This window comes from Endozoicomonas sp. ALD040, from assembly GCF_049275945.1.
Taxonomy (GTDB): domain Bacteria; phylum Pseudomonadota; class Gammaproteobacteria; order Pseudomonadales; family Endozoicomonadaceae; genus Endozoicomonas_A.
Map to the genome: position 1 here is coordinate 1 of NZ_CP184829.1, position 115,343 is coordinate 115,343.

Below are 115,343 nucleotides of genomic sequence, written 5' to 3' on the forward strand. Positions count from 1 at the left end.
TCTGGAAGAAGTCCAGACTCTGGCAAACAGGGCCAGAAAAGAAATGAAAACCGGGTCTCAACAATACAACAACGAAATTAACGACATGGCCAAAACAGCCATTCACTTAGTCAAAGATGCACCAGGGAAACCGAAAGATTTCTCGGAATACTTCGCTACCCATTCTGCCAGCGGTAACAAGATCATAACTCTGCTGCGTGAAGGCGTGATCAGCAAGATTGAACTTGAGAACTACATAAAGGCCGTCAAAGGCGCCGACGGTTATCAGACAGTGGACGAATTTGAACATTTCCTTGGTTACCAACACGGCGTCAAGGTGCCTAAGTTCAGGAAGGTCGTCCGGATGCTGTCCGACAGGGGGATTGATGAATTCCTGGAAAGTGCCTTTAACCCTGTGACGGTGGCTGGCGCGGCGGGTATAAAAGCTTCTGTTACCGACATGAAAGAGTACGCAGTTGCTGTCATCGCCAACTATGTTCTTGACGATATTGCCTTTGACAATGGCCGCAGGACGGCAGCGTTTCTGGCCAATGTTCAGGATACCCTGACACCTTACGCCAATGCTGCCGGACTCTCTGAATCAGAACTGATCAAAGCTGTCCATGACACATTGATGCAGGCTCATGCCACAGCGGTCGTACAGCAGCTCAATGATTACTGGGTCAAACCTTCGGCCTTTCTGGTACAGGCTGTCACCTGGTACTTCTCCAGCTACAAACCACTACTGGCGACTCGTACCGCCGGGCAGGCTTCCGCGCTGTCCCTGTCAAACATGGCGTTCCTCTATCTTCTGGATCTGACCAACAGGGGAGATTACGCGCACAGAATGCTCATACCTTTTCAGCACTGGCTGGAAGACTACGGTGTTGATCTCGACCGAACCGGGCAATATGCCTATCACAGCGAAATTGAAACAATCTCTGAAGTGGGTGGGCTGGCCATGCCATTGGGTAAAGCCACTTCCTCCGTCATTTTGCTGAAAACCGGCTCCATGTTGTTTGCCCGACAGTACAACGCCAACCCGCAGATGTATCGCAGCATTTCCCGTCTGGTGCCCGAACTAGTCAATTCCATGGGTTCCGGGAAAGGGGTTCAGGTACCTGTGCTGCATAAGGTGACACCACAAAAAGTAAAAACTCTGGCTTCTGCCACGGTCGGTCTTGTGCTGGGACCGGTAGCCACCTTCGGAACATACGCCCATGGTTTTTTATCCGGTTTTACCTATGCTCAAACCTTCGGATTCGCCCTGGCGTCGAGTCTCACTTTCGACTTCTTTATGAACGACAACAAGATGCTCACTCAATGGCTGGGTGGTCCTATGGGCCGCACTCTTGACAGGATTAATCGCTGGCGAGGCATCGGTGAAACGCAGGATGAATATGTGAAACGTACGGTTATTGCCACGCCTCAACGCTTCAATGAAACCGATGAGGCCTATGCCAACCGTGTTAAAGCAGGCAACATGATGTATGGCTGGACTCTACATGAAAATTACCTGCAGTTTCGTGAACGCCGTGATCGCACCATGAAGATGTCTGAGAATGGCTGGGAGAAATACTTTAAGGAAAATGTACCTAAATGGTCGTTTTCCCACGCAGAAAGCATTCCATACTCTTACACTCCTGGAGCCTTTTACCAATGATAAAAGGGCGATAATGAGAAAGCGCCTGTTCATGAAAAAACAAATGCCCCGCAATCAAGCCTCTCCTTCTGAGCCCACAGACCTCTGAGGTATTGGAATGACGAATGCTCGCCCCAGGGCATTAAGCCTTGCAGTAGCTATTGTAATCAGCTCTTCGATCATTGCCACACAGACACTGGCCGATCGGAAGCTGCGGACAAAATCTATCAATATTCTGGTCAATGGACATATGGAGTTTACCCATAGTGAAGCCATGGTTCGGCCAACTTTAGACCCTGACCAGCAGCCAATACCCAAATCCTGTACAACCACCTACATTGCCCTGGCTGCAGACAAGGAGAACCAGGTCCTTCCTGCTGTAAGCTTTACACAAGTTCTTTCTTTTGTTGATGGCGTCATGTCCATTGTTGATCTGTTTGAAACAGACGAGAATGACGTGGCTCAGAAATACACCAAAGTACTGAAGGTAGGTGATGAGGGAGTCTTCAGGTTCACCCATAACCTTGAAGGAAAGGAACTGGTCATTGAAGTCAGGGCCGGAATGACCGATCAGGATTCCGTTGAGGCGGTTCGTGCTGGATTTCCCTGGCCACTTCACGGAGCCCAATCTTTAGAGCCCTTAACGAAAATCGCCAACCCCTTTCGACTCAATGATTTGCTGAATACTGTCTATGACAGAACAGGAAATCTCGGCACCAGCGATCACTATGTTGCCCTTGCCACCATTGAAGTAGAAAAAGTTGCAGTGAACGGGCGCACCTTCATGCGTCATATCGCTTCGAAAGATCAGCCCCCTGAACTGCGGCGCCTGGGTCAATCACTCTTTGTCAATGACGATGTTCTCCTGGCAGCTGCCACCTCTGCCTATATCCAGGTTCATGTCCTGGGAGAGGAGTTACAACAGCAGGCTCTTAATAAACTGTTAGCACACAGCAAACCCGTCGGCTACGTTGTACATGTCGTGGATGACAAGCAGGTTTATCCTGTGCCTGCGGGTTATCCAAAGCTGGAAGTCGCAGAAGTTCCGGGGAAGATGATTGTTTTCCATGGACAGAAGCTGAACCCCCATGAAATCGTTTATGTAGAAAACCTCTATGAGCTATGGAATGAAGTTGAGGGTCATACCCACGCCGCCGCATTGGTAACACAGGTTAAAAAATATAAGGCCAAAAGCTACCGGTACGCCATTCGAAGCATGCAGATGGCAATACTGGAGGAGTTTGTTGCGCGACACGGTGCAGAGCTGCCGACGACGCTCACAAACGAAGACAAACCGGCAATGCATGCGCTTGTTTACTACGAATATCTCCAGCAGGCATTAGCCAGTGCGACTCCCGATCATACGATTTTTGCCAGTGAATTTGAATTCACACTGGAACACATAAGAGTCGCTTCGTCGGTCATCACCTCACCCTGGGTGCATACTCAACTGGTAAAACACTTCGGTTTCAAACCTGTACTCAGAAACCTTCTGATTAACCCACATTTTGCTAGGAATATTCAGAATTCTGTACCCGTTATCAACGATATCAACCAGGTGCAGACCGGTTCTCGTGGAAACGACAAAAAGTTTGCTGCCAAAGTCACAAGAGACATGACCAGACAGCTGCTTGAAAAACTGGAGGAGCTACAGGCAGAAGAAGAGGAACTCGTCCAACTTCATAACAACTTACGGCGCACAACCCAGAGAGCGAATGTCAGTCAGAAGGAAAAACTGAGAGCACAGCGGCGCTATCGGGAAGTTGAGGAGGAGCTTGCAAGGGTTCAAATCGAGCTGGAAGATCTGGAAAATCAGGAACTGAAAATTCTGCAGCAAGTTCAACGAATCCCGGAGCTGGAAAAACAAGTTCGTAATATCAGGTCAGAAGCCACAAACGCAGTTAACACTCAAATGGCCGCAGAGCTTGGTATTGATAACTGGGATGATGCCCAGCCACCAGAAGAACAAGCCAGGCTCATCAGAAAGAAAATTCATGAAATCAAACAATGGATGGCAGCAGGAAGGTCCAGTCAGGAAACTCTGACTGCAGAACTGGCCGTCATTGAAGGCCAGTTCGGTATTACCCCGGTGGATGAAAACGATCCGGATACCCGCTATCAGACCATTCAACAGCATATGCAACAAATGCCAGACCCTTCTGATGACGCAGTCTGCCTGAAACTGGCGCGCATTGAAAGTCAGCTCAATCTGGCACCAGATAACGAAGCTGATCTGGTAGCACGTCGCCAGGCCATTCTTGATCGGTTACAACGGCATCTTCTGGCCACCAGCACAGTGGCTGCAATAAAAAGCCAATATAAAACCTTTGCCGTACATTTAAATGTTGAGGATTTTGATGTCGATGCAGATATTGACTTTCAGCAAAAATGCTTGCTCCAAAGAATTAAGACAATGGCTGTCCAAGAACAATTTCTGCTTCAAAAACTTAAGACAATGGAGAGTTACGAAGACATCATGTACGAGAATCATGAGTCTTTGGCTGAGAAAACTCAGAAATTGAGCAATCAACAATATTTGGAGAATTCTTACACCAGGGCCAGAAAAGATGCTCTGGCAGCGGTACTTGGTAAAGAGCTGAGTCCAGACAACACACCAGAAAGCCGTGACCTTCTGGAATCAACAGTCAATGCCAAGCTCTTCGAGCTTGTAGAGCTGAAAAAAGAACTGGATGACATCAGAAACCCCGCCCCCCCCAAAGCCATGCCTGAAGTACTTGAGAAACTCAAAACCGTGGAAAGAGCCCTGAAGATGGATCTCTTCTCTGTAGAGGACGATGCCTATCTCCGACGCCGGGCGATTTCTGATGTTATGCAGACCCACATCAAAGAAGCCAGACAAAGGTCGGAGGAAGAAGCCCTGAAGATACTGGAAACCTTCGAAGAATTATTCAACATCAAAATCAATGAAGGTGATGACAAAACTGCAAGATTAGACCTGGTTCGTATAAAACTTGCTGGCGATGCGATTTCGGAATACATGCTGGATCAGATGGATAAAGTCCTTTGGGAAGATGGCAGCACAGCTTCGGAGAAGATGGTGGCCAGGGTCAGACTCGACAATATTCGTGAGCGTCTTACCTTTAAAGTCGAAGAGTCGGATAAGCGAGCCGAAGTAAAACAGGCATTTTATCTAATGACTATAGAAGAAGAGCTAAAAATCGACCCTTATAAAAGCTTTACTGCTATGGAAAAAGGCATGGCTTTAACGGCTAAGCTGGCCGATGATCTGGGGGTAGAATTTGAAAAGGATCTCAGCCTGTTTCAGCGCAGGCGTGATCTATGTATCAAAACTTTTGTACTGATGGATAAGGTAAACGAAAACTATGAAGATGAAAGTGTCAAAAGACTCAGAAACAATGAACTGGCTCATCAACTCAACATCGAAGACTTTAAAGTTCATGCCTCTGTTGAGGAACAGAACAGTCTGATTACAGAAAAACTCTTACAGCTTAATGAAGCTGCTTTCAGAGGGGGTCGGCCTGATGTTAATGAGCGTATCTCATTCATTGAGAATGAGCTTGACAGGCAAATAGCGCGCCTGGGACCTAAACCCCGATACGTTCTCGAGCGTGAGCTGGCCATCGCGAAACGAGTATTAGAAGAAGCTGAACGTAAGCTGACGGTACGGGAACAGGCCTGTCTGGAAGGTGAGATTAGAACCAGGGAATCAGACATTGAGAAAATGAAGGAAGTCCTGAGTAATGCCGGGAAAGCCGTCGAAAATAATCCTGGTCCCTTCCAGTGCACGCCGAAACAGGCAGAAGTTCGGGACGCTATCCAGACATTCGCGCAGCAGCACGCTCTCAATAAACAAGCTCTGGAAGCCGCATTTGCTCTGGCAGAATCAGCAGTAAAAAGCGGTAACACAATACCCAGTCTTACAAGTTTCGATTTTGACAACGAATTTGCACCGATTCGCATGCAGGCACTGGTGGGTGACGAACTGACGTTTGCCCAGGCCAGTCGACTTGTTGAACTCTTCAAGCGCCTGAAAACGAGTTCTCTGACGGCCCTGGAAGAAGTTCAGATTCTGGTGCACAGAGCCAGAAACGAGATAAAAACCGGAGCACAAGAATACGACGACGAAATTTACAGCATGGGTAAAACAGCCCTTCACTTCGTCGAGCATGAACCAAAGGACCAGAAAGGCTTCTCGGAATATTTCGCTGCCCATTCTGCCAGTGGCAACAAGATCATAGCTCTGCTGCGTGAAGGTCTGATCAGTAAGGTTGAACTTGAGAACTACATGAAAGCCGTCAGAGGGGTCGACGGTTATCAGACAGTGGATGAATTTGAGCACTTCCTTGATTATAAACACGGCATCAGGGTGCCTGAGTTCAGGAAGGTTGTACAGATGCTATCCGACAAGGGTGCTGAGGAATTCATGCAGGCTGTCTTGACTCCTGAGACCCTGACTGCCAATGGCCCGGCAGGTATGAAAGAGTCGGTTGCCGGCATGAAAGAGTACGCAGCTGCTGTTATCGCCAACTATGTGCTTGACGATATTGCCTTTGACAATGGCCGTAGAACAGCAGCATTGCTGGCCAACGTTCAGGAGACCCTGACACCTTATGCCAATGCTGTTGGAATATCTGAATCAGAACTGATCAAGGCTATCCATGACACATTGATGCAGGCCCATGCCGCAGCGGTTGAGCAGCAGCTAAAGGAGTACTGGGTTAAACCTTCAGCCTTTCTGGTACAGGCTGTCACCTGGTACTACTCCAGCTACAAACCTCTTCTGGTAGATCGTAGCGCCTGGCAGGCTGCCGGGCTGTCCCTGTCAAACATGTCGTTTCTTTATCTTCTGGACCTGACCAACAGGGGCGATTATTTGCACAGAATGCTCACACCTTTCCAGCACTGGTTGCAAGGCTACGGTGCTGATCTTGACCGAACCAGCCAATATGCCTACCACAGCAGAATTGAACAAATCTCTGAATTGGGCGGACTGGCCATGCCACTGGGCAAGGCCGCTTCTGCAGTCATTCTGCTGAGAACCGGCTCTATGTTGTTTGCCAGACAGCACAACGCCAACCCTCAAATGTATCGCAGCATTTTCCGTCTGGTGCCGGAAATAGTGAAATCCATGGGTTCCCGACAAGGGATTCAGGTACCTCTGCTGCACAGGGTGACACCACAAACAGTGAAAACGCTGGCCTCCGCCGCAGCCGGTCTGGTGCTGGGTCCGGTAGCCACCACCGGCACATACGTCCATAGCCTTTTATCAGGGTTTACCTATACCCAAACATTCGCATTCGCGCTGGCGTCGAGTCTCACTTTCGACTTCTTTATGAACGACAACAAGATGCTCACTCAATGGCTAGGTGGACCTTTGGGTCGCAGTCTGGACAAAATCAATCGCTGGATAGGCATGGGGGAAACAGGCGATGAATATGGGAAACGTACCGCTGTTGAATCGCCTCAACGCTTCACTGAAACCGATGAAGACTATGCAAACCGTGTTAAAGCAAGCAACAGTTCGCATGGCTGGACCCAACACGAAAATTACCTGCAGTTCCGTGAACGCCGGGATCGCACCATGAAGCTATTCGAGAATAGCTGGGAGAAATACTTCAGGGAAAATGTGCCTGAATGGTCATTTTCCCATGCAGAAAGCATTCCTTACTCCTACACTCTGGGAGCCTTCTACAAGTGGCGACAGGGCTATGATCAGAAAGTTCCTGTTCATGATAACAGAGGTATCTCTCAACCAAGCTTTCTGACTACCGCCTCAGGCGCTCAGTCTGAAACTGATCAGAAGTGAGATTACTCAGCTGAAGTGCCTTCCTGATGGAGGGTGTTGCGAAACTCTGGTTCCCATGCTTTCAGGCCCTGTGGGTCCCTTTACTCTCCAAGGGAAAAAACCAGTAAAGTCAGTCTGGTTGCACATCGTCGCGAAGTTACAGTGAACTCTTTACACAACTATATTCCAGAATTTATTGATGAGTTCTATCAAAAAGCGGTGGGTAAGGAAAAAACAGACAGAAACTTTATTATCAAAGTCTATGTTTCTGGTGAGTATCTTGACCAACACGTTTCCCTGGAGCGTGGTGGTTTTGATTTTCAGAAGGAAAAGAAAGGCAGTGACTTAGACTTTGGGATTGCCCAGTCAGAGATTGAAGTGTCTGCCGCTGAACTGGCGATTAGCGCAGTGAGCAATGATGTCCAGGCTCGGAGAGAGAAAAAAACCCAGCGGATCAAAAACTATGTAGAAGAACAAGCACCCTGGCATCGAAGCTTGATGGGCAAGATTGATGTTACGGACCTGGCATACAATGCCACCGATGAGCAAATCGAGGGAAAACTTCAAAGCGAAAAATATCGATTAGAAGTTAAGACGCGTGGAGCCGTAAAACACCTCCTGGAAAGTGAAAAAACTGAAGATCTGAAGCACAAGACCTCAGAAATTGTACAAATGGTCTCTGATACCAGCAAAAATGACCTGGCTCATTATATTTCCATGCGTCGCAGTGTTATTGACATTTTTGAAAAAAGCCTGCAAACCGGTGATGATGGTAAGTACTCTTCTGAGGGTGTAGTGCATGACATTATTTTCCCCAGAAAAGGCGACAGTGACCAAACACCTTTTGAAGATCATAACCTTTGGTTAATTGATGAACGCCTCAATTTTACCGAATACCTCTCCTCTGATATCCCTTTGGAAGGAAAGTCAGGCAGGCCAGATATTCTGGCATTTGATCACCGAATGGTTTTTCGAGGTGAGAATGAAGCCAGCAATCCTGTAACTGTATTCGAGTTCAAGAGACCACAGCGAGATGATTTTGCCAACCCATCTTCTAAGGAAGATCCTCTGCAGCAAATTATTCGCTATGTTCGCAAGCTACGTGATGGCGAGTTCACCACACCTCAGGGCAGGGAGATACAGATTAACACCAATACCCCGTTCTATGGCTATGTTATCTGTGACTTAAACAAAAAGGTGAAGACCTGGCTGGAAGAAGAAAAAGATTTCAAGCCCCTTCCAGATCGACAGGGGTACTTCCGTTGGCATGATAGTCTTAATCTCTACACTGAAGTAGTCAGTTGGGATAAGGTGTTAAAAGATGCAATGATGCGGAACCGGGTATTCTTTCATCATCTTAGGATTTGATGTAGGACAATTGCAGTCTTTCATTGCCGTAGTCTTCATTTTCTTCACAACCTGCAATGACCGCACAGATGGTTAAGAGCAGAATATCAGCAAGTTTATGATCTACTTTCTATTGCTGACGTGCGTCGTAAATGACAGATAGCCTATTCATTAAATCAAATGCATTCATTTCAAGAACATCCAAATCTTTTTTGTATAAGTCAATGGATGTATACTTTACTCTATAGGTGGATGTCCTTATAGCCATTTCCAGCAGGAAGCCAAGCCGATATTCACACTCAAAGGACTCCACCCTGATCCCGAGGCAGCAAAAGAGGCCGCCAGGGCCAAACTGAAGTCACTAAAAAGAGGCCAGGGTACCGGCAGCCTTTCATTGGCAGGGCGAACCGACATAACCGCCGAGACCCGATTAACGTTAAGCGGCATCAAGGTCAATACTAATGGAGACTGGATCGTCACCCGAGCCGAACATCAACTCACCCGGTCTGGATTAGCTACCCGATTAAGTATCGAAACTTCAATAAATAATCACCGTTTAATAGCTCTTTAAAGGGTTTAAGGTGAAGGCAATATCTAAAGACGAATGAATGTGCAAGCGGGGTGATTTGAGACTTATTAAAAGTAAAAGAAATCAAGGGAACGGTGGTTGTTAAGGTGTTCAGATTAAAGCGTAGCTAATCTCAAACCTCGCGGCGCGCTACACTGGATTTGAATTTTGGCTTTTGCGACACCCTCGATTGGGCGAGGGTTTACGACGATTCTGCTAAACAGAGGTGTTCTAGTTGACCTCCGGTCATCATAAGAAAGTTCGTAGAAGAACGGGGCAAGTCACCCCGAAAAAATGGAAAGAAATATTATTGGCAGAGGGCTTTTCTTTGAGCGATATCCCGATTTAAAACTTGAATATTGGCTTCCTTAATATTCCAGACTTTTAAAAACCAGGGTGAAAACTTCTTTCTAAGCTTATCAGTAAGGCCGGGTAAAAACATCGGTGGCACGCCCGGAATAACCAGTACAAGCTGAATGGTCAAACCCGACCAATCAGAGCTTTTAAATTCTGCAGGCAGTTCCTTATTGATCGGCTGATAACGTCCGGCCAGCCCCAAAACAGAGAGTTGCAAAGAGTTATAGAGTTTTTCATAAATTGCTTGCAACTGAGCATCAAACGCCTCTTTGCTTTTACGTTCATTGGCGATAGTTGTCTTTGCTTCCAACACCCATAAGTTATTACCAGCGTCGATGTAAAGAAACTCGGCCTTTTTTATCCCTTCACCAACGCCAATGGCTCCCTGAGCGTTCTCAATACGGTAACAACGGTCATCCTCAAAATGGAACGACAAACCGGATTCTGTAAACTCCAAGATCAGGCTACCCCTATTTCCTGCTCAAACAGTCGGATGGATTCGTTGATGATTTCGTTATCCGGCATACCCTCATTCAGAGAGGTTTGCTGCCACTGCCCATCGTTGCAAATCATGACCGGGATGTCCATCTCTTCCCGCTGCGCCATGATGTAAAGCTTTTTCACCACAAAATAGGAGTGGCTGGCGATGAAAAACTGTACGCCCAGTCTGGCAAGGGCATCAATAATATTAAACAGCTTGGTAATGGCTGTCGGGTGCAATGCTGACTCAGGTTCGTCGATAAAGATTATGGAATTTTCTGTGAGGAATCCGTTGCGGATTAAAGTATCCAGAATACCAATCTTCTTCACGCCTTCAGCCGTGGCATTGATGGAGTAGCGAGCTTTTTTATGCTTGTAAAACCATTCACTGCGCTGGCGATCATACTCGATACGATCGCCATCAAACATTGACTCAAGCTGCTGGCTGGTTTGAGAGAGGGCTGAATTGGATTTGTCGGCGGGCATCTGTTTCTGCAAGGCGACAACCAGATCAGAGTAGGTGCTATCAAAGCCGAACACCCGATCCTGATAGGCCAACTGGAAAATAATTTTATCCAGCGACAGCACTTCCTTGGGAGGCAAAAAAATTGAATTGGCACTGCGACGCTCTGAAATTTCTACATCGACTTGCTTGGTTGTGTCCGGGCCAAAACCGAAAGTAATCGGCGGCAGGTCTTTCAGGGTTACGGAGGCTGAAAGTTTTTTGCTTTTCCCTTTGGTGACAATATCCCCAAGTTTATCCGGTTGAAACGTCCAGTAGAGCTTTTCACTCAATACCTCGGATGCTGAGCGGCGATCATCGCCCCGTCCGGTTTCTTCCAGAGTGCGCACGGCGGCGTAGAGCGCCTTCATCAGCCAGGTTTTGCCAGAGCTGTTAGGCCCGATAATCAGGTTGATCTGACCAAGGTTTTCTGCGGTGCCCTTTTCCAGCGGCCCGAGGTTATTAAACTCAAACGCCTGTATCATTTTGTTATCCACTTTTTGCGGCGGCAGAGGCAATGGCTCCTGAGACTGAGGTAGACTACCACCTCTACAGGAACGCTTCCTGCATTGAGCATATCACTTTCTGGTGGGTTTGCCTTGGTTGGGGTGGTGTCGGGTGGTGTCAGTTTTTCAGGGGAGGTATGGGTTAATGGTGATGACTCTGTGCCTGATGCTCTATGCTGCTATCCAGCACAGAATCAGGCAGGAACTGAAAAAGCAAAGTCGTGTATTTCCAGACCAGAAAAAAAAAGCCCTGCCAGAACCCAACAGCAAGATGGGTATTTTTCTGTTTCCAGGGGCTTAGTGTATTAACGGTCAATAATCAGGAGGAACATGTGATTGGCTTGAAGGAAAGGCAGTGGACGATCGTTCAAATTTTGGGCATTTTTTACGAGTCCATTTATTCCTGATAGGGGTGGTGAAAGGCGGCTATATGGATGTCCTGTTTCACTTCTGATGTTGAAGTACAGAACCAGCAATGTTCAAAAGGCCGGTATGACTGTCAGAATTAAGAATTGAGTATTTTAATGAGCAGTAATATCAAAGGCTCATGTCAAACTTGTTACGGGGCTCGTCGCCCTCAAGAAGAAGCTTAGCCATGGACTTGATCTCGTTCTGGATGTAATCCCAATACTCCGGATTGTCGAGTGTTCTCTGCTTTATGCTTTCAGGAACAAAGCGACTTATCTCAGTATTGAAATTAATGCGTACCTCATCGTCTTTTAATATTTTGGTTACTTGGTTGCTGAGCATTTCCATGAAGTCTTTCCTGTTTTTTTCTCTTGCTTCCAGTTTTTTATTGACTAGCTCTGCAGAGACATCAATTCCTTTTTGTTTTATCCAAACGATATCCCAGACATCACGAGGTTTTATGTGTCTGGCCCGATAGGCCAGAGCAATAAACTTGTCCGCCAACGTCTCTTCGAGAGACTGGACCGGTACCAGCAGGCCTTCGGTGGGCGTCACAATATTGTAGTGATTGATCAGGGGTCTTTTTTTCGCGTCAAACGAGGGAATGGCGCAGATGTCTATGTGCATTTTCTGCCTTGGCAGATCAGGCCGGTTGGCCTCCTTCTCTATGCTGATTTTCCACGACGACGTGTCGCCCTGCTCATCTTGGTCAGGCTTGTTGACCCAAACGTTGGTCTCGTACTTGTTCTGGATGAATTGTTGGATTTCGGTTTCCAGCCCGTCAAAGTCGGAGGGCTTGAAGTCAAGCCCTCCATTAAAGTCCAGATCTTCCGACAAACGGGAGCTGTTATGGCACATCCTGAGTGATGTGCCCCCTATGAAGGTGAGTGACTGCATAACCCCTTGCTTAACCAGCACGTGCACAATGTCGTGATGAAGAATTTCCTTCTCGATCACTGGCGTGATGGCTGCATATTCCGGATTTGCTTCCACGATTCTTTTTAGTTGTTCCTTTAGCACATTAGCTCTCCAGCATATGGGTATTTCTTTTGCAGTTCTTTAGGTCTTTGATGGCTTGCGAGGATTGTGCTCTGTACATGCCAACAGATTCATCAAAATACAGGTTTGGTGCAATATTTCTGATAGTTTTTTTTGAGTGAGTGAATTCAATGACGCCATAGGGTGTTGAGAAGGTGCCGCTGCGGCCTTTCGTCACAATCGTCAGCCTTCCCATGGGTATTTGAGAGATGTCCCCAGTATGACTAAGTTGACTCTCAAGGCTTATGTAGCTTATGACATTGGCGCGAAGTTTTTTCGCTATCTTATAGATCGCAGTCGTTGGGTCTGGAGGCGTCAACGTGCTCTCAAACACGCCTTTGGCGACCCTGCGTATCAAGCCTTTTTTTGCACAAACAGTGAGAAACTTGGTGAACGCGGGAGTGAGTCTCTCGCCAACCATATAGGCTAACTCTGCCGCTGTGTTGATACCACCTCCCGCTTTGGTTGACTCTGATAGTGCGGCAACCAGTCTATCTTTCTTGGTCATAAAGGTCTACATATTGTTACCTATAGTGTAATTTATTGTAGACCTACATTTGATTTTGTCAAAGTAAAAATAAGGACATCCATCAAAGGAAAAAATAAGGACATCCAAAAGAGGAAAAAAGGAAAAAAGGAAAAAAGGAAAAAATAAGGACATCCATAAAATTCGACTAATCGACGAGTTCAACTACGATCTTTCTTCCTGTCCCTGAGTTTTTCAAACAGAAAAAAATAAGGACATCCATAAAATTCGACTAATCGACGAGTTCAACTACGATCTTTCTTCCTGTCCCTGAGTTTTTCAAACACGAGTAGTTATGACCCAGGCTCGAAGCTGCCTGATAGGTCATGGCTCCACGCTTTACTGACACTGTATGGCAAGGTGTGTTCGCAGCAAAACTCCAACAACTCGTTCCTACGCTCTGCAAGGGTGTTGCAAAAGTAACGACAAAACTGAGACAGGGCAAAAAGTGGCAAAAAACGCAGTTTACGGGGAGTAAATGAGCATTTTGAGTCACCTTTTTACGCAGTATCAGCGAAGCGCAGCACTTTTGCGACGGCCTCAGAGCGTGGGAACGAGTTGAGAGGCGGTTAAACAACAATTTACATTGTATTGATGCGTTCAAGATACGTGTGAACGCCGGTGACAAACTGCTGAAAACTGACCGACCGATTATTAGCAAGGTTAAGGTGGGGCGCAATGGCTCGGGCACCAGAGACTTTCTGATAACCGGTAATCAGTTTTTTCAACTCTTCCTGAGCATTGGCCAAAACATCAGGGTTGCGGAATTTACGACTATTCTGCTTTTCGGCCAGTCGGGGCTTATTAAACGCTGTTCCAACAGCAGCAAGATCCCCAAGAAACCAGCTTTCCAATTCATGAATCGCAATGCGAACCAGTGTCTCCGGTCGATGGTTTTCTTCGCATAACTTTTGCAACCGTGCTTTCAGACGTTCACAGTCGTCCTGATCTTTATCCCGTACCACCACAAACCAGCTATTGGGGATGTTCCAATGGCGCAGCTTGATGGGTATGGACTTTTCCAGATCCTGCTTGCCCTCATGGGGAATACATCGAAAAGACACTTCCGGTGGTAACAGTCGGGGTAACAATGTATTCAGCAACACTTGAGCAGAGGGCTCTTCCAGCAAAAAGACCAACTGCGTCATCAGGGGTTTACTCCGTCAAACAGCCCTTGTTTCCAGAGCGCACCGGGTAAATCCCCGCCTTCGACCAGACTTTTGATCAGCGTATTATCCGCAGCACGCTCAATGGTGGTGACACCTTTGCTCTTCTTCAACCAGAAAATCTCGTCCAGCTGGATGCTGTTCAACATGTTCGGCGAATGGGTAGACACCATTACCTGGCCACCCTGTTCGGCATAACTGCAAAACTCTTCCGCCAGCTCCACCAACAGGCTAGGGTAGAGCTGGTTTTCCGGCTCCTCGACACAGAGCAATGGATGGGGCGACGGGTCGTTCAGCAACAGCAAATAAGCGAACATCTTGATGGTGCCATCGGAGACATAACGAGCCACAAACGGGTCTTTAAAGCTGCCATCCTGAAATTTCAGGACGATGCGCCCATCGTCAGTTTCTACTGCCTGAACATCTTCAACTCCCGGCACCCGCTGTTTCATTTTATCCAGTACATGCTGGAAAATATCCGGGTGTTGCTCATAGAGGTACTGGGCCACCAGCGCGGCATTTTCCCCTCGGGGCGATAAATGCTCTGCATAGCCAGCGTCCCGTGCCTGGCGGGCATCGCTGATATGAAAATCGGAGACATGCCAGTTTTCAATAAGCTGGCGAAAGGCATTGGCCGCCCGGAATCGCTGAAATTGCCCGAGTCCTTTTACGGCCAGAATATCCGGACTATCCAGCGTCTGCTCTTCCCGTTCCAGCTCTGAATCGGCTTTATTAAAGTCTTCTTCATTGAGAATGGCGTAACCGCGACCTCCCCGGAAATCCAGGAAATGAAACGGTGAACCCTGACTGCCCCGCTTATAACGGAGTATCTCCCGGGCAACAATAGGCCGACCTCTGTCCTGTCGAATTTCCAACAGATAAGTCACCAGTCGATCAACGCCGCCAATGGGCAAGCGGAACTGCAGGGTAAACTCGATAGGCTGATCAATACCACCACGGGTGGCGACTTCCCGAAACCCGCCCCTTTTCTGTAGGGCGGTGCGGACATTACCGTGCAGGGCATCCCTGAGAAAGCCAAACACATCAAACAGGGTGGTTTTACCGCTGCCATTGGCGCCGACAAACACGCACATGCCGGGCAGGTTTTTCAGCTCCACATGCTGAAAAACCTTGTAGTTTTTGATTGTCAGGGACTCAAGCTTCATCCGGCGGCTTCCGTCAGTGGCTGTTGTTGTGATCGTTGTCCTTCCAGAGTATCACTTTCTGGCGGGTTTGCCTTGGTTGGGGTGGTGTCGGGTAGAGTCAGTTTTTCAGGGGAGGTATGCATTCCCACGCAGAGCGCAGGAACGAGTTAAGTTCACAAATAGGCATGAACGGTCATTTTCCCATGCAGAAAGAATTCTTTACTCCTACACTCTTGGAGCCTTCTACAAGTGGCAACATGGCGATAATAAGAAAGCTTCTGTTCATGATAACAGAGGTATCTCTCAATCAGGCTTTCTAACGACCGCCTCAGGCGCTCAGCCTGAAACTGATCAGAAGTGAGGCAAGTGCGAAATCCCCGGTGAATTAATTACACGACAAGTAATGACCAGCAATAATGAACCAGTGCCCCATGAAACACCGGTGATGGTTCCAGGCTTAACGTTTCCTTCTGAGACCACAGAGGTTTCTCTGGTAAAAGAGCCTGAAGCTGCTCAAACAAGCGATTAACAGCCATGATTAATTAGAAGTCGCTTCCTCGCCCGGTTTGGCAATCACTATATACGGTAGTGGAAGTACTCTGCCCTGAGGTAATAGAATGACAAATACTCGCCCCAATGTATTAAGCCTTGCCGTAACCGTTGCAATCAGTTCTTCTATTATTGCTTCACAAGCATTGGCCGAGCGAAGGCTGCAGACAAAATCTGTCGATATTACCGGCACTGGACATGCGGAGTTTACCCATAGTGAGGTCATGGTTCAGCCAACCTTGGGTGATGACCTGCAGCCAATACCCAAGTCCTGCACAACCACCTACCCCGATCAGACCCAGGCCAGAGCTGGCTATGACGTTCCCTCCGAAGGATTCACAGACGTTCTTTCGGGCATCGACGGAGGTGTTTCCACTGTTGATCTGTTTGAAACAGACAAGAATGACGTTGCCCGGAAATACACCAAAGTCCTCAAGGTCGGTAATGAAGGGATCTTCAAGTTCACTCACAACCTTGCAGAGCAGCGACTGGTCATTGAGGTCAGAGACAAAATGACCCATCAGGATACCATTGCAGCTGTGCGCGCTCGGTTAGACGACGACCGGATATTAGAACCGTTAACGAAAGTTGCCAGCCCCGAACATCTGGCGTCAGTTCTGAAAGGGGCGAATGAAAGAGCAGGAAACCTGGGCGAAGCTGATGACTATGCTGTCCTTGCCACCCTTGAAGCAGGAGAAGTTGAGGTGAACGGCCGCACCTTCATGCGTCTTATTGCTGCAGGCGATCAGCCTCCTGAACTGCAACGTCTGGGTCAATCGCTCTTTGTCAATGATGAAGTGCTTTTAGCAGCAGCTATCTCTGCCTATGTCCAGGTTCATGTTCTGGGTGAAGATCTGCAACAGGAAGCACTGAATAAGCTGTTTTCATATCATAAACCCGTCGGCTATATAGTACACACTGGGGATGACACGCAGACTTATCCTGTACCTGCAGGTTATCCAAAACTGCAAGTGACTGAGGCTTCGGGAGAGATTATTGTTTTCCATGGCCAGAAGCAGAATCCAACCGATATCGCTTTTGTGGAAGGACTCTTTGACATCGTGGATAAAGCTGATGCTAATACCCCCGTTCCTGAATTATCAACACAGATTAAAAAAGACAAGTTCAAAAACTACCAGTACGTTATTCGAAGCAGGCAGATGGAACTGCTGGAAAAGTTAGTTGCGCGGCACCATATTACAGTAAACAAAGCTCAACCGATGAGGTTTGCATTGGAAGATCAGGTGGCGACGCTTGTGCTTGCATTCTATGAAACTCTCCAGCAGGCATTGGCCAGTGCTACTGCAGATCAGGCAGATGAATTTAATTTTTCAATAGAACACTTCAGAGTCGCTGCGTCTCTCATTACGCCAGCCTGGATGCATAATCAACTCGCAAAACACTTCAGCTTCAAACCCGCACTTAGAGATCTTCTGACTAACCAGCATTTTGTTCAAAATTTTCTGAACCTTTTACCCGCTGCCTATGTATTAGAGACCAATGTTTCTCACGACGGAGAACTTTTTGCTTCCAGAGTCTTGAGCGACATAGCCAGACAACTGATTGAGAGGGAAAACAAGCTGCAAGAGCTGCTGCAAAATGAAAGCGAACTCACCCGGGTTAGAAATCAGTTAAAGCTCACATCGGAGAAAGCCATTACCAGTGAAAGGCAAAAGCGCATAGCACTTCAATTCAAGCAGCTGGCTGATAAGGAGCTTGATCAGCTTGTTAATGCAATGGAAGAACAACAAAAACAAATACGGAAACTTCGGGAGGAAGTTGCACGAATCCCGGAGCTGGAACAAGAAGTTGCTAATGTCAGAGCAGAAGTCATAAAGGCCCGCAACGCCGAACCGGCAACAGAGCCTGATATTGAAAACCGGGACGAAACCCAGCCACCAGCAGGACAGACTGAGGAAGATTCTGTAGCGGTTCCGAAAGTACTTGAGACACTGAGAGCTGTGGAAAAAGCCCTTGAGATGATGGGCCTTACTCAAGGTGACGATGTGTATCTTCGTCGCCAGTACATTTCAAACAACCTACAGATGTACATCAGAGACTACAGACAACTGGCAGAAGAAAAGGCCCTGGACATACTGCAAGTCGCAGAAGAAAAGCTCAACCTCCAGGTCAATGACAAGAATGATAAAACAACAGGAATCAGAGAAGACACGCCGCTGACAGAGCAAGAGAGCCTGGACATACTGACAGCCTTGGAAGAAACCCCCAATATGAAAGTCAGTAAAGAAGATGGCATAGAAAAAAGGCTCGCCAGAATTTTTATAATACTTGACAAGGTTGATCTCTCAAATGAGGTACTGAATGAGATACTGGATGGGATAGATATGATCCTCTGGATGCATGAAAGAAAAATTCATCCAGACGCTAAAGATATCAAACGTAACAGGCTTCTTGCTCACCTGCACTATAAACTGGAAGACCCTGACCCGGATATGCCAGCCGGAGAACAAGGGACCGATCTGCTGCCAGCCGTAGAAAAAATACTCAACATCAAACTCAATGAAGAGAATGACAAAGCAGCAAGAATTGCCCGGGTTTGCAGCCTGCTTTACGACGACGATGTCTCAGAAGCTATGCTGGATCAGATAAGTCAGACCCTCTGGAAAGATGACAGCACAGCTCTGAACGAGAGGGATCTCAATCTCAGCAAGCTTCGGGCAATTCTTGAATATAGAGTCGAAGATTCGTCCCTGGATAAGCAAACCATAGAAAAACAGACAAGTTTGCTTGCCGCCATAGAGGACAAGCTGAACATCGACATGAGCAAAAGCTCTGCTGTTAAAGAAAGAGGCAAGACTTTCACTGTCAAACTGGCAAAAGTTCTGGATGTAGCATTTGACATGGATGACGACCTGTCTGATCAGAAAGATATCCTGAGAACCAAAATTCAGGAATTAATCGAAAAATCAGACGTTCTCTACGACGATGAAGCTGCCAGAAGAGCCTGGAACAATGAAATAGCTCATCAACTTAACATTGAGGATTATCAAGAAGATGCCTCTATCGAAAACCAGAACAGTGTGATTGAAACAAAACTCCGACAGCTGGACAAAGAACTTCTCAATGCGGGCCAACCTGACGTTAATGAGCGTATCACAGTTATTGAAAATGAGCTTGACAAGCAAATGGCCCGCCTGGGACCTAAACCCCGATTCGTCCTTGATCGTGAGCTAGCCGTCGCCAGACGGGTACTACACAAAGCTGAAAGTGAGCTTACAGAGGTTCATCGCAAACTGAAAGGTCTGGCTCGCAAACCAGTTATATTTGATTTACGGGATGAGGCTGATAGCGCTATTACCATTAGAGCCTATGCACAGACTTCTGGCGGGGACGAAACTGATCAATTCGATGAAACCTTGGGGGAACTGCCTCTCATCAGGAAAAAGTACGCTCAAATTACGGAATTCCTGCATGAGCACCACAAAAAAAGTATGGAAGTGACCTATGCACGGCATGAAGAGAGGAATGCACAAGAACACCTGGATCTTAAAAAACAGGAGATGATCCATTCTGAAAATATTGATGAGAAGGCTAAAACCTTACAAGAGAACGAAATAGCTCGCCTGGATTTAGCCCTGAAGCAAAAAAGTGATGCCGTTTCAAAAGCACAAGAGGTTCTGACGGATTATCATAAGGCAGCTCTTGACGCTATTGAAGAAGCCATGGGTCTTAAACCTGACTTTACTGACAGCTGTGAACAACGGGTTAATGCCCTGAGAAACCAGCAGGTAGAACTGGGCGGGCATGATGGTACCGGCGGCAAAATCCAACAACTGACTCAGGAACAGGCCCGCCTGGAAGGTGACATTAAAACCAGGGAAGCAGACATTGCAAGAATGAAGGAAGAACTGAAGGTTGCAGAGCAAGCCGTGGAAAATGATGGTGGTTCCTTTCAGTTTACGCCCAGACAGGTAAACGTTCTGACCCGTATACAAGACTTCATGCAGCAGCACACTCTCAAGAGACAAGCGCTCGAAGCCGCCATAGGTCTGACAGAATTAGCAGTGAAAAGCGATAAGCCAAAACTCCAATTCACGACGTTCAATTTTGACGATGAACTTGCGCCTTTTCACCTGCAGGGACTGGTCGGAGACGGTCTGGCAGTTGGTCAGGCCAGTCGGATTGTGAAAGTCTTCAGGAGCCTGAAAAAGACCTTTCCGGCCCTCCATAACTTTCCGGCTCACCCTGAGCCTTTAGAATTTCAGCCTCCGATAGTCCTGACAAAAATTCAGTGGCTGGTGAACGATGCCCGGGATGAGCTGCAAAACGGGGCTCAAGAATACGACCAAGTCATTAGCGGCATGGGCAAAACAGCCATTCACTTCGTTGAGCATGAAGCAAAGGACCAGGAAGGCTTCCCGGAATACTTCGCTAACCGCCATGCCAGTAGTAACAGGATCACAGCTCTGGTACGTGAAGGTCTGATCAGCAAGATTGAACTTGAGAACCACATGAAGGCCGTCAGAGGTGTCGATGGTTATCAGACAGTGGAAGAATTTGAGCACTTCCTTGGCTATAAACACGGCGTCAATCTGCCTCATTTGAATGCCGTTATCCTGATGCTGTCCGACAAGGGTGCTGAGGAATTCATGCAGATTGCCTTTACTCCTGTCACCGTCACTGCAACGGGCCCGGCAGGTATGAAAGAGTCGGTTGCCGGTATGAAAGAGTACGCAGCTGCTGTTATCGCCAACTACGTTCTTGACGATATTGCCTTTGACAATGGCCACAGGACGGCAGCCTTTCTGACCAATATTCAGAATACCCTGACACCTTATGCCAATGCCGCAGGCCTGTCTGAATCAGACCTGATCATGGCTCTCAATGATACATTGATGCAGGCACATGCTGCAGCCCTTGAGCACCAGCTGACTGATTACTGGGTCAAACCTTCAGCCTCTCTGGTACAGGCTGTCACCTGGTACTTCTCCAGCTACAAACCTCTATTGGTGACCCGAACCGCTCTGGAGGCTGCCAGGCTGTCCCTGACAAACATGTGGTACCTCTATCTTCTGGATCTGACCCACCGGGGTGATTACCTGCACCGGATGCTCACACCTTTCCAGCACTGGCTCGAACATTACGGCGTTGACCTTGACCGAAGACTGCAATATGCCTCCCACACCAGCATTGAAGAAATCTCTGAAGTGGGCGGACTGGCCATGCCCCTGGGCAAGGCCGCTTCTTCAGTCATTCTGCTGCAAACCGGCTCTATGCTGTTTGCCAGACAATACAATGCCAACCCACACAGCTATCGCAGCCTTTCCCGTCTGGTGCCCGAAATAGTGAAATCCATGGGTTCCGGACAAGGGGTTCAGGTACCGCTGCTAAACAGGGTAACACCCGAAAAAGTAAAAACGCTGGCCTCTGCCGCAGCCGCTCTGGTGCTGGGCCCGGTAGCTACTGTGGGAGCTTACGCCCACGGCCTTATATCCGGATTCACCTATGCTCAAACCTTCGGATTGGCCCTGGCGTCGAGTCTCACTTTCGACTTCTTTATGAACGACAACAAGATGCTCACTCAGTGGCTGGGTGGACCTGTGGGTCGTAGTCTTGACAACGTGAAGCGCTGGAGATGCGCGATAAAAACGCAAAATAAGTGCGCAAAACCCAAGGCTATTGCTTTGCCTCAAGGCTTCAATGAAACCGATGAAGAGTATGCAAAACGTGTTAAAGCAAACAACACGGTGCCCGGCTGGACGCGGCACGAAAATTACCTGCAGTTCCGTGAACGCCGTGATCGCACCATGAAACTGTCTGAGAAAAGCTGGGAGAAATACTTCAGGGAAAATGTGCCTAAATGGTCTTTCTCCCATGCAGAAAGTATTCCTTATTCCTACACTCTGGGTGCCTTCTTTGAGTCGGGGACTGCAGAGCCTGAGCAACCTTCCGCAACCGTGAAAGCAGCACCGGTTGGGGGAGGTATGCATTCCCACGCAGAGCGTGGGTGTCGCAAAACTCTCTCCGGCGTGGGAACGCGTTGACTCCCGTCATTGCCGGCTTCATTCTCGTCATTCCCGGCTTCACTCTCGTCATTCCCGGCTTCACTCTCGTCATTCCCGGCTTCACTCTCGTCATTCCCGCGAAGGCGGGAATCCACACTGACTCTCCACCAGAACCATACTGCCCGGTGTCCCCCTGGCCTTGTCATCCCCGAGAAGGCAGATATCCACCGTTGGCGCTGGATTCCCGCCTTCGCGGGAATGACGACTTCAGAGCGTGAGAACGAGCTGTTGAAGTTTTGCGACACCCTCAGAGCGTAGGAACGAGTTGTAATTTCACTGGCATTGAACTTTGCCACGTGAATTAAATTCGCTTAACAGCTAGCGGATTTGCCACTGTGAACTAAATTCTCTCAACAGCTTACCGGAACAGCCATGAGCGATTAACAGCCATGAGCGATTAACAGCCGTCCCCCCGCTTGCAGTGTAAATCACTTGCCACAGTAATAAAAATACTCAGCTATAAGGTAGTAGAATGACAAATACCCGCCCCAATGCATTAAGTCTTGCAGTGGCCGTTGCAATCAGTTCTTCCATCATTAGTTCACAGGCACTGGCCGATCGCAAGTTGCAGATAAAAGCTGCCAATATACCGGGCAATGGACATGTGGAGATGACCCTGAGTGAGGTCAGGGTTCAGCCAACTTTAGGGGATGACCAGCAACCAATACCCAAATCCATCACCACCACCTACCCTGCTCAGCCACGTGACAGGTTTGGCCATCACTTTAATTCTGTGGGCTTTACGGAAGCTCTTGCTGACGCTCTTGAGGACGTTTCTGTTGTTGATGTGTTTGCAACAGACGAGAATGACGTTGCTCAGAAATACACCAAAGTCCTGAAAATGGGTGACGATGGCATCTTCAGGTTTACCCACAACCTTGCAGAAAACGAACTGGTCATTGAAGTCAAAGACAGAATGACCGATCAGGATATACTTGTGGGTGTTCATAGCCTGTCATCTGGCGGCCTGTCATTAGAGCCGCTGACGAAAATCGCCAGCTCCACAGAAATGGGTCGGTTGCTGAGCATTGTTTATTCCCTGCGAGGACAGTTCGGCGCAAGTGATCACTATGTTCCCCTTGCCACCATTAAAGTAGAAAAAGTTGCAGTGGATGGGCGTACCTTTATGCGTCTTATCGCTGCGGGCGACCAGCCCCCTGACCTGCAACGTCTGGGTCAGTCAGTCTTTGTCAATGATGATGTTCTCCTGGCAGCAGCGGCCTCTGCCTATATCCAGGTTTATATCCTGAAAGAGGATTTACAACAGCAGGCTCTTAATGAACTCCTGGCACATAGCAAACCCGTCGGATATATTGTCCACGTCGAGGATGACTCACAGATTTATCCTGTGCCTGCAGGTTATCCGAAGCTGGAAGTCGCTGAAACTCCGGGAGAGGTCATTGTTTTCCATGGTCAGATGCAGAGTCCCGATGATATTGCTTTTGTAGAAAGCCTCTATAACCTCTGGAAAGAAGCTGAGCTTAATACCCCCACCCCGGAAGCGGCAGCAGTAATAAAGGTTTTCAGACAAAAAGTCAGAAGCTACCTGTACGTCATACGAAGCAAGCAGATGGCTCTGCTGGAGGAGGTTATTGCACGGCACGGCACGGGTGGATTTAACAAAGACCAACCGCCGACGATGACAAACGAAGACAGGGAGGCGATGCATGCATTTGGATACTATGAATTTCTTCAGCAGGCATTGGTCAGTGCCACTCCAGCTGCAGCGGCTCGAACGAATCAATTTGAACTCACACTGGAACACATCAGGCTCACTTCGTTAGTCATCACGCCAACCTGGCAGCAGATTCAACTGGCAAAATACTTCAGCTTCAAACCCGTACTCAGAGATAGTCTGACTGAACAGCATTATGTTAAGAGTATTCTGAATCATGTACCCGCTGTCGACAGCAATGCCCTTCGCAATGACGACCCGTTTCTTTCCAAAGTCCTGAGCGATATGGCCCAACAGCTGATTGAATGGGAAAGCTCACTGGCAGAAAATCTGGCAACAAAAGGCGAACTCATCCGGGTCAGAAAGCAATTAGAGCTCATAACGGAGGAAGCCTCTATCAATGAAGAGGAAAAACTGAGAACAGAACGACTCTATCGGCTGGCTGAATCAGAGCTTACACCTGTTCGTGCCGGGCAGGAAGACATCAGAACACCCGTTCACCCGGAGGCCTTGCCTGAAGTCATTGGAAAACTGACTGCCGTAGAAAAAGCCCTGGCGATGGATATCCTCGGTAGAGAGGACGATTTGTATTACCGTCGGGAAGCCATTTCCGGGGAAATTCAGAGATACATCACAAAAGTCAGTCAACAGGCAGGGGAAGAGGCACTGAAAGACTTGGATGAGCGAGCCATAAGACAACAAAAAGCGATACTAAAAACTTTAGAGGACAGGCTGAACATCGACATTAGCGAAAACTCTGCTGCTAAAAAAGGAGGCAAGAGCTTCACTGTCAAACTGGCAAAAGATCTGCGTGTAGCATTTGACATGGATGACGACCTGTATGATCAGAAAAACACCCTGAGAACCAAAATTCAGGAATTAATCGAAAAATCAGACGCACTCTACGACGATGAAGCTGCCAGAAGAGCCTGGAACAATGAAATAGCTCATCAACTCAACATTGAGGATTATAAAGCAGATGCCCCTATCGAAAACCAGAACAGTGTGATTGCAACAAAACTCCGACAGCTGGACAAAGAAATGATCAATGAGGATCAACCTGAGGTTAATGATCGTATCGCCGGCATTGAGAATGAACTTGACAGGCAAATGGCCCGGCTGGGACCCAAACCCCGATATGTTCTTGAACGTGAGCTAGCCAGAGCCAGACAAGCAATACAAAAAAGTGAAAGTTGGCTGGAAAGAATGGATGAAATCCTGAGGACAGCAGAGGAAGCCATCGAAAATAACGTCGGTCCATTCCAGTTCTCGCCGAGACAGGCCAGGGTTCTGGCTGATATGGGCACCTTCTCACAGCAGCACTCTCTCAAACAACAGGCTCTGGATGCCGCACTGGGTCTGGCAGAATCAGCATTAAACAGCGGTAAGGTAATACCAGACCTTACGACTTTCGATTTTGACGATGAATTTGCACCGATTCGCTTGCAGGCACTGGTCGGAGATGAAGTGACGTTCAATCAGGCCAGTCGGATTGTAGAAGTCTTCAAGAGCCTGAAGAGGATTTTTCCGCTCACCCCTGTCGTGCCGCTGGAAGATCGACCTCCTGCCGTGGCTAAAAAGCAACAGGCTCTGGATGCTGCACTGGGTCAGGTAGAGTCAACAATCAACACCGGTAAGACAATACCTAGCCTTGTGACTTTCGATTTTGACGATGAATTTGCACCGCTTGGCTTGCAGGCGCTGGTGAGGGACGATCTGACATTTGATCGGGCCGGTCAGATTGTGGAAGTCTTCAAAAATCTGAAAACGAGCTTCCCTGCCGAGCCTCTGGAAGATCAGCCTCAGAATGTCATTGAACAAGTCCAGGCTCTGGCAGACAGAGCCAGGAATGAGATGAAAACCGGGGCTAAACAATACGACGACGAAATTCACAGCATGGGCAGAAGAGCCATTCACTTCGTTGAGCATAAACCAAAGGACCTGAAAGACTTCTCGGAATACTTCGAGGCCCATTCTGCCAACGGTAACAGGATAATGGCTCTGCTGCGCGAAGGTCTGATCAGCAAAATTGAACTTGAGAACTACATGGAAGCTGTCAGAGGTGTTGATGGTCATCAGACAGTGGATGAATTTGAACACTTCCTTGGCTACAAACACGGCATCCATATGACTGAGTTCAGGAAAGTTGTCCAGATGCTGTCGGATCAGGGTGCTGAGGAATTCATGCAGAGTGCCTTCACTCCTGTAGCCGCTACTGCAACTGGCCCGGCAGGTATGAAAGAGTCGGTTGTCGGCATGACAGAGTACGCAGCTGCAGTCATCGCCAACTACGTTCTTGATGATATTGCCTTTGAAAATGGCCGCAGGACGGCAGCGTTTCTGGCCAATGCTCAGGAGACACTGACACCTTATGCCAATGCTGTCGGGATGTCTGAATCAGACCTGATCAAGATTGTCCATGACACATTGATGCAGGCTCATGCCGCAGCGGTTGAGCGGCAGCTGTCGGATTACTGGATCAAACCTTCAGCCTTCCTGGTACAGGCTATCACCTGGTATTACTCCAGCTACAAACCACTGCTGGTGAGCACTAACGCTCGGCGGGCTGCCGAGCTATCCCTCTCAAACATGTCGTTCCTCTATCTGCTGGACCTGACCAACAGGGGTGATTATCTGCACAGAATGCTCACACCTTTCCAGCACTGGCTGGAACGCTACGGCGTTGACCTTGACCGAACCGGCCAATATGCCTATCACAGCGGCATTGAACAAATCTCTGAAGTGGGCGGACTGGCCATGCCACTGGGCAAAGCCGCTTCATCAGTCATTCTGTTAAAAACCGGCTCTGCGCTGTTTGCCAGACAGTACAATGCCAACCCACACAGGTATCGCAGCATTTCCCGTCTGGTGCCGGAAATAGTGAAATCCATGGGTTCCGCGCAAGGGGTTCAGGTACCGCTGCCGAACAGGGTGACACCACAAAAAGTAAAAACGCTGGCCTCTGCCACAGCCGGTCTGGTGCTGGGTCCGGTAGCCACTGTCGGAGCATACGCCCAGGGTCTTATATCTGGGTTCACCTATGCTCAAACCTTTGGATTCACTCTGGCGTCCGGTCTCACTTTCGACTTCTTTATGAACGACAACAAGATGCTCACTCAATGGCTGGGTGGACCTCTGGGTCGTAGCCTTGACAGGATTAATCGCTGGCGCGGCGTCGGTGAAACCCAGGATGAATATGTGAAACGTACGGCCATTGCTACACCTCAACGCTATAGTGAAACCGATGAAGAGTACGCGAGCCGCGTTAAGACAGACGACACTGTGTATGGCTGGACTCGACACGAAAACTACCTGCAGTTCCGTGAACGCCGTGATCGAACCATGAAACTGTTCGAGAATAGCTGGGAGAAATACTTCAGGGAAAATGTGCCTAAATGGTCGTTCTCCCATGCAGAAAGCATTCCTTACTCTTACACCCTGGGTGCCTTCTTTGGGTCAGGGACTGCAGAGCCTGAGCAAACCGCCGCAGCCGTGAAAGCAGCACCGGTTGCGGGAGGTATGCATTCCCACGCAGAGCGAGGCTGTCGCAAAACTCTCTCCGGCATGGGAACGCGTTGACTCCCGTCATTGCCGGCTTCATTCTCGTCATTCCCGCGAAGGCGGGAATCCACACTGACTCTCCACCAGAACCATACTGCCCGGTGTCCCCCTGGCCTTGTCATCCCCGAGAAGGCAGAGATCCACCGTTGGCGCTGGATTCCCGCCTTCGCGGGAATGACGACTTCAGAGCGTGAGAACGAGCTGTTGAAGTTTTGCGATACCCTCAGAGCGTAGGAAAGAGTTGTAATTTCACTGGCATTGAACTTTGCCACGTGAATTAAATTCGCTTAACAGCTAGCAGATTTTCCACTGTGAACTAAATTCTCTCAACAGCTTACCGTAACAGCCATGAACGATTGACAGCCATGAGCGATTGACAGCCATGAGCCTTTGTAAGCTGTTTCCTCGCCAGGTGTGGCAAACACTTTTCACTGTAATCAAAGTACCAACTCTGAGGTAGTAGAATGACAAATGCCCGCCCCAATGCATTAAGCCTTGCAGTAGCCATTGCCCTCAGCTCTTCCATCATCAGTACACAGGCAATAACCGAGCGCAAGCTGCAGACAAAATCTCTTGATATCTCTAACGACGAACATCTGTCGTTTACACAGAGTCTGGTCAGTGTTCAGCCAACTTTAGCGGGTGACCAGCAACCAATACCCAAATCCTTTACCACTACTTACCCTGATCAGACCCAAGCCAGAGAAGGCTGTGCGGTTCCCTCTGAGGGTTTTACAGACATTCTTTCTGCCGTTAGTGCTGACGTCACCAGTGTTGATCTGTTTGAAACGGGCGAGAATGACGTTGCTCAGAAATACACCAAAGTCCTGAAGGTGGGTGATGAGGAAGTCTTCAGGTTCACCCATGGCCTTGGAGAAAGGGAGCTGATAATTGAAGTCAGAGGCGGAATGACCGACCAGGAGACCATTGACGCTGTTCGTGATCAATTAACGGTCATACCGTCATTAGAACCCTCAACGAAAATAGCCAGACCCGAACAACTGCATGCGGTCCTGGAAGGTGCTGATGACAGAGCAGGAGACCTCGGCACAAGCGACTACTATGTTGCCCTCGCCACCATTAAAGTAGAACCCATTGAAGTGAATGGGCGAACGTTTATGCGTCTCATCGCTTCGGGCGATCAACCCCCTGAACTGACCCGCCTTACTCAATCGCTCTTTGTCAATGATGAAGCGCTTCTGGCCGCAGCCACCTCGGCCTACATCCAGGTTCATGTCCTGAAAGAGGAGTTGCAACAGGAGGCTCTTGATAGACTGCTGGCACTGAGCAAACCCGTCGGATATGTTATGCAAAGAGAAGATTCCACAAGGGTTTACCCTGCGCCTTCGGGTTATCCAAAGCTGGTACCCAGTCATACTCAGGAAGATACTATTGTTTTCTATAGTCAGAAACTGAATCCAGCCGATATCGCTTTTGTAGAAAACCTATATGACCTTCTGGCAGAAGCTGAGCCTGATGGCCTCACTCACGCAACAACAAAGGTTAAAACATATAAGGTCAAAAGCTACCAGCATGTTATTCGAAGCAGGCAGTGGGCACTGCTGGAGGAGTTGGCTGCCCAGGGCAATGCTGAATTCAGCAAGGATAAACTGACTTCGCTTGCATACTATGAATCTCTCCAGCAGGCATTATACAGCGCCAGGCCTTATAGAACGGATGAATTTGAACTCACATTAGAACATCTCAAAGTCACTTCATCAGTCCTCACGCCAACCTGGATACATTATCAACTGGTAAGACACTTCGGTTTCCGTAGCGCAATGAAAACTCTTCTGACTGACCAGCGCTTTATTCAGAATATGGAAGAATTGATACCCTTTATCAGAGTTGTCCAAAAAGTGCAGGCCGATGGAGATGAAGAGTTTGCTGCCAGAGTCGTGAAAGGCATGTCAGCGCAGATGATTAATACCTATAACAAAATAGAGGCGCTGCGGACAAAAGAAGGCGAGTACAACAGGCTTCTAAAACACCTGGAGGACAATGCAAAGGAAAAACTCAGAGCCCTTGAACTCAAACATGAGCTTGCGCAGAAGGCTGAAGAAGAGCTTGCGCAGACTCGTAAAGCGCTGGAAGAACTGCGAAACCGGTCACAGAAACCGCAGCAGGAAGTCGAACGAATTCCGGCATTGGAAAAACAAGTTCTTGATGCCAGGGCAGACGCCTCAAAAGTATACAACAGTCAACTGGCAAAGGAGCTTGGTATTGATAACTGGGATAATACCCAGCCAACCGAAGAACAAGCCAGAATAATCATACAGAAAATTAATGAAATCAACCAAATGGTGGCGGCAACAGGAAAAGCTCATTTTTATAAACAGGCTATACGTATGGAAATGGCAGCCATTGAAACCATTTTCCATATTACTCCGGTCGATAAAGACGATCTTAATGCCCGCTTTAGAGGCATTTACGAGCAGTTGCTACAAAAGTCAGAACTAACCTTTGAGGGGGCCCAACAGACACTGGCTATGGCAGAAGATGAGCTCGGTCTGACACGGGATAACGAAGAAGACCTGATAGCCCGCTTCCGTAGCATTCTCGAAACCCTCAGGCAGATGGCGCTTGAGTCCGCTCGACAATTTTTTCAGGATCAACAGCAGGGGCAGGAAGAACAGAAAAACCAGTTACAGAAACTTCAGCAGGAAGCCAAACGAATTCCAGAGCTGGAACAAAAGGTTCATGATGCCAGAACAGATGCCACAAAAGACCGCAACGCTCAAACGGCAGCAGAGCTTGGTATTGATGACTGGGACGATACCCTGCCACTGGAAGAACAAGCCAGACTCATCAGAAAAAAAATTCAGGCAATCAAACCATCGGTTGCCGCAACAGAAGAGCCTGATGAAGAAACTGTAAAAGCAAAACCGGCGGGCACTGGCAAAAAAGGTCGCATTATTCTGGTCGATGAAGACCAGCTGGCAACCCTTCTGATCACCCGCGAGCAGCTGCAACAAAATCCGGAACAACCCGACGAGGAAATTCGGGAAAAACTGTCTGACCTGGAAGACCAGCTCGGACTGGTCCCGAACAAAGAAGATGACCTGCAAGCCCGTCACCAGAACATTCTGAAGCACCTTGAACAAGAGGCATTTGATGTCAGTCAAAGAGAGCTGAGAGAACGGAAAAACCGGTTGGAGAAGCTTCTGCAGATAGGAGAGGAAAACCAGTTAGAGAAACTTGTGCAGAAAGCCGGTAGGGTTCCAGAGCTGGAAAAGGAACTTCTTACTGTCAAGAGATATGCCAGAAAAATTCGCTGCGCCCAGAGAGCAGCAAAGCTTGGTATTGATGACTGGGATGAAGCCCGGCCACTCGAAGAACAACGCAGACTCATAGAAGAAAAAATTAATGACATATACAGATCAATGGCCGCAACAGGCCATCCTGATGAAGAAACTGTAACAGCAGAACCGGCGGCCATTGGTGGCAGGCGTGTTATTGCTTCGGTCAATAAAAACAATCCGGGGATCCTTCTGTTCATTCAAAAGGAGCTGCAACAAAACACCAAACTATCCGATGAGGAAGTGCAGGAAAAACTGACTATCTTTGAAAGTCATCTCGGCCTGGTTCCGGAAAACAATGATGACCTTGAAGCCCGTCATCGGGCCATTCAGCAACACCTCAAGCAGCAGGCACCCGAGATTGTTCAACAACCCCTTCTGATCACCCACGAGCAGCGGCAACAAAATCCGGAACAACCCGACGAGGACTTTCAGGAAAAACTGTCTGACCTGGAAGACCAGCTCGGACTGGTCCCGAACAAAGAAGATGACCTGCAAGCCCGTCACCAGAACATTCTGAAACACCTTGAACAAGAGGCATTTGATGTCAGTCAAAGAGAGCTGAGAAAACGGAAAAACCGGTTGGAGAAGCTTCTGAAGACTGGAGTAGAGAAACTTGTGCATAAAGCCGATACGGTCCCAGAGCTGCAAAAGCAACTTCTTACTGTCAGGAGAATTGCCAGGAACACTAACTACGCTCATACAGCAGCAAGGCTTGGTATTCATGACTGGGACGATACCCTGCCACTCGAAGAACAACAAAGACTCATAGAAGAAGAAATTAATGATATATACAGATCAATGGCCGCAACAGGTCAGCCTGATGAAGAAGCCTTAACGGGAGAACCAGCGGCCATTAGTGGCAGGCGTGGGATTGCTTCGGTCAATAAAAACAATCCGGCCACCCTTCTGCTCATTCAAAAGCGGCTGCAAGGAAACACCAAACTGACCGATGAGGAAGTTCGGGAAAAACTGACTATCTTCGAAGATCATCTCGGCCTGGTTCCTGAAAACAATGATGACCTCAAAGCCCGTCACCGGACCATTCAACAGCACCTCAAGCAGCAGATAACCGAGATCGTTCAACAACCTTTTCAGAATCAACAGCAACAGGAAGACAAACGAATTTCAGAGCTGAAACGACAAGTACTCACTGCCAGAGCAGCTGCCACAAAAGTTCGCAACGCTCAACTGGCCGCAGAGCTTGGTATGGATGACTGGGATGATACCCAGTCACCCGAAGAACAAGCCAGGCTCATTAGAGAAAAAATTAATGAAATAAAACCATCGGTTGTCACAACAGCTCAGTCTGATGAAGAAACTTTAGAGGCGGAACCGTCGGCCATGCAGATAGAAGAGGAAAACCAGTTAGAGAAGCTTGTGCAGAAAGCCGATATGGTTCCAGAGCTGCAAAAGCAAATTCTTACTGTCAGGAGAATTGCCAGGCAGGCTAACTACGCTCATACAGCAGCAAGGCTTGGTATTGATGACTGGAATGAACTCCTGCCACTCGAAGAACAACACAGACTCATAGAAGAAAAAATTAATGACATATACAGATCAATGGCCGCAACAGGTCAGCCTGATGAAGAAGCTGTAACGGCAGAATCTGCGGCCATTAGTGGCAGGCGTGGGATTGCTTCGGTCAACAAAAACAATCCGGCCACCCTTCTGCTCATTCAAAAGCGGCTGCAAGGAAACACCGAACTGGCCGATGAGGAAGTTCGGGAAAAACTGACTGCCTTTGAAAGTCATCTCGGTCTGGTTCCGGAAAACAATGATGACCTTAAAGCTCGTCACCAGGCCATTCAGCAACACCTGAAGCAGCAGGTAACAGAGACTGCTCAACAACCTTTTCAGAATCAACACCAACAGGAAGACAAACGAATCTCAGAGCTGGAACAACAAATACTCACTGCCAGAGCCGATGCCACAAAAGTTCGCAACGCGCAACTGGCAGCAGAGCTTGGTATGGATGACTGGGATGATAGCCAGTCATCCGAAGAACAAGCCAGGCTCATTAGAGAAAAAATTAATAAAATAAAACCATCGGTTGCCACAACAGGACAGTCTGATGAAGAAGCTGTAAAAGCAAAACCGCCGACCATTAGCCAAAAGCGCGGCATTACTTCGGTCGATGAAGAAGATCCGGCTGCCCTTCATTTCACTCCACGGCGACAGCGCCTGGAACAAAACGAAGAACTACCCTATCCGGAAATTCTGGAAAGACTGACTTTCTTTGAAAATAAACTCGGCCTGGTTCCGGAAAACGAAGATGACCCTGAAGTCCGCCTCCTGAGCCTGCATCAGGGCATTCAGAAGGAGTCACGCAGGGCTTATCTGCAACATGTTGAGAACCAGGAAGAACTGGCAAAACGGAGAAACTGGCTAAAGTTTCTTCAGGATGAAGTTAATCGAATTTCAATACCGAAAAAAGAAGCCCCTGAGTCAATGGAGGAAAACAGAAAAAATTACAACATTCAGTTGGCAGCAGCGCTCGAAATTGATGACTGGGATGATACCCAGCCACTGGAACAACAAGACAGCCTCATTAGACAGAAAATTCGTGATCTCAAGCAACCGGCGACCGTAGCTCAGATTACTGCATCATCAATGACCCCGACAACGATTGCGCCAACAAAGATCGCCCCGACACCGGTCATCGCAACATCATTGGTGACTGCAACATTATCGGTGACCACAACGAATGCCGCAACCGCACAAACTCCGCAAGAAGCTTTCAAAGAAACTCTGGCGGCCATTGAAAGCAGGCACAATATTACTCCAGACGACGAAAATGATCTGCTTGCCCGCTGTCAGTTTGTGCAACAGTACCTGCAGCAAAAACATGCAGAATTAGCCGATTTTAGCGAAGTCGAGAATAAGCTGGCCTGGATTGAAGGTCAGCTCGGCCTGACCCCTGGTATCGAAAGAGACCCGGAAGTTCGCTGTCAGACCATTAGGCAACACCTTGGGGAGCAGAATGCCCAAATCGCTCAACAACAGCAGCTTCTTCAGCAACAGAGTACAGGCACAGAGACTGAAATAGAAGCTGAAATCAAAGCCCGCTATGCAACCATTGCCGCACATTTAAACATTGAGAATTTTGATAGCAATGCAGATATTGGCGATCAACAAAAACATCTGCTTCAAGAACTCAAGAAACTAAATCTTCAACAAGATCTGCTTCTTTCAAAGATGAAACAACAATTCCCTTATACCAGAGAAGAGGACTATGGAGATGATGCCGGTATAGACGAACAAAATAGTCTAATTGAAGCAAAACTTAAACAGCTGGATGCAGAAATTTTCAAAGCGCGTCAGCTTGAGGTTAATGTTCGTATCGCAGCCATTGATGATGAGCTTGACGGGCAAATGGCTCGCCTGGGACCTGAACCCAGAGACGTTCTTGATCGTGATCTGGCCATGGCCAGGCGAACAATACTGGTAGCTGAAAATAAGCTGGCAGGGCTTCATCGTAAGCTGAATGATCTTCCACGCAAAAAATTGGCCGTTACGATTGGCAATGACGTTCACCCTGCTCCGGATGGAGACGACGAAGCGGCCACAAAAAATCTGAACACCCGGATAAAAGGCCAGAAAATTCATGAAACCAGGCAATCGGTTACCGTAAAATCCATTGCCTCAAGACCGGTTAGCGCAACGCCGGTTGCGACGGCTTCGATTGCCCCAACACCCGTTAGCGCAATGCCAGTTGCAACGGCTTCTATTGTCTCAACACCCGTTAGCGCAATGCCGCTTGCAACAGCTTCCATTGCCTCAACACCCGTCAGCGCAACGCCGTTTGCAACAGCTTCCATTGCCTCAACAGCACACTATCAGGAAGAAAAATTAAAGAAAAAACTGCCTGCCATTGCAAGCTGGTACGATTTTACTTCAGACAATGAACCGGAAGTCCTTCATAAATCCGTTAAACGAGACATTAAGCAGCGGTTAGCCCGGATCACTCAACAAAAGCAACATCTTCAGCAAGATCTTCAGCAACTTCTTCAGCAACAGAGCACCGGGACAAGGGCTGAAAAAGAAGCTGAAATAAAAGCCCGCTTTGCGACCATTGCTGAACATTCAAACATCCAGGGTTTTGATAGCAATGCAAATATTGACGTTCAACAAGAACTCCTGATTCAAAAATTTGAGGAAATAAATGCCCGCGAGCAAGATCTGCGTCAACAACTTTATACAATGGCCAATCAACAGGATATAGAGCATTCTTACACCCTGGCCAGAAAAGATGCCCTGGCGGCGGTTATTGGTTTAGATCGGGTTCCTGAAGATCGTGCTGCCCTGGAGTTAATAGTTCGTGACAAGCTCTCCCAGCTTGCAGAGCTGGAACAAGAACTGGAAGACATCAGAACACCAGGCCATCCAAAAGCCATGTCTGAAGTACTGCAAACACTTCGTGCCGCAGAAAAAGTACTGAAGGATGAACGCCTCACTAAGGAGCAAGATGTGTATTTGCGTCGCATGGACATTTCTGTAGACATGAGGGCATTCATCAGAGAAGCCAGAAAGCACTCAGAGAATAAGGCCCTGATGACACTGAGTTATCTGGAAAACTTACTCAACATCAAAGCCGATGAAGATGATCACAAGGCAGCAAGACTGAAGAGCATTCTTACAAGGCTTGATGATGGTGATATCTCCAATTATCAGCTGGATCAGATGGACATGAACCTCTGGCCGGAAATTGACAGGTCGCAGGAAGATCTGGAGCAGGTGAGAATGGATCTCAGACTCTTATGTATTCGTGATCGTCTTATCTTTATAGTCAAAGAATCGGATAAGCGAGCCATAGAAAAACAGGCAGAGTACCTTGTTGCTCTGGAGAAAGAGCTCAATATCGATCCTGATAAAAACCCTGCTGCAAAAGCAAGAGGCAAAACTTTCCTGGCCAAACTGGCCAGTGATCTGCAGATAGAGTTTTATGACGACGATTCAAAACTGTCTAAACAGTACGCACTGAGAAGCAGAATTCAGAAATTAAGGAAAGAAGTAAACGAAATCTATGACGATGAAGGTGTCAGAAGGATCAAAAACAATAAAATTGCTGAGCAACTTGATATTAAGGACTATGGAGATGATGCCGGTATAGACGAACAAAATAGTCTGATCGAGGCAAAACTTGAGCAGCTGGAGGCAGAATTTTTCAAAGCGGTCCAGCTTGACGTTAATGAGCGTATCGCAGCTATCGATGATGCGCTTGACAGGCAAATGGCTCGCCTGGGACCTAAACCCCGCTACGTTCTTGATCGTGATGTTGCCATGGCCAGGCGAGCAATACTGGCAGCTGAAACCAAGCTGGAATGGCTTCATCGTAAGCTGAATGATCTTCCACGCAAAAAATTGGCCGTTATGATGGGCAACGACGTTCACCCTGTTCCGGATGAAGACGACGAAGCTGCCGCAAAAAATCTGAACACCCGGATAAAAGATGACCTCGGATCACTGGCAGAGATTCAGGAACAGGCTCGCCTGGAAGGTGAAATTGAAACCCAAAAAGCAGACATTGTGAAACTGAAGGAAGCCCTGAATACTGCAGAAAAAGCCGTCATAGGTGATGGCGGTCCCTTCCAGTACTCCCCGGATCAGGAAAAAGTTCTGAACGCCATCCACAAATTCACGAAGCAGCACCCTCTCAAAAAACGAGCTCTGGAAGCCGCAATTGGCCTGACAGAAGCAGCGATAGAGCATGGCAAGGCAATACCATTCTTTACGAGTTTCGATTTTAACGATGAATTTGCAGCCATTCACCTGCAGGCAATGATCGGAGACAAACTGACGTTTGAACAGGCCGGTCGGATTGTGGAAATTTTCAATGACCTGAAGGCCACCTTCCCGGAATCCCCATCCGGGTCTGTAGAAGATCAACCCCGGAATGTGCTGAAAGAAATCGAGATTCTGACGGACAGGGCCAGGATGCACTTAGAAGCCGGGGCCCGACAATACGACGTCGAAATTCGCGGCATGGGCTTAGCAGGCATTCACTACGTCGAGCAAGAATCAAAGGACCTGAAAAGCTTCTCGGAATACTTCGCTACCCGTTCTGCCAGCGGTAACAAGATCATAGCTCTGCTGCGTGAAGGTCTGATCAGCAAGATTGAGCTTGAGAATTACATGAAAGCTGTCAAAGGTGTTGATGGCTATCAGACAGTGGATGAATTTGAACACTTCCTTGGCCACAAACACGGCATCAGGGTGTCTGACTTCAAAGCCGCTGTCCAGATGCTGTCCGACCAGGGTGTTGAAGAACTCATACAGAGTGCCTTTACTCCTGTGACCCTGACTGCAACTGGCCCGGCAGGCATGAAAGAGTCTGTTGCCGGCATGACAGAGTACGCAGCGGCTGTCATCGCCAACTACGTTCTTGATGATATTGCCTTTGACAATGGCCGCAGGACGGCAGCCTTCCTGACCAATATTCAGGATACCCTGACCCCCTATGCCAATGCTGTCGGGATGTCTGAATCAGAACTGATCAAGATTGTCCATAACACATTGATGCAGGCTCACGCCGCAGCGGTTGAGCAGAAGCTCAATGATTACTGGGTCAAACCTTCAGCCTTCCTGGTACAGGCTGTCACCTGGTACTACTCCAGCTACAAACCTATTCTGGCAACTCATAGCGACTGGCAGGCTGCCAAACTGTCCCTTGCAAACATGTCATTCCTCTATCTTCTGGATCTGACCAACAGAGGTGATTACCTGCACAGAATGCTCACACCTTTCCAGCACTGGCTGGAACGCTACGGTGTTGATCTTGACCGAACCGGCCAATATGCCTATCACAGCGGCATTGAACAAATCTCTGAAGTGGGCGGACTGGCCATGCCACTGGGCAAAGCCGCTTCCTCAGTCATTCTGTTGAAAACCGGCTCTGCGCTGTTCACCAGACAGTACAATGCCAACCCCCACAGCTATCGCAGCCTTTCCCGTCTGGTGCCGGAAATAGTGAAATCCATGGGTTCCGGACAAGGGGTTCAGGTACCGCTGCTGAACAGGGTGACACCACAAAAAGTAAAAACACTGGCCTCTGCCACAGCCGGTCTGGTGCTGGGTCCGGTGGCCACTGTCGGAGCATACGCCCACGGACTTCTATCCGGTTTCACCTATGCTCAAACCTTCGGCTTCGCTCTGGCGTCCGGTGTCACTTTCGACTTCTTTATGAACGACAACAAGATGCTCACTCAATGGCTGGGTGGACCTCTGGGTCGAAGCCTTGACAGGATTAATCGCTGGCGCGGCGGCGGTGAAACCCAGGATGAATATGTGAAACGTACCGCCATTGCCACACCTCAACGCTATAGTGAAACCGATGAAGAGTACGCAAACCGCGTTAAAGCAAATAACACTATGTATGGCTGGACTCGACACGAGAACTATCTGCAGTTCCGTGAACGCCGGGATCGCACCATGAAGATGCTCGATAATAGCTGGGAGAAATACTTCAGGGAAAATGTGCCCAAATGGTCATTCTCCCACGCAGAAAGTATTCCTTACTCCTACACTCTGGGTGCCTTATTTGAGTCAGGGACTGCGGCGCCTGAGGCCGCCTCCACAGCTATGAAAGCAGCACTGGCTGATCACGAGTTTGATAAAGATAAAAATACCCGCGACGAACTTTGATATCAGAAACCAGTACAAAACTCTAGCAGCCTGTCGGACTTAAGCGTCCGTAGCGAGGATTGCGAGAAATTGAGGATAAAAATTTCTGATTCCGAGGAGAATAGCGAGCTATTTGACGAGGGAGCAGGAATTTTTAGACCAATTTATCGCAACCGCAGTAGGACAGTCTTAAGTCCGACAGGCTGCTAGCAACGCGTTCCCACGCTTTTAGGCCCTGTGGGTCTTGCGTGGGAAGGCATAACTCCCCAGAAAAGCGGACTCTGCAGCAGATTCTCTCAACGGCTTATCGAAACAGCCATCAGCGACTGACAGCTCTGAGGTAGTAGTATGATCAATACTTGCCCCAATGCATTACGACTTGCAGCGGCCGTTGCCATCAGCTCTTCCATCATTGTTACAGACGCACAGGCCGGGCGCAGTCTGCAGACAAAATCTGTCGATATTTCGAACAATGGATATAGGGTGTTTACCCAGAGCCTGGTCAAGGTTCAGCCAACTTTAGGGAATGACCAGCAGCCAATACCCAAATCTTTTACCACCATCTACCCTGACCAGACTCCAGTCAGAGAGGGTTTCAGGGTTCCTTCAGATGACTTTACAGACGTTTTTTCCGGCGTCAGCACTCTTGTCTCCATTGTTGATCTGTTTGAAACAGGCGAGAATAACGTTGCTCAAAAATACACCAAAGTACTGAAAGTGGGTGATGAAGCAGTCTTCAAGTTCACCCATAGCCTTGAAGAAAAGGAACTGGTCATTGAAGTCAGGGGCGGAATGACCGATCAGGATATCGTTGACACTGTAAGTGATCAATTGGCTTGCATCTCATCATTAGAACCGTCAACGAAATTAGCCAGACCCGAACATCTTTATATAGTGCTGGAAGCTGCCAATGACAGAGCAGAAAACCTGGGCACAAGCGATCACTATGTTGCCCTTGCCACCATCAAAGTAGAACAAGTTGAAGTGAATGGGCGTACATTCATGATTCTTATCTCAGGGGGTGATCAGCCACCTGAACTGAAGCGTCTGGGTCAATCACTCTTTGTCAATGATGAAGCTCTCCTTGTTGCAGCCACTTCTGCCTATATCCAGGTTCATGTTCTGAAAGAGGAATTACAACAGGAGTCTCTTAATAATCTGATGGCACACAGCAAACCCGTCGGATATGTTGTACACGTCGAGGACAACCCAGAGCTTTATCCTCTGCCTGCGGGTTATCCAAAGCTGGAAGCAGTGCAAGCGCGGGAAGACATTATTGTTTTTCATGGTCTGACGCAGAATCCAGCCGATGTCGCTTTTGTAGAAAACCTCTACAAACTCCTGAAAGAAGCTGGGACTAAAGACCCTGCTGAGACAGTATCAACGAAGGTTAAAAAATATAATGTCAAAAGCTACCGGCATATTATTCGAAGCAGGCAGATGACACTGCTGGAGGAGTTAGCTGCACAGCACGATGCTGAATTCAGCAAAGATAAACTGATTTCGCTTGCATACTATGAATCTCTCCAGCAAGCGTTAAGCAGTGCTACACCAAAAAGCGCCTATGAATTTGAATTCACATCAGGACACTTCAAAGTGACTTCGTCGGTCGTCACGTCAACCTGGATGCATTATCAATTGGTAAAATACTTCGGCTTCAAACGCACATTTAAAAATCTTCTGACTGACCAGCGATTTATTAAGAATATGGAGAAAGTGATACCCATTTTCAGCGATATCGACAAAGCACAGGCCGATACTGGTGACGACGAGAAGTTTGCTTCCAAAGTCATGGAAGACATGTCCAGGCTTCTGAGTGTGACCTATAAAAACATAGATGAGCTGCGGGAAAAAGAGGGCGAATTCACTCATATTCTAAACCATTTAAAGTGCATAGCTGAGATAGACACTGGCTTTGAAAGGGAAAAACTCAGAGCACTTAAACTCAAGCAACAAGCTGAAGATGAGCATGCACAGACTCATAAAGTGCTGGAAGAACTGCAAAACCAGTCACTAAAAATGCAGCAGGAGGTCGAACGAATTCCAGCGCTGCAACAACAAGTTCGTGATGCCAGAGAAAAAGTCGCAAAAATTTACAACACTGAGTTGGCTGAAGAGCTTGGTATTGATAACTGGGATGATACCCAGCCAGCAAAAGAGCAAGCCTCACGCATCAGAGAGAGAATTAATAAAATCTTCACAGCAGCTGCCGCAACAGGACAGCCTGAAAAAGACACCGTAAGAACAAATCTGGCCGCTATTGAAGGCCAACTCGGTATTGTTCCAGATAATGAAAACGATCTGGATGCCCGCTTTCAATCCATTCAACAGCACCTGCAACAACACCTGCAACAACAAGAAAAATTAACTCATAAAGAAGTCTGGAACAGACTGACTAACTTTGAAGGTCAGCAACATCTTCAGCATATACAAAAGCTGGAAAAACAAAAAAACCGGTTGCAGGAATTTAAGCAGAAAGTTGATCATATGCCAACGCTGAGAGAAAAAGTCCGTGACCCCCTATTAATAACCATGGAAGATTACAACTTTCAACTGGCAGATGAGCTTGGTATTGAATTGGATGTGTTCGAGTTACCTGAAGAGCAGGCCAGACTCGTCAGCAGAAAAATTCGTAAAATCAGCAAATCGGAACAGCCTCAGAAAGAGGCTGTAAAAAAAATACTGGCGTCCATTGAAAGCGAGCATGGTATTACTCCAAAAAATGAAAATGATCTGGCTGGCCGCTTTGAGACTATTCAGCAGGAACTGCGATATCAACTGCAAGCAGAGACAGATCTGATCGACAATAGAATCCACTACGACCTGGCTGACATTGAAGGTCAATTCGGCCTGTTTCCGGATAACGTAAATGACCTGGAATACCGTCAATACACTCTTCAACAGCACCTGAAGCAGCAGATAGCCGAGGTCGGGCAAGAATATCATCGGCAACTGGACATCAGAACAGAAGCTGAAAAAATAGCTGCAACCAAAGCACGCTTTGCAACCATTGCCACACATTTAAACATTCAGGATTTTGATAGCGATGAAGATATTGACGTTCAGCAGGAACGCCTGCTTGAAAAAATCCAGACCATGGAGGCTCAACAAAAAATCCTGTTTCAGAGAGTTGAGGCATTAAATGATCAACAGGATATAGAGAATTCTTACATCCGGGGCCAGCAAAAAGCCAAACCTGAAGTACCTGAGACACTCAGTGCCGTAGAAGAAGCGAGGGCTGCAAAGAAAGCCGTCAAGAATGATAGCGGTCCCTTCCAGCTCTCGCCAAGACAGAAGCACATTCAGTACATTATGAGCCACATCGTACAGCAGCACCCTCTGAAGAAACAAGCCCTTGAGGCCGCAATGGGTCTGGCAGAGCTGGCAGAGCTGGCAGTAAAGAGCGGTAAGGAAATACCCGACCTTACGACGTTGGATTTTGACGATAAATTTGCACCGATCCGCCTGCAGGCAATGATCGGAGAAGGTCTGATCAGCAAGATTGAACTTGAGAACTACATAAAAGCCGCCCGGGGTGTCGATGGTTATCAGACAGTGGCTGAATTTGAACACTTCCTTGGCTACAGACACGGCGTCAAGCTGCCTCACTTCAAGAGCGTTGTCCAGATGCTGTCTGACGAGGGTGTTGAGGAGTTCATAAAGAGTGCCTTTACTCCTGTGACCGTGACGGTGAATGGCCCAGCGGGTATAAAAGAGTCTCTTGACGGCATGAAAGAGTATGCAACGGCTGTCATCGCCAACTACGTTCTTGATGACATCGCCTTTGACAATGGCCAAAGGACGGCAGCCTTCCTGACCAATATTCAGGATACCCTGAAACCCTATGCCAATGCTGTCGGGATGTCTGAAACAGACCTGATCAATATTATTCATGACACATTGATGCAAGTTCATGCCGCAGCGATTGTACGACAGTTGTTGCATTACTGGGTCAAACCTTCAGCCTTCCTGGTACAGACTGTCACCTGGTACTACTCCAGCTACAAACCGCTTCTGGTTGCTTATACCCACTGGCAGGCTGCCAAACTGTCCCTGGTAAACATGTCATTTCTCTATCTGCTGGATCTGACCAACAGAGGTGTTTACCTGCACAGAATGCTCACACCTTTCCAGCACTGGCTGGAAAGCTACGGCGTTGATCTTGACCGAACCGGCCAATATGCCTACCACAGCGGCATTGAACAAATCTCTGAAGTGGGCGGACTTGCCATGCCACTGGGCAAAGCCGCTTCTTCAGTCATTCTGTTAAGAACCGGCTCTGCGCTGTTTGCCCGACAATACAATGCTAACCCTCAAAGCTATCGCAGCCTTTCTCGTCTGGTGCCGGAAATAGTGAAATCCATGGGTTCCGGACAAGGGGTTCAGATGCCGTTGCTGAACAGTATGACACCAGAAAAAGTAAAAACGCTGGCCTCGGCCACAGCCGGTCTGGTGCTGGGTCCGATAGCCACCATCGGAACATACGTCCAAAGCCTTATATCCGGGTTCACCTATACTCAAACCTTCGGCTTCGCTTTGGCGTCGGGTCTCACTTTCGACTTCTTTATGAACGACAACAAGATGCTCACTCAATGGCTGGGTGGACCTCTGGGTCGTAGCCTTGACAGGATTAATCGCTGGCGGGGCGTCGGTGAAAGCCAGGATGAATATGTGAAACGTACCACCATTGCTACACCTCAACGCTATGGTGAAACCGATGAAGAGTACGCAAACCGTGTTAAGACAGGCGACACTGCGTACGGCTGGACTCGGCACGAAAACTACCTGCAATTCCGTGAACGACGGGATCGCACCATGAAACTGTCAGAGAATAGCTGGGAGAAATACTTCAGGGAAAATGTGCCCAAATGGTCATTCTCCAATGCAGAAAGTATTCCTTATTCCTACACCCTGGGCGCCTTCTTTGAGTCAGGGGCTGCAGCGCCCGAGCAACCCTCCGCAACCTTGAAAGGAGCACCGGTTGGGGGAGGTATGCATTCCCACGCAGAGCGAGGGAACGAGTTGTAAACATTCAATTTTATTGGCAGTGAACTTTGTCACGAGAATTAAATTCGGCCAATAGCTAGCGGATTTGCCACTGTGAACTAAATTCTCTCAACAGCTTACCGGAACAGCCGTGAGCCTTTGTAAGTTGTTTCCTCGCCGGGTGTGGCAATCGCTTTTCACGATAACCAAAGCACCAACTCTGAGGTAGTAGAATGACAAATGCCGGCCCCAATGCATTAAGCCTTGCAGTAACCATTGCCATCAGCTCTACCATCATCAGTACACAGGCGCAAGCCGAGCGCAAGCTGCAGACAAAATCTCTTGATATTTCGAACAGTGAATTCGTGTCGTTTACCCAGAGTCTGGTCAGGGTTCAGCCAACTTTATCGGGTGACCAGCAACCAATACCCAAATCCTTTACCACTACTTACCCTGATCAGACTCAAGCCAGAGACGGCTATACGGTTCCCTCTGATGGTTTTACAGACATTCTTTCTGCCGTTAGTGCTGGCGTCTCCAGTGTTGATCTGTTTGAAACAGGCGAGAATGACATTGCTCAGAAATACACCAAAGTCCTGAAGGTGGGTGATGAGGAAGTCTTCAGGTTCACCCACAGCCTTGAAGAAACGAAACTGACCATTGAAGTCAGAGGCGGAATGACCGACCAGGACACCATTGACGCTGTTCGTGATCAATTAACTGTCATACAGTCATTAGAACCCTTAACGAAAATAGCCAGACCCGAACAATTGTATGCAGTGCTGGAAGGTGCCGATGACAGAGCAGGAAACCTCGGCACAAGCGACCATTATGTTGCCCTTGCCACCATAAAAGTAGAACCCGTTGAAGTGAATGGACGAACATTTATGCGTCTTATCGCTTCGGGCGATCAGCCCCCTGAACTGAAGCGACTGGGTCAATCGCTCTTTGTCAATGATGAAACGCTTCTGGCCGCAGCTACCTCGGCCTATATCCAGGTTCATGTTCTGAAAGAAGAGTTACAACAAGAGGCTCTTGATAGACTGTTGGCACTGAGCAAACCCGTCGGATATGTTGTGCACGAAGAAGATTGCACAAAGGTTTATCCTGCCCCTTCGGGTTATCCAAAGCTGGTACCTGGTCATACTCAGGAAGATACTATTGTTTTCTATAGTCAGAAACTGAATCCAGCCGATATCGCGTTTGTAGAAAACCTCTATAGCCTCCTGACAGAAACTGAGCCTGATGGCCCCACTCACGCAACAACAGAGGTTCAAAAATATAAGGTCAAAAGCTACCTGCATGTTATTCGAAGCAAGCAGTGGGCACTGCTGGAGGAATTAGCTGCCCGGAGCAATGCCGGATTTAGCAAGGATAAACTGACTTCGCTTGCATACTATGAAGCTCTCCAGCAAGCTCTGGTCAGCGCTACGCCTCATATAGCAGATAAATTTGAACTCACATTAGAACATCTCAAAGTCACTTCGTCAGTCCTCACGCCAATCTGGATGCATTATCAACTGGTAAAATACTTCGGTTTCTGTGGCGCAACGAAAAGTCTTCTGACTGACCAGCGCTTTATTCAGAATATGGAGGAATTGATACCCGTTATCAGAGATATCCACAAAGTTCAGGCCGACGCTCCCGGAGATGATGAGTTTGCTTCCAGAGTACTGAAAGCCATGTCCCGGCAGATGATGATTGACACCTACGACAAAATAGATGCTCTGCAGAAAAAAGATGGCGATTACATCAGGCCTATAAAACACATAGAGTTCACAGCAGAGAAAGACAGGGACAGTGAAAGGGAAAAGCTCAGAGCACCTGAACTCAAGCAACAGACTGAGCATGGGCTTGCTAAAACTCGTAAAGCGCTGGAAGAACAGCAAAACCCGATACAGAAACAGCAGCAGGAAGCCAAACGATTTCCGTCGCTGGTACAACTAGTTACTGATGCCATAGAAAAAGCCACAAAAATTCGCAACGCTGAACTGGCCGAAGAGCTTGGTATTGGCAAATGGGATGATACCCAGACATCAGAGGAGCAAGCCTCACGCATCAGAGAGAGAATTCATAAAATCTTCAGTGCAGTTGCCGCAACGGGACAGCTTGAAGAAGACACTGTAAGAACAAATCTGGCCGCTATTGAAGGCCAGCTCGGTATTGTTCCAGATAATAAAAACGATCTCGATTCCCGCTTTCAATCCATTCAACAGCACCTGCAACAACAGGAAAAACTCACCGATAAGGCTGCCTGGAACAGGCTGGCAAACATTGAAGGTCAGCACCGTAAGCAGCATCTTCGGCATCTGCAAAAGCTGGAAAAACAAAAAAACTGGCTACAGGAACTCAAGCAGAAAGTCGATCGAATTCCAGTGCTGAGAGAGGAACTTCGTGATCCCGTAATAGAAACCATAGAAAATTACAACGAGCAACTGGCAGATAAGCTCGGTATTGACAACTGGGTTGAGACCGAGCCAACAATGGCAGAACAAGCCACAATCATCAGAAAAGAAATTCATAAATTCAGCAAATCGGGACAGCTTCCGCAAGAGGGTTTAAAAGAAATACTGGCATCCATTGAAAGCAAGTACGATATTACTCCCAACAATGAAAACGATCTGGCTGCCCGCATTGAGTCCATTCAGCAGCAGCTGCAACAGGAACTGCAACAAAAGACAGAACTCATCGACGACTTAATCTGCACGAGACTGGCTAACTTTGAAGATCAGCTCGGCCTTCCGGATAACGATTATCACCTGGACTACCGGCGATATGCCCTTCAACAACACCTCAAGCAACGGATAGAACAGGTTGGGCAAGAACATCTTTTGCAACTGAGCATCAAAAGAAAAGCTGAAAAAATAGCTGCAACCAAAGCACGCTTTGCAACCATTGCCGCACATTTAAACATTGAGGATTTTGATCGCAATGCAGATATTGACGTTCAGCAAGAACGCCTGCTTGAAAAAATCAAGACAATGGATGCTCAAAAAGAAATGCTGTTTCAGAGAGTTGAAACATTGAGTGATCAACAGGATATAGAGAATTCTTACACCTGGGCCAGAAAATGTGCTCTGGCAGCCGCTCTTGATATTGATCTGAGTGAAGACAATACACCAGAAGATCGCAGAACCCTGGAATCAACGGTCAATCTCAAGCTCTTCAGGCTTGCAGAGCTGAAAGAAGAAGTGAAAGAGTCCAGAACCTGGGGCCGCCACAAAGCCAAACCTGAAGTACTCGAGACACTCAGAGCCGTAGAAGAAGCCCTTGAGATGAGCGACGTTGATGAAAACGATAGTGTGTATCTTCGTCGCGAGGACATTTCTGAAAACATGCAGGAATTCATCACAGAAGCCAGAGAGCGGGCGGAGGAAGAGGCCTTGGAAATACTGGAAGCCCTGGAACAAGTATTCGAGATCAAAAGCAATGAAGGTGATGACAATGCAGCAAGGCTTGCCAGAGTTCGAACAAGGCTTGATGGCGATCTTTCAGAGTTCATGCAGAATAAGATACATAGTATTGTCTGGCAAGAAGACAGCAGTCTTGTAAATATGAAGGATCTCAAACCCGAGAGCCTTGATACAGATATTACCCTTTCTTATCCAAAAAAAGGGGGGCCAGAATGGCTCGATATACTTCGCAGGCGTCTTACCTATAAAGTCGAAGAGGTGGATGAGCAAGCCAGTGAAATACAGACAAATTATCTTGCAGCTATAGAGAACAGGCTAAAGATCTACCCTCATGAAAACAATGCAGCTGAAGCAAGAAGCATGGTTTTCACTGCCAGACTGGCCAGAGACCTGCAGGTAGAGTTTGCAAACGATGCCAACCTGCCTGATCGGAGGGATGCCCTGAGAGCCAGAATCAGTACATTATTGGATGAAGTGTACCAAGACTATGAAGACGAAGCGGCCAGAAGAGCCTGGAACAATGAAATCGCTCATCAACTCAACATTAAAGCCTATAAAGATGATGCCACTATCGACGATCAGGTCCGTCAGATTGATGCAAAACTCCGACAGCTGGATGATGAAGCTTTCAGTGCCGGTGAGCCTAACGTTCAAGAGCGTATTGCCGCCATTGAGGATAAGCTTGACAGGCAAATGGCCCGCCTGGGACCTGAACCCCGATATGTTCTTGATCTCAAGGTGACCAGAGCCAGACAAACAATGCAAGAAGCTGAAAGTGAGTTGGAAGCGGCTAATCAGGAACTGAATGCTATTCGTATCAAACACCTTGCATCTGCCGGAACCTTTGCTTTCCTGAAACATATCCCGGATGAAGCAGTTCCTGATATCATTGAAAAAACCGTGGCTGTTAAGCCGGAGTCCGCTGATACCAGTGAACGATGGGTTAAGGCCTTGAGAAACAAGCAGTTACAACTGGGCGGTGATGATGGCGCTGGCGGCGAGATCCGGCAACTGATTCAGAAACACGCCTTTCTGGAAGCAGAAATTGAAACCAGAAAAGCAGACTTTGAGGGAATGAAGGATGCCCTGAAGGCTGCCGAAAAAGCCGTCGAAAATGATGACGGCCCCTTCCAGTACACGCCGAGACAGGCCGATGTTCTGGAAGCTATCCACAAATGCATGCAACAACACCCTCTTAAACGACAGGCTCTGCAAGCCGCAATGGGTCTGGCAGAATCAGCAGCACAAAGCGGTAAGATAATGCCCTGTCTTACGACTTTCAATTTTGACGATGAATATGCGCCCATTCACTTGCAGGCACTGGTCGGAGATAAACTGACGTTTAAACAGACCAGTCGAATGGTGGAAGTCTTCAAGCACCTGAAGACGACCTTCCCGGAATCTTCTCACCAGCCTCTGGAAGAAGTCCAGACTCTGGTACACAGGGCCAGGAATGAGATGAATAAAGGGGCACAACAATACAACGACGAAATTGACGGCATAGGCTCGGCAGGCATTCACTATGTCGAGCATGAAACGGGGGATCTGGAAGGCTTCTCGGAATACTTCGCCAGCCATTCTGCCAGTGGTAACAAGATAATAGCCCTGCTGCGTGAAGGTCTGATCAACAAGGTTGAACTTGAAAACTACCTAAAGGCCATCAGAGGTGTTGATGGTTATCAGACAGTGGATGAGTTTGAACATTTCCTTGGTTATAAACAGGGTGTCAAGGTGCCCGAGTTCAGGAAGGTTATCCAGATGCTGTCCGATGAGGGTGCTGAGCAATTCATGGGGATTGCCATTACTCCTGTGACCATGACCGCAACTGGCCCGACAGCCATGAAAGAGTCTGTTAACAGCATGAAAGAGTACGCCGCTGCTGTCATCGCCAACTACGTTCTGGATGATATTGCCTTTGAAAATGGCCGCAAAATGGCAGCATTTCTGGCCAATGTTCAGGAGACCCTGACACCTTATGCCAACGCTGTCAGCCTGTCTGAGTCAGAACTGATCCAGGCTATTCATGACACATTGATGCAAGCTCATGCCGCAGCGGTTGAGCAGCAGCTCAATGATTACTGGGTCAAACCTTCTGCCTTTCTGGTACAGGCTGTCACCTGGTACTACTCCAGCTACAAACCACTGCTGGTGAACACTAACGCCCGGCGGGCTGCCGAGCTATCCCTCTCAAACGTGGCGTTCCTCTATCTGCTGGATCTGACCAACCGGGGTGATTACCTGCACAGAATGCTCACACCCTTCCAGCACTGGTTGGAACGTTATGGTGTTGATCCTGACCGAACCGGCCAATATGCCTACCACAGCGGCATTGAACAAGTCTCTGAAGTGGGCGGTCTGGCTATGCCATTGGGCAAGGCCGCTTCTTCAGTCATTCTGCTGAGAACCGGCTCCATGTTGTTTGCCAGACAATACAATGCCAATCTGCAGAGGTATCGCAGCATTTCCCGTCTGGTGCCTGAAATAGTGAAATCCATGGGTTCCGGGCAAGGAGTTCAGGTACCACTTCTGAACAGGGTGACACCACAAAAAGTAAAAACACTGGCCTCGACCACAGCCGCTCTGGTACTGGGTCCGGTAGCCACTGTTGGAGCATACGCTCATGGCCTTATATCCGGATTCACTTATGCGCAAACTTTTGGATTCGCTTTGGCGTCGAGTCTCACTTTCGACTTCTTTATGAACGACAACAAGATGCTCACTCAATGGCTGGGTGGTCCCCTGGGCCGAAGTCTTGACAAATTTAACCGCTGGCGAGGCGCGGGTGAGTCTGACGATGAATATGTGAAACGCACGGCTATTGCCACGCCTCAATACTTCAGTGAAACCGATGAAGAGTTCGCCTACCGCGTTAAAGTCAACAACATGATGTACGGCTGGACGCGACATGAAAATTATCTGCAATTCCGTGAACGCCGGGATCGTACCCTCAAGCTGTTTGAGAATAGCTGGGAGAAATACTTCAGGGAAAATGTGCCTAAATGGTCGTTCTCCCATGCAGATAGTATTCCTTACTCCTACACTCTGGGTGCCTTATTTGAGTCCACAACCGTAAAAGCAGCACCGGTTGGTCTTGAGGTCAAGACATTCGATCTTGATAAAAATAAAAATACCCGCGACGAACTTTGATATTAGAAACCACTAGAAAACTCTGGTTCCCGTGCTTTCAGGCCCTGTGGGTCCTTGCGTGGGAGCGGGTTGTTCACTTTTCACAGGAATCAAAGTAATCAGCTTCGAGGTAGTAGGATGAAAAATACCTGCCCCAATACATTAAGCTTTGCAGTGGCCCTGGCAACCAGCTTTTCAATCATGAGTACAGAGGCACTGGCCGTTCGCAAACTTCAGACATACGCCTATATTCTGAACACTGGAGATTTTCAGTTTCCTCGAAGTGAGGTCATGGTTCAGCCAACTTTAGGTGATGACCGGCAGCCAATACCCAAATCTGTTACCACCAGCTACCCTTATGAGCCTCCACCTTCAAAATGTCACCCTCGTATCTCTCCCACTATAAGCTTTTCAGCAATTCTTTATGGTATTGGTGACGGCGTTTCCAGTGTTGATCAGTTTGAAACAGACGAGGGCGGCATTGCTCAGAAATATACCAAAGTTCTTAAGGTAGGTGATGAAGGAATCTTCAGGTTCATCCACAACCTTGAAGAAAAGGAACTGGTCATTGAAGTCAGAGGCGGAATGACCGATCAGGATTCAGTTGCGGTTGCTCGTGGTAAATTATTTTCTACATCATTAGAACCGTTAACGAAAATCGCCAGCCCCGCGCAACTGTCTGATGTTTTGAAAGCTGCCGTTGCAAGAGCAGGAAACCTCGGCTCAAGTGATCACTTCGTTGCCCTTGCCACCATTGAAGTTGAAAAAGTTGCAGTGAATGAGCGTACCTTCATGCGTCTTATCGCTTCGGGCGATCAGCCCCCAGAACTGCGACGCCTGGGTCAATCACTCTTTGTCAATGATGAAGCCCTCCTGGCGGCGGCTGCCTCTGCCTACATACAGGTTCATCTCATGAAAGAGGACTTACAACAGCAGGCGCTTAACGAACTTTTGCTACACAACAAACCCGTCGGCTATGTTGTACACGTCGAGGATGACACACAGGTTTATCCTGTGCCTAAGGGTTATCCAAAGTTGGAAATAACAGAAGCTCCGAGGGAGGATATTATTTTCCATGGTCAGATGCAGCGTCCGGATGACGTCGCTTTTGTAGAAAAACTCATCAAACTCTGGGTAGAAGCTGAGGTTAATAATCGCATAGTCATAACAGAGCTTCTCAGAATTAAGATCAAAAGCTACGAGTTCGTCATCCGAAGCAGGCAGATGGCACTGCTGGAGGAGATTGTTGCCCGACACGATATCGGCGTTAACAAAGATCAACCGATGATACTTTCTAACGAAGATAAACTGGCGGTGCGTTCCCTTGCAAATTACGAATCCCTCCAGCAGGTATTGGCGCTGGCTGCTCCAGATAAACCATATCGAACACGTCGTCGTCCATTTGAGTTAACACTGGAAGACATCACAGCCGTTTCATCAGTCATCACGCTAAACCGGATGTATGAGCAACTCGAAAAACACTTTGGCTTCAAACCCGTAGTTAAAAATCTCCTGATGAACCGGCACTTTCTTCAGCATATTCGGAAAGTGATACCCGCTACCGGCGATATCAAACAAGCGCAGATCGATCCCGAAAAAGACGAAGAGTTTACTTCCAGGGTGATGACCGACATGGCCAGACAGCTGCTTGAATTATCCAGGAACCTGGAGAACTTGCGGGCAAGACATGCCACACCGGGCATGAGAACAGAAGCTGAAAAAACAGCTGCAACCAAAGCTCGTTTTGCAACCATTGCCGCACATTTGAACATTGAGGACTTTGATAGTGATACAGATATTGACGCTCAGCAAGATCGCCTGATTCAAAAACTGGAGACAATGAAAGCTGAAGCACAAGATCTGCGTCAACAAATCAATCCTATGACCTTCCGACTCATTGTGGAGGATTTACACACCGTTACCAGGAAACATGCTCTGGCTCAGGTACTTAGTATTAATCCAAACGACAACACCGCACTATCAGACCGTGAAGCCGTAGAGTCAGCAGTATATACCAAGCTTAACAAGCTTAAATTTCTGGACACATATCTGGATTACGTCAGAACAGATCACTCCGAAGTTATACCGGGAGTCCTTAAGACACTGAGTGACGTGGAAAAAGCCCTTCAGATGACTGTTCCCGATGAAAACGATGATGTCTACCTTCGTCGCCAGAGCATTTCTGAAGAGCTGCAGGATTTCATCGAAAAAGCCAGACAACGGGCAGAGGAAAAGGCTCTGGCGATACTGAAAGCCATAGAAGAAATACTCGATATCAAAGTCAATGAAGGGGATGACAAAACAACAAGACTTATCAGGGTTCGAAGAATGTTTGACAACGATGATCTCACAGATCATAGGCTGGATAAGATAGATAACACCCTCTGGGCAGATGAAAACGCAGTTCTGAACGGGAAGGATCTCAAAGTCGCGAAGTTTCTTGCCTATCTTCACTATAAAATCGGAGGCCCTGACCCGGATAAGCGAGCCAGAGAACAACAGACAGATCCGCTGGCAGAAGTAGAAGAAGCACTCAACCTGGACTCCATTGAACGAAAGGACAGAGCAACAAGGCTTGCCATGGTGCTTAAAATGATTAACCACCCTGACGCCGGAGAATACCTGCTGGGTGAGGTAGACCAGGCACTCTGGAAAGAAGACAGCAAAGCGCTTGACGAGAGAGGTCTCAGACTCAGGAAGCTTGATGCGAGCCTCACTTATAAAGTCGAAGATCCGTACCATGATAAGCAGGTCAGAGAACAACAGGCAGGTTGCATTGCAGCCGTAGAGAACAAGCTGCATATCCACCCTCTTGATTACGTGGCTGTCATAAAAAAAGTCAAGGCTTTCACAGCGAAACTGGCCAGTGATCTAAGGATGAACTTTGACGAGGATGCCAGCCTGTCTGACCAGAAGGATGCTTTAATAGCCAGAATTCAGACATTTCGGGATGAAATCAACGAAGGCTATGAAGATGAAACAGCCAGAAGAGTACGGAACAATGAAGTGGCCCGTCAACTGAACATTAAAGACTATAACGATGATGACAGTATAGACAACCAAAATAGTCAAATTAAAGCAAAACTCCAACAACTGGACGACAAAGTTATCAAAGGGGTTCAGCCAGATGTTAATGTGCGTATCCTGATCATTGAGAAAGAGCTTGACAGGCATATGGCTTGCCTGGGACCCAAACCCCAATACGTTCGTGAGGTAGCCACAACCGGACAAATATTGGAAGAAGCTGAAAGTGAGCCGGAGACCATTCATCAAAAACCAGAGGGTGATGATGGTATTGTTGGTGTGCTGCGAGAAGGTCTGATCAGCAAGGTTGAACTGGAAAAGTACCTAAAGGCCATCATAGGTGTTGATGGTTATCAGACAGTGGCTGAGTTTGAACATTTCCCTGGTTATAAACAGGGTGTCAAGGTGCCCGAGTTCAGGAAGGTTATTCAAATGCTGTCCGATGAGGGGGCTGAACAATTCATTGAGATTGCCATTACTCCTGTGATCGTGACCGCAACTGACCCGACGGGCATGAAAGAGTCTGTTGACGGCGTGAAAGAGTATGCCGCTGCTGTCATCGCCAACTACGTTCTGGATGATATTGCCTTTGAAAATGGCCGCAGAACGGCAGTATTTCTGGCCAATGCTCAGGAGACCCTGTCACCTTATGCCAATGCTGTCGGCCTGCCCGAATCAGAACTGATCCAGGCTATTCATGACACATTGATGCAGGCTCATGCCGCAGCGGTTGAGCAGCAGCTCAATGATTACTGGGTCAAACCTTCCGCCTTTCTGGTACAGGCTGTCACCTGGTACTACTCCAGCTACAAACCACTGCTGGTGAACACTAACGCCCGGCGGGCTGCCGAGCTATCCCTGTCAAACATGGCGTTCCTCTATCTTCTGGATCTGACCAACAGGGGTGATTACCTCCACAGGATGCTTACACCTTTCCAGCACTGGTTGGAACGTTATGATGTTGATCCTGACCGAACCGACCAATATGCCTTCCACAGCAGCATTGAACAAATCTCTGAGGTGGGTGGGCTGGCCATGCCATTGGGTAAGGCAGCGTCCTCAGTCATTCTGCTGAGAACCGGCGCTTTGTTGTTTGCCAGACAATACAATGCCAATCCGCAGAGGTATCGCAGCATTTCCCGTCTGGTGCCTGAAATAGTGAAATCCATGGGTTCCGGGCAAGGGGTTCAGGTGCCACTTCTGCACAGGGTGACACCGCAAACAATAAAAACGCTGGCCTCCGCCACTGCTGGTCTGGTGCTGGGTCCGGTAGCCACTGTTGGAGCATACGCCCATGGCCTTATATCCGGATTCGCTTATGCGCAAACCTTTGGATTCGCTCTGGCGTCGAGTCTCACTTTCGACTTCTTTATGAACGACAACAAGATGCTCACTCAATGGCTGGGTGGCCATCTGGGCCGAAGTCTTGACAGGATTAACCGCTGGCGAGGCGTGGCTGAGTCTGACGAAGAATATGTGAAACGCACGGCTATTGCCACACCTCAATACTTCAGTGAAACCGATAAAGAGTATGCCCACCGTGTTAAAGCCAACAACACGATGTATGGCTGGACACGACATGAAAATTATCTGCAGTTCCGTGAACGCCGGGATCGCACCCTCAAACTGTCTGAGAATAGCTGGGAGAAATACTTCAGGGAAAATGTGCCTAAATGGTCGTTCTCCCATGCAGAGAGTATTCCTTACTCTTGCACTCTGGGTGCTTTCTTCGGGTCCGGGACTGCAGCGCCTGGGCAACCCTCCGCAACCGTAAAAGCAGCACCAGTTGGTCTTGAGGTTAAGAAGTGAGTCACAGCGTGGGAACGAGTTCCGGACATTGAACTTTGCCACTGAGAATTAAATTCGCTCAACAGCTTAGCGGATCTGCCAGTGTGAACTAAATTCTCTCAACGGCTTACAGAAACGGCCATGAGCGAACAGCCATGAGCGATTGACAGCCATTAGTTATCAGGAGTCGCTTACTCGCGAGGTGCGGTAATCACTTTTCACGATAGTCAAAGTACTCAGCACTGAGGTAGTAGAATGACAAATATTCGCCCCAATGCCTTAACACTTTCAGTGGCCATTGCAATCAGCTCTTCCATGATTGGCACACAGGCACTGGCGGATCGCAGGCTGCAGACAAAATCTGTCGATATTCATGGCAATGGACATGTAGAGTTCATCCAGAGTGAGGTCATAGTTCAGCCAACTTTAGACGACGACCAGCAACCAATACCCAAATCCTTTACTACCACTTACCCTGATCAGACTGAAGTCAGAGCGGGTTATGACATCCCTTCTGAAGGTTTCACGGATGTCCTTTCCGGCTTCGAGGGTGGCGTTTCCATTGTTGATCAGTTTGAAACAGACGAGAATAACGTTGCTCAGAAGTACACCAAAGTTCTGAAGGTCGGTAATGAGGGGGTTTTCAGGTTCACCCATAACCTTGCAGAAAGGAAACTGCTTATCGAAGTCAGAGACAGAATGACCCATCAGGATTCAATTAAGGCTGTTCGCGTTCAATCAGGCAACACGCAAACATTAGAACCGTTTACGAAAGTTGCCAGCCCCGAACATCTGGTCGGAGTGCTCAAAGGTGTACATGAAAGAGCAGGAAACCTTGGCGAAGTTGATAACTATGTTGCCCTTGCCACCCTTGAAGTAGACAAGGTTGAGGTGGAAGGGCGCACCTTCATGCGCCTTATCGCCGCAGGCGAGCACCCCCCTGAACTGCGGCGCCTGGGGCAATCACTCTTTGTCAATGACGAGGTTCTTTTAGCAGCGGCCACTTCTGCCTATGCCCAGGTTCATGTTCTTGGGGAAAATATACAACAGCAAGCTCTCAACAAACTGTTGTCGTACCATAAACCTGTCGGCTATGTTGTTCACGTCGAAGATGACACACAGCCTTATCCTGTGCCTGAGGGTTATCAAAAACTGGAAGTGACTGAGGCTCCCGGGGAGATTATAGTTTTCCGCAGTCAAAAACAGAATCCAACCGATCTCGCTTTTGTGCAAGGTCTCAATAACATGTGGGCGAAAGAATCTGGCTACTGCATCCCCTCTCCAGCAAAAACACAGATCAAAAAAGATAAGGTCAAAAGCTATCAATACATCATTAGAAGCAGGCAGATGGCATTGCTGGAGGGGTTAGCAGCAGTGCACAATGCCGGACTTGAAGAAGATGGAGAAATGACGCTTGCATACGACCATGATCTGATGACGCCGCTGTCACAATATGAATATCTCCATCAGGCATTAGCCAGTGCAAATTCAGATGGAGCCGATGAATTTGAACTCACAATAGGACAGATCGAAATCGCTTCGTCGGTCGTCACATCGACCTGGATGCAGAATCAACTCAAAAAATACTTCAGCTTCAAGCCGGCATTTAGAAATCTCCTGACTAATCAGTTCTTTATTCAGAATATTCACGAAGTGATAGCAGATGATAGTGATATCATCCGGGTGCAGGCCGATGATCCCGGGGACGGGGAAGAGTTCGCTTCCAATATCTTGAGCGACAAGCCCAGTAAGCTGATTGAGATAAAAGTCAGGCAAGAAGAGCTGCTGGCAAAAGAAAGAGAGCTCACCCTGCTTAGAAACCAGTTAAAGCTGACAACCGAGAAAACCAGTACCAGTGCAAAGGAACAACTAAGAGCACTTCAACTCAGGCAACAAATTGAAGATAAACTTATACAGTTTCATCAGGAGCTGGGACAACAGAAAAACCAGATACAAACACTTCAGAGGCAAGTCAATCGAATTCCAACACTGGAAAAAAAACTTAGTAACATCAGAGCGTATGCGTTACTGGCTCATTTCTCTGTAACAGCATCAAGGCTTGGTATTGATGACTGGATTGATACCCTTCCACTGGAAGTGCAATCCAGGCGCATCAGTGAAAGAGTTAGTGAAATCTTCAGAGTATACGCCGCAACAGAACAGCCTGATGAAGAAGCGTTAAAAGCCAAACCGGCGGCCATTGGCGGCAAGCAAGGTATCGCTCCGGTCAGTAAAAAAAATCTGGCTATCCTTCTGTCCATTGAGCAGCAGCTGCAACAAGCCTTTAGACGACCCGACTTACTCGATTCGGAAAAACTGACTACCTTTGAAGGTCAACTCGGGATTACGAATAGCCAACATGACCCTTTAGAGCGTCGCCGTACCATTCTGCAACACCTCAAGCATCAGGCCATTAAGATTTTTCAAACACATATTCAGAATCAACAAGAGCACCAGGAACCGAAAAAATGGTTACAGAAACTTCTGCAGGAAATCGAACAAATTACAGAGTTGAAACAAGAGGCCCATGATGCCAGCGCAGGTGACCTGAAAGTTCGCAACGCTCAAATAGCAATAGAGCTTGGTATTGATTACTGGGATGTTACCCAACCACTGGCAGAACAAGCCAGGATCATTAGAAAAAAAATTCTTGAAATCAAGCAATTGGCTGCCGCAACAGCACAGCCTGATAAAGGAGCTGTAAAAGCAAAAGCGTCGACCAATGAAGACGATCTTGCCAGCCTTCAGTTCATTCGCCCGCCAAAGCAACAGCGACTGCAACAAAACGAAGAACCAACTGATGGGGAAATCCGGGAAAGACTGGCTTTCTATGAGGGTAAGCTTGATCTGGTTCCGGAAAACGAAGACGACCTTGAAGCTCGTAACCTGGGACTTCAGCAGCGCATCATGCAACTGTCAATTGAGATCCATCAACAAAATATTGAGAATCAGCAAAAGCTGGCAAAACGGAGCACCTGGTTACACTTTCTTCAGGAGGAAGTCGACCGAATTCCAATACTGAGAAAAAAAACTCGTGAAGTAACAGCTGCAGCCATACAGGATTACAACACTCAAATTGCAGCAAAGCTTGGTATTGATAACTGGGATGGTACCCAAACCCTCGAAGCACAAACCAGACTCATCAACCAGAAAATTAATGAAATCAAGCAAGCCGCTGCAGCCACATCAGCTACTGCAACTTTGATTATCCCAACATCGGTTACTGCAACACCGATTGCCTCAACATCGATTGTCCCAAAACCAGTTATCTCAACACCCGTTGCCACAACATTGGTTGCCGCAACATCGGTTGCCGCAACATCGGTTGCCGCAACAGAACAGACTCAGGAAGAAGCTGTAAAAGCAGAGCTGGCGAGCATTGAACGTCAGCCCGGTCTGGTCCCGGAGAACGAAAAGGACCCGCAAGCCTGTTGCCGGGCCATTCAGCAACACCATAAGGAGCAGCAAACTCAGACCGATCAACAATATCTGCAGCAACAGAGCATCACGACAGATGCTGAAAAAGAAGCTGAAATTAAAGCCTTCTATGCAACTATTGCCGTACATTGTGACATTAAGGATTTTGATAGCAATGCAGATATTGACGTTCAACAAGAATGCCTGGTTCAAAAACTGGAGACAATGAATGCTGAAGCGCAGCGTCTGCGTCAACAACTCAATACCATGAGCACCCAACTCGAGATGGAGGATTTTTACACCATTACCAGAAAAGTTGCTCTAGCTGGGGTTCTTGGTATTGATCCAAACGACAACACCATACTATCAAACCGCGACGCCGTAGAATCAGCAGTATATACCAAACTTAACAAGCTTAAATTTCTGGACACCTATGTGGATTACATCAGAACAGGCAACTCTGAAGTTATGCCTGAAGTCCGTGAGACATTAAGTGACGTGGAAAAAACCCTTCAGATGAGAGCCCCTGATGAAAAGGATGACGTGTATCTTCGTCGCCAGGTCATTTCTGAAGAAATACAGGGATTCATCAGCAAAGCCAAACAACGGTCAGAGGAAAAGGCTCTGGCAATACTGAAAGCGATCGAAGAAATACTCAACATCAAAGTCAATAAAGGGGACGACAAAACAACAAGACTTATCAGGGTTCGAAGAATGTTTGACGGCGATTATCTCACAGATCAGAGGCTGGATAAGATACATAACACCCTTTGGGCAGATGAAGACGCAGCTCCGGACGGAAGGGATCTTAAAGTCACGAAAATTCTTGCGTATCTTCACTATAAAGTAGGAGGCCCTAACCCGGATCAGTGCGCCAGAGAACAACAGACCGATCCCCTGGCACAGGTAGAAGAAGAATTCGGAATCAACTTCAATAAACAGAATGACAAAGCAACAAGACTTGACAGGGTTCTTAAAATACTTGACTGCGTCGGAGAATACAACCTGGGTCGGATAGACCAGAGCCTCTGGAAAGAAGATAGCGAAGTTCTCGACGAGAGGGGTCTCAGACTCAGGAAGCTTGATGCAAGTCTAACTTATAAAGTCGAAGATCCGTACCATGATAAGCAGGTCATAGTACGGCTGCTACGCTTGATTGCAGCAATAGAGGACCAGCTGCATATCCACCCTCTTGAATACGTTGTTGGTATAAAAAAAGTCAATGCTTTCACGGCGAAACTGGCCAGTGATCTAATGATAAACATTGATAACGACGCCAGCCTTTCTGTACAGAGGGATGCTCTGATAGCCAGAATTCAGGCATTTCGGGATGAAGTCAACCAAGTCTATGACGATGGAACAGCCAGAAGAGCACGGAACAATGAAATGGCGCGCCAACTCAACATTAAAGACTATGACGATGACGCCAGTATAGACGACCAAAATAGACAAATTAAAGCAAAACTCCAACTGCTGGACGAAGAAGTTATTGACAGGGTTCAGCCAGACGTTAGTGCGCGTATCCTGATCATTGAGAACGAGCTTGACAGGCATATGGCTCGCCTGGGACCTAAACCCCGGTACGTCCTGGATCGTAAAGCAGCCACAGCCAGAACCGTTTTGAAAAAAGCTGAAAGTGAGCTGAAGGCTGCTCATCTAAAACTGGATGCTATGGCACAACCGGACGGGGATGATGCCAGTGACAGCAAGATCCGGCAACTGACTCAGGAACAAGCCCGTCTGCAAGCTGATATTGAAGTCAGGACAGCAGACATTGAGAGAATGAAGGCTGCTCTGAAGCTTGCCGAGAAAGCCGTCGAAAATGATGGCGGTCCCTTCCAGTACACGCCGGGACAGGTAGAAGTTCTGACCGATATGTACGACTTCATCCACCAGCACGCGCTCAAGAAACAGGCTCTGGAAGCCGCAATGGGTCTGGCAGCATCTGCAGCCAAAAGCGGTAAGGTGATACCTGAGCTTTCTACTTTCGATTTTGACGATGAATTTGCCCCCATTCGCTTGCAGGCAAAGGTCGGAAAAGATCTGACGTTTCATCAGGCCAGCCGGATTGCAACCGTCTTCAGGAACCTGAAAAGGAGCTTCCCACTCTCCTCTGTCGAGCCGGTAGATAATCAGCCTCAGAACGTCCTGGAAGAAGTCGGGATTCTGGTGCAGAGGATCAGAAATGAGTTGGGCAAAGGGCCTCAACAATACGACGAAATCATTAATGGTATGGGCAAAATGGCCATTCACTTCGTCAAGTACGAAGAAGAGGACCTGAAAAGCTTCCTGGAATACTTCGCTACCCGTTCTGCAACTGGTAACAGGATAATAGCACTGCTGCGAAAAGGTCTGATCAGCAAGATTGAACTTGAAAATTACATTAAGGCCGTCAGAGGTGTTAATGGTTATCAGACAGTGGCTGAGTTTGAACACTTCCTTGGTGATAAACAGGGTGTCAAGGTGCTGGAGTTCAGGAAGGTTATCCAGATGCTGTCCGATGAGGGTGCCGAGCAATTCATGAAGATTGCCATTACTCCTGTGACCTTGACTGCAACTGGCCCGGCGGGCATGAAAGAGTCCGTTGACGGCATGAAAGAGTACGCCGCTGCGGTCATCGCCAACTACGTTCTGGATGATATTGCCTTTGAAAATGGTCGCAGAACAGCAGCGTTTCTAGCCAATGTTCAAGAGACCCTGACACCTTATGCCAATGCTGCCGGGCTGTCTGAATCAGAATTGATCCAGGCTATCCATGATACCTTGATGCAGGCTCATGCCGCAGCGGTTGAGCAGGAGCTAACTAACTACTGGATCAAGCCTTCAGCCTTTCTGGTGCAGGCTGTCACCTGGTACTACGCCAGCTACAAACCGCTACTGATAACCCATACCGCCCGGCAGGCTGCCGAGCAGTCTGTCATAAACATGTCATTCCTCTATCTGCTGGATCTGACCAACCGGGGTGATTACCTGCACAGAATGCTCACACCTTTCCAGCACTGGTTGGAACGTTATGGTGTTGATCCTGACCGAACCGGCCAATACGCCTACCACAATGTAATTGAACAGGTCTCTGAAGTGGGCGGTCTGGCCATGCCATTAGGCAAGGCCGCTGCTTCAGTCATTCTGTTAAAAACCGGTTCCATATTGTTTGCCAGACAGTACAACGCCAATCCGCAGATGTATCGCAGCATTTCCCGTCTGGTACCTGAAATAGTGAAATCCATGGGTTCCCGACAAGGGGTACAGGTGCCGCTTCTGCACAGGGTGACACCACAAAAAGTGAAAACTCTGGCCTCGACCACGGCCGCTCTGGTGCTGGGTCCGGTAGCCACTGTCGGAGCATACGCCCATGGACTTATATCCGGATTCACCTATGCCCAAACCTTCGGATTCGCTCTGGCGTCGAGTCTCACTTTCGACTTCTTTATGAACGACAACAAGATGCTCACTCAGTGGCTCGGTGGCCCCCTGGGACGAAGTCTTGACAAATTTAACCGCTGGCGAGGCATGGGTGAATCGGACGATGACTATGTAAAACGCACAGCTATTGCCGCGCCTCAATATTTCAGTGAAACCGATGACGAGTATGCCTACCGTGTTAAAGCCAACAACACAATGTATGGCTGGACACGACATGAAAATTATCTGCAGTTCCGTGAACGCCGGGATCGCACCATCAAACTGTTTGAGAATGGCTGGGAGAAATACTTCAGGGAAAATGTGCCTAAATGGTCGTTCTCCCACGCAAAAAGTATTCCTTATTCCTACACTCTGGGTACCTTCTACGAATGGGGTGACAAAAAGATGAGAAATTTTTCACGGTAATCAAATTACTCTGCTCTGAGGTAACAGAATGACGAATACTCGCCCCCATGCATTAAGCTTTGCTGTGGCCGTTGCAGTTAGCTCTTCCATCATAAGTACACAGGCACTGGCTGATTCAAGGTTGCAGATAAAATCTGTCGATATTTCGGACAATGGACAGGTGGAGTTTACCCAGAGTGTGGTCATAGTTCAGCCAACTTTAGGTGATGATCAGCAGCCAATACCCAAATCCTATACAACCACCTACCCTGATCAGGCTCAAGCCAGAGCGGGCTACGAGGTTCCTTCCGAAGGCTTCACAGACGTTCTTTCTGGCATCGAAGGGGGGGTTTCCAGTGTTGATCAGTTTGAAACAGACGACAATGACGTTGCTCAGAAATACACCAAAGTCCTCAAGGTGGGTGATGAGGGAGTCTTCAGGTTCACCCACAACCTTGCAGAAGAGAAACTGGTCATTGAAGTCAGAAAAGGTATGACCGACCAGCATTCAATTGCGGCCATTCGTGCTCAATCAGGTGACATCGAATCATTAGAACCATCAACGGAAATCGCCAATCCCACACAGCTGGCGGGAGTGCTGAAAGGTGCCCATGGAAGAGCGGGAAACCTTGGCACAAGCGATCACTATGTCGCCCTGACCACCATTCCAGTTAGAAAAGTTGAAGTGAACGGGCGCACCTTTATGCGTCATATTGTTGCGGGCGATCAGCCCCCTGAACTGGAGCACCTGGGGCAGTCGCTCTTTGTTAATGATGAGGCTCTTTTAGCAGCAGCCACTTCTGCCTACATCCAGGTCCATGTTCTGGGAAAAGATATACAACAGAAAGCGCTCAAAAAACTGCTGTCGTACCATAAACCTGTCGGCTATGTTGTACTCGCTGAGGATGACACACAGCCATATCCTCTGCCTGAGGATTATCCAATGCTGAAAGTGACTGAGGCTCCCGGAGAGGTTATTGTTTTTCGCGGTCAAAAACAGAATTCGGCCGATGTCGCTTTTGTGGAAGGTCTCTATGACATGTGGGTGCAGGAACCTGGCTACAACACCCTCTCTAAAACATCAGCAAAGATTAAAAAAGATAAGGTCAAAAGCTACCAGTACACCATTCGAAGCAGGCAGATGGCACTGCTGGAGGATTTAGCGGCAGAGCGCAATGTCGAACCTGACGAAGATGGAAAAATGATACTTGCTTGCGAAGGCGAACTGAGGGCGCTGTCACATTATGAATATCTCCATCAGGCATTAACCATTGCAACTAAAGATGGAGCAGATGAATTTGAACTCACAACAGGACAGATCGAAGTGGCTTCCTCGGTTGTTACATCAACCTGGATGCATGATCAACTGGAAAAACACTTTAGCTTCAAACCTGCAATCAGAAACCTTCTGACGGATCAATTCTTTATCGAGAGTATGCGGGAAGTGATACCGGATGGCAGTGATATCATCCTGGCGCAGGCCGATACTAACGAGGACAGGGAAGAGTTTGCTGCCAAAGTCACGAGCGACACGCCCGAACAGCTGATTGAGATGAACACCAGGCAAAAAGAGCAGCTGACAAAAGAAAGCGAACTCATCCAGCCCGGAAACCAGTTAAAGCTTACAACGGAGAAAAACAGTAACAGTGAAAAGGAAACAGTAAGAGTGCTTAAACTCAGGCAGCAAACTGTAGGTAAACTTACACAGTTTCAGCAAGAGCTGGAACGACAGAACGCACTGATACAAAAACTTCAGCTGCAAGTCAGTCGAATTCCAGCGCTGGAAAAAAAAACCAGTAGTGCCAAAACCCATGCCTTGATAGCTCAGTACGCCACAATGGCAGCACGGCTTGGTATTAATGGCTGGGATGATAGCCTTTCAATAGAAGAACAATCCAGACGCATTATTGAGAGAACTGATGAAATCTTAAGAGTATACGCCTCAGCAGGGCAGTCTCATGAAGGAGCGTTAAAAGCAAATCCGGCGACCATTGGCGGCAAGTGCATTATTGCTTCGGTCAATAAAAAAAATCTGGCTACCCTTCATTCCATTCAAAGACAGCTACGACAAAATGCTAAACTGCCCAACGCTCAAGCTTTGGAAAAACTGACTGCCTTTGAAGGTCAGCTCGGCCTGGTGACGAATAACCGATGTAGCCCTACAGACCGTCGCCGGGCCATTCAACTGCACCTTATGCATCAGGCCATTGAGATTTTTCAAACACATATTCAGAATCCACAAAAGCATGAAGAACCGAAAAAATGGTTACAGAAACTTCTGCAGGAAATCGAACAAATTCCAAAGCTGAAACAACAAGCTCGTGATGCCAGAGCAGATGCCTTAAAAGTTCGCAACGCTCAAATGGCAATAGATCTCGGTATTGATCACTGGGATGATAAACTGCCACCTGAAGAACAAGCCAGCATCATTAGACAAAAAACTCTTGAAATCAGGCAATTGGCTGCCGTAACAGAACAGCCTGATAGAGAAGCTGTGCAAGCAAAAACGTCAGCCATTGGAAGCAAGAGGCGTTTTGTCTGGGACAATAAAGAGGATCTGACTGCCCTTCGGTTCATTCGCCCGTCAAAGCAACAGCGGCTGCAAGATAACGAAGAACTAACTGATGGGGAAATCCGGGAAAGACTGGCCTTCTATGAAGGTAAGCTCGATCTGGTTCCAGAAAACGAAGATGACCTTGAGGCCCGCAACCTGGGGCTTCAGCAGCGCATCAAGCAGCTGTCACTGGAGATCCATCAACAAAATGTTGAGAATCAGCAAAAGATCGTAAAACGGAGCACCTGGTTACGCTTTCTCGAGGAAGAAGTCGACCGAATTCCAGTGCTGAGAAAAAAAGCTCGTGAAGCAACAGCTGCAGCTATACAGGATTACAACAGTCAAATTGCAGCAAAGCTTGGTATTGATAGCTGGGATGGTACCCAAACCCCCGAAGAACAAGCCAAAATCATCAGCCAGAAAATTAATGAAATCAAGCAACCTGCTGCAGCCACATCAGCTACCGCAACATTGATTGCCCCAACATCGGTTACCGCAACACCGATTGCCCCAACATCGGTTGCCCCAACATCGGTTGCCCCAACACCGATTGCCGCAACATCGGTTGTCGCAACCTTAATTGCCCCAACACCGGTTACCGCAACACCGGTTGCTGCAACACCAGCTACCGCAACAGAACAGCCTTGGGAAGAAGCTGAAAATGAACTGGAGACTGCTCATCAAAAACTGAATGCTCTGGTACTAGAGGGCGGTGATGATGCCAGTGGCGACAAGATCCAGCAACCAATTCAGGAACAGGTCCGTCGGGAAGCTGAGATTGAAGTCAGGAAGGCAGACCTTGAGAGAATGCAGGATACCCTGAAGGCCGCCGGAAAAGCCCTCGAAAATAATGGCGGTCCCTTCCAGGACACACCGGGGCATTTAGAAGTACTGACCGATATGCACGACTTCGTCCACCTGCACGCTCTCAAGAAACAGGCTCTGGAAGCCGCAATGATTCTGTCAGCGTCTGCAGCGATAAAGATAACAGCTCTGCTGCGTGAAGGTCTGATCAGCAAGGTTGAACTTGAAAACTACATAAAGGCCGTCAGAGGTGTTGATGGTTATCAGACAGTGGCTGAGTTTGAACACTTCCTTGGTTATAAACAGGGTATCAAGGTGCCCGGGTTCAGCAAGGTTATCCAGATGCTGTCCGATGAGGATGCTGAGCAATTCATGGGGATTGCCATTACTCCTGTGACCGTGACCGCAACTGGCCCGGCGGGCATGAAAGAGTCTGTTGTCGGCATGAAAGAGTATGCCGCAGCTGTCATCGCCAACTACGTTCTGGATGATATTGCCTTTGAAAATGGCCGCAGAACGGCAGCATTTCTGGCCAATGCTCAGGAGACCCTGACACCTTATGCCAATGCTGTTGGCCTGTCTGAGCCAGAACTGATCCAGACTATCCATGACACATTGAAGCAGGCTCACGCTGCAGCGGTTGAGCAGGAGCTAAATAACTACTGGGTCAAACCTTCAGCCTTTCTGGTTCAGGCTGTTACCTGGTACTACTCCAGCTACAAACCACTGCTGATGAACACTAACGCCTGGAATGCTGCCAGACTGTCCCTGTCAAACATGGCGTTCCTCTATCTTCTGGATCTGACCAACAGGGGTGATTACCTCCACAGAATGCTTACACCTTTCCAACACTGGTTGGAACATTATGGTGTTGATCTTGAGCGAACCGGCCAATACGCCTACCACAACGGAATTGAACAAGTCTCTGAAGTGGGCGGTCTGGCCATGCCATTGGGCAAGGCCGCTGCTTCAGTCATTCTGCTAAAAACCGGCTCCGTGTTGTTTGCCAGACAGTACAACGCTAATCCCCACAGGTATCGCAGCATTTCCCGTCTGGTGCCTGAAATAGTGAAATCCATGGGTTCCGGACAAGGGGTTCAAGTGCCACTTCTGCACAGGGTGACACCACAAAAAGTGAAAGCGCTGGCCTCGACCACAGCCGCTCTGGTGCTGGGTCCGGTAGCCACTGTCGGAGCATACGCCCATGGACTTATATCCGGATTCACTTATGCGCAAGCCTTCGGATTCGCTCTGGCGTCGAGTCTCACTTACGACTTCTTTATGAACGACAACAAGATGCTCACTCAGTGGCTGGGTGGCCCCCTGGGCCGAAGTCTTGATAAATTTAACCGCTGGCGAGGCATGGGTGAATCGGACGATGAATATGTGAAACACACAGCTATTGCCGCGCCTCAATATTTCAGTGAAACCGATGAAGAGTACGCCTACCGTGTTAAAGCCAACAGCACAATGTATGGCTGGACACGACATGAAAATTATCTGCAATTCCGTGAACGCCGGGATCGCACCATGAGACTGTTTGAGAATGGCTGGGAGCAATACTTCAGGGAAAATGTACCTAAATGGTCGTTCTCCCACGCAAAAAGTATTCCTTATTCCTACACTCTGAGTACCTTCTACGAATGGGGTGACAAAAAGGCTACCCGCGACGAACTCTGAATATCAGACCCTTTTGACGACCCATTCAGGCGTCAAAAAGAATCCAGCATAAATCAGCCATGAGCGACAGAAACAATTTTTTGCGCCCTCAGGGATGAGAAATTTTTTACGGTAATCAAATTACTCTGCTCTGAGGTAACAGAATGACGAATGCTCGCCCCCATGCATTAAGCTTTGCCGTGGCCGTTGCAATCAGTTCTTCCATTGTCAGTACACAGGCGCTGGCTGTTTCAAGGTTGCAGATAAAATCTGTCGATATTACGGGCAATGGACAGGTGGAATTTACCCAGAGTGAGGTCATAGTTCAGCCAACTTTAGGTGCTGATCAGCAGCCAATACCCAAATCCTATACAACCACCTACCCTGATCAGGCTCAGGCCAGAGCGAGCTACGACGTTCCTTCCGAAGGCTTCACAGACGTTCTTTCTGGCATTGAAGGCGGCGTTTCCAGTGTTGATCAGTTTGAAACCGACGAGAATGACGTTGCTCAGAAATACACCAAAGTCCTCAAGGTGGGTGATGAGGGAGTCTTCAAGTTCACCCATAACCTTGCAGAAAAGAAACTGGTCATTGAAGTCAGAAAAGGAATGACCGACCGGAATTCAATTGAGGCTGCCCGTGCTCAATCAGATGACATCGAATTATTAGAACCATTAACGAAACTCGCCAGTCCCACTCAGCTGGCGGGAGTGCTGAAAGGTGCGCATGGAAGAGCGGGAAACCTTGGCGCAAGAGATCAATACGTTGCCCTTGCCATCATTCCAGTAAAAAAAGTTGAAGTGAACGGGCGCACCTTTATGCGTCATGTTGTTGCGGGTGATCAGCCCCCTGAACTGCAGCGTCTTGGACAGTCGCTCTTTGTTAATGATGAGGCTCTTTTAGCAGTAGCCACCTCTGCCTACATCCAAGTCCATGTTCGGGGGGCAAAGCTGCAACATAAAGCGCTCAAAAGACTGTTGTCGAACCAAAAACCCGTCGGCTATGTTGTACTCGTCGAGGACGGCAAACAAGCATATCCTGCACCTGCTCGTTATCCGTTACTGGAAGTGGATCAGGCTTCGGGGGAGATTATTGTTTTCCGTGGCCAGAAGCCGAATCCAGCCGATATTGCTTTTCTGGATAGTCAAATTTTCCGCTGGGAACACTATCGATTTAGACAATACAAGGCAACGGTTAAAGTTAAAAAAGATAAAATCAGAAGCTACCAGCACATCATCAGGAGCAGGCAAATAGCGCTGCTGGAAGAGCTTGCTGCTGAACTGGCGGTACAGCAAGATGCCAAATTTAATGAAGATACATTGTCAACGCTTAGCTACTACGAATCTTTACAGCAGGCATTAACCAGTGCCACTTCGGATAGAGCCGATGAATTTGAGTTAACATCAAGACGGATAAGAATCGCGACATCGATCATCAAACCAATCTGGATGCAGTTTCAACTCATAAAAAACTTCAGCTTCAAACCTGCACTTCAAAATCTTCTGATTAATCATAACTTTGTTCAGAGTATTCAGAACTTTATATCCCTTGCCAACACAGTGACGAAGAACTTTGCTGATCTTCATGACAGAGACTATCCCCCTACAGTCCCGGAAGACATTAACGGACAGATGCTTGAGATGGTAAGCACGATAAAAAAACTGCAGTCAAGAGAGGCCGAACTCGCCGGGGCAGTCAAGACATTAGATCGCAGCATAACGGCAATGGCCATTGCCAGTGATGAGGCAAAACTGACCATAGAACGACTCAAACAGAAACTTCAGGGTGAGCTTCAAGAGCTTCGTCAAGTGCTCATGGTGATGAAAAACATGGCTGATGAACCTCAGCAGGATAACAAACGAATCCCGGAGCTGGAAAAACAGGTCAGTGATGACAGGGCAGACGCCAGAAAAACTCACAGCGCTCAACTGGCAGCAGGGCTCAGTATTGATGACCGGGATGCTACTCCGCCGCCAGAAAAACGCGCCAGGCTTACCAGTCAGAAAATTGATGAAACCAGGCAATCGGTTACTGCGTCATCAATTACCCCAACACAGGCCAGCGCAACGCCGGTTGCCACAACATCGGTTGCCGCAACATCGGTTGCCGCAACATCGGCCGCAACCAATTCCCAGCCTACTCTAAGTCTGTGCATCTCAATACAAACCGGTGAGGATCTCTCGCAGAAACTGGCTTCCGTTGAAAGCCAGCTTGGTTTGGTCCCGGTCGACTTAGCAGACCTGGAAGCCCGTCAACAGGCCATTGAACAACACATTGAGCAGCTGAATGCTCAGGCCCGCACAGAGGCTGACAAAGCGGCTGCAATGAAGGCCAGCTATAAAACCATTGCCGTGCATTGTGACATTGATGATTTTGATAGCAAGGATGCCGACGAGTCTCAGCCTGTTTTGAATCTGGACAGGACAATGCTACCCAATGGCGAACTCTCACAGGAACTGGCTGACATTGAAAGTCGCTATGGTTTGGTCCCGGTCGACGAAGCAGACCTGGAAGCCCGTCAACAGACCATTGAGCGACTCTTTGAGCAGCTGAATGCTCAGGCCCGCACAGAGGCTGACAAAGCTGCTGCAATGAAGGCCGGCTATACTACCATTGCCGCACATTTTGACATTGATGATTTTGATAGCAATGCAGATATTGACGTTCAACAAGTACATCTGGTTGAAAAACTGAAGGCAATGAAGGCTGAAGCACAATCCCTGCGTCAACAACTCTATACTACGAGCAAGCAACTCACTGAGGAGCTTCTTTACACCGCTGGCAGAACAGCTGCTCTGGCTGAGGTTCTCGGTGCTGATCAGAATGACAACACCTTACTATTAGACCGCGCCGCTGCGGAGACAGCAGTCCTTAACAAACTTTTCAAGCTTAAATTTTTGGACACACAGCTGGATTACATCAGGACAGGCCACTCCAAAGTGATGCCTGAAGTCCTTGAGACATTGAGTAACCTGGAAAAAGCCCTTCAGATAAGAGCCCCTGATGACAACAATGACGTGTATCTTCGTCGCCAGGCCATTTCTGAAAACATGCAGAGGCTTGTCAGAAAAGCCATACAACAGTCAGAGGAAAAGGCGCTGGAGATCCTGAAAACCTCAGAAGAAATACTCAACATCAAAGTCAATGAAAAGGATGACGAAACAACAAGATTTAACAGGATTCGGAGAATGCTTTACGGCGATGATCTTACAGATCAGACGCTGGATAAGATAGATAACACCCTCTGGGCAGATGAAAACACAGCTCTGGACGGGAGGGCTCTTAAACTCGAGAAGCTTCTCGCGCATCTTCACTATAAAGTCGGAGTCCATGACCCTGATCAGCGAACCAGAGAACAACGGACTGATCCACTGAGACAAGTAGAAGAATTACTTAAGGTCAACCTCATTGAACGGGATGACAGAGCACTAAGACTTGCCAGGGTTATTAATATATTTGACAGCGATTTTGTCAGAGAACAGCTACTGGATCGGATAGACCAGACTTTCTGGAAAGAAGACTGCAAAGCTATCGACGAGAGAGGCCTCAGACTCAAAAAGCTTGATGCGAGTTTTACTTATAAAGTCGCAGATCCGTACCATATTAAGCTGTTCAGAGAACTGCAGAAACGTTGGCTTGCAGCCATAGAGCGGCAGCTGAACATCCCCCCTCTTGATTTCGTTACCGCTGTAAGAAAAGTCAAGGTTTTCACAGCCAAACTGGCCCGTGACCTGGTGATGAACCTTGACAGGGATGCCAGTCTGTCTGACCAGAAGGAGGCCCTGATAGCCAGAATTCAGGCATTTCGGGATGAAGTCAACCAAGTCTATGAAAATGAAGCAGTCAGGAGAGCCCGGAACAATGAAATGGCCCGCCAACTCAATATTGAAGACTATAACGATGACGCCAGCATAAACGACCAAAATAGTCTAATTAAAGCAAAACTCCTACAGCTGGACGAAGAAGTTATCAACAGGGTTCAGCCAGACGTTAATATGCGCCTCCAGATCATTGAGAACGAGCTTGACAGGCATTTGGCTCTCCTGGGACCTAAGCCCCGATACGTTCTTGATCGTGAGGCAGCCACAGCCAGACGAGTATTGGAAGAAGCTGAAAGTGAGCTGGAGACTGCTCATGTAACCGTGACCGCAACTGGCCCGGCGGGCATGAAAGAGTCCGTTGACGGCATGAAAGAGTACGCCGCTGCGGTCATCGCCAACTACGTTCTGGACGATATTGCCTTTGAAAATGGTCGCAGAACAGCAGCGTTTCTGGCCAATGTTCAGGAGACCCTGACACCTTATGCCAATGCTGCCGGGCTGTCTGAATCAGAACTGATCCAGGCTATCCATGATACCTTGATGCAGGCTCATGCCACAGCGGTTGAGCAGGAGCTAACTAACTACTGGATCAAGCCTTCAGCCTTTCTGGTGCAGGCTGTCACCTGGTACTACGCCAGCTACAAACCGCTACTGATAACCCATACCGCCCGGCAGGCTGCCGAGCAGTCTGCCATAAACATGTCATTCCTCTATCTGCTGGATCTGACCAACCGGGGTGATTACCTGCACAGAATGCTCACACCTTTCCAGCACTGGTTGGAACGTTATGGTGTTGATCCTGACCGAACCGGCCAATACGCCTTCCACAATGGAATTGAACAGGTCTCTGAAGTGGGCGGTCTGGCCATGCCATTGGGCAAGGCCGCTGCTTCAGTCATTCTGTTAAAAACCGGTTCCATATTGTTTGCCAGACAGTACAACGCCAATCCGCAGATGTATCGCAGCATTTCCCGTCTGGTACCTGAAATAGTGAAATCCATGGGTTCCCGACAAGGGGTACAGGTGCCGCTTCTGCACAGGGTGACACCACAAAAAGTGAAAACTCTGGCCTCGACCACGGCCGCTCTGGTGCTGGGTCCGGTAGCCACTGTCGGAGCATACGCCCATGGACTTATATCCGGATTCACCTATGCCCAAACCTTCGGGTTCGCTCTGGCATCAAGTCTCACTTTCGACTTCTTTATGAACGACAACAAGCTGCTCACTCAATGGCTGGGTGGCCCCCTGGGCCGAAGTCTTGACAAAATGAATCGCTGGATAGGCTTGGGTGAAACGCAAGATGAATATGTGCAACGTACCGCTATTGCCTCGCCTCAACGCTTCAATGAAACTGACGAAGCCTATACAAACCGTGTTAAAGCCAGCAACAGGATGCACGGCTGGACTCGACACGAAAATTATCTGCAGTTTCGCGAACGACGTGATCGCACCGTGAAACTGTTTGAGAATGGCTGGGAGACATACTTCAGAGAGAATATACCCAAATGGTCATTCTCCCACGCACAAAGTATTCCATACTTCTACACCCTTGGAGTCTTCTACAAATAGCAAAAGGTCGATGATCAGAAAGTTGGCGGTCATGGTAAGAGAAATGCCCCTTAATCAAGCTTTCTAATCAGTTCTGAGGTAGTAAAATGACGAGCGCCCGCCTCAACGCGTTAAGACTTGCAGTGGCCATTGCAATCAGCTCTTCCGTCATCAATACACAGGCAATGGCTGGTCGCAGGCTGCAAATAAAGTCTGTCTATTTTCAGGAACATCTGGAGTTTACCCGGATTGAGGTCATGGTCAGGCCAACTTTAGGGGAAGACCGGCAGCCAATGCCCAAATCCTTTACGACCACCTACAATTACCCTCATCAGACCGGTGAGAGGGTCTTTCTCTCTAGTTCTATAAGCTTTACAGACAGTCTTTCCTTTGACAGTGGCATTTCCATTGTTGATGTGTTTGAAACAGGCGAAAACGGCGTTGCCCGCAAATACACCAAAACCCTGAAAGTGGGTGATGAGGGAGTCTTCAGGTTCACACATGACCTTGCAGAAAAGGAACTGGTCATTGAAGTCAGAGGCGGAATCACTGATAGGGGTTCAGTTGAGGTGATTCGCAGTCAATCAGATGGCGCACTGGAACCGCTAACGAAAATCGCCAGCCCTTCGAGAATGGCCACCTTGCTGAACCTTGTCGAGCTTATGGCAGGAAACCTCGGTAGAAGTGATCATTATGTTCCCCTTGCCACCATTGAAGTAGAAAAAGTTGCAGTGAATGGGCGCACCTTTATGCAACTTCTTGCTGCGGGCGATCAGCCCCCTGAACTGCAACGTCTGGGACAATCACTCTTTGTCAATGATGATGTTCTACTGGCAGCAGCGGCCTCTGCCTATATCCAGGTTTATATCCTGGGAGAGGATTTACAACAGCAAGCTCTTAATGAACTTCTGGCACATAGTAAACCCGTCGGATATGTTGTACACGTCGAAGATCACACACAAGCTTATCCTGTGCCTGCAGGTTATCCGAAGCTGGAGGTCTCAGAAACTCCGGGAGAGGTAATTGTTTTCCATGGTCAGATGCATGGTCCCGATGATATTGCTTTTGTAGAAAGCCTGTATAACCTCTGGGAAAAAGCTGAGGGTAATAACCCCGCCCAGGCAGTTGCAACATGGGTTAAACAATATGATGTCAGTGCCTACCAGTCCGTCATTCGAAGCAGGCAGATGACATTGCTGGAGGGGCTTGCTGCGCGGCACCATGCGGGTGTTAACGAAGATCAACCAGCAACGCTTATAAACGAAGATATGCAGGCAGTGCGTGCGCTTGCAAATTATGAATATCTCCACCAGGCACTGACCAGTGCTATTCCAGATGGAACATATGGAGCAGCTGAATTTGAACTCACACCGGAACACATCAGAGTCGCTTCGTCAGCCATCACGCCAACCTGGATACAGATTCAACTGGCAAAAGAGTTCAGTTTCAAACCGGTATTCAGAGACCTTCTGACTAACCAGTACTTTCTTCAGAATATTCTGAACATTAAACCCGTTGCCGTCGATTCAGAAACCGATATTTTGCACGACAACAAACAGTTTGCTACCAAAGTCACGGCCGACATGATCAGGCAGCTGATTGAGAGGGAAAGCAAGCTGGAAAAGCAGCTGTCAACAACAAAAAGTAAACTCACCCGGGTTACATACCAGTTAGGGCTCATATTCAAGAAAGCCACTCCCGGTGAAAAGAAAAAACTCAGAGCACTTCAACTCAGGCAACAGGCTGAGGATGACTATCTACAGCTTCAGAGACTGAGTATCACCGAAGATCGACCCGGACTGGCTCCCGATGAAACAGGTGAATCGGAAGCTCAAGGGACCATTCAGCAACAGAGCACCAGCACAAAAGCAGAAAAAGTTCTGGCCGATATGGACTCCTTCACACAGCAGCACCCTCTCAGGCAACAGGCTCTCAATGCTGCGCTGGGTTTGGCAGAATCAGCAATCAACAGTGCTAAAACAATACCCTGCCTCACGACTTTCGATTTTAACGATGAATTTGCACCGATTCACTTGCAGGCGCTGGTCGGGGATGATCTGACGTTTAATGAGGCCAGTCGTATTGTGGAAGTTCATGGCATGGCTAAAAGAGCCATTCACTTCGTCGAGCATGAACCAGAGGACCTGAAAGACTTCTCGAAATACTTCGCTACCCACTCTGTCAGTGGTAGCAAGATCATTGCTTTGCTGCGTGAAGGTCTGATCAGCAAGATAGAACTTGAGAACTACATGAAGGCTGTCAGAGGTGTTGATGGTTATCAGACAGTGGATGAATTTGAACACTTCCTTGGCAACAAACACGGCATTAACCTGCCTCGTTTCAAAGCCGTTGTACAGATACTGTCCGATGAGGGGGTCGATGAATTCATGCAGAGTGCCTTTACTCCTGTGATCTCAACTGTCAGTGACCCGGCAGGTATGAAAGAATCTGTTGACGGCATGAAAGAGTTCGCAGCCGCAGTCATCGCCAACTATATTCTTGACGATATTGCCTTTGAAAATGGCCGCAGGACGGCAGCCTTTCTGACCAATGTTCAGGATACCCTGACGCCTTACGCCAATGCTGCCGACCTGTCTGAATCAGACCTGATCAAGGCTATTCATGACACCTTGATGCAGGCTCATGCCACTGCGGTTGAGCAGGGGCTAAATAACTACTGGATCAAACCTTCAGCCTCTCTGGTACAGGCTGTCACCTGGTACTTCTCCAGCTACAAACCCCTGCTGGCGACCCGCGCCACCTGGCAGGCTGCCGGGCTATCCCTCTCGAACATGTCATTCCTCTATCTTCTGGACCTGACCAACAGGGGTGATTACCTGCACCGGGTGCTCATACCTTTCCAGCACTGGTTGAAAGGCTTCGGTGTTGATCCTGACCGAACCGGCCAATATGTCTATCACAGTGGAATTGAACAAATCTCTGAAGCAGGCGGGCTGGCCATGCCATTGGGCAAGGCCGCTTCCTCAGTCATTCTGCTGAGAACCGGCTCCATGTTATTTGCCAGACAGCACAACGCCAACCCCCAAATGTATCGCAACATTTTCCGTCTGCTGCCTGAAATGGTGAAATCCATGAGCTCCGGACAAGGGGTTCAGGTACCACTGCTGCAGAGGGTGACGCCACAAAAAGTGAAAAGCCTGGCCTCTGCAACCACCGGTCTGGTGCTGGGTCCGGTAGCCACTGTCGGAGCATGCGTCTATAGTCTTGTATCAGGGCTCACCTATGCTCAAACCTTCGGATTCGCTCTGGCGTCGAGTCTCGCGTTCGACTTCTTTATGAACGACAACAAGCTGCTCACTCAATGGCTGGGTGGTCCTCTGGGCCGCACTCTTGACAAGATGAATCGCTGGATAGGCTTGGGGGAAACACAAGATGAATATGAGCAACGTAACGCTATTGCCTCGCCTCAACGCCTCAATGAAACCGATGAAGCCTATACAAACCGGGCTAAAGCCAGCAACAGCATGTATGGCTGGACTCGACACGAAAATTATCTACAGTTCCGCGAACGCCGTGATCGCACCATGAAACTGTTTGAGAATGGCTGGGAGAAATACTTCAGGGAAAATATACCTGAATGGTCATTCTCCCATGCAGAAAGCTTTCCTTACTCCTACACTTTGGGAGCTTTCTTCGAATGGCGACATGGCAATAACAAGAAAGCTTCTGTTCATGATAAGAGACAGAACCCCGCTGAATGCGTCATGCAACCAGCAACCAGTTACACCACTGAACGATGAAATACAGGTGATGGCTGCAGGTGTGAGCGTTTCCTCCTCCAGTCCACAGAGGTTTCTCTGCTGAAAGAGCCTGAAGCTACTCACACAAGCAAACACACAAGCAAATGACAGCCATGAGCGAATGTCAGCCATGAGCGATCACAAGTTGCTTCCTCGCCTGGTGTGGTCATCACTTTTCGCGGTAATAAAAAGTACTCAGCTCTGAGGTAGTAGAATGACAAATGCTCGCCCCAAAGTATTGAGCCTTGCTGTGGCCTTTGCAATCAGCTCTTCCATCATTGCCACAGAGGCACTGGCCGGTCGCAGGCTGCAGATAAAACCTGTCGACATTCAAGACAATGAACATGCGGAGTTTATCCAGAGTGAGGTGGAGGTTCGGCCAACTTTAGGTCTTGACCAGCAGCCAATACCCAAATCCTTTACAACCACCTACACTCCTCAGGTTGAGTTCAGGGAGGGCCATATTTGTCCTTCAAAAAGCTCATTTGTCGGCCTTTGTTTTTATTTCGATAGAGGCGTTTCCATTGTCGATCAGTTTGAGACAGGCGAGAATGACGTTGCTCAGAAATACACCAAAGTCCTGAAGGTGGGCGATGAGGGAGTCTTCAGGTTTACCCATAGCCTTGACGCAGAGGAACTGTTGATTGAAGTCAGGGCAGGAATGACCGATGAGGATTCAGTTAACTCTGTTCGTGCTGGATTATCTGGCGGCCAACCATTAGAACCGTCAACGAAACTAGCCAGCACCGAAGAACTGTATTCAATGCTGTTGTGTGCCGATGACAGGACAGGAAGCCTGGGTTCAGGCGATCACTATGTCGCCCTTGCCACCATTAAAGTAAAACAGGTTGCAGTGAATGGGCGTACATTCATGCGCCTTATCTCAGGGGGTGCTCAGCCTCCCGGGCTAAAGCGCCTGGGCCAATCGCTCTTTGTTAATGATGGGGCTCTGCTGACGGCTGCCACTTCTGCCTATATTCAGGTTCACGTCCTGGGAGGAGATATACAACAGAGGGCTCTCAATGAACTGTTGGAACACAACAAACCCGTTGGCTATGTTGTACACGCCGATGATGACACGCTGGTTTATCCTGTGCCTTCGGGTTATCCAAAACTTGAAGTGACTCAGACTGCTGAGGATATCATTATTTTCCGTGGCCATAATCCGAATCCAGCCGATGTCGCTTTTGTAGAAAACCTTCTTAACCTCAAAGAAGCTGAGGCTCACAACTCCGCTAATCCAGTATCAGTTCTTGTTTTAAAATCTAATGTCAAAAGGTACCTGCGGTTCATTCGAAGCAGGCAGCTGGCGCTGCTGGAGGAGTTTGTTGCGCGGCACAATGCTGGAGTGAACGAAGATCAAACGACGCTTGCACACGAAGATAAAGAGACGGCGCTTGCACTGGCAAAATATGAATCTCTGCAGCAGGCGCTGAGCATTGCTGACCAAGATGAAACATTTCGGTTTACGTTCACAGCAGACCACATCAGAGCTGCTTCGTCACTCATCACGCCAATCTGGATGCAGGCCCAACTCTTAAAACGCTTCAGCTTCAACCCTGTACTCAGAGACCTTCTGACTAGCCAGCATGCTGTTGAGAATATTCTTAATCATATATCCACTGTCGTTAAATTAGAGACCGACGACTTACACGACGACAAACAGTTTTATGTCAAATTCAAGAAAAACCTGGCCAGACAGCTGGCTGAACGGGACAGCGACCTGCAAGAGCTTCTTCAGAAAGAGGCAGTCGAACTCTTGCAGCTTGAATACAGGTTGCAGCGGGCACCGGAAATAGCCGATACCGGCGATGAGATAAAACTGGAAGTGCAACAACTCCTTCAGATCATTAAGGGTAAAGTTGCAAAGCTTCTTGTGCAGCTGGAAGATCAGCAAAGCCTGCAAAATACAATTATTCAGAAAATCGGGCGAATTCCTGAGCTGGAACAGGAAGTTCTTTTTGCCAGAAGTCTTTACAACGCTGAACTGGCAGTAGCACTTGGCAAGGATGACTGGAGTGATACCCGGTCACTGGATGAGCATGCCAGACGCCTCCTGGAGAAAATTAATGGTATGCACAGAGCGGCTGCCTCAGCAGGACAGCCTCAGGAAGAACCTGAAAAGACGACACTGAATACTCAAGCCACTAAAGAAGCAACTTTCGTCAAACTCAGACAAGATGCTCTGGCTGAGGTTCCTGATCCTGAACTGAATGAAGACAGTAAATTACAAGACCGTCAGGCACTGAATGTACTGGAATCCGTAGAAAAACTACTCAAGATCAAAGTCAATGAAGGAGATGACATGACAGCAAGGCTTGAGAGGGTTCGAACCAGGCTTGTCAGGCAAATGGCTCGTCCGGGATCTCAACCAGGATACGTTCCTGATTCAGAGGTAGTCAAAGGCGACATAGAAGAAGCTGAAAGTGCGCTGGAGGAACTTCATCGCAAACTGGATGCTGTTCATGGTAAACAAGTGCTATTTGCACATTCTACTGACGTCCGCCCTGACACGGTCAGAGATACCACTGCTCTCAATCAGGCAATGAAACAAATTCAGACCGGGTTGGGTCTGACTCAGGATGATAATCAAACCCCTGAAGACCTGATAGACGGCATTAAACGTTTTCTGAAAAGAAACAGGGACGAGACAGATAGACGAGTTGAAACCTTTAAGAAACTGGGTGCTGCCATCAAAGATCTCAGACCCCCTTTTGAGAGTGACCCTGATAACATGTCAGAAGAGGATTACATGAATGCTGTCAGAAACTATGTAGCCGCTTATGGTCGGGATGAAGTCGATTTCGCAATAGGCGAACTGCCTGAAACCAGAAGAAAGTACACTCAGGTTACGAAATACCTGCATGAGCACGAATTTAGAGAAATGGAATTGGCTCATGCACAATTTCGAGAAAAACAAGCACAAGAGGCTCTGAATAGAAAAAATCAGGACATTAACCATTCCAAAGACATTGATCCGCAAACTAAAACCTCACTTGAGGACGAGAGAGCTGAGCTGGATTTAGTCCTGGAACAGAAAAAAACGCTGAAGTCAGAAGCACAAAAAGCTCTGGAGGATCATAAAGCGAGTCTTAAAGCCATTGAAGAAACTGTGGGCGTTAAACCAGATTCTACTGCTAACTATGATGACCGGGTTAATGCCCTGAGAAACAAAAAACTGGAACTGGGTGGGAATGATGGCAATGGCGGCAGGATTCAGCAACTGATTCAGGAACAGGACCGTCTGGAAAGTGAGATTGAAGCCAGAGAAGCAGATATTGAGAGAATGAAGGAAGTGCTGAGAGCGGCAGGCAAAGCCGTCAAAAATGACGGCGGTCCCTTCCGGTATACCCCGGGACAGGTAAAAGTTCTGGCCGAGATGCACGACTTCATAAAGCAGCACTCTCTCAGGAAACAAGCTCTGGAAGCCGCAACAGGTCTGGCAGCCTCTGCGGTAAACAGTGGTAAGGTCATACCCTGTCTTACCACTTTCGATTTTGACGATGAGTTTGCCCCCATTCGCTTGCAGGCGCTGGTCGGAAAAGACCTGACGTTTAATCAGGCCAGTCGGATTGTGGGAGTTTTCAAAAGCCTGAAAAGAAGCTTCCCGCTCTCCCCCTCTGAGCCAGATATCATGGAACAAGTCGAGAGTCTGGCGCACAGGGTCAGGAGTGAGATAGGAAGTGGGGCTCAACAATACGACGAGGTCATTAACGGCATGGGCGAAACAGCCATTCACTTCGTCGAACATGAATCAGGAGACCTGACAGACTTCTCGGAATACTTCGCTACTCATTCTGCCAGTGGTAACAAAATTATAGCTCTGCTGCGTGAAGGACTGATCAGCAAGATTGAGCTTGAAAACTACATGAAAGCTGCCAAAGATGTCGGTGGTTATCTGACAGCGGCTGAATTTGAACACTTCCTGGGCAACAAACATGGCATCAATGTGCTCCGCTTCAAAGCCGTTGTCCAGATGCTGTCCGATGCAGGAGTTGATGAGTTCATACAGAGTGCCTTTACTCCTGTGGCCGTTACTGCTACTGAACCGGCAGGAATGAAAGAGTCGGTTGCCGGTATGAAAGAGTACTCTGCCGCGATCATCGCCAACTATATTCTTGACGATATTGCCTTTGAAAATGGCCGCAGGACGGCAGCCTTTCTGACCAATGTTCAGGATACCCTGACGCCTTATGCCAATGCTGCCAGCCTGTCTGAGTCAGACCTGATCAAGGCTATCAATAGCACCTTGATGCAGGCTCATGCCGCAGCGGTTGAGCACCAGCTGAATGAGTACTGGCTCAAACCATCAGCCTTTCTGGTACAGGCTGTCACCTGGTACTTCTCCAGTTACGCCCCCTTGCTGGCGACCCACACCACCTGGCAGGCTACCGAGCTATCCTTCTTGAACATGTCATTCCTCTATCTTCTGGATCTGACCAACAGGGGTGATTACCTGCACCGGATGCTCACACCTTTCCAGCACTGGTTGGAACGCTTCGGTGTTGATCTTGACCGAACTGACGAATATGCCGACCGCAGTGGAATTGAACAAGTCACTGAAGTGAGCGGACTGGCCATGCCAATGGGTAGAGCCGCTTCCTCAGTCATTTTACTGAGAACCGGCTCCATGTTGTTTGCCAGGCAGTACAACGCCAACCCGCATATGTACCACAGTATTTTTCGTCTGGCACCCGAAATAGTGAAGTCCATGGGTTCCGGACAAGGGCTTCAGGTACCACTGCTGCACCGGACGACACCACAAAAAGTAAAAACCCTGGCCTCGGCCACAGCCGGTCTGGTGCTGGGTCCGGTAGCCACTGTCGGAGCATACGCTCATGGCCTTATATCTGGATTCACTTATGCTCAAACCTTTGGATTTGCTCTGGCGTCGAGTCTCACCTTCGACTTTTTTATGAACGACAACAAGATGCTCACGCAATGGCTGGGTGGACCTCTGGGTCGAAGCCTTGACAGGATTAATCGCTGGCTCGGCCTGGGGGAAAACCGGGATAAATATGTGAAACGTACGGCTATTGCTTCGCCTCAACGCTTTAATGAAACCGATGAAGCCTATGCAAAGCGTGTTAAAGCAGGCAAAAAAATGTATGGCTGGACGCGACACGAAAATTATCTGCAATTCCGTGACCGCCGTGATCGTACCATGAAGTTGTTTGAGAATGGCTGGGAGAAATACTTCAGGGACAATGTGCCTAAATGGTCATTCTCCCACGCAGAAAGTATTCCTTACTCCTACACTCTGGGAAACTTCAATGATTGGCAAAAGAGTGATGATCAGATAAATAACCCTCAAACCAAATCAACTACCATCCCCACAGCCGAGAAAGCAGCGCTGGCTGGTCTTGAGGTTAAGAAGTCCGATCTGGAAGACAAGAATACCTATGACGAACTTTGATATCAGAAACCAGTGAATGACCCCTTTAGAAAAGAAGAAAAAAAAAAAAAAAGACACCCATAAATTTGCTTTACCACCCATCTGGTCTACTTTTTCACCCATCACTGATTTTTTACCCAAACAGGTGAGTCCATGGCTCAGGCCCGCAATACACTGATTGACCCCAGCTCAACGCCCTATTACCACTGCATGGCAAGATGTGTTCGTCAGGCTTACCTCTGTGGAGAGAACCACCTGACTGGCAAGAACTACGAGCATCGCCGCCAGTGGGTGGTGGATAAACTCCGGGAACTGGTTTCAGTCTTTGCTATCGAAGTCTGCGCTTACGCAGTCATGTCAAACCATTATCATGTGGTTTTGCACATCAATCAGTCATCTGCCAGAGGCTGGTCACGGAATGAAGTGCTTCATCGTTGGACAACCTTGTTCAGAGGTCCGCTTCTGGTGCAAAGGTATCTGGCCGCTGACAAACTGGGCAGCGCTGAGTTGGCCCGTATTGATGAATATGCTGAGGAATACCGGCGTCGTTTAATGGATATCAGCTGGTTTATGCGCTGCCTGAATGAATACCTTGCTCGTGAGGCCAATAAAGAAGACCAGTGTAAAGGACGCTTCTGGGAAGGTCGCTTTAAAAGCCAGGCATTGCTGGACGAGGCAGCTTTACTGACCTGCATGACCTACGTTGACTTGAATCCGATTCGGGCTGGTAAGGTAGAAACACCGGAAGCATCAGACTACACGTCGATTCAGGAACGAGTGGATCAATTTACACATTCTGAGACTAAAAATCAGCCGCTGACCCTGAAACCTTTTTGTTTGCAGGGCCAGAATAAGGACGTTGCCCTTCCCTACCTTCTTCACGACTATCTGGAACTGGTTGACTGGAGTGGCCGCGTTGTCAGGACAGACAAGAAAGGTTCCATTCCGTCGTGTACCCCTCCTATTCTTGAAAGATTGGAAATTGATCCGGATGAGTGGCTGAAAACCATGCAATGGAATAATCGTTTTTATCGGGCAGTTGGCCGTCTGAAGGCGATGAAGGCTTATGCACTTGAAGCCGGACAGAAGTGGCTTCGAGGTTTAAACGCCTGCAGTCGTTTGTACCTGACAGGTTAGCGTAGAAGTCAGTTAAGACGTCAAAGACCCTCTCTTTATCTCTCTTCGACTTATGTCGGAATGGATTTGTACTGCCTGAGTTATGGCTTGAAAGACTCTGTGCGTTTAATGGCTCTCTGTGTGGCTCGTTGATACGCTACTTGAGGATAGATTTTCTGATACTTTTTGGGAATACGGTTTTTGAGTGTCTTATTTTTTTATTAATTTTTATGGGTGTCTTATTTTTTTGTTATTTTTTATTTTATGGGTGTCTTATTTTTTTTCTTATTTTTCCATGGGTGTCTTATTTTTTTCTGCAGAAAACATTCCTTACTTCTACACTCTTGAAGCCTTCAATAAATTGCAAAAGGATGATGAACTGTAAGTACACGGTGATGATAAGAGAAACACCTCTCAATCAAGCTTTCCACCAGCAACCTCAGCAATTCACCATGAAACAGGTGAACACTTCAGCTTACCGTATCAACCATGAGCAATTAACAACCATGGGTGATTTTGAAAGTTGCTTCCTCGTCTGGTGCAACAATCACTTTTCACGATAACAAAAGCAGTGAGATCGCAGAATGACAACTATTCACCCCACTGCATTAAGCCTTGCAGTGGCCATTGCAATCAGCTCTTCCATCATCAGTACACAGGCACTGGCCGATCGCAGACTGCAGACGAAATCTTTTGACATTCTGGACAATGAATCTGTGGAGTTTATCCAGAGTGAGGTCATAGTTCAGCCAACTTTAGGTCATGACCAGCAACCCATACCCAAATCTTTTACAACCACCTACCCAGATCAGACTGAAGCCGTAGCAGGCTACGAGGCTCCTTCTGAAGGCTTCACAGACGTTCTTTCCGGCATCGAAGGTGGCGTTTCCAGTGTTGATCTGTTTGTAACGGACGATAATGACGTTGCTCAGAAATACACCAAAGTCCTCAAGGTCGGTGATGAGGGGATCTTCAAATTCACCCATAATCTTGCGGAAAAGAAACTGGTCATTGAAGTTAGAAAAGGAATGACCGATCAGAATTCAATTTCGGCTGTTCGTGCTCAATCAAGTGATATCCAACCACTGGAACCGTTTACGAAAGTCGCCGACCCTGAACATCTGGTCGGCGTGCTGAAAGGTGCGAATGAAAGAGCAGGAAGTCTTGGCGAAATTGATAACTATGTTGCCCTTGCCACTATTGAAGTAGACCAGGTTGAAGTGAAAGGGCGCACCTTTATGCGACTGATCGCTGCAGGCGATGAGCCACCAGAACTGCAACGTCTGGGTCAATCGCTCTTTGTCAATGATGAGGTGCTTTTAGCAGCAGCCACCTCTGCCTATGCCCAGGTTCATGTTCTGAGAGAAGATTTACAACAGGAAACTCTGAATAAACTCTTGTCCTGCCAGAAACCCGTTGGCTATGTTATCTACGCTGAGGATAACACGCAGGCTCTCCCTGTGCCTGCAGGCTTTCCAAAACTGGAAGTGACTGAGACTCCGGGGGAGATTATTGTTTTCCGTGGTCAGAAGCAGAATCCGACGGATATCGCTTTTATGGAAGCTATCTATGACGTCTGGATGGAAGAGTTCCGCAACAGTCCTCGCCCTCGAGAAACGATACAGATTAAAAAAGACCGGCTCAAAAGCTACCAGTACAACATTAGAAGCAGGCAGATGGCAGTGCTCGAGGAGTTAGCTGCAGAGCACGAGAAGGGCATTGTCAGTACAACAGGTACGTCTTTTTTATACTTTGGCAACGTGGTGACACTTGCATACTATGAATATCTCCAGCAGGCATTGACCTGTGCCAGTTCAGATCGAGCCGATGAATTTAAATTAACAATACCACAGGTCAGATTTGTTTCGTCGTTCATCACGCCGACCTGGATGCATGTCGAACTTGTCAAACGCTTCAGCTTCAAACCCGTACTTGGAAACCTTCTGAATAACCGGTATTTCATTCAGAATATTCATCAAATAATTAAATCCGATACCACCGTATTTTCTGACGATTATTTTGACGATCCTTCCAGCGAACAGGAAGGCTTTGCTTCCAAAGTCAAGCGCAAATTTGCCATGCAGCTGATTGAAATGGAAAACGAGCTGGAAAAGCTGAGGGTAAAAGAGGCCGAACTCAGCGATCAAGACGAATTAACAGAACTAATACATTACTATGAGGATAAGCTTGAACAGCTTCGTGCCAGAGTAGAAGAGCAGGAAAACCAGATAAAGACACTTCGATGGGAAGACGATCAAATTCAACTGCTAAAAAAACATGTGCGCAATGATGCCGCAAAAGCTCACAACGCGCAACTGGCAGAAGAGCTTGGCATTGATGACTGGGATGTCACTCAACCCCCCGAAGAACAGTCCAGAATTATCAGCAGAAAAATTCATGAAATCCACCAATCAGTTGCCACAAGGCTTGCTGCAACAGAAGCTGGAACGCCAAGCCACCGCCCTGAAGTACTTCGGAAACTGACTGCTGTAGAAAAAGCACTGAACATGGTCGACCTCAATAGCGAGGGGGATGTCTATGATCGCCGGAACGCCATTTCTGAGAAAATTCAGACATACCTCAAGGAGGCCAAACGGCGGACAGAAGAAGAGGCGCTGGATGTGCTGAAAACTGCAGAAGAAATACTCGAGATCCAAGTCAGTGAAGGTGATAACAACCTGGAACGACTTGAAAGGGTTCGTGATAAGCTTCTGGAGGATGATGTCATCGAAAAAATGACGGAGTATCAATTTCAAGCCCTCTGGAGAGAAGATCCCAAACCTGATTACGAAAGAAGGAAAGGTAAACTTGAGAAGCTCCAGCTTTGCGTGCGTATTACCTCTTATGTTGAAACGGATGAGCTAGCCACAAGACGACAGATAAGGATGCTTGAAGCTGTAGAGAACAGGCTGGGCATCGACAAGAACGAAAACGCTCCTGCTAAAGAAAGAGGCATGGCTTTCATTGCTAAAATGGCCGACGGCCTGGAAGTAGAATTAAAGAAAGATGCCAGTATGCGTGAACATATGATTGCTATGTTAAAAAGCCTTTCAGAATTAAAGTTTGACGCAATCAGGCGCTGTAAAGATGAACCTGTCTCAGGAGATAAAAACAATGCCTGTCAGAATGACCGGATCAGTCTCGTTGATAAAACATTCTCAAAAATGATTAGAGACGTTTTCAACGTCGTTGAGCCTACCATTAATGAACATATCGCAGTCATTGAGAATGAGCTTGACAGGCAAATGGCTCTGCTGGGACCAAAACCCCGATACGTTCTTGATCACGAAGTAGCCAGAGCCAGGCGAGCAGTAAAAGAAGCTGAAAATGAGCTGGAAAAAGCAAACTACAATATGGATGTTTTGCTCCAACGTACCCCGGAAGACATTGCTATCAATCAGGCAATGAAACAGTATCAGACCCAGCTGGGTCTGCCTGCAGGTGACGAGCAAACCAACGAAGAGCGGGCAGAGGACATCATATATTACCTGCTGGGATACAGAGTAGACATACGAGATAAAATCATTGAGGAGCTGAAAGCCAAAACCAATCTGCGCGTCTGGATAAAAGGCGACCCCGCTTCGCTGGAAGAAGCTGATGATTACGTTCTTACTTTTAATGGTTATTCATATACTCCGGGTCGGGAAACAACCGGTGAAATGGAAAGATTGTGGAATGAACTGCCTTTAACCAGAAAAAAGTACACTCAAGTCACGGAATTCCTGCGTGAGCACGACAGGAAAAGTATCGATTTAGCCAACGCAATGGCTGAAGAAGTTGCTGCACGAGAAAATCTGGTTCGCAAAGAACAGCAGATGTTCGACTATGAAAACATCAATAGGAACCCATCAAGCTCCGATAAAATCGATCGGGATCGGCTGAATTCAGCCATGAATCGTAAATATCAAGCTGCATTAATTGCAAAACAGGACCTGGCGGATCATGACGCGCTTCTTGAAGCCACTGAAGCAGCTGTGGGTCTTAAACCAGACGCTTCTGACACTAATGAACAACGGATTAATGCCCTGAGAAACAAACAGGTAGAACTGGGTGGTGACGATGGTACTGGCGGCAAGATCCAGCAACTGATTGAGGAACCGTCCCTTTATATGCGTCTGGAAGCTGAACTTGAAGCCAGTAAAGCAGACGTTGTGAGAATGAAAAATGTCCTGAAGGTTGCCGAAGAAGCCGTCAAGAATGACCGCAGTCCCATCCAGTACACAGAGAGACATGCAAAACTGCTGACCGATATGAACGACTTCATGCAGCAGCACCCTCTCAAAAAACAAGCTCTGCAAGCCGCAATTGGCCTGCACCTGGCAACAATGGAGAGCGATAAAGCAATGCCATTTCTTCCGGTTTTCAATTTTGACGATGAATTCGCATCCATTCGCGTAAAGGCATTGGCTGGAGACACACTGACATTTAAACAGGCCAGTCGGATTGTGGAAGTTTTTAAGAGCCTGAAGACCAGCTTTCCGAAATACCCTGTCCAGCCCCTGTACGGCCAGCCCAGGGATGCGCTGGATGAAGTTGATATTCTGGTGCTCAAGGCCATGTCTCAGATGGAAATAGGGTCTCAACAATTCAAGGACGAAATTCGCGCCATGGGCAAAACAGACATTCACTTCGTCGAGCATGAACCTGAAGATCTGGAAAGCTTCCCGGAATACTTTGCTGCCCATTCTGCCAGTGCTAACAAGATCGTTACTCTGCTGCGGGAAGGCTTGATCAGCAAGCTTGAACTTGAGAACTATATAAAGGCCGTCAGAGGTGTTGATGGTTATCAGACAGTGGCCGAATTTGAACACTTGCTTGGCTACAAACAGGGCGTCGATGTGCCTCGCTTCAAAGTCGTTGTCAGGACACTGTCTGATGAGGGAGCTGATGAATTCATGCAGACTGCCTTTAATCCTGTGACCGTGACGGCCACTCACCCGGCGGGTATGAAAGAGTCTGTTGTCGGCATGAAAGAGTATGCAGCTGCGGTCATCGCCAACTATGTTCTTGACGATATTGCCTTTGACAATGGCCGCAGGACAGCAGCCTTCCTGAGCAATGTTCAGGATACCCTGACAGCTTATACCAATGTTGCTGGCCTGTCTGAATCAGACCTGATCAAGGCAATCCATAACACATTGATGCTGGCTCATGCCGCAGCGGTTGAGTGGCAGCTCAAGGATTACTGGGTCAAACCATCAGCTTTTCTGGTACAGGCTGTCACCTGGTACTACACCAGTTACAAACCCCTGCTGGCGACCCATACCGTCTGGCAGGCTGCCGATCTGTCCCTGTCGAACATGGCATTCCTCTATCTTCTGGATCTGACCAACAGGGGTGATTACCTGCACCGGATGCTCGTACCTTTTCAGCACTGGCTGGAACGCTATGGTGTTGATCTTGACCGAACCGCACAATATGCCCACCACAAAGGAATTGAAAAAGTTTCTGAACTGGGCGGACTGGCCATGCCATTGGGCAAGGCCGCTTCTGCAGTGATTCTGTTGAGAACCGGCTCCATGTTGTTTGCCAGACATTACAACGCCAACCCGCAAATGTATCGCAGCATTTTCCGTCTGCTGCCCGAAATAGTGCAATCCATGGGTTCCAGGCAAGGGATTCAGGTACCCCTGCTGCACAGGGTAACACCACAAACAGCGAAAACGCTGGCCTCCGCCACAGCTGGTCTGGTGCTGGGCCCAGTTTCCACCGTCGGAGCATACGCCCACGGTCTCATAGCCGGATTTACCTGTGCTCAAACGTTCGGATTTGCTCTGGCATCGGGTCTCACTTTCGACTTCTTTATGAACGACAACAAGATGCTCACTCAATGGCTGGGTGGACCTCTGGGCCGCACTCTTGACAGGATTAATCGCTGGCGAGGCGCAGGTGAAACGGACGATGAATATGTGATGCGCACCGATACTGCTTCGCCTCAACGCTTCGGTGAAACCGATGCAGCCTATACAGACCGTGTTGAAGCAAATGACATGATACATGGCTGGACTCGACACGAAAATTACCTGCAATTCCGTGAACGCCGCGATCACACCATGAAACTATTTGAGAATGGCTGGGAGAAATACTTCAGGGAAAATGTGCCCAAATGGTCGTTTTCCCACGCAGAAAGTATTCCTTACTCCCACACTCTGGGTGCCTTCTTCGAGGCAGTAAAATGACATATCTCCGCCCTGGTGTATTAAGCCTTGCAGTGGCCGTTGCCGTCAGTGCTTCCATGATAGCTACACCGGCACTGGCCGGTCGCAGGCTGCAGACGAAATCTGTCCATTTTCTGAGCTATAGACATGCGGAGTTTACCCAGAGTGAAGTCACTGTTATGCCAGCTGTAGGGGATGACCAGCAGTCAATACCCAAATCCATTAACACCCTCTACATTGATCAGAATCATGACAGAACGAGCTACAGTATTCACTCTGTAAGCTTTACAGACATTCTTTATAATATCTATGGTGGCGTTTCCACTGTTGATCAGTTTGAAACAGGCGAGAACGACGTTGCTCAGAAATACACCAAAATTCTGAAGGTGGATAATAAAGGAATCTTCAGGTTCACTCATAACCTTGGAGAAGAGAAACTGGTCATTGAAGTCAGAGGCAGAATGACCGACGAGGATTCAGTCTGGGCTGTCCGTCGTCGATTAGTTGGCATTAAATTATTAGAACCATTAACGAAAATCGCCCACCCCCAACTGCTGCATGCTGTGCTGGGAGCAGCTGATGACAAAGCAGGAGACCTTGGCGCAAGTGATCACTATGTCGAACTTGCCACCATTGAAGTAGAAAAAGTTGCAGTGAATGGGCGTACCTTCATGCGTCTTATCGCTGCGGGCGATCCGCCTCCTGAGCTGCAACGTCTGGGTCAATCACTCTTTGTCAATGATGATGTTCTTCTGGCAGCCGCCGCCTCTGCCTACATCCAGGTTCACGTTCTGAAAATAGGTTTACAACAGAAAGCTCTTAATGAACTGTTAGCGCACAACAAACCCGTCGGATATGTTGTCCACGTCGAGGGTGACAAACAGCTTTGTCCTGTGCCCTCGGGTTACCCAAAACTGGAAGTAGCAGGAGCTCCGGGGGAGGTTATCGTCTTCCATGGTCAGAAGCCGAATCCGCATGATCTCACTTTTGTAGAAAACATCTATAACCTCTGGAAAGAAGCGGAGGCTGACTACACCATCCCGTCAGCGGCAACAAAAGTTAAAAAAGGTAAGGTCGAAACCTACCTGTACGTGATTCGAAGCAGGCAGATGGCAGTGCTGGAGGAGATTGTTGCGCGGCACGGCGCTGAAGAGCCAACGACGCTTACAAACGAAGATAAACGGGCATTGAATACACTTGCATGCTACGAATTTCTCCAGCAGGCATTGGTCAGTGCTACTCCAACTCTGGCATCTCCAGCTGCTGAATTTGAGCTCACAACAGAACACATCAGAGTCGCTTCGTTAGCCATCACGCCAACCTGGCTGCAGATGCAATTCGCAAAATACTTCAGCTTCAAATCCGTGCTTGGAGATCTTCTGACGAACCAGGATTTTGTTCAGAGTATTCTGAGCCCCGTTGCCGCCGAATTACGGGCCGATGTGGCTTACCAGGACGATCCGTTTGCGGCCAAAGTCAGTGCCGACATGGCCAGACAGCTGATTCAGAGGGAAAAAATCCTGGCACTTAAACTCAGGCAAAAAATTGAAGTTAAAGCTGAGCATGACCTTGCGCGGTCTCTTTCATTGCAGGAAGGACTGCAAAACCAGTTACAGAAACTTCAGCAGGAAGTCGCGGAAATTCCGGCACTAAAACAGGAAGTTCGTAATGCCAGAGAAAAAGCCATAAAAATTCGCAACATTGAGCTGGCAGAAGCCCTTGGTATTGATCACTGGGATGATACCCAGTCACCCGAAGAGCAAGCCATACGCATCAGAGAGAGACTTAATGACAAAGACACTGTAAAAACAAATCTGGCCGCTATTGAAGGCCAACTCGGTATTACTCCCGATAATGAAAACGACCTGGGTGCCCGCTTTCAGTCCATTCAACAGCACCTGTCGGCACTGATACAGCCAATACACAACAGAGTTCATATTCTTACAGATTCGAAAGAAGAACTGGAAGACATCAGAACACCAGACCATACCAAAGCCATGCCTGAAGTAGTAGAGAAACTGACGGCTGTGGAAAAAGCCCTGAAGATGGATGACCTCGATAGAAAAGACGATGTCTATGACCGTCGTCACGCCATTTCTGAGGAAATTCAGACATACATCACTGATGTCAGACAGAATGCAGAGGAAGAGGCGCAGCGTATACTGAAAATCATAGAAGAAATCGTCGGGATCAAAGTCAATGAAGATGATGGCAATGCAGAAAGACTTAACAGGGTTCGTAGCAAACTTGAGAGCGATGATGTCACCGAAAAAATGCTGGCTGATATAGATTACAGGGTCCGGAAAAAAAACATCGCACCGACGTACGAAACAGGGAAATTAAAACTTGCGAGGCTGCAAGGGCGTCTTAACTTTCTTGTCGAAGACGCTGATGAGTTAATCACAAAACAACAGATAGTGCTGCTTAAAGTTGTAGAGGAAAAGCTGAACATCGACATTAGCGAAAACTCTGCGGCTGAAGAAAGAGGCCAGCATTTCATTGCTACACTGGCCGATGTCCTGAAAGTAAAATTTAGAAAAGATGCCAGCCTGGATGAAAAAAAGGATGCTCTAAGTACCAAAATTTGGTTATTAACGGATGAAGTAGACGAACTCTATAACCATGAAAGTGTCAAAAGAGACAGAAACAATGAAATAGCTCTTCAACTCAACATTGAAAATTATAAAGAAGATGCTCCTCTCAAAGACCAGAACCGTCTGATTACAGCGACACTCGCGCGGCTGGATGAAGAAGTTTTCAATGCGGGTCAGCCCGATGTTAATGAGCACGTTGCAGCCATTGAGAATGAGCTTGACAGGCAAATGGCTCGCCTGGGACCTAAGCCCCGATACGTTCTTGATCGAGAGCTGGCCAGAGCGAAAGTAAGCATAGAAGAAGCTGAAACTGAGCTGGAGGAACTTCATCGCAAACTGGATGCTGTTGATCGTAAACAGGTGGTATTCACAGATTCTACTGACGTCCCCACCGACAGAGATAAATACATTACGGCTCTCAATAAATCACTGAAACGCATTCATGCCAGGTTTGGCCTGACTCAGAATGATAATCAAACCCCTGAAGACCTATTAAACGACATCGAACGCTTTCTTCAGGAAAGCGAATACTATGCAGAAAAACGGGTTGGCCTCATTCATCAGCTGAACACTAACATTAGAGCCCTGAAAATCCCTTTTGAGTTTGACCATGATAATTATTTAGAAGGATCTAATTACATTAATGCCATTAGAGACTGTCAAGCGTCTCATGGTAAGGATAAAGTCAATCACGCAGAGGGCGAACTGCCAGAAACCAGGAGAAAGTACACTCAGGTTACACAGTTCCTGCATGAGCACGATTTTAGAGAAATGGAGTTGGCCAGTGCCAAGGATGAAGAAAAGCAATCACAAGCGCCTCTGGATACTGAAAATCAGGCGATTGACAACTCCAAAGACATAGATCCGAAAACTAAAACCAAACTTGAGCACAATAAAGAAATAATGGACAAAATAGTAAAAATATCAAAAGCACTGGAAACTCTGGAGGATCATGAAGCAAGTCTTAAAGTCATTGAAAATAATCTGGGTCTTAAGCCAGACTCCACTGCTACCCATGACGCCCGTATTGATGCCCTGAGAAACAAACAGCTGGAACTGGGTGGGGATGATGGTTTTGGCGGCAAGATTCTGCAACTGACACGGAAACAGCAGAATCTGAAAAGAGCAGCAGAGGGCAAAAAAGCGGAATTAGAGATATTAAGGGAAGCCCTGAGAGCTGCAGAGGAAGCCGACGAAAATGACGGTGGTCCCTTCCAGTACTCACCAGAGGAGCTGAAAAGCTTCTCGGAATACTTCGCTACCCATTCTGCCTGTGCTAACAAGATCACTACTCTGCTGCAGGAAGGCTCAATCAGCAAGGTTGAACTTGACAACTATATAAAGGCCGTCAGAGGTGTCGATGGTTATCAGACAGTGGCCGAATTTGAACACTTCCTTGGCTACAAACACGGTGTCGACGTGCCTCGCTTCAAGGTTGTTGTCGGGATACTGTCTGATAAGGGAGCTGACGAATTCATGCAGACTGCCTTTAATCCTGTGACCGTGGCGGCCTCTCACCCGGCGGGTATGAAAGAGTCTGTTATCGGCATGAAAGAGTACGCAGCTGCGATTATCGCCAACTACGTGCTTGACGATATTGCCTTTGAAAATGGCCGCAGGACGGCAGCCTTCCTGTGCAATCTTCAGGATACCCTGACACCTTATGCCAATGTTGCTGGCCTGTCTGAATCAGACCTGATCAAGGCAATCCATAACACATTGATGCAGGCTCATGTCGCAGCAGTTGAGTGGCAGCTCAATGATTACTGGGTCAAACCTTCAGCTTTTCTGGTACAGGCTGTCACCTGGTACTACACCAGTTACAAACCCCTGCTGGCGACCCATACCGTCTGGCAGGCTAACGATCTGTCGCTGTCAAACATGGCATTCCTCTACCTTCTGGATCTGACCAACAGGGGTGATTACCTGCACCGGATGCTCATACCCTTCCAGCACTGGCTGGAACGCTATGGTGTTGATCCTGACCGAACCGGGCAATATGCCTACCACAGTGGAATTGAACAAGTCTCTGAGGTAGGCGGGATGGTCATGCCGTTGGGCAAGGCCGCGTCATCAGTCATTCTGCTGCAAACCGGCGCTATGCTATTTGCCAGACAGCACAACGCCAACCCGCACAGGTATCGCAGCATTTCACGTCTGATGCCCGAAATAGTGAAATCCATGGGTTCCGGGCAAGGGGTTCAGGTACCCTTGCTGCACAGAGCGACACCGCAAAAAGTAAAAACTCTGGCCTCGGTCACAGCCGGTCTGGTGCTGGGTCCGGTAGCCACTGTCGGAGCATACGCCCATGGCCTTATATCTGGATTCACTTATGCTCAAACCTTCGGATTCGCTCTGGCATCGAGTCTCACTTTCGACTTCTTTATGAACGACAACAAGATGCTCACTCAGTGGCTGGGTGGACCCCTGGGCCGCAGTCTTGACAAGATAAATCGCTGGAAAGGCATGGGGGAAACGCAAGATGAATTTGTGAAACGTACCGCTATTGCCTCGCCTCAACGCTTCAATGAAACTGATGAAGCCTATACAAACCGTGTTAAAGCAGGCAACAGGATGCATGGCTGGACTCGACATGAAAATTATCTGCAGTTCCGTGACCGCCGTGATCGCACCATGAAGATGTTCGAGAATAGCTGGGAAAAATACTTCAGGGAGAATGTGCCCAAATGGTCGTTTTCCCACGCAGAAAGTATTCCTTACTCCTGCACTCTGGGTGCTTTATTCGAGTCAGGGACTGAAGCGCCTGAGGAAGCCTCTACAGCCATGAATGCATTCCTTCCCTGAAAAACCACTCAATTATACGGGCATTGGGCTTTACCACTGCGAACTGAATTCGCTTCTGGCGGATTCCTCACTTTGAACTAAATTCACTCAACAGCTTGCCGGAACAACCATGAGCGATTGACGGCTATGAACCGTTGTAATGTGCTTCCTCTCCAGGTATGGCAATCACTTTTCAAGATAACAAAAGTACTCAGCTCTGAGGTAGCAGAATGACAAATATCCGCCACAATGCATTAAGCCTTGCAGTGGCCGTTGCGATCAGCTCTTCCATCATTAATACAGAGGCACTGGCTGCTCGCAAACTGCAGACGAAAGCCTATATTTTGGGCAGCGGAAATGTTGTGAAACTTCGTAGTGAGGTCATGGTTCAGCCAACTTTAGGTGATGACCAGCAGCCAATACCCAAATCTTTTACCACCACGTACCCTTATGAGCCTTCAGAAGGTCAGGGCTTTATCTCTACTACTATGAGTTTTACAGAAATTCTTTATGGTATTGGTGATGGTGTTTCCAGTGTTGATCAGTTTGAAACAGGCGAAAATGACGTTGCTCAGAAATATATCAAAGTTCTCAAAGTAGGCGATGAGGGAGTCTTCAGGTTCACCCACAACCTTGAAGAAAAGGAACTGGTCATTGAAGTCAGGGGCGGAATGACCGATCAGGATTCCGTGGAGGTTGCTCGTGATCAATTAGTTTGGAGTTCATCATTACAACCGTTAACGAAAATCGCCAACCACCTGCAACTGGCTAAAGTTTTGAGAGCCGCTGCAGAAAGAGCAGGAAACCTCGGCTCAAATGATCACTATGTTGGCCTTGCCACCATTGAAGTTGAAAAAGTTGAAGTGAATGGGCGTACCTTCATGCGCCTTATCGCTGCGGGCGATCAACCCCCTGAACTGCACCGTCTGGGTCAATCACTCTTTGTCAATGATGAGGCTCTCCTGGCAGCTGCCGCCTCTGCCTATATTCAGGTTCATGTCCTGGAAGAGGATTTACAACAGGAGGCTCTGAACGAACTACTGGCACACAACAAACCTGTCGGCTACATAGTAGACGCTGAGGATGCCAAACGGGTTTATCATGTGCCTGCGGGTTATCCAAAGTTGGAAATAGCAGAAGCTCCGGGGGAGAATATTGTTTTTCATGGTCTGATGCAGAATCCGGATGATGTCGCTTTCGTAGAAAACCTCTATAAATTCTGGATAGAAGCTGAGGGTAATAATCCCGTCCCTGCAGTAAAAGCAGAGCTTAACAAACGCAAGCTCAAAAACTACCGGTTCGTCATTCGAAGCAGGCAGATGGCAGTGCTGGAGGAGTTAGTTGCACGGCACGATGCAGTCATTGACAAAGATCAACTAACGACACTTTCAAACGAAGATAAACTGGCGGCGCGTTCGCTGGTATATTACGAATCCCTCCTGCAGACATTGGCGCTGGCTTCTCCAGATGAGGCAAATGGATCAGGTGAATTTGAGTTCACACCAGAACACATCAGAATCGCTTCATTAGTCATCACACCAACCCGGATTTACAGGCAACTCATAGAACACTTCGGCTTCAAACCCGTACTTAAAAATCTTCTGATGAACCCGCACTTTTTTCAGCATATTCGCAAAGTGTTACCCGTTGTCGGCGATATCAAAGAAGCACAGATCGATCCTGAAAAAGACGAAGAGTTTACTTTCAGAGTCATGACCGACATGGCGAGACAGCTGTTTGAGTTACACAACAACCTGGAGGAGCTGCGGATAGAACATGCCAAACTGGGCAAGCTAAACGAAAAAATATTTCGTGAAACGGCAGCAGAACTTGGTATTTATAATTGGGATAATACCCAGACACCAGAAGAACAAGCCAGACTTCTCAGAAATAAAATTCATGAAACCACCCAGGAGTTGGTCACAACCTTTGCTGCAGTAGAACAGCCTGACTATGAAATTATAATTACAATACTGACAGCCGTTGAAGATCAGTTCGGTATGACCCCGAACAATAAAAACGATCTTGTTGCCCGCTTTCAGTCTGTTCGGCAGCATATACAACATAAGACAGACCTGACCGACGATGAGGCTCCGCAGAGACTGACAAACCTTGAAAGTAATCTCGGCCTGATCTCTAACGACAAAGATACCCCGGAAACCCGTCAGCAGGCCATTCTGCAGCTCCTTGAACAGCAGGAAGCTTTGGTCCAGCGATATCTTCTTCCGAGAACCATTATAGAAGCTGGAAAAGCAGCCGCAATCAAAGCCCGCTACGCAACCATTGCCGCACATTTAAACATTCAGGATTTTGATAGCAATGCAGATGTTGACGCTCAGCAAGAACACCTGCTTCAAAAAATCGAGGAAATGAATGCTCACAAACAACTCATGCTTCAGAAAATCAAGACAATGGATATTCAACAAGATGTCCTGCTTCATAGAATTGAGACACTGCATGGCCAAGATAATTCTTACACCGAGGCCAAACAAAATGCTCTGGCAGAAATTCTTGGTATTAAACTGAGTAAAAACAGCGTAGAAAAGAATCAGGACGTCCTGGAAAAAGCGGTATTCAGGGTGGTCCACAATCTTGCACGCCTGGAAAAAAAACTGAAAGAGATCAGAACGCCAGACCGCCTCAAACCCAGCCCTGAACTACTTCAGAAACTCACTGCTGTGGAAAAAACCCTGAAGATGGTCGACATCGATAGCGAGGGCGATGTGTATGATCGTCGGAACGCCATTTCTGAGAAAATTCAGACATACTTTAACGAGGCTATGCAGCGGGCAGAGGAAGGGGCGCTGGATACACTGAAAACCGCAGAAGAAATACTCGGGATCCAGATCAGTGAAGGTGATAACAAACTGGAACGACTTGACAGGGTTCGTAAAAAACTTGATGACAATAATGTCCTCAAAAAAATAACGGAGCAACAGTATTATGCCCTCTGGGGAGAAGATACCAAACCTGCTGATTACAAAAAAAGGAAATGTAAACATGAGAAGCTCCTGCTTTATGCCCATCTTACCTTTTATGTCGAAGATGCAGATCAGCTAGCCAAAGGACGGCAGAGTGAGATGCTCATGGCTTTAGAGCGCATTCTGGGCATCTCCGCGTATGAAAGCGCTGCTCTCAGGAAAAGGGACAAGGCTTTAATTGCTAAACTGGCCGATGATCTGAAAGTAGAATTAAAAAAAGATGTCAGCCGAAAAAAACAGGTGCAAGCCCTAAGGTCCAGAGTTTCGGAATTAAGGTTAAAAGTATCCCACCGCTATGAAGATGAAGATTTATCAAGAAATATTAACAATGAAATTGCTCATCAACTCAACATTGAAGACTATAACAATAATGCCTGTGTGAATGATCAGACCAATCTCATTGAAGAAACACTCTCAAAACTGAGCAAAGAAATTTTCAAAGTGGGTCGGCCTACCGTTACTGAGAGCGTCGCAGTCATTGAGAATGAGCTTGACAGACAAATGGCCCGACTGGGGCCAAAACCCCGATACTTACTTGATCGTGAGGTAGCCAGAGCCAGGCGAGCAGTAAGAGAAGCTGAAAATGAGCTGGAAATGGCTGACCGCAACATGGATATTTTTCTCCAACATAACCGGGGTAATATCGCTCTCAATCAGGGAATGAAACAACTTCAGACCGAGCTGGGCCTGTCTGCAGGTGACGAACAAACCAATAAAGAGCGAGCAGAGGAGATCATAAATTTCCTGCTGGGGTACAGTGTAGACGTACGAGATAAAATCGTTGAGAAACTGAAAGCCAAAACAAATCAGTACGTCCGGATACATTTCGACCCCACTTCGCTGCAAGAAGCTGACTACGTTTTTCATGTTAATGGCTATACATACACTCCGCTTCATGCCGCAGCCGATGAAATCGATGGAGTACGGGGTGAACTGCCTTTAACCAGAAAAATGTACGCTCAGGTCACGGAGTTTCTGCATGAGCACGACAGGAAAAGTATGGATTTAGCCAATGCAATGGCTGAAGAAGTTGCTGCACGAGAAAATCTGGTTCGCAAAGAACAGCAAATGTTCGACTATGAAAACATCAATGGACACCCATCAAGCTCAGATAAAATCGATCTGGATCGGCTGGATTCAGCCCTGCATCATAAATATCAAGCTGCATTAAGTGCAAAACAGGACCTGGCGGATCATGACGCGTTTCTTGAAGCCACCGAAGCAGCCGTGGGTCTTGAACCTGACACTTCTGACACCAATGAACAACGGATTAATGCCCTGAGAAACAAACAGTTAGAACTGGGCGGTGATGATGGTACTGGCGGCAAGATCCGGCAACTGATTGAGGAACCGTCCCGTCAGATGCGTCTGGAAGCTGAACTTGAAGCCAGGAAAGCAGACGTTGTGAGAATGGAAAAAGTCCTGAAGGTTGCCGAAGAAGCCGCCAGGAATGACCGCAGTCTCATCCAGTACTCAGAGAAACAGGCAAAACTGCTGACCGATATGAACGACTTCATGCAGCGGCACCCTCTCAAAAAACAAGCTCTGCAAGCCGCAATTGGCCTGAACGAAGCAGCAATGCAGAGCGATAAGACAATACCATTTCTTTCGGTTTTCAATTTTGACGATGAATTTGCACCCATTCGCGTGCAGGCAATGGCCGGAGACAAACTGACGTTTAAACAGGCCAGTCGGATTGTGGAAGTTTTTAAAAGCCTGAAGACCAGCTTTACGAAATCCCCCGTCGCCTCCCCGGAAAATCGGCCCGAAGACGTGCTGGAAGAAATCGAGATTATGGTGCTCAACGCCATGTATGAGATGGAAATAGGGTCTCAGCAATTCCAAGACGAAATTCGCGACATTGGCAAAACAGCCATAGACTCCGTTGGGCATGAACCGGAAGACTTGAAAAGCTTCTCGGAATACTTCGCTGCCCATTCTGCCAGTGCTGACAAGATCATCACTCTGCTGCGGGAAGGCTTGATCAGTAAAGTTGAACTTGAGAACTATATAAAGGCCGTCAGAGGTGTTGATGGTTATCAGACAGTGGCCGAATTTGAGCACTTGCTTGGCTACAAACACGGTGTCGACGTGCCTCGCTTCAAAGTCGTTGTCGGGATACTGTCTGATGAGGGGGCTGACGAATTCATGCAGACTGCCTTTAATCCTGTGACCCTGACGGCCTCTCACCCGGCGGGTATGAAAGAGTCTGTTATCGGCATGAAAGAGTACGCAGCTGCGATTATCGCCAACTACGTGCTTGACGATATTGCCTTTGAAAATGGCCGCAGGACGGCAGCCTTCCTGTGCAATCTTCAGGATACCCTGACACCTTATGCCAATGTTGCTGGCCTGTCTGAATCAGACCTGATCAAGGCAATCCATAACACATTGATGCAGGCTCATGTCGCAGCAGTTGAGTGGCAGCTCAATGATTACTGGGTCAAACCTTCAGCTTTTCTGGTACAGGCTGTCACCTGGTACTACACCAGTTACAAACCCCTGCTGGCGACCCATACCGTCTGGCAGGCTAACGATCTGTCGCTGTCAAACATGGCATTCCTCTACCTTCTGGATCTGACCAACAGGGGTGATTACCTGCACCGGATGCTCATACCCTTCCAGCACTGGCTGGAACGCTATGGTGTTGATCTTGACCGAACCGGGCAATATGCCTACCACAGTGGAATTGAACAAGTCTCTGAGGTAGGCGGGATGGTCATGCCGTTGGGCAAGGCCGCGTCATCAGTCATTCTGCTGCAAACCGGCGCTATGCTATTTGCCAGACAGCACAACGCCAACCCGCACAGCTATCGCAGCATTTCACGTCTGACGCCCGAAATAGTGAAATCCATGGGTTCCGGGCAAGGGGTTCAGGTACCCTTGCTGCACAGAGCGACACCGCAAAAAGTAAAAACTCTGGCCTCGGTCACAGCCGGTCTGGTGCTGGGTCCGGTAGCCACTGTCGGAGCATACGCCCATGGCCTTATATCTGGATTCACTTATGCTCAAACCTTCGGATTCGCTCTGGCATCGAGTCTCACTTTCGACTTCTTTATGAACGACAACAAGATGCTCACTCAGTGGCTGGGTGGACCCCTGGGCCGCAGTCTTGACAAGATAAATCGCTGGAAAGGCATGGGGGAAACGCAAGATGAATTTGTGAAACGTACCGCTATTGCCTCGCCTCAACGCTTCAATGAAACTGATGAAGCCTATACAAACCGTGTTAAAGCAGGCAACAGGATGCATGGCTGGACTCGACATGAAAATTATCTGCAGTTCCGTGACCGCCGTGATCGCACCATGAAGATGTTCGAGAATAGCTGGGAAAAATACTTCAGGGAGAATGTGCCCAAATGGTCGTTTTCCCACGCAGAAAGTATTCCTTACTCCTGCACTCTGGGTGCTTTATTCGAGTCAGGGACTGAAGCGCCTGAGGAAGCCTCTACAGCCATGAATGCATTCCTTCCCTGAAAAACCACTCAATTATACGGGCATTGGGCTTTACCACTGCGAACTGAATTCGCTTCTGGCGGATTCCTCACTTTGAACTAAATTCACTCAACAGCTTGCCGGAACAACCATGAGCGATTGACGGCTATGAACCGTTGTAATGTGCTTCCTCTCCAGGTATGGCAATCACTTTTCAAGATAACAAAAGTACTCAGCTCTGAGGTAGCAGAATGACAAATATCCGCCACAATGCATTAAGCCTTGCAGTGGCCGTTGCGATCAGCTCTTCCATCATTAATACAGAGGCACTGGCTGCTCGCAAACTGCAGACGAAAGCCTATATTTTGGGCAGCGGAAATGTTGTGAAACTTCGTAGTGAGGTCATGGTTCAGCCAACTTTAGGTGATGACCAGCAGCCAATACCCAAATCTTTTACCACCACGTACCCTTATGAGCCTTCAGAAGGTCAGGGCTTTATCTCTACTACTATGAGTTTTACAGAAATTCTTTATGGTATTGGTGATGGTGTTTCCAGTGTTGATCAGTTTGAAACAGGCGAAAATGACGTTGCTCAGAAATATATCAAAGTTCTCAAAGTAGGCGATGAGGGAGTCTTCAGGTTCACCCACAACCTTGAAGAAAAGGAACTGGTCATTGAAGTCAGGGGCGGAATGACCGATCAGGATTCCGTGGAGGTTGCTCGTGATCAATTAGTTTGGAGTTCATCATTACAACCGTTAACGAAAATCGCCAACCACCTGCAACTGGCTAAAGTTTTGAGAGCCGCTGCAGAAAGAGCAGGAAACCTCGGCTCAAATGATCACTATGTTGGCCTTGCCACCATTGAAGTTGAAAAAGTTGAAGTGAATGGGCGTACCTTCATGCGCCTTATCGCTGCGGGCGATCAACCCCCTGAACTGCACCGTCTGGGTCAATCACTCTTTGTCAATGATGAGGCTCTCCTGGCAGCTGCCGCCTCTGCCTATATTCAGGTTCATGTCCTGGAAGAGGATTTACAACAGGAGGCTCTGAACGAACTACTGGCACACAACAAACCTGTCGGCTACATAGTAGACGCTGAGGATGCCAAACGGGTTTATCATGTGCCTGCGGGTTATCCAAAGTTGGAAATAGCAGAAGCTCCGGGGGAGAATATTGTTTTTCATGGTCTGATGCAGAATCCGGATGATGTCGCTTTCGTAGAAAACCTCTATAAATTCTGGATAGAAGCTGAGGGTAATAATCCCGTCCCTGCAGTAAAAGCAGAGCTTAACAAACGCAAGCTCAAAAACTACCGGTTCGTCATTCGAAGCAGGCAGATGGCAGTGCTGGAGGAGTTAGTTGCACGGCACGATGCAGTCATTGACAAAGATCAACTAACGACACTTTCAAACGAAGATAAACTGGCGGCGCGTTCGCTGGTATATTACGAATCCCTCCTGCAGACATTGGCGCTGGCTTCTCCAGATGAGGCAAATGGATCAGGTGAATTTGAGTTCACACCAGAACACATCAGAATCGCTTCATTAGTCATCACACCAACCCGGATTTACAGGCAACTCATAGAACACTTCGGCTTCAAACCCGTACTTAAAAATCTTCTGATGAACCCGCACTTTTTTCAGCATATTCGCAAAGTGTTACCCGTTGTCGGCGATATCAAAGAAGCACAGATCGATCCTGAAAAAGACGAAGAGTTTACTTTCAGAGTCATGACCGACATGGCGAGACAGCTGTTTGAGTTACACAACAACCTGGAGGAGCTGCGGATAGAACATGCCAAACTGGGCAAGCTAAACGAAAAAATATTTCGTGAAACGGCAGCAGAACTTGGTATTTATAATTGGGATAATACCCAGACACCAGAAGAACAAGCCAGACTTCTCAGAAATAAAATTCATGAAACCACCCAGGAGTTGGTCACAACCTTTGCTGCAGTAGAACAGCCTGACTATGAAATTATAATTACAATACTGACAGCCGTTGAAGATCAGTTCGGTATGACCCCGAACAATAAAAACGATCTTGTTGCCCGCTTTCAGTCTGTTCGGCAGCATATACAACATAAGACAGACCTGACCGACGATGAGGCTCCGCAGAGACTGACAAACCTTGAAAGTAATCTCGGCCTGATCTCTAACGACAAAGATACCCCGGAAACCCGTCAGCAGGCCATTCTGCAGCTCCTTGAACAGCAGGAAGCTTTGGTCCAGCGATATCTTCTTCCGAGAACCATTATAGAAGCTGGAAAAGCAGCCGCAATCAAAGCCCGCTACGCAACCATTGCCGCACATTTAAACATTCAGGATTTTGATAGCAATGCAGATGTTGACGCTCAGCAAGAACACCTGCTTCAAAAAATCGAGGAAATGAATGCTCACAAACAACTCATGCTTCAGAAAATCAAGACAATGGATATTCAACAAGATGTCCTGCTTCATAGAATTGAGACACTGCATGGCCAAGATAATTCTTACACCGAGGCCAAACAAAATGCTCTGGCAGAAATTCTTGGTATTAAACTGAGTAAAAACAGCGTAGAAAAGAATCAGGACGTCCTGGAAAAAGCGGTATTCAGGGTGGTCCACAATCTTGCACGCCTGGAAAAAAAACTGAAAGAGATCAGAACGCCAGACCGCCTCAAACCCAGCCCTGAACTACTTCAGAAACTCACTGCTGTGGAAAAAACCCTGAAGATGGTCGACATCGATAGCGAGGGCGATGTGTATGATCGTCGGAACGCCATTTCTGAGAAAATTCAGACATACTTTAACGAGGCTATGCAGCGGGCAGAGGAAGGGGCGCTGGATACACTGAAAACCGCAGAAGAAATACTCGGGATCCAGATCAGTGAAGGTGATAACAAACTGGAACGACTTGACAGGGTTCGTAAAAAACTTGATGACAATAATGTCCTCAAAAAAATAACGGAGCAACAGTATTATGCCCTCTGGGGAGAAGATACCAAACCTGCTGATTACAAAAAAAGGAAATGTAAACATGAGAAGCTCCTGCTTTATGCCCATCTTACCTTTTATGTCGAAGATGCAGATCAGCTAGCCAAAGGACGGCAGAGTGAGATGCTCATGGCTTTAGAGCGCATTCTGGGCATCTCCGCGTATGAAAGCGCTGCTCTCAGGAAAAGGGACAAGGCTTTAATTGCTAAACTGGCCGATGATCTGAAAGTAGAATTAAAAAAAGATGTCAGCCGAAAAAAACAGGTGCAAGCCCTAAGGTCCAGAGTTTCGGAATTAAGGTTAAAAGTATCCCACCGCTATGAAGATGAAGATTTATCAAGAAATATTAACAATGAAATTGCTCATCAACTCAACATTGAAGACTATAACAATAATGCCTGTGTGAATGATCAGACCAATCTCATTGAAGAAACACTCTCAAAACTGAGCAAAGAAATTTTCAAAGTGGGTCGGCCTACCGTTACTGAGAGCGTCGCAGTCATTGAGAATGAGCTTGACAGACAAATGGCCCGACTGGGGCCAAAACCCCGATACTTACTTGATCGTGAGGTAGCCAGAGCCAGGCGAGCAGTAAGAGAAGCTGAAAATGAGCTGGAAATGGCTGACCGCAACATGGATATTTTTCTCCAACATAACCGGGGTAATATCGCTCTCAATCAGGGAATGAAACAACTTCAGACCGAGCTGGGCCTGTCTGCAGGTGACGAACAAACCAATAAAGAGCGAGCAGAGGAGATCATAAATTTCCTGCTGGGGTACAGTGTAGACGTACGAGATAAAATCGTTGAGAAACTGAAAGCCAAAACAAATCAGTACGTCCGGATACATTTCGACCCCACTTCGCTGCAAGAAGCTGACTACGTTTTTCATGTTAATGGCTATACATACACTCCGCTTCATGCCGCAGCCGATGAAATCGATGGAGTACGGGGTGAACTGCCTTTAACCAGAAAAATGTACGCTCAGGTCACGGAGTTTCTGCATGAGCACGACAGGAAAAGTATGGATTTAGCCAATGCAATGGCTGAAGAAGTTGCTGCACGAGAAAATCTGGTTCGCAAAGAACAGCAAATGTTCGACTATGAAAACATCAATGGACACCCATCAAGCTCAGATAAAATCGATCTGGATCGGCTGGATTCAGCCCTGCATCATAAATATCAAGCTGCATTAAGTGCAAAACAGGACCTGGCGGATCATGACGCGTTTCTTGAAGCCACCGAAGCAGCCGTGGGTCTTGAACCTGACACTTCTGACACCAATGAACAACGGATTAATGCCCTGAGAAACAAACAGTTAGAACTGGGCGGTGATGATGGTACTGGCGGCAAGATTCGGCAACTGATTGAGGAACCGTCCCGTCAGATGCGTCTGGAAGCTGAACTTGAAGCCAGGAAAGCAGACGTTGTGAGAATGGAAAAAATCCTGAAGGTTGCCGAAGAAGCCGTCAAGAATGACCGCAGTCTCATCCAGTACTCAGAGAAACAGGCAAAATTGCTGACCGATATGAACGACTTCATGCAGCGGCACCCTCTCAAAAAACAAGCTCTGCAAGCCGCAATTGGCCTGAACGAAGCAGCAATGCAGAGCGATAAGACAATACCATTTCTTTCGGTTTTCAATTTTGACGATGAATTTGCACCCATTCGCGTGCAGGCAATGGCCGGAGACAAACTGACGTTTAAACAGGCCAGTCGGATTGTGGAAGTTTTTAAAAGCCTGAAGACCAGCTTTCCGAAATCCCCCGTCGCCTCCCCGGAAAATCGGCCCGAAGACGTGCTGGAAGAAATCGAGATTATGGTGCTCAACGCCATGTATGAGATGGAAATAGGGTCTCAGCAATTCCAAGACGAAATTCGCGACATTGGCAAAACAGCCGTAGACTCCGTTGGGCATGAACCGGAAGACTTGAAAAGCTTCTCGGAATACTTCGCTGCCCATTCTGCCAGTGCTGACAAGATCATCACTCTGCTGCGGGAAGGCTTGATCAGCAAGGTTGAACTTGAGAACTACATAAAGGCCGTCAGAGGTGTTGATGGTTATCAGACAGTGGCCGAATTTGAGCACTTGCTTGGCTACAAACACGGTGTCGACGTGCCTCGCTTCAAAGTCGTTGTCGGGATACTGTCTGATGAGGGGGCTGACGAATTCATGCAGACTGCCTTTAATCCTGTGGCCGTGACGGCCACTCACCCGGCGGGTATGAAAGAGTCTGTTACCGACATGAAAGAGTATGCAGCTGCGATCATCGCCAACTACATTCTTGACGATATTGCCTTTGACAATGGCCGCAGGACGGCAGCCTTCCTGAGCAATATTCAGGATACCCTGACACCTTATGCCAATGTTGCTGGCCTGTCTGAATCAGACCTGATCAAGGCCATCCATAACACATTGATGCTGGCTCATGTCGCAGCAGTTGAGTGGCAGCTCAATGATTACTGGGGCAAACCTTCAGCCTTCCTGGTACAGGCTGTCACCTGGTACTACACCAGTTACAAACCCCTGCTGGCGACCCATACCGTCTGGCAGGCTACCGATCTGTCCCTGACAAACATGGCGTTCCTCTACCTTCTGGATCTGACCAACAGGGGTGATTACCTGCACCGGATGCTCATACCTTTCCAGCACTGGCTCGAACACTATGGTGTTGATCCAGACCGAACCGCGCAATATGCCCACCACAACGGAATCGAGAAAGTTTCTGAACTGGGCGGACTGGCCATGCCATTGGGCAAGGCCGCTTCTTCAGTGATTCTGTTGAGAACCGGCTCCATGTTGTTTGCCAGACAGTACAACGCCAACCCTCAAATGTATCGCAGCATTTTCCGTCTGGTGCCCGAAATAGTGCAATCCATGGGTTCCAGGCAAGGGATTCAGGTACCCCTGCTGCACAGGGTAACACCACAAACAGCGAAAACGCTGGCCTCCGCCACAGCCGGTCTCATGCTGGGCCCAATTTCCACCGTCGGAGCATACGCCCACGGTCTTATAGCAGGATTTACCAGTGCTCAAACCTTCGGATTTGCTCTGGCATCGGGTCTCACTTTCGACTTTTTTATGAACGACAACAAGATGCTCACTCAATGGCTGGGTGGACCCCTGGGCCGCACTCTTGACAGGATTAATCGCTGGCGAGGCGCAGGTGAAACGGACGATGAATATGAGATGCGTACCGATACTGCTTCGCCTCAACGTTTCGGTGAAGCCGATGGAGACTATACAGACCGTGTTGAAGCAAATGACATGATACATGGCTGGACTCGACACGAAAATTATCTGCAGTTCCGTGAACGCCGCGATCAAACCATGAAACTATTTGAGAACGGATGGGAGAAATACTTCAGGGAAAATCTGCCTAAATGGTCGTTTTCCCACGCAAAAAGTATTCCTTACTCCTACACTCTGGGCACCTTCTACAACTGGCAGCAGGGCGATGATAATGAACAAACAACTCGATGAGGGAGAACAGGGAAGTTAGGTTCCCAAACAAGCAGATTAAATTCGGGCTGTTGTTGCGCTGTCAGGAAAATACAGGTAAAACGAATCACAGAGTAATAATTAAAATAAAACGTTTCTCATGCCAATCCGTTTCAGGGATCGACTGTCGTTTAAACAGGCGCGTAACACCGTTGTCTTTGCCTTTATCCTGGGGCTGTTCCTGAGTCTTTATCTCGTGATCATCGACTACCGGTCTCAGGACCGGCAAATTGATGCCACCATAGAAACCTTCATTGATATCACCCGGACTCCAGCTGCCCGCATCGCTTACAACATTGATAAGGAGCTGGCCAACGAGCTGGTGTTGGGACTCATTAAATCGCCCACCATCGTCAGGGCAGAAATTGTTGAACCATCGGGTGCAATCCTTGCCGCTGTGAGTAAAGAGCCGCAACAGGATAAAGCCCGCCCCTTCACTGATATGCTGTTTGGTGCCAGCCGAACCTATATCCGGGAGCTTAAGGTTCCCTTTGATGAAGATGAACCGCTCGGCTGGCTTAAAATCGTTGCCGACACTCGCCCTATCAGCACTCAGTTTTTTGATCGGGCCATCTTTACCCTGGTGACTGTCCTGATCAAAACTTTCCTGCTTTCGCTGGTTCTGTCCATCATGTTTTATCACATGTTGACCAAGCCTTTGCTGAACATGACAGAAAAAATGGTTAAGCACCCGGAAAACACTAGCAAGGTTCAGCTTCCGCAGCCCAGGGGGCATGAGAATGACGAGATCGGCCTGCTGACCCGCACTATCAACCATTATTTGAACAACATTCATCACCATCTGCACCACCGGCGACTGGCTGAAGAACAGTTACGTGAACATCTGGCTGAACTGGAAACCATTATTGCCCGGCGGACCAGGGATATTCGCAAAAACAACCAGGCCCTTGAGAAGACCAACCGTCAGCTTGAGAAAGCACGCAGTCAGGCACTGGAAACTGCCAGTCAGCGAGCCAGGCAGCTGTCCAGCCTGAGTCACGAAATCAGAACACCACTCAATGCAGTTCTGGGCATGCTGAGTATTGCCCTCAACGACGAACTGACCGAACTACAACATCAGCGTTTAACCACTGCCAGAGATTCTGGTACTCATCTGATCCGTCTGCTCAATGATATCCTGGACCTTTCCCGACTTGAGTCGGGCAAGATGATTCTTGAAGAAATCTCTTTTGACCTCAGAAACTCAATGGAAGATGTTGTGGTGCTTGCAGGACAATCCACATTTACCAAAGGGGTTCCGATCTATTGTGATATCGATCCCACCCTGCCGGAAGAAGTCCTGGGTGACCCAACCCGTTTTCATCAGGTCATTTCCAACCTGATAGGCAATGCTGCAAAATTTACCGATGAGGGTGACATTCGTATCTGGCTCGATTGCCAGAAAACCTCCGAGAATCATCTTGATATTATGGTGAACATCAGTGACAGCGGTATCGGCATCCCTGAATCAGCCCTGGACGAAATTTTCAAACCCTTTGCTCAGGCCAGCAGTGATACCAGTCGCCGTTTCGGGGGCTCCGGTATGGGCCTGCCTTTGGTCCAGTCCATAGTCACTAACATGGGCGGACAACTGTCTGTTATATCAGAGCCCGGAGAAGGCAGCACATTTTCTGTCCGTTTACCATTCCGATATAAATCAAGGGAAGAAAAAGTATCGGTTTCTGCTGATATTAAGAGTAACCAGATTGTGCTCAATGGCTCAGAAGCTCTGCAAAGCTGTTGTTCTCATCTTCTGGCGCATTGGGATATCAGCCACCGACAGACCTCGAACAACAACATCGGTGACCTGTCCGACTGGGCGGATATTCTGATTACAGAGAATGAAGGTCTGGCCAGAAATGCCGGTCAGGATAATCCGTCACTAAAAGTGATTTATGCCGCTCATAAGCCTCTGGATAGCGGCCCGGACACCCTGGTCTGGCTGCCACTCCCTCTGACCCGGAAACTCTTTATCCAGGCACTGGAGAAAACCCGGACTATCCGTCATCAGGTCTCCCAACCGTTACCTGACACAGTGAAAATCCAACACCCAAAAAACAGGGATTATTCGGTTCTGGTGGTCGAAGATAATCCCATCAACAGAATGGTGGCGGAGGGAATGCTTGAGCAGCTGGGCTATAGGGTAGAGCTGGCTCATAATGGCGAGAGTTGTCTGGCAGCCTGTCAGCAAAAAAACTATGACCTGATTCTGATGGACTGCAATATGCCAATTATGGATGGGTTTACCACCACTCAGAGACTGCGAGTTCAGATAGCAACCAGAGAGACACCCATCATAGCCTTAACCGCCAACGCTATGAATCAGCACAGAAAGCAATGCCTGGATGCCGGAATGAACGACCATTTGGCTAAACCTTTCAACAAGGAGCAGCTTGAAAGCACTCTGACCCGCTGGTTAATAGCCTGATGGACAGTGTGTACACTGTTTTTTTGCGCTATTCAGTTGTCTGCTTTGAACTGAAGAGCGACTGAATTCATGCAGTACCTCAACCCTGTAGGCTCAGGCCCATCAGGAAATACATGCCCCAGATGCGCATTGCAAGCTGAACACACTACCTCTGTCCGCTCCATACCCAGGCTTTTGTCTTCAAGGTAATTTACCGCCTCCTTATCCACGACTTCCCAGAAGCTGGGCCAACCACAGCCGGCATCAAATTTGGTCGTGGATTCGAACAGGATTTGATCACAGCAGACACAGCTATAACGACCCAGGCCATCAAAATGAACGTACTCACCAGAAAAAGGCCGTTCGGTACCCTTTTGCCGACAGACATAATACTGCTCTTCAGTCAGCTCTGACTGCCATTGGGCATCGGTTTTTTCAACTTTCATACCACCTCCAGCTTCTTTAACGGAAATATCCGGATTGGGTCGTGCACTGTAGCCTTAAAGCGATCATAATGGCCACCTGATTCCCTGCCAGAGAGAACATTTTTTACCCACTCTTGTCTATTTATAGTCAGGTTTATAATCAGATTGATGATGTTCCAGAGAATCCCATGACCTGATCCACAACGATCGGAACTGACGCCACTTATTAACGGAGCAATACTCAGGCAGCCCTGAGTAACAGATAACATACAAAAAGACAATGAGCCTTATATCGGCCACAGGAAAAGAACCCATGAAGGATATTGAGAAGTCCCTGAAACTGGCAAACGTCTGCTACGAAATACGTGGTCCGGTATTGCGCGAAGCCAGAAGACTGGAGGAGGAAGGCCAGCGTGTTCTGAAACTGAACACAGGCAACCCTGCGCCTTTTGGCTTTGATGCACCTGAAGAGATTATTCAAGACGTCATTATCAACCTCCCCAACTCCCAGGGCTACACCGACTCCAAGGGTTTGTTTTCGGCACGCAAGGCCGTAATGCACTACTGTCAGCAGAAAGATTTTCCCGGTGTCGAGCTGGAAGACATTTTTATCGGTAATGGCGTCAGCGAACTGGTCGTCATGGCCATGCAGGGATTACTGAACAACGGTGATGAATTGCTGATCCCGGCGCCGGACTACCCTCTCTGGACTGCGGCGGCTAACCTTTCAGGAGGCCGAGCGGTTCACTACCTCTGTGACGAGCAATCTGACTGGTACCCTGACCTGGATGATATTCGCAGCAAAATCACCGCCAAGACCCGGGGCATTGTTGTCATCAACCCTAACAATCCAACGGGTGCCGTTTACCCACCTGAGCTGCTGCAGGAAATCATTGAGATTGCCCGCCAGCACAGCCTGATTATTTTTGCTGACGAGATCTACGACAAGATCCTCTTCGATGGAACAGAGCACACTGCCATGGCATCGCTGGCGGATGATGTGTTCATGATCTCATTCAACGGGCTCTCCAAATCTTATCGTGCAGCCGGTTTTCGTTCTGGCTGGATGGTTGCCAGTGGTCCCAAACATAAAGCCAGGGACTACCTGGAAGGTCTGGAAATGCTGGCCTCCATGCGTCTGTGTTCCAACGTTCCTGCCCAGCATGCTATTCAAACGGCACTGGGGGGTTACCAGAGCATCAATGACCTCATTCTTCCCGGCGGCAGACTCCTGGCACAGAGAGATGTGATCTACGAGCGCCTGAATCAGATACCCGGTGTCAGCTGTGTCAAACCCAGGGGAGCCCTTTACGTGTTCCCGAAACTGGACCCGAAAAAGTATCCGATTCACGACGATGAACAGCTGGTACTCGACCTGCTGATTCAGGAAAAAATTCTGCTCGTACAGGGTCGTGCCTTCAACTGGCCGGACCCGGACCATCTCAGGATAATTACCCTGCCCCGGGTTGAAGATCTGGAGATGGTGGGCGATAAACTTGAACGATTCCTGAGCCGATACAAACAATCATAATCCTGGCCGTGACTCAACGGCCCATTTGCTACCGATTACTGAATTCCGGACACTCACATTCTGAACATGGCTGACATCCACATCGACGACTTTTTTCATGATTGTGCCAAGACACTGGTACATCTCTACAATGTCTTCCCGCGGCTGACCTCTCTGTACGTCGACGACATCATTACGCCCGTGCCCGTGGATGAATTCGGATTACCCGGCAAGCGACACCAGGCCTGCTTTGACAGTTTTCTCTGGCTGGCCAGAGAAGGCTACATACACTACTCCGAAAGAGTTCGGCTGGAAGGGCTGGACCAGGTGGTTCTGACTGAAAAAAGTTTCCTCAGACTCGGTATGCCAAGCCTGAAAACCGAATTGGAAGACCTGCCAGAACCGATGCTTCAGAAACAGAGGACTCTGGGCTGGCAGTTTCGTGAAACATTAAAATCCGGGACCACCCACCAGCTGAACCTGCTCTGCCAGCACTTTTTCGCCTGCAAAGCCTGAAGGAGTGTAAACATTGTTAAATGTGACGGGCTGAGGATTGAAATCCGGACTCAACGCCTCCATAGTCCAACTATCCAACTAACAAAGGCAACCATTCGGTAATGAAAAGAATTCTGCTATTTCTTGCAACTAACCTTGCTGTCATCGCAGTCGCCAGCATCACGCTTAACATCCTTGGCGTGGGTAGCTATGTCACAGCCCAGGGACTCGATATGAAGTCACTGCTGGCTTTCTGTGCCGTTTTCGGTTTTGCCGGTTCATTGGTTTCTCTGCTCCTTTCCAAAACCATGGCCAAGATGGGCACAGGCACCCAGGTTATCGATCAGCCCCGAACAGCCCAGGAGCGCTGGTTGATGGATACGGTCAAAGAGCTGTCTGAAAAAGCGGGCATTGGCATGCCGGAAGTGGGTATTTTCCCATCCCCGGAAACCAATGCTTTTGCCACCGGCTGGAACAAAAACGCCTCACTGGTTGCCGTGAGTCAGGGATTATTGGATCGTTTCAGCCCGAGGGAAGCAAGAGCCGTTATTGGTCACGAAATAGGTCACGTTGCTAACGGTGACATGGTGACGCTGGCGCTGATTCAGGGTGTTGTGAACACCTTCGTGATGTTCTTTGCACGTATCATCGGCTATGCCGTAGACAGCTTCCTCCGTCGTGATGAAGAAAACAGTGGCCCGGGTATTGGCTTTTATGTTGTCAGCTTTATTGCCGAGATTGTTCTGGGTATTGCCGCCAGCGCCATCGTGATGTGGTTCTCCCGCAAGCGAGAATTCCGTGCCGATGAAGCCGGTGCCGAGCTCGCAGGTCGTGGTGATATGATTGCCGCTCTGGAAAGACTGAGAGCTGAATACGACGCACCCAGTGCGATGCCTGCCACCATGACGGCCTTCGGTATTCGCAAGAACGGTCAGGGTGGCCTGGCCGCACTGTTCTCCAGCCACCCTCCTCTTGAAGATCGAATTCAGTCGCTGCAATCCCATCGCTGACAGGGTTTCTTTTATCGCACCCACTCCACAAGGCTCGCTGATGCGGGCCTTTTTATTACGAAAGCACTTCTGCTTCAGGATTACGAATACACACTTAGTCAAGCCAATGATGCATGTCTGCTCTGGCCTTCTTGATCCGGTAAATGTTCATAATTATTGTTTAATTCGATTGAGGATATACGTTTCAGCTTCTTCATGGGGGATGAGAGTATCTGAGCCATCTTGTCCACGAATTTACTGACTTTCTCATCAAGCCCTGGAGAATATTGTTTTGGCTTCAGAGACAAGCTCCTTATAATAGGCTTTTATTTCTAATCCAGCTGCTTATATGCCTATTGAACATCCTGACCCCATCTGGGTCCTCGACAGCGAAAGCCTTAACCATTACTGCCAGCAGTGGCTTGAGCTGGATGCCATTGCACTGGACACAGAGTTTATTCGCACTGATACCTTTTACCCTATTCCCGGACTGATTCAGGTGGGTACCGGTGACAGAGTTTTCCTGATTGACCCACTCAGTGTTCAGGACTGGGCTTCCTTTGGCCGGGTTCTGCAATCCAAATCTGTCATCAAAGTCCTTCACGCCTGCGGAGAAGATCTCGAAGTTTTCAATATTCTCACCGGCTGCCGCCCAGTTGCATTGCTGGATACACAGCTTGCTGCGGCCTATGCAGGACTGGGACATTCATTAAGCTACCAAAACTTGCTAAAGGCGCTTCTGGAAGTGGACCTGCCCAAGGATGCCACTCGCTCAGACTGGCTTCAGCGACCACTGACTGAAGCCCAGATCAGCTATGCCACGCTCGATGTCGTTCACCTGCTGGAAGCTTATGAGCTATTACTCGAAAAAATGAAAGGCAAGCCTCAGTTGCAATGGCTTAACGAGGATTGTGACACCTTGCTCAGCTCGCCATTGTTTCCGGTCCCCGGCGAAATCTGGAAAGATGTTAAGCGTGCCTGGCAATTGCAGCCTCAACAACTGGCGGTTTTACAGAAGATCTGTGAATACCGTGAACTGGAAGCCCGAAAAACCAATACCCCGCGCAACCGGGTCATCCCCAAGGGAAGCCTGTGGCCAATTGCCCGTTATATGCCGGAGAATATACGTTCACTCTCTTCTATTCAGGATATGAAACCCAAAACGCTTCGAAAATACGGCGGGATTATTCTGAACCTGGTCAAACAGGCCAAAGACAGTCCGGAAGCTGACTATCCGGAACAGCTCCCTGCCCCCCTGCCGAAAGCCGCCCGCGACTATGGCAAACTGATCAAGGCCTGGGTGACTCACAAATCAGATGAGCTGAATGTACCTGCAGAGCTGTTATTCCCGGGAAAAATGTCTAACGCACTCTTACGTCAGTGGCAAAACAGTGGCCGTTTTTCGATGCCAGAGAGCATTAAAGGCTGGCGACAACGGGAAATTGCCGAACCCCTGATTCTGGCTATGAAAGAGTACAAAGAGAACCAGAGATAATTACTTCCCAGACTCCAGGCAAATTCAAGATAGTATTAATATTATGTCTAAAATTCTTGCTTCCATTTTCAAAAGCAGCAAACGCAACGAGATGTACCTTTACGTTGACAAGCGTGATCAACTGAAGAAAGTCCCTGAAGCCCTTCATCAGGCTTTCGGCAAAGCTACCCATGTGATGGATATTCTGCTGACACCTGAGCGCAAACTGGCCAGGGCAGACATTGAAAAAGTGATGACCGGGATTCAGGAAAAGGGGTTTTACCTGCAGATGCCCCCAGCCGAAGAAGACTAAGTACCTGGCCAGTTGGTTTCGCATATTCTGGCGAGTGGATTTTTTCATCCTTCAAGGCGCAACGACGGGCGCGTAGCCGTAGCTACGCAACCAGAGTTGGAACGCAGAAGGGTGGAAAAAGCCGCCGTCCAGAATATGCGAAACCAACTGGTTAGGTACTTACATTCAACACCTTCCTGAAGAACTGCTGAGCTTTAACGACCCGCTGTGAAAACAAGGGTATAGAGCCCGGTTTGTCCTGAGCCTTGACATTCAGGGAAGCCAGTGGGTACCACCACAAACTGCAAAAACAAGGTTGCAGACAGGGAGTTGACTCAGAAATATTCGTCAACTCCGTTAATGGCGTGGTAGCCATTGCAGTGCTATACAGTCTCGTGCAAACGGCAACCAGTTCGCCTGAGTCTATGAGACGCTCACAAAAAAACAAAATTGTCTGCTCGGTAACCCAATCACTGCTTCTGCTAGTGACGATGGTGTTTTGGGAATCGCTGCCTGCATTGGGACTCACCGGCTCAAACTCGCTGCCAGCACATTCCTTATATGCCAATAAGCTGGCTAAACCTGAACAGCCCGACCCTTTTCCGTTTGGGTTTATGCTGCTCTCTTTCAGTTTGCTTCAGCTACTGCCGAATATCAGTCCTCATGAGTCGCTTCAACTGCCTCTCCTACCCGATTGGCCAATAAAACAAACACGCCGCATTGATCGGGTGACCTGGTCCCCTGAAGCGCCTGAGAAGACGACCAACACGCCCATCGCCATGGGTGCTGCCGGGGGAGATGATGGTGATAAGCCACCTGATGGAAACAACTGGAATTCTGACCCGGAACCCCAGCCTGACCTTATCCTTGTTCCTGATCCTGTTCAAAAATGCCAGCAACAAAAAAGACAACTGCTTAGAGTATTACGAATAAAACG

At 48.1% G+C, this 115,343-nt stretch carries 36 protein-coding genes and 2 pseudogenes (1 of these 38 running past the window's edge); 29 read left to right on the plus strand and 9 right to left on the minus strand.

Annotated features, from left to right (window positions below; genetic code table 11):
• The 3 genes from ACOJUN_RS00005 to ACOJUN_RS00015 form a co-directional block, all read left to right on the plus strand.
• Positions 1-1,642: hypothetical protein (locus ACOJUN_RS00005; protein ID WP_422134643.1), on the plus strand; the 1,642-nt coding region annotated here is incomplete at its 5' end.
• Between the two features lie 97 nt (positions 1,643-1,739).
• Positions 1,740-7,409, plus strand: coding sequence for a hypothetical protein (locus ACOJUN_RS00010; protein WP_422134644.1), 5,670 nt, complete (start codon positions 1,740-1,742; stop codon positions 7,407-7,409).
• A 141-nt stretch (positions 7,410-7,550) separates the two neighbouring features.
• A complete protein-coding gene (locus tag ACOJUN_RS00015; RefSeq protein ID WP_422134645.1) occupies positions 7,551-8,756 on the plus strand; it encodes a hypothetical protein in 1,206 nt (401 codons plus the stop codon).
• 13 nt (positions 8,757-8,769) lie between these two features.
• Here the strand turns inward: ACOJUN_RS00015 and ACOJUN_RS00020 are convergent.
• From ACOJUN_RS00020 to ACOJUN_RS00030, 3 genes and pseudogenes are all read right to left on the minus strand, one after another.
• Positions 8,770-8,925, minus strand: a pseudogene (locus tag ACOJUN_RS00020) (transposase family protein); the annotation flags it as partial.
• 685 nt (positions 8,926-9,610) lie between these two features.
• Complete coding sequence (locus ACOJUN_RS00025; RefSeq protein WP_422134646.1) at positions 9,611-10,117, minus strand: hypothetical protein; 507 nt, start codon at positions 10,115-10,117, stop codon at positions 9,611-9,613.
• A 2-nt stretch (positions 10,118-10,119) separates the two neighbouring features.
• A complete protein-coding gene (locus ACOJUN_RS00030; protein ID WP_422134647.1) occupies positions 10,120-11,127 on the minus strand; it encodes an AAA family ATPase in 1,008 nt (335 codons plus the stop codon).
• A gap of 163 nt (positions 11,128-11,290) precedes the next feature.
• On the opposite strand from ACOJUN_RS00030, the pseudogene ACOJUN_RS00035 reads away from it, so the two are divergent.
• Positions 11,291-11,555, plus strand: a pseudogene (locus ACOJUN_RS00035) (IS1634 family transposase); the annotation flags it as partial.
• 130 nt (positions 11,556-11,685) lie between these two features.
• On the opposite strand, the gene ACOJUN_RS00040 reads toward ACOJUN_RS00035, so the two are convergent.
• The 5 genes from ACOJUN_RS00040 to ACOJUN_RS00060 form a co-directional block, all read right to left on the minus strand.
• The gene (locus ACOJUN_RS00040; protein WP_422134648.1) at positions 11,686-12,576 is read right to left on the minus strand and encodes a nucleotidyl transferase AbiEii/AbiGii toxin family protein; all 891 of its coding nucleotides are present in this window, start codon (positions 12,574-12,576) and stop codon (positions 11,686-11,688) included.
• 1 nt (position 12,577) lies between these two features.
• Positions 12,578-13,102 carry a type IV toxin-antitoxin system AbiEi family antitoxin gene (abiEi, locus tag ACOJUN_RS00045; RefSeq protein WP_422134649.1) on the minus strand — a complete coding sequence of 175 codons (525 nt, stop codon included), beginning with the start codon at positions 13,100-13,102 and terminating at the stop codon, positions 12,578-12,580.
• A gap of 599 nt (positions 13,103-13,701) precedes the next feature.
• Complete coding sequence (locus ACOJUN_RS00050) at positions 13,702-14,268, minus strand: DUF4276 family protein (protein ID WP_422134650.1); 567 nt, start codon at positions 14,266-14,268, stop codon at positions 13,702-13,704.
• Positions 14,268-15,452, minus strand: coding sequence for an AAA family ATPase (locus ACOJUN_RS00055; RefSeq protein ID WP_422134651.1), 1,185 nt, complete (start codon positions 15,450-15,452; stop codon positions 14,268-14,270). Before ACOJUN_RS00055 ends, ACOJUN_RS00050 begins: the two co-directional genes overlap by 1 nt.
• A complete protein-coding gene (locus tag ACOJUN_RS00060; protein WP_422134652.1) occupies positions 15,449-15,574 on the minus strand; it encodes a hypothetical protein in 126 nt (41 codons plus the stop codon). Before ACOJUN_RS00060 ends, ACOJUN_RS00055 begins: the two co-directional genes overlap by 4 nt.
• Positions 15,575-16,048: 474 nt before the next feature.
• Between ACOJUN_RS00060 and ACOJUN_RS00065 the strand changes: the two genes are divergently transcribed.
• The 19 genes from ACOJUN_RS00065 (at position 16,049) to ACOJUN_RS00155 (ending at position 109,242) form a co-directional block, all read left to right on the plus strand.
• A complete protein-coding gene (locus tag ACOJUN_RS00065; RefSeq protein ID WP_422134653.1) occupies positions 16,049-21,985 on the plus strand; it encodes a hypothetical protein in 5,937 nt (1,978 codons plus the stop codon).
• Positions 21,982-22,224 carry a hypothetical protein gene (locus ACOJUN_RS00070; RefSeq protein WP_422134654.1) on the plus strand — a complete coding sequence of 81 codons (243 nt, stop codon included), beginning with the start codon at positions 21,982-21,984 and terminating at the stop codon, positions 22,222-22,224. Before ACOJUN_RS00065 ends, ACOJUN_RS00070 begins: the two co-directional genes overlap by 4 nt.
• Before the next feature lie 254 nt (positions 22,225-22,478).
• Entirely contained in the window at positions 22,479-27,260 is a 4,782-nt protein-coding gene (locus ACOJUN_RS00075) for a hypothetical protein (protein WP_422134655.1), read from the plus strand.
• On the plus strand, positions 27,257-27,436 hold the full coding sequence (locus tag ACOJUN_RS00080; RefSeq protein ID WP_422134656.1) for a hypothetical protein: 180 nt from the start codon (positions 27,257-27,259) through the stop codon (positions 27,434-27,436). The genes ACOJUN_RS00075 and ACOJUN_RS00080 overlap by 4 nt, the downstream gene beginning before the upstream one ends.
• 270 nt (positions 27,437-27,706) lie before the next feature.
• Positions 27,707-38,185: a hypothetical protein gene (locus tag ACOJUN_RS00085; protein ID WP_422134657.1), complete on the plus strand. Its 10,479-nt coding sequence runs from the start codon at positions 27,707-27,709 to the stop codon at positions 38,183-38,185.
• Between the two features lie 327 nt (positions 38,186-38,512).
• Positions 38,513-43,192, plus strand: coding sequence for a hypothetical protein (locus ACOJUN_RS00090; protein WP_422134658.1), 4,680 nt, complete (start codon positions 38,513-38,515; stop codon positions 43,190-43,192).
• Positions 43,193-43,383: 191 nt separating this feature from the next.
• Positions 43,384-49,710, plus strand: coding sequence for a hypothetical protein (locus ACOJUN_RS00095; protein WP_422134659.1), 6,327 nt, complete (start codon positions 43,384-43,386; stop codon positions 49,708-49,710).
• Positions 49,711-49,827: 117 nt separating this feature from the next.
• Entirely contained in the window at positions 49,828-54,522 is a 4,695-nt protein-coding gene (locus tag ACOJUN_RS00100) for a hypothetical protein (RefSeq protein ID WP_422134660.1), read from the plus strand.
• 234 nt (positions 54,523-54,756) lie between these two features.
• A complete protein-coding gene (locus ACOJUN_RS00105) occupies positions 54,757-61,746 on the plus strand; it encodes a hypothetical protein (RefSeq protein ID WP_422134661.1) in 6,990 nt (2,329 codons plus the stop codon).
• A 28-nt stretch (positions 61,747-61,774) separates the two neighbouring features.
• The gene (locus tag ACOJUN_RS00110; protein ID WP_422134662.1) at positions 61,775-66,763 is read left to right on the plus strand and encodes a hypothetical protein; all 4,989 of its coding nucleotides are present in this window, start codon (positions 61,775-61,777) and stop codon (positions 66,761-66,763) included.
• Between the two features lie 143 nt (positions 66,764-66,906).
• Positions 66,907-72,132, plus strand: coding sequence for a hypothetical protein (locus ACOJUN_RS00115; RefSeq protein WP_422134663.1), 5,226 nt, complete (start codon positions 66,907-66,909; stop codon positions 72,130-72,132).
• 86 nt (positions 72,133-72,218) lie between these two features.
• Positions 72,219-75,872, plus strand: coding sequence for a hypothetical protein (locus ACOJUN_RS00120; protein ID WP_422134664.1), 3,654 nt, complete (start codon positions 72,219-72,221; stop codon positions 75,870-75,872).
• A 214-nt stretch (positions 75,873-76,086) separates the two neighbouring features.
• The gene (locus tag ACOJUN_RS00125) at positions 76,087-81,288 is read left to right on the plus strand and encodes a hypothetical protein (RefSeq protein ID WP_422134665.1); all 5,202 of its coding nucleotides are present in this window, start codon (positions 76,087-76,089) and stop codon (positions 81,286-81,288) included.
• A gap of 132 nt (positions 81,289-81,420) precedes the next feature.
• Positions 81,421-82,404: a transposase gene (locus ACOJUN_RS00130; protein ID WP_422134666.1), complete on the plus strand. Its 984-nt coding sequence runs from the start codon at positions 81,421-81,423 to the stop codon at positions 82,402-82,404.
• A 563-nt stretch (positions 82,405-82,967) separates the two neighbouring features.
• Positions 82,968-88,562, plus strand: a complete 5,595-nt coding sequence (locus tag ACOJUN_RS00135; RefSeq protein ID WP_422134667.1) for a hypothetical protein — start codon at positions 82,968-82,970, stop codon at positions 88,560-88,562.
• Positions 88,559-93,940 (plus strand): hypothetical protein, encoded by a 5,382-nt coding sequence (locus tag ACOJUN_RS00140; protein WP_422134668.1) that lies wholly within the window; start codon positions 88,559-88,561, stop codon positions 93,938-93,940. Before ACOJUN_RS00135 ends, ACOJUN_RS00140 begins: the two co-directional genes overlap by 4 nt.
• A 209-nt stretch (positions 93,941-94,149) precedes the next feature.
• The gene (locus ACOJUN_RS00145) at positions 94,150-100,377 is read left to right on the plus strand and encodes a hypothetical protein (RefSeq protein ID WP_422134669.1); all 6,228 of its coding nucleotides are present in this window, start codon (positions 94,150-94,152) and stop codon (positions 100,375-100,377) included.
• A gap of 209 nt (positions 100,378-100,586) precedes the next feature.
• Positions 100,587-106,796: a hypothetical protein gene (locus ACOJUN_RS00150; RefSeq protein WP_422134670.1), complete on the plus strand. Its 6,210-nt coding sequence runs from the start codon at positions 100,587-100,589 to the stop codon at positions 106,794-106,796.
• Positions 106,797-106,914: 118 nt separating this feature from the next.
• Positions 106,915-109,242 carry a response regulator gene (locus ACOJUN_RS00155; protein WP_422134671.1) on the plus strand — a complete coding sequence of 776 codons (2,328 nt, stop codon included), beginning with the start codon at positions 106,915-106,917 and terminating at the stop codon, positions 109,240-109,242.
• 32 nt (positions 109,243-109,274) lie between these two features.
• On the opposite strand, the gene msrB is transcribed toward ACOJUN_RS00155, so the two are convergent.
• Positions 109,275-109,667 (minus strand): peptide-methionine (R)-S-oxide reductase MsrB, encoded by a 393-nt coding sequence (gene msrB, locus ACOJUN_RS00160; protein ID WP_422134672.1) that lies wholly within the window; start codon positions 109,665-109,667, stop codon positions 109,275-109,277.
• A gap of 292 nt (positions 109,668-109,959) precedes the next feature.
• Between msrB and ACOJUN_RS00165 the strand changes: the two genes are divergently transcribed.
• The 6 genes from ACOJUN_RS00165 to ACOJUN_RS00190 all read left to right on the plus strand — a co-directional run.
• Positions 109,960-111,177 carry a pyridoxal phosphate-dependent aminotransferase gene (locus tag ACOJUN_RS00165; RefSeq protein ID WP_422134673.1) on the plus strand — a complete coding sequence of 406 codons (1,218 nt, stop codon included), beginning with the start codon at positions 109,960-109,962 and terminating at the stop codon, positions 111,175-111,177.
• Positions 111,178-111,243: 66 nt separating this feature from the next.
• A complete protein-coding gene (locus ACOJUN_RS00170; protein WP_422134674.1) occupies positions 111,244-111,672 on the plus strand; it encodes a hypothetical protein in 429 nt (142 codons plus the stop codon).
• A gap of 101 nt (positions 111,673-111,773) precedes the next feature.
• A complete protein-coding gene (gene htpX / locus ACOJUN_RS00175; protein WP_422134675.1) occupies positions 111,774-112,661 on the plus strand; it encodes a protease HtpX in 888 nt (295 codons plus the stop codon).
• A 328-nt stretch (positions 112,662-112,989) separates the two neighbouring features.
• Positions 112,990-114,135 carry a ribonuclease D gene (gene rnd / locus ACOJUN_RS00180; RefSeq protein WP_422134676.1) on the plus strand — a complete coding sequence of 382 codons (1,146 nt, stop codon included), beginning with the start codon at positions 112,990-112,992 and terminating at the stop codon, positions 114,133-114,135.
• Between the two features lie 43 nt (positions 114,136-114,178).
• On the plus strand, positions 114,179-114,427 hold the full coding sequence (locus ACOJUN_RS00185) for a YcgL domain-containing protein (protein WP_422134677.1): 249 nt from the start codon (positions 114,179-114,181) through the stop codon (positions 114,425-114,427).
• Positions 114,428-114,831: 404 nt separating this feature from the next.
• Positions 114,832-115,343: the start of a hypothetical protein gene (locus ACOJUN_RS00190; RefSeq protein WP_422134678.1), read on the plus strand. Its footprint extends 4,696 nt past the window's final position; the window shows 512 of its 5,208 coding nt (coding positions 1-512); it begins with the start codon at positions 114,832-114,834; its stop codon lies beyond the right edge, outside the window.

Excerpts from the sequence above, each read along its gene's own strand:
- ACOJUN_RS00050 (WP_422134650.1), bottom strand. The coding sequence starts at position 14,268 with ATGACGCAGTTGGTCTTTTTGCTGGAAGAGCCCTCTGCTCAAGTGTTG.
- ACOJUN_RS00185 (WP_422134677.1), top strand. The coding sequence starts at position 114,179 with ATGTCTAAAATTCTTGCTTCCATTTTCAAAAGCAGCAAACGCAACGAG.
- ACOJUN_RS00030 (WP_422134647.1), bottom strand. The coding sequence starts at position 11,127 with ATGATACAGGCGTTTGAGTTTAATAACCTCGGGCCGCTGGAAAAGGGC.
- ACOJUN_RS00090 (WP_422134658.1), top strand. The coding sequence starts at position 38,513 with ATGATCAATACTTGCCCCAATGCATTACGACTTGCAGCGGCCGTTGCC.
- ACOJUN_RS00055 (WP_422134651.1), bottom strand. The coding sequence starts at position 15,452 with ATGAAGCTTGAGTCCCTGACAATCAAAAACTACAAGGTTTTTCAGCAT.
- ACOJUN_RS00165 (WP_422134673.1), top strand. The coding sequence starts at position 109,960 with ATGAAGGATATTGAGAAGTCCCTGAAACTGGCAAACGTCTGCTACGAA.
- ACOJUN_RS00095 (WP_422134659.1), top strand. The coding sequence starts at position 43,384 with ATGACAAATGCCGGCCCCAATGCATTAAGCCTTGCAGTAACCATTGCC.
- ACOJUN_RS00120 (WP_422134664.1), top strand. The coding sequence starts at position 72,219 with ATGACGAGCGCCCGCCTCAACGCGTTAAGACTTGCAGTGGCCATTGCA.
- ACOJUN_RS00110 (WP_422134662.1), top strand. The coding sequence starts at position 61,775 with ATGACGAATACTCGCCCCCATGCATTAAGCTTTGCTGTGGCCGTTGCA.
- ACOJUN_RS00085 (WP_422134657.1), top strand. The coding sequence starts at position 27,707 with ATGACAAATGCCCGCCCCAATGCATTAAGCCTTGCAGTAGCCATTGCC.
- abiEi (WP_422134649.1), bottom strand. The coding sequence starts at position 13,102 with ATGACCAAGAAAGATAGACTGGTTGCCGCACTATCAGAGTCAACCAAA.
- ACOJUN_RS00065 (WP_422134653.1), top strand. The coding sequence starts at position 16,049 with ATGACAAATACTCGCCCCAATGTATTAAGCCTTGCCGTAACCGTTGCA.
- ACOJUN_RS00145 (WP_422134669.1), top strand. The coding sequence starts at position 94,150 with ATGACAAATATCCGCCACAATGCATTAAGCCTTGCAGTGGCCGTTGCG.
- ACOJUN_RS00155 (WP_422134671.1), top strand. The coding sequence starts at position 106,915 with ATGCCAATCCGTTTCAGGGATCGACTGTCGTTTAAACAGGCGCGTAAC.
- ACOJUN_RS00010 (WP_422134644.1), top strand. The coding sequence starts at position 1,740 with ATGACGAATGCTCGCCCCAGGGCATTAAGCCTTGCAGTAGCTATTGTA.
- ACOJUN_RS00130 (WP_422134666.1), top strand. The coding sequence starts at position 81,421 with ATGGCTCAGGCCCGCAATACACTGATTGACCCCAGCTCAACGCCCTAT.
- ACOJUN_RS00170 (WP_422134674.1), top strand. The coding sequence starts at position 111,244 with ATGGCTGACATCCACATCGACGACTTTTTTCATGATTGTGCCAAGACA.
- ACOJUN_RS00140 (WP_422134668.1), top strand. The coding sequence starts at position 88,559 with ATGACATATCTCCGCCCTGGTGTATTAAGCCTTGCAGTGGCCGTTGCC.
- ACOJUN_RS00135 (WP_422134667.1), top strand. The coding sequence starts at position 82,968 with ATGACAACTATTCACCCCACTGCATTAAGCCTTGCAGTGGCCATTGCA.
- ACOJUN_RS00105 (WP_422134661.1), top strand. The coding sequence starts at position 54,757 with ATGACAAATATTCGCCCCAATGCCTTAACACTTTCAGTGGCCATTGCA.
- ACOJUN_RS00100 (WP_422134660.1), top strand. The coding sequence starts at position 49,828 with ATGAAAAATACCTGCCCCAATACATTAAGCTTTGCAGTGGCCCTGGCA.
- htpX (WP_422134675.1), top strand. The coding sequence starts at position 111,774 with ATGAAAAGAATTCTGCTATTTCTTGCAACTAACCTTGCTGTCATCGCA.
- msrB (WP_422134672.1), bottom strand. The coding sequence starts at position 109,667 with ATGAAAGTTGAAAAAACCGATGCCCAATGGCAGTCAGAGCTGACTGAA.
- ACOJUN_RS00150 (WP_422134670.1), top strand. The coding sequence starts at position 100,587 with ATGACAAATATCCGCCACAATGCATTAAGCCTTGCAGTGGCCGTTGCG.
- rnd (WP_422134676.1), top strand. The coding sequence starts at position 112,990 with ATGCCTATTGAACATCCTGACCCCATCTGGGTCCTCGACAGCGAAAGC.
- ACOJUN_RS00075 (WP_422134655.1), top strand. The coding sequence starts at position 22,479 with ATGACAAATACCCGCCCCAATGCATTAAGTCTTGCAGTGGCCGTTGCA.
- ACOJUN_RS00125 (WP_422134665.1), top strand. The coding sequence starts at position 76,087 with ATGACAAATGCTCGCCCCAAAGTATTGAGCCTTGCTGTGGCCTTTGCA.
- ACOJUN_RS00060 (WP_422134652.1), bottom strand. The coding sequence starts at position 15,574 with ATGCATACCTCCCCTGAAAAACTGACTCTACCCGACACCACCCCAACC.
- ACOJUN_RS00115 (WP_422134663.1), top strand. The coding sequence starts at position 66,907 with ATGACGAATGCTCGCCCCCATGCATTAAGCTTTGCCGTGGCCGTTGCA.